Annotated in this window: 96 protein-coding genes (1 of these 96 running past the window's edge); 86 read left to right on the top strand and 10 right to left on the bottom strand. The window is 46.8% G+C overall.

Annotated elements, in window-relative coordinates; all coding sequences use genetic code 11:
• Positions 1–56: 56 nt before the first annotated feature.
• From ACESZH_RS01330 to ACESZH_RS01135, 40 genes are all read left to right on the top strand, one after another.
• Positions 57–2,537: a glycoside hydrolase family 38 C-terminal domain-containing protein gene (locus ACESZH_RS01330; protein ID WP_373215571.1), complete on the top strand. Its 2,481-nt coding sequence runs from the start codon at positions 57–59 to the stop codon at positions 2,535–2,537.
• Between the two features lie 29 nt (positions 2,538–2,566).
• The gene (locus ACESZH_RS01325) at positions 2,567–4,279 is read left to right on the top strand and encodes a uroporphyrinogen decarboxylase family protein (protein WP_373215570.1); all 1,713 of its coding nucleotides are present in this window, start codon (positions 2,567–2,569) and stop codon (positions 4,277–4,279) included.
• A 159-nt stretch (positions 4,280–4,438) separates the two neighbouring features.
• Entirely contained in the window at positions 4,439–5,356 is a 918-nt protein-coding gene (locus ACESZH_RS01320) for an ABC transporter permease (RefSeq protein ID WP_373215592.1), read from the top strand.
• A gap of 17 nt (positions 5,357–5,373) precedes the next feature.
• Positions 5,374–6,258 (top strand): carbohydrate ABC transporter permease, encoded by an 885-nt coding sequence (locus ACESZH_RS01315; RefSeq protein ID WP_373215569.1) that lies wholly within the window; start codon positions 5,374–5,376, stop codon positions 6,256–6,258.
• 49 nt (positions 6,259–6,307) lie between these two features.
• Complete coding sequence (locus ACESZH_RS01310; protein ID WP_373215568.1) at positions 6,308–7,759, top strand: ABC transporter substrate-binding protein; 1,452 nt, start codon at positions 6,308–6,310, stop codon at positions 7,757–7,759.
• A gap of 182 nt (positions 7,760–7,941) precedes the next feature.
• Complete coding sequence (locus ACESZH_RS01305) at positions 7,942–10,227, top strand: AraC family transcriptional regulator (protein ID WP_373215567.1); 2,286 nt, start codon at positions 7,942–7,944, stop codon at positions 10,225–10,227.
• The gene (locus ACESZH_RS01300; RefSeq protein ID WP_373215566.1) at positions 10,188–10,763 is read left to right on the top strand and encodes a uroporphyrinogen decarboxylase family protein; all 576 of its coding nucleotides are present in this window, start codon (positions 10,188–10,190) and stop codon (positions 10,761–10,763) included. The genes ACESZH_RS01305 and ACESZH_RS01300 overlap by 40 nt, the downstream gene beginning before the upstream one ends.
• Positions 10,727–10,912 (top strand): hypothetical protein, encoded by a 186-nt coding sequence (locus ACESZH_RS01295; RefSeq protein ID WP_373215565.1) that lies wholly within the window; start codon positions 10,727–10,729, stop codon positions 10,910–10,912. Before ACESZH_RS01300 ends, ACESZH_RS01295 begins: the two co-directional genes overlap by 37 nt.
• 174 nt (positions 10,913–11,086) lie before the next feature.
• Positions 11,087–12,904: a DNA helicase RecQ gene (recQ, locus tag ACESZH_RS01290; RefSeq protein ID WP_373215564.1), complete on the top strand. Its 1,818-nt coding sequence runs from the start codon at positions 11,087–11,089 to the stop codon at positions 12,902–12,904.
• A gap of 132 nt (positions 12,905–13,036) precedes the next feature.
• On the top strand, positions 13,037–13,708 hold the full coding sequence (locus ACESZH_RS01285) for a hypothetical protein (RefSeq protein ID WP_373215563.1): 672 nt from the start codon (positions 13,037–13,039) through the stop codon (positions 13,706–13,708).
• 58 nt (positions 13,709–13,766) lie between these two features.
• Complete coding sequence (locus ACESZH_RS01280; RefSeq protein WP_373215562.1) at positions 13,767–14,042, top strand: helix-turn-helix transcriptional regulator; 276 nt, start codon at positions 13,767–13,769, stop codon at positions 14,040–14,042.
• A 92-nt stretch (positions 14,043–14,134) separates the two neighbouring features.
• Entirely contained in the window at positions 14,135–16,252 is a 2,118-nt protein-coding gene (locus tag ACESZH_RS01275) for a DEAD/DEAH box helicase (RefSeq protein WP_373215561.1), read from the top strand.
• Positions 16,249–16,902 (top strand): DUF2290 domain-containing protein, encoded by a 654-nt coding sequence (locus tag ACESZH_RS01270; RefSeq protein ID WP_373215560.1) that lies wholly within the window; start codon positions 16,249–16,251, stop codon positions 16,900–16,902. The genes ACESZH_RS01275 and ACESZH_RS01270 overlap by 4 nt, the downstream gene beginning before the upstream one ends.
• A gap of 231 nt (positions 16,903–17,133) precedes the next feature.
• Positions 17,134–17,607, top strand: a complete 474-nt coding sequence (locus ACESZH_RS01265) for an LURP-one-related/scramblase family protein (protein ID WP_373215559.1) — start codon at positions 17,134–17,136, stop codon at positions 17,605–17,607.
• Positions 17,608–17,656: 49 nt separating this feature from the next.
• A complete protein-coding gene (locus ACESZH_RS01260) occupies positions 17,657–22,060 on the top strand; it encodes an SNF2-related protein (protein WP_373215558.1) in 4,404 nt (1,467 codons plus the stop codon).
• Positions 22,061–22,116: 56 nt separating this feature from the next.
• Entirely contained in the window at positions 22,117–23,646 is a 1,530-nt protein-coding gene (locus tag ACESZH_RS01255; protein WP_373215557.1) for a response regulator, read from the top strand.
• A complete protein-coding gene (locus ACESZH_RS01250) occupies positions 23,643–25,367 on the top strand; it encodes a sensor histidine kinase (protein ID WP_373215556.1) in 1,725 nt (574 codons plus the stop codon). Before ACESZH_RS01255 ends, ACESZH_RS01250 begins: the two co-directional genes overlap by 4 nt.
• A 90-nt stretch (positions 25,368–25,457) precedes the next feature.
• Entirely contained in the window at positions 25,458–26,708 is a 1,251-nt protein-coding gene (locus ACESZH_RS01245) for an ABC transporter substrate-binding protein (RefSeq protein WP_373215555.1), read from the top strand.
• Positions 26,709–26,936: 228 nt separating this feature from the next.
• Positions 26,937–27,836, top strand: coding sequence for a carbohydrate ABC transporter permease (locus ACESZH_RS01240; RefSeq protein ID WP_373215553.1), 900 nt, complete (start codon positions 26,937–26,939; stop codon positions 27,834–27,836).
• Entirely contained in the window at positions 27,833–28,663 is an 831-nt protein-coding gene (locus ACESZH_RS01235; RefSeq protein ID WP_373215551.1) for a carbohydrate ABC transporter permease, read from the top strand. The genes ACESZH_RS01240 and ACESZH_RS01235 overlap by 4 nt, the downstream gene beginning before the upstream one ends.
• Positions 28,664–28,685: 22 nt before the next feature.
• Entirely contained in the window at positions 28,686–29,537 is an 852-nt protein-coding gene (locus ACESZH_RS01230; protein WP_373215549.1) for a PIG-L deacetylase family protein, read from the top strand.
• A 17-nt stretch (positions 29,538–29,554) separates the two neighbouring features.
• Positions 29,555–32,011, top strand: a complete 2,457-nt coding sequence (locus ACESZH_RS01225; protein WP_373215547.1) for a glycoside hydrolase family 65 protein — start codon at positions 29,555–29,557, stop codon at positions 32,009–32,011.
• Positions 31,998–32,867: an HAD hydrolase family protein gene (locus ACESZH_RS01220; protein WP_373215545.1), complete on the top strand. Its 870-nt coding sequence runs from the start codon at positions 31,998–32,000 to the stop codon at positions 32,865–32,867. Before ACESZH_RS01225 ends, ACESZH_RS01220 begins: the two co-directional genes overlap by 14 nt.
• A 376-nt stretch (positions 32,868–33,243) precedes the next feature.
• Positions 33,244–34,710: a beta-xylosidase gene (locus ACESZH_RS01215; protein WP_373215543.1), complete on the top strand. Its 1,467-nt coding sequence runs from the start codon at positions 33,244–33,246 to the stop codon at positions 34,708–34,710.
• A 117-nt stretch (positions 34,711–34,827) separates the two neighbouring features.
• The gene (locus tag ACESZH_RS01210; RefSeq protein ID WP_373219838.1) at positions 34,828–36,576 is read left to right on the top strand and encodes a sensor histidine kinase; all 1,749 of its coding nucleotides are present in this window, start codon (positions 34,828–34,830) and stop codon (positions 36,574–36,576) included.
• A 3-nt stretch (positions 36,577–36,579) separates the two neighbouring features.
• Positions 36,580–38,139 (top strand): response regulator, encoded by a 1,560-nt coding sequence (locus ACESZH_RS01205; RefSeq protein ID WP_373215540.1) that lies wholly within the window; start codon positions 36,580–36,582, stop codon positions 38,137–38,139.
• 90 nt (positions 38,140–38,229) lie between these two features.
• Positions 38,230–39,516 (top strand): ABC transporter substrate-binding protein, encoded by a 1,287-nt coding sequence (locus tag ACESZH_RS01200; protein WP_373215539.1) that lies wholly within the window; start codon positions 38,230–38,232, stop codon positions 39,514–39,516.
• A 4-nt stretch (positions 39,517–39,520) separates the two neighbouring features.
• A complete protein-coding gene (locus ACESZH_RS01195; protein WP_373215537.1) occupies positions 39,521–40,408 on the top strand; it encodes a carbohydrate ABC transporter permease in 888 nt (295 codons plus the stop codon).
• Between the two features lie 12 nt (positions 40,409–40,420).
• Positions 40,421–41,260 (top strand): carbohydrate ABC transporter permease, encoded by an 840-nt coding sequence (locus ACESZH_RS01190; RefSeq protein ID WP_373215535.1) that lies wholly within the window; start codon positions 40,421–40,423, stop codon positions 41,258–41,260.
• 139 nt (positions 41,261–41,399) lie between these two features.
• Positions 41,400–42,455, top strand: a complete 1,056-nt coding sequence (gene hisC, locus ACESZH_RS01185) for a histidinol-phosphate transaminase (protein WP_373215533.1) — start codon at positions 41,400–41,402, stop codon at positions 42,453–42,455.
• 23 nt (positions 42,456–42,478) lie between these two features.
• Positions 42,479–45,028 (top strand): C1 family peptidase, encoded by a 2,550-nt coding sequence (locus ACESZH_RS01180; protein ID WP_373215531.1) that lies wholly within the window; start codon positions 42,479–42,481, stop codon positions 45,026–45,028.
• A gap of 70 nt (positions 45,029–45,098) precedes the next feature.
• Entirely contained in the window at positions 45,099–45,230 is a 132-nt protein-coding gene (locus ACESZH_RS01175; protein ID WP_373219836.1) for a hypothetical protein, read from the top strand.
• 50 nt (positions 45,231–45,280) lie between these two features.
• Positions 45,281–46,711 carry a transcription termination factor Rho gene (gene rho, locus ACESZH_RS01170; RefSeq protein ID WP_373215527.1) on the top strand — a complete coding sequence of 477 codons (1,431 nt, stop codon included), beginning with the start codon at positions 45,281–45,283 and terminating at the stop codon, positions 46,709–46,711.
• 112 nt (positions 46,712–46,823) lie between these two features.
• A complete protein-coding gene (gene rpmE / locus ACESZH_RS01165) occupies positions 46,824–47,027 on the top strand; it encodes a 50S ribosomal protein L31 (RefSeq protein ID WP_015541906.1) in 204 nt (67 codons plus the stop codon).
• A gap of 107 nt (positions 47,028–47,134) precedes the next feature.
• Positions 47,135–48,121, top strand: coding sequence for a DUF1385 domain-containing protein (locus tag ACESZH_RS01160; RefSeq protein WP_373215525.1), 987 nt, complete (start codon positions 47,135–47,137; stop codon positions 48,119–48,121).
• Positions 48,118–49,017 carry a peptide chain release factor N(5)-glutamine methyltransferase gene (gene prmC / locus ACESZH_RS01155; protein ID WP_373215523.1) on the top strand — a complete coding sequence of 300 codons (900 nt, stop codon included), beginning with the start codon at positions 48,118–48,120 and terminating at the stop codon, positions 49,015–49,017. Before ACESZH_RS01160 ends, prmC begins: the two co-directional genes overlap by 4 nt.
• Complete coding sequence (gene prfA / locus ACESZH_RS01150; protein ID WP_373215521.1) at positions 49,010–50,086, top strand: peptide chain release factor 1; 1,077 nt, start codon at positions 49,010–49,012, stop codon at positions 50,084–50,086. Before prmC ends, prfA begins: the two co-directional genes overlap by 8 nt.
• Before the next feature lie 81 nt (positions 50,087–50,167).
• Positions 50,168–51,085, top strand: coding sequence for an NDP-sugar synthase (locus ACESZH_RS01145; RefSeq protein WP_373215519.1), 918 nt, complete (start codon positions 50,168–50,170; stop codon positions 51,083–51,085).
• A 17-nt stretch (positions 51,086–51,102) separates the two neighbouring features.
• Positions 51,103–52,449 carry a phosphoglucosamine mutase gene (glmM, locus tag ACESZH_RS01140; RefSeq protein WP_373215518.1) on the top strand — a complete coding sequence of 449 codons (1,347 nt, stop codon included), beginning with the start codon at positions 51,103–51,105 and terminating at the stop codon, positions 52,447–52,449.
• A gap of 9 nt (positions 52,450–52,458) precedes the next feature.
• On the top strand, positions 52,459–53,538 hold the full coding sequence (locus ACESZH_RS01135) for a tetratricopeptide repeat protein (RefSeq protein ID WP_373215516.1): 1,080 nt from the start codon (positions 52,459–52,461) through the stop codon (positions 53,536–53,538).
• Positions 53,539–53,679: 141 nt separating this feature from the next.
• Here the strand turns inward: ACESZH_RS01135 and ACESZH_RS01130 are convergent, their stop codons facing one another.
• On the bottom strand, positions 53,680–54,477 hold the full coding sequence (locus ACESZH_RS01130) for a transglutaminase domain-containing protein (RefSeq protein WP_373215514.1): 798 nt from the start codon (positions 54,475–54,477) through the stop codon (positions 53,680–53,682).
• Positions 54,478–54,596: 119 nt separating this feature from the next.
• On the opposite strand from ACESZH_RS01130, the gene hflX reads away from it, so the two are divergent.
• The 10 genes from hflX to sdaAA all read left to right on the top strand — a co-directional run bounded on the left by hflX (position 54,597) and on the right by sdaAA (position 67,021).
• On the top strand, positions 54,597–55,838 hold the full coding sequence (gene hflX, locus ACESZH_RS01125) for a GTPase HflX (RefSeq protein ID WP_373215512.1): 1,242 nt from the start codon (positions 54,597–54,599) through the stop codon (positions 55,836–55,838).
• Between the two features lie 334 nt (positions 55,839–56,172).
• Entirely contained in the window at positions 56,173–58,545 is a 2,373-nt protein-coding gene (locus ACESZH_RS01120) for a ribonucleoside triphosphate reductase (RefSeq protein WP_373215510.1), read from the top strand.
• 425 nt (positions 58,546–58,970) lie between these two features.
• Entirely contained in the window at positions 58,971–59,909 is a 939-nt protein-coding gene (nikB, locus tag ACESZH_RS01115; protein ID WP_373215508.1) for a nickel ABC transporter permease, read from the top strand.
• A 7-nt stretch (positions 59,910–59,916) separates the two neighbouring features.
• Positions 59,917–60,738 (top strand): nickel transporter permease, encoded by an 822-nt coding sequence (nikC, locus tag ACESZH_RS01110; protein WP_373215591.1) that lies wholly within the window; start codon positions 59,917–59,919, stop codon positions 60,736–60,738.
• A gap of 40 nt (positions 60,739–60,778) precedes the next feature.
• Positions 60,779–62,332, top strand: a complete 1,554-nt coding sequence (locus tag ACESZH_RS01105) for an ABC transporter substrate-binding protein (RefSeq protein WP_373215506.1) — start codon at positions 60,779–60,781, stop codon at positions 62,330–62,332.
• Between the two features lie 10 nt (positions 62,333–62,342).
• Positions 62,343–63,131 carry an ABC transporter ATP-binding protein gene (locus ACESZH_RS01100; RefSeq protein WP_373215504.1) on the top strand — a complete coding sequence of 263 codons (789 nt, stop codon included), beginning with the start codon at positions 62,343–62,345 and terminating at the stop codon, positions 63,129–63,131.
• Positions 63,121–64,089, top strand: coding sequence for an oligopeptide/dipeptide ABC transporter ATP-binding protein (locus ACESZH_RS01095; RefSeq protein WP_373215502.1), 969 nt, complete (start codon positions 63,121–63,123; stop codon positions 64,087–64,089). Before ACESZH_RS01100 ends, ACESZH_RS01095 begins: the two co-directional genes overlap by 11 nt.
• 15 nt (positions 64,090–64,104) lie before the next feature.
• Positions 64,105–65,346 carry a hypothetical protein gene (locus ACESZH_RS01090; protein WP_373215500.1) on the top strand — a complete coding sequence of 414 codons (1,242 nt, stop codon included), beginning with the start codon at positions 64,105–64,107 and terminating at the stop codon, positions 65,344–65,346.
• 126 nt (positions 65,347–65,472) lie between these two features.
• Positions 65,473–66,141 carry an L-serine ammonia-lyase, iron-sulfur-dependent subunit beta gene (gene sdaAB / locus ACESZH_RS01085; protein ID WP_373215498.1) on the top strand — a complete coding sequence of 223 codons (669 nt, stop codon included), beginning with the start codon at positions 65,473–65,475 and terminating at the stop codon, positions 66,139–66,141.
• 4 nt (positions 66,142–66,145) lie between these two features.
• Positions 66,146–67,021 (top strand): L-serine ammonia-lyase, iron-sulfur-dependent, subunit alpha, encoded by an 876-nt coding sequence (gene sdaAA / locus ACESZH_RS01080; RefSeq protein WP_373215497.1) that lies wholly within the window; start codon positions 66,146–66,148, stop codon positions 67,019–67,021.
• An 87-nt stretch (positions 67,022–67,108) separates the two neighbouring features.
• Here the strand turns inward: sdaAA and ACESZH_RS01075 are convergent, their stop codons facing one another.
• A complete protein-coding gene (locus tag ACESZH_RS01075) occupies positions 67,109–68,743 on the bottom strand; it encodes a class I adenylate-forming enzyme family protein (protein ID WP_373215496.1) in 1,635 nt (544 codons plus the stop codon).
• A gap of 279 nt (positions 68,744–69,022) precedes the next feature.
• Here ACESZH_RS01075 and ACESZH_RS01070 point away from each other — a divergent pair, with 279 nt between their 5' ends.
• The gene (locus ACESZH_RS01070; RefSeq protein WP_373215494.1) at positions 69,023–70,558 is read left to right on the top strand and encodes a sodium:solute symporter; all 1,536 of its coding nucleotides are present in this window, start codon (positions 69,023–69,025) and stop codon (positions 70,556–70,558) included.
• A gap of 82 nt (positions 70,559–70,640) precedes the next feature.
• Here the strand turns inward: ACESZH_RS01070 and ACESZH_RS01065 are convergent, their stop codons facing one another.
• The 3 genes from ACESZH_RS01065 to ACESZH_RS01055 all read right to left on the bottom strand — a co-directional run bounded on the left by ACESZH_RS01065 (position 70,641) and on the right by ACESZH_RS01055 (position 73,485).
• Complete coding sequence (locus ACESZH_RS01065; protein WP_373215493.1) at positions 70,641–71,453, bottom strand: amidohydrolase family protein; 813 nt, start codon at positions 71,451–71,453, stop codon at positions 70,641–70,643.
• Between the two features lie 103 nt (positions 71,454–71,556).
• The gene (locus ACESZH_RS01060) at positions 71,557–72,798 is read right to left on the bottom strand and encodes a sensor histidine kinase (RefSeq protein WP_373215492.1); all 1,242 of its coding nucleotides are present in this window, start codon (positions 72,796–72,798) and stop codon (positions 71,557–71,559) included.
• A 12-nt stretch (positions 72,799–72,810) separates the two neighbouring features.
• Positions 72,811–73,485: a response regulator transcription factor gene (locus tag ACESZH_RS01055; protein ID WP_373215490.1), complete on the bottom strand. Its 675-nt coding sequence runs from the start codon at positions 73,483–73,485 to the stop codon at positions 72,811–72,813.
• Positions 73,486–73,676: 191 nt separating this feature from the next.
• On the opposite strand from ACESZH_RS01055, the gene ACESZH_RS01050 reads away from it, so the two are divergent.
• The 10 genes from ACESZH_RS01050 to ACESZH_RS01005 all read left to right on the top strand — a co-directional run bounded on the left by ACESZH_RS01050 (position 73,677) and on the right by ACESZH_RS01005 (position 84,254).
• Positions 73,677–74,348, top strand: coding sequence for a polyphosphate polymerase domain-containing protein (locus ACESZH_RS01050; protein ID WP_373215489.1), 672 nt, complete (start codon positions 73,677–73,679; stop codon positions 74,346–74,348).
• A 78-nt stretch (positions 74,349–74,426) separates the two neighbouring features.
• A complete protein-coding gene (locus ACESZH_RS01045; protein ID WP_373215487.1) occupies positions 74,427–75,098 on the top strand; it encodes a DUF4956 domain-containing protein in 672 nt (223 codons plus the stop codon).
• Between the two features lie 12 nt (positions 75,099–75,110).
• Positions 75,111–76,928, top strand: a complete 1,818-nt coding sequence (locus ACESZH_RS01040) for a CotH kinase family protein (RefSeq protein ID WP_373215485.1) — start codon at positions 75,111–75,113, stop codon at positions 76,926–76,928.
• 117 nt (positions 76,929–77,045) lie between these two features.
• On the top strand, positions 77,046–77,714 hold the full coding sequence (locus ACESZH_RS01035; RefSeq protein WP_373215484.1) for a response regulator transcription factor: 669 nt from the start codon (positions 77,046–77,048) through the stop codon (positions 77,712–77,714).
• A 9-nt stretch (positions 77,715–77,723) separates the two neighbouring features.
• Complete coding sequence (locus tag ACESZH_RS01030) at positions 77,724–78,716, top strand: sensor histidine kinase (RefSeq protein ID WP_373215483.1); 993 nt, start codon at positions 77,724–77,726, stop codon at positions 78,714–78,716.
• A 43-nt stretch (positions 78,717–78,759) separates the two neighbouring features.
• Positions 78,760–79,830, top strand: coding sequence for a PTS transporter subunit IIC (locus ACESZH_RS01025; protein ID WP_373215481.1), 1,071 nt, complete (start codon positions 78,760–78,762; stop codon positions 79,828–79,830).
• Between the two features lie 200 nt (positions 79,831–80,030).
• Positions 80,031–80,270, top strand: a complete 240-nt coding sequence (locus tag ACESZH_RS01020; RefSeq protein ID WP_373215479.1) for a hypothetical protein — start codon at positions 80,031–80,033, stop codon at positions 80,268–80,270.
• Between the two features lie 147 nt (positions 80,271–80,417).
• Positions 80,418–80,555, top strand: coding sequence for a FeoB-associated Cys-rich membrane protein (locus tag ACESZH_RS01015; protein ID WP_373215478.1), 138 nt, complete (start codon positions 80,418–80,420; stop codon positions 80,553–80,555).
• A gap of 329 nt (positions 80,556–80,884) precedes the next feature.
• The gene (locus ACESZH_RS01010) at positions 80,885–83,410 is read left to right on the top strand and encodes a glycyl radical protein (protein WP_373215477.1); all 2,526 of its coding nucleotides are present in this window, start codon (positions 80,885–80,887) and stop codon (positions 83,408–83,410) included.
• Between the two features lie 52 nt (positions 83,411–83,462).
• On the top strand, positions 83,463–84,254 hold the full coding sequence (locus ACESZH_RS01005) for a glycyl-radical enzyme activating protein (RefSeq protein WP_373215476.1): 792 nt from the start codon (positions 83,463–83,465) through the stop codon (positions 84,252–84,254).
• Between the two features lie 60 nt (positions 84,255–84,314).
• On the opposite strand, the gene ACESZH_RS01000 is transcribed toward ACESZH_RS01005, so the two are convergent.
• Complete coding sequence (locus ACESZH_RS01000) at positions 84,315–85,223, bottom strand: LysR family transcriptional regulator (protein WP_373215474.1); 909 nt, start codon at positions 85,221–85,223, stop codon at positions 84,315–84,317.
• A gap of 297 nt (positions 85,224–85,520) precedes the next feature.
• Here ACESZH_RS01000 and ACESZH_RS00995 point away from each other — a divergent pair, with 297 nt between their 5' ends.
• From ACESZH_RS00995 to ACESZH_RS00930, 14 genes are all read left to right on the top strand, one after another.
• On the top strand, positions 85,521–86,468 hold the full coding sequence (locus ACESZH_RS00995; RefSeq protein WP_373215473.1) for an L-lactate dehydrogenase: 948 nt from the start codon (positions 85,521–85,523) through the stop codon (positions 86,466–86,468).
• A 16-nt stretch (positions 86,469–86,484) separates the two neighbouring features.
• A complete protein-coding gene (locus ACESZH_RS00990; RefSeq protein ID WP_373215471.1) occupies positions 86,485–87,279 on the top strand; it encodes a CoB--CoM heterodisulfide reductase iron-sulfur subunit B family protein in 795 nt (264 codons plus the stop codon).
• Positions 87,279–87,671, top strand: coding sequence for a 4Fe-4S dicluster domain-containing protein (locus ACESZH_RS00985; RefSeq protein ID WP_373215469.1), 393 nt, complete (start codon positions 87,279–87,281; stop codon positions 87,669–87,671). The genes ACESZH_RS00990 and ACESZH_RS00985 overlap by 1 nt, the downstream gene beginning before the upstream one ends.
• Positions 87,672–87,678: 7 nt before the next feature.
• The gene (locus tag ACESZH_RS00980) at positions 87,679–89,667 is read left to right on the top strand and encodes a 4Fe-4S binding protein (RefSeq protein WP_373215466.1); all 1,989 of its coding nucleotides are present in this window, start codon (positions 87,679–87,681) and stop codon (positions 89,665–89,667) included.
• On the top strand, positions 89,658–90,101 hold the full coding sequence (locus ACESZH_RS00975) for a hydrogenase iron-sulfur subunit (RefSeq protein WP_373215463.1): 444 nt from the start codon (positions 89,658–89,660) through the stop codon (positions 90,099–90,101). Before ACESZH_RS00980 ends, ACESZH_RS00975 begins: the two co-directional genes overlap by 10 nt.
• Positions 90,089–91,063 carry a 4Fe-4S dicluster domain-containing protein gene (locus tag ACESZH_RS00970; protein WP_373215460.1) on the top strand — a complete coding sequence of 325 codons (975 nt, stop codon included), beginning with the start codon at positions 90,089–90,091 and terminating at the stop codon, positions 91,061–91,063. The genes ACESZH_RS00975 and ACESZH_RS00970 overlap by 13 nt, the downstream gene beginning before the upstream one ends.
• Before the next feature lie 3 nt (positions 91,064–91,066).
• Positions 91,067–92,110, top strand: a complete 1,044-nt coding sequence (locus ACESZH_RS00965) for a 4Fe-4S dicluster domain-containing protein (protein ID WP_373215458.1) — start codon at positions 91,067–91,069, stop codon at positions 92,108–92,110.
• Positions 92,107–92,961, top strand: coding sequence for an FAD/NAD(P)-binding protein (locus ACESZH_RS00960; protein WP_373215456.1), 855 nt, complete (start codon positions 92,107–92,109; stop codon positions 92,959–92,961). The genes ACESZH_RS00965 and ACESZH_RS00960 overlap by 4 nt, the downstream gene beginning before the upstream one ends.
• A gap of 273 nt (positions 92,962–93,234) precedes the next feature.
• Positions 93,235–93,936: a 2Fe-2S iron-sulfur cluster-binding protein gene (locus ACESZH_RS00955; protein WP_373215453.1), complete on the top strand. Its 702-nt coding sequence runs from the start codon at positions 93,235–93,237 to the stop codon at positions 93,934–93,936.
• Between the two features lie 12 nt (positions 93,937–93,948).
• Positions 93,949–95,550, top strand: coding sequence for an FAD-dependent oxidoreductase (locus ACESZH_RS00950; RefSeq protein WP_373215451.1), 1,602 nt, complete (start codon positions 93,949–93,951; stop codon positions 95,548–95,550).
• A 192-nt stretch (positions 95,551–95,742) separates the two neighbouring features.
• Positions 95,743–96,585 carry a fumarate hydratase gene (locus tag ACESZH_RS00945; RefSeq protein ID WP_373215448.1) on the top strand — a complete coding sequence of 281 codons (843 nt, stop codon included), beginning with the start codon at positions 95,743–95,745 and terminating at the stop codon, positions 96,583–96,585.
• The gene (locus ACESZH_RS00940; protein WP_373215446.1) at positions 96,586–97,149 is read left to right on the top strand and encodes a Fe-S-containing hydro-lyase; all 564 of its coding nucleotides are present in this window, start codon (positions 96,586–96,588) and stop codon (positions 97,147–97,149) included.
• Positions 97,150–97,191: 42 nt separating this feature from the next.
• A complete protein-coding gene (locus tag ACESZH_RS00935; protein WP_373215443.1) occupies positions 97,192–97,932 on the top strand; it encodes a YoaK family protein in 741 nt (246 codons plus the stop codon).
• A gap of 257 nt (positions 97,933–98,189) precedes the next feature.
• A complete protein-coding gene (locus tag ACESZH_RS00930; protein WP_373215440.1) occupies positions 98,190–99,542 on the top strand; it encodes an ATP-binding protein in 1,353 nt (450 codons plus the stop codon).
• A 13-nt stretch (positions 99,543–99,555) separates the two neighbouring features.
• Here the strand turns inward: ACESZH_RS00930 and ACESZH_RS00925 are convergent, their stop codons facing one another.
• Complete coding sequence (locus tag ACESZH_RS00925; protein WP_373215438.1) at positions 99,556–100,392, bottom strand: AraC family transcriptional regulator; 837 nt, start codon at positions 100,390–100,392, stop codon at positions 99,556–99,558.
• A 374-nt stretch (positions 100,393–100,766) separates the two neighbouring features.
• On the opposite strand from ACESZH_RS00925, the gene ACESZH_RS00920 reads away from it, so the two are divergent.
• The 6 genes from ACESZH_RS00920 to ACESZH_RS00895 all read left to right on the top strand — a co-directional run bounded on the left by ACESZH_RS00920 (position 100,767) and on the right by ACESZH_RS00895 (position 108,581).
• The gene (locus ACESZH_RS00920) at positions 100,767–102,089 is read left to right on the top strand and encodes a carbohydrate ABC transporter substrate-binding protein (protein WP_373215435.1); all 1,323 of its coding nucleotides are present in this window, start codon (positions 100,767–100,769) and stop codon (positions 102,087–102,089) included.
• An 85-nt stretch (positions 102,090–102,174) separates the two neighbouring features.
• Positions 102,175–103,074: a carbohydrate ABC transporter permease gene (locus ACESZH_RS00915; RefSeq protein ID WP_373215432.1), complete on the top strand. Its 900-nt coding sequence runs from the start codon at positions 102,175–102,177 to the stop codon at positions 103,072–103,074.
• A gap of 13 nt (positions 103,075–103,087) precedes the next feature.
• Positions 103,088–103,978 carry a carbohydrate ABC transporter permease gene (locus tag ACESZH_RS00910; protein WP_373215429.1) on the top strand — a complete coding sequence of 297 codons (891 nt, stop codon included), beginning with the start codon at positions 103,088–103,090 and terminating at the stop codon, positions 103,976–103,978.
• Positions 103,979–104,002: 24 nt separating this feature from the next.
• The gene (locus tag ACESZH_RS00905; RefSeq protein WP_373215428.1) at positions 104,003–104,182 is read left to right on the top strand and encodes a hypothetical protein; all 180 of its coding nucleotides are present in this window, start codon (positions 104,003–104,005) and stop codon (positions 104,180–104,182) included.
• Positions 104,183–104,200: 18 nt separating this feature from the next.
• On the top strand, positions 104,201–106,360 hold the full coding sequence (gene gnpA / locus ACESZH_RS00900; protein WP_373215426.1) for a 1,3-beta-galactosyl-N-acetylhexosamine phosphorylase: 2,160 nt from the start codon (positions 104,201–104,203) through the stop codon (positions 106,358–106,360).
• Entirely contained in the window at positions 106,350–108,581 is a 2,232-nt protein-coding gene (locus ACESZH_RS00895; RefSeq protein WP_373215423.1) for a hypothetical protein, read from the top strand. The genes gnpA and ACESZH_RS00895 overlap by 11 nt, the downstream gene beginning before the upstream one ends.
• Here ACESZH_RS00895 and ACESZH_RS00890 read toward each other — a convergent pair.
• Entirely contained in the window at positions 108,535–109,101 is a 567-nt protein-coding gene (locus tag ACESZH_RS00890) for a TetR/AcrR family transcriptional regulator (RefSeq protein ID WP_373215421.1), read from the bottom strand. The genes ACESZH_RS00895 and ACESZH_RS00890 overlap by 47 nt on opposite strands.
• 162 nt (positions 109,102–109,263) lie before the next feature.
• On the opposite strand from ACESZH_RS00890, the gene glgB reads away from it, so the two are divergent.
• Positions 109,264–111,051 carry a 1,4-alpha-glucan branching protein GlgB gene (glgB, locus tag ACESZH_RS00885; protein ID WP_373215419.1) on the top strand — a complete coding sequence of 596 codons (1,788 nt, stop codon included), beginning with the start codon at positions 109,264–109,266 and terminating at the stop codon, positions 111,049–111,051.
• Positions 111,052–111,131: 80 nt separating this feature from the next.
• Positions 111,132–111,788, top strand: coding sequence for a DUF3786 domain-containing protein (locus ACESZH_RS00880; RefSeq protein ID WP_373215416.1), 657 nt, complete (start codon positions 111,132–111,134; stop codon positions 111,786–111,788).
• Between the two features lie 46 nt (positions 111,789–111,834).
• Here ACESZH_RS00880 and ACESZH_RS00875 read toward each other — a convergent pair whose 3' ends face one another.
• Together ACESZH_RS00875 and ACESZH_RS00870 are read right to left on the bottom strand one after the other, a co-directional pair.
• A complete protein-coding gene (locus ACESZH_RS00875; RefSeq protein WP_373215414.1) occupies positions 111,835–112,566 on the bottom strand; it encodes a MerR family transcriptional regulator in 732 nt (243 codons plus the stop codon).
• Positions 112,567–112,640: 74 nt separating this feature from the next.
• Positions 112,641–113,630, bottom strand: a complete 990-nt coding sequence (locus tag ACESZH_RS00870) for a hypothetical protein (protein ID WP_373215412.1) — start codon at positions 113,628–113,630, stop codon at positions 112,641–112,643.
• A 178-nt stretch (positions 113,631–113,808) separates the two neighbouring features.
• Here ACESZH_RS00870 and ACESZH_RS00865 point away from each other — a divergent pair, with 178 nt between their 5' ends.
• The 3 genes in view from ACESZH_RS00865 to yaaA are tightly spaced (at most 42 nt apart) and all read left to right on the top strand, a layout consistent with a single transcriptional unit that may run on beyond the window.
• Positions 113,809–114,576, top strand: a complete 768-nt coding sequence (locus ACESZH_RS00865; protein ID WP_373215410.1) for a GNAT family N-acetyltransferase — start codon at positions 113,809–113,811, stop codon at positions 114,574–114,576.
• 42 nt (positions 114,577–114,618) lie between these two features.
• The gene (gene bcp, locus ACESZH_RS00860; RefSeq protein ID WP_373215408.1) at positions 114,619–115,071 is read left to right on the top strand and encodes a thioredoxin-dependent thiol peroxidase; all 453 of its coding nucleotides are present in this window, start codon (positions 114,619–114,621) and stop codon (positions 115,069–115,071) included.
• A 12-nt stretch (positions 115,072–115,083) separates the two neighbouring features.
• A protein-coding gene (yaaA, locus tag ACESZH_RS00855; RefSeq protein ID WP_373215405.1) for a peroxide stress protein YaaA crosses the window boundary here: on the top strand, positions 115,084–115,343 show its start. The gene runs 499 nt beyond the window's last position; only the first 260 of its 759 coding nucleotides appear in the window; the start codon lies at positions 115,084–115,086; its stop codon lies off the right edge, out of view.

The following is a 115,343-nucleotide window of genomic DNA, read 5'->3' as shown; positions in this document are numbered from 1 at the left end:
AGGATTCGAAAAAGCTGTTATACAGTAAATTCATACCAGATATCAGGAGGAAACGTATGACAAAATTACATTTGATATGCAATGCACATTTGGACCCGGTGTGGTTGTGGGACTGGGAAGAAGGAAACGCGGCAGCTTTGTCCACCTTCCGTATTGCAGCCAAATTTTGCAGAGAATATGACGGATTTGTTTTTAACCACAATGAGGCAATCTTATACCAGTGGGTGGAGGAATATGAGCCGGATCTGTTTCAGGAAATCCAGGAGCTGGTAAAGCTTGGAAAATGGCATATCATGGGCGGCTGGTTTCTGCAGCCGGATTGCAATATGCCGTCCGGGGAATCCTTTATCCGTCAGATAGAGGAAGGGAGAGAGTATTTTAAAGAAAAATTCGGTGTGGTTCCGACCACTGCCATTAATTTTGATCCGTTTGGCCATTCCAGAGGCCTGGTACAGATCATGGAAAAAACAGGCTATGACTCCTATGTGTTCTGCCGTCCCATACAGGAAGATTGTCCCTTACCGGATGATGACTTTCTGTGGGTTGGATTTGACGGCTCTGCTGTCAAAGGCCACCGTTCCAGTGAGCATTACAACTCACTTATGGGAGAGGCTGGCAAAAAGATCCAGGATTATCTGGACAGCCATAAGGATCAGGAGGAAGGATTTCTTCTCTGGGGAGTGGGAAATCACGGCGGGGGACCTTCGCGGATAGATATGAGATTGATCCGGGAAAAACAGGAGGAGCACCCGGAGTGTAAAATGATCCACTCAGTTCCGGAAGATTATTTCTCGGAAATTGAGAAAGAAACACTTGCCCGTGTGGAACATGACCTGAATTCGTGGGCAGTGGGCTGCTATACCTCACAGATTCAGATCAAGCAGAAGCACAGGAAGCTGGAGGGCCTTCTCTATATGACGGAAAAGATGGTCTCCCAGGCAGTCATACAGGGAAAAATGGAATATCCGCAGAATCAGCTAAAGGAAGCAGAGAAGGCTTTGCTGACAGTAGAATTTCACGACATCCTCCCCGGTTCTGCAGTGAAATCTGTGGAGGAGTCCGGGATTCAGATCATGAACTATGGAATGGAAATCCTTGAGAAACAGAAAAGGAGAGCCTTCTTTGCACTGTCAGAGGGAGAAAAGCCGGCAGGAGAGGGGGAATATCCGATCCTGATCTATAATCCTCATCCCTACACAATAGAAGGGATCGTGACCTGTGAATTCCAGATGCAGAACCAGAACTGGAGTAGCTCTTTTGGAATGCCGCGCCTCTACCAGGACGGAAAAGAAATCCCATGCCAGGTGGAAAAAGAAGCCTGCAATATGAATCTTGACTGGCGCAAAAAAATTGTCTTCCATACTGCTCTGAAGCCAATGCAGATGAACCGCTATGACTGCATCGTGGAATTCTTGGAGAAAGAACCGAAAAGAAGCGGCCCTGTTGCGGGAGATGCCTTTGTTTTCCGCGGAGAGGAGCTGGAAACAGTCATCAGTAAAAAAACAGGGCTTATGGAATCTTTAAAAATAGATGGAAAAGAGTTCCTTAAAGGAAGTGCCTTTGGGCTGTCTGTTAGAGAAAGCGGATTTGATCCCTGGGGAATGACCGTTTCCGGATATCCAACGGAAGCGGGGAAATTTACTCTATTGTCTGAAGAAGAAGGGAGAGATTTTTCCGCTGTGGATACGGTTCTGGAAAGTGTGAGGATCGTGGAAGACGGGGTTGTGCGCACGGTAGTGGAAGCTCTTTTCGGATACAGGAGATCCAGAGCTGCCATCCGTTATCTGCTTCCGAAAAAGGGAAGGGGCTTTGACCTGGAGGTGGATGTGGAATGGCTGGAAAAGGGAAAGCTTCTGAAACTGGAAATTCCCACCGCTCTTCAGGGAAAAAATCTCTGTGAGACAGCTTACGGCGTGCAGGAATATGAAAACAGTGAGAAGGAGCGTGTGTTCCAGAGATGGAGCGGCGTTTTCGATGAGACACAGAATATGGCGCTTACCTGTATCAATTCCGGCTGTTACGGAGGAGAATTCAGGGACGGTGTCATGGCAATTTCCCTGGTAAATTCCGCAGCGTATTCGGCACATCCCATCGAAGACAGGATACTTCTCGACCAGGACCGCAGGATCCGCTGTATGGATCAGGGTGAGCGGAATTATCTTTTCCGTATTCAGGCTGGTGGATACAGGGAAAGAAGAGAAAGGGTTACACAGGATGCTGTGATTTTCCAGGAAACTCCCATGGCGGTTGCCTTTTTCCCGACTGAAAAGCGAGAATCCGAAAAGAAATGGTTCAGGATGTCAGAGGAAGGCTGTGTGCTTTCAGCAATGAAGAAGATAAAGGGAAAAGAAAGCTATCTGCTGCGCTTTTTTGAAAGCACAGGAGAAAGCCGTGAGGTAAAGCTGAATTTCTGGGACGGCACGGAAAAAAAGATATCTTTAAAGCCTTATGAGATTAAAACCATGGAATTTTTTCCGGATTCTATGGACTTGGACGAGTGTTCCATGCTGCCGTCCGTGTTTGGCAGCAAAAAATGAAAGCAAATGGAAAGAAAAACGGAGGAGCTATGAGATATCAGATTACCGTAAAACAGTATAAAGGAAGCGTTCCCGTAAAGAAGGAGTGCTGGGAGCTTATGAAAGACTTCGAAAAGCAATGGAAGAATATGCAGGAGTTTCCTATGAGGGTACGCTGCATCCGGGAGGAAGAAGGCCGGAGGTTATCCTTTTTTATACAGGCAGAAATGATAGAGGCGCTGGATGAGCCGGTTTCACTGGCTCTGGATACCATAAAGGAGGAATGGGAGAGGACAGAATATGTCTTTTTCCCGGCAGCAGTATATAACGGAAACTGTCTGGAGAGTGTCCGCCTTCCTTATCCTCCTTATCATGGGGGAAGAACAGAAGAAGGGTGGCAGCAGGTGATCACAGATATTCCTCATATAGACAGAAACAACGAGGAATCAGGCATTCAGCTTCGTTCGGGCGATATGAGCACCCCTGCCATGGGATATTACAGCGAAAAGAGACAGGAAGGAATGCTCTTTCTGGCAAAGCACCGGATACACGGGGAATATACAGGCTTTTGTGTCCGGGAAAAAGGGGATGAAGCATGGTTTTCCGTGTCTCTTCCTGCAGTGAGAGAAAAAAATAAATACTTTTTCGGCGAGCTTCCGGATGGCACCGGATTTTTCCCAACAATGGAATATCCTTCTGATGATGAAGGTATCCTTCTGAAAAAAGGGGAACGCCTGGAAATGGAAATACAGATTTCCCGCATTCAGGCAGAGAACATTCAGAAATATATGGAAGGATTTAATGAGGTTCGTGAGAATCTGGAAACAGGGACAGAGTTTTGCAGCATTCCATTTTCGAAGGCATACCATGCGGTAAAAGAGAAGTATAAAAAGATGAATTTTGCGGAGGAGGGCTATTACCGGGTAGGAACAGAGAATGAAGTGCCGCCCTGCTTCTGGCAGGCAGGATGGGTAGGCGGAGGGATGAATACCCTTTCCTTCCTGGTAGAGGATCAGGACCTGGCAGGGCAACAGGCGCGGAGCACCCTTCGGTTCATTGTGGAAAAGCTTCAGAGAGAAAACGGCTGGTATATTCCGATGTACGCCAAAGGAATAGCATACGGTGACGATTTCCGCGATGGAGAGCGGTCTGTACTTCTTGTGCGCAAGGACGCGGATCTTTTGTATTTCCTTCTGAAACAGGCATTTATTCTTAGGGAGAAGCAGGAAACGATAGAAGGGCTTTCTGAAAGTATCCGCCGCCAGGCAGATGCAAAGCTTTTTCTTGATAAGGGAGCAGATGCGATCCTGATCGCAGATGATATGGCATTTAATTCCGGTGTGTTCCTGCCGCCATATGTAATGGAAGAAAATGTATATCCATTTTACAAACAGATGGTACGGGAGATCAAAGCATATAAAAATGTGCCGGTATTCCTTCACAGCGATGGAAACCTGAACAGTGTCATGGATGAGCTTGTAAAGTGCGGATTTGACGGCATACAGTCCCTGCAGCCGTCTGCCGGTATGGATATCAGAGAAATTAAAGAAAAGTACGGAGACAGGTTATGTCTGTGGGGAAATATCGATCTGGATCATATCATGTGCTTCGGCACTGAGGAAGAGGTGAAGGAGGACGTGCGAAGGACCATTGAGATTTCAAGCCCGGGAGGGGGATTTATCCTTTCCACCTGCAACACGATGGTAGATATCATTCCACCGAAAAACATTTTTGCCATGATAGAAGAGGCGGAAAAACACTGAAATGAACGAAATGTACGGATTTGAAAGGTTGATTTTGTTGTGAATCAGAGCAATTGCAGGATTTGAAAGTTGAAAAAATAAGAAAAATACAGTAAAAATGAGTCAAACACAAACGGAGACGACGCGGAGCTCCGGAGAAAAGGGGGTAAAAGTCATTTGATGAAAAAAAGAGGAGGCGCAGGCAGAAAGAAAAACAGAACACTGACCTTGATGGCAATGCCGGCTGCGGTAATCCTGTTTATTTTTTCATATGTTCCGATCGTGGGACTTGTGATCGCATTTAAGGATTTCAGATACGACAAAGGCTTTTTGGGAAGCGAATGGATCGGCTTGAAAAACTTTGAGTTTTTCTTTAAATCCAATGATGCCTGGGTAGTGCTGCGCAACACCATCGGGCTGAATTTCCTGTTTATTGGAATGACGCTGGTGGTATCTGTGGCAATCGCACTGATGATGAATGAAGTGCGCAGCCGGGGGATGATCAAGATCGTACAGACTATTATGTTCTTCCCTTACTTTATGTCATGGGTAGTTGTGGGATATCTTCTGTATGCGTATCTGCATCATGATTATGGCATCCTGAACCAGATCCTGGGATTTTTCGGGCTGCATAGTATTTCATGGTATGCAAAATCAGAATACTGGCCGGTGATCCTGACATTTATGTACGTCTGGAAAATGGCAGGGTATTACAGTGTTATTTATTATGCCGGTATGATCGGGATTGACGATACCTATTATGAAGCCGCTGCACTTGACGGAGCAAGCCGCTGGCAGATGGTATGGAAAATTACGCTTCCCATGGTGAAAAGCCTGATTCTTACCATGGCAATTCTCCAGATTGGAAAGATCATGTATGCCGATTTTGGCCTGTTCTTCAATCTGACAAGAGACCAGGGAGCGCTGTATTCCACAACGGATGTGCTGGATACCTACATATACAGAGCACTTCGTGTAACCGGCGATATTGGAATCAGTTCCGCTGTGGGATGCTTCCAGGCAGTGGTAGGATTCCTTTTGATCATAGGTTCGAACCTGGTAGTACGCAAATTAGATAAAGACAGTGCAATCTTTTAAGAGAAAGGAGAAGAAAGATGAAGAAAGACTTACCGATCATTCCGAAGATCCTGATTTACGCATTTTTGATATTCTTTTGTCTCCTTTGTGTGATCCCGATCATCACAGTTGTTTCCATCTCTTTTTCCAGCGATTTAAGCATTGCGAAGGAAGGATATGGAATCTTACCGAAGGGATTTACCCTGGATGCCTACAAATATGTATTTAAGGATGCGCAGGCGATCATACGCTCCTACGGGGTGACGATCCTTGTTACCGTAGTGGGTCTTGTGGCGGGGCTGATCCTGAACGCCATGATTGCTTATGTGCTTGCAAAAAAGGATTACGCATACAGAAAGCCCATGACCGTATTTTTGATTATTCCTATGGTTCTGAATGGCGGACTGGTGCCGACATATATCTGGATGACGAGATATCTGCATTTAAAGAACACGATCTGGGTAATGATCCTGCCCATGCTGATCGTACCGTGGTTTATTATTCTTTTGAGAACATTTTTCTCACAGATTCCCACATCACTGATGGAGGCAGCCACTGTGGATGGGGCAGGGGAAATGACGATATTTGTAAAAATCGTCCTGCCTCTGGCAAAGCCGGCACTTGCAACGGTAGGTATGTTTATCACATTGAATTACTGGAATGAATGGTTTCAGCCATTGATGTATATTGATAACCGGGAGCTTTATAATTTGCAATACAGATTGTACATCCTGATGCGAGATGTACAGGAGATGCTGAAAAATTCCGCAATTTCAGGTATGGGAATCAGTGTTGCCGATATGCCTACAGAGTCTATGAGAATGGCAATGTGCGTGATCGCAGCAGGCCCGATGCTGGTAGTATTCCCATTTTTTCAGAAGTATTTTGTAAAGGGACTTACCGTTGGAGGGGTCAAGGGCTGATTAAAAAAGCGGGTAGTAAAAAATTATATATAAACAAGGAGGAACAAATATGAACAGAAAAAAATTAACAGCCATGGGAATGGCAGCAGTGCTGGCGGCGGGAAGCATGACAGTGGGAAGTGCTTTGCCGGTGCTGGCAGATGATGTGGTAACTTTAAGGATCCATACTATGATTTCAGAACAGCCAGACAGCGAATCCGTAATGGAAGCATTAAATGAGTACACAAAAGAAAAAATCGGAGTAACGGTAGAGTATGTCTTCCACGGCGGTTCCTATGGGGACAAAATCCAGACCATCATTGCCTCAGGTGAAGAGTATGATGCCTGCTTTACATCCAGTTGGTGTAATCCTTATAATACAAATGTTATGAAAGGGGCATTCATTGATATCAAGGATTTGCTTCCGGAAGCAGCGCCCGGTCTTTTGGAGGCGATTCCGGATTATATGTGGAAGGCCGCAACAATAAACGGAGGCATTTATGCAGTTCCCAATCAACAAATTGTGGCAAGGCAATTGGGAGCTTATATGCCCAAAGATTATGTAGAGGGAACCGGGATAGATATTGAGTCAGTGAAAACTCTGACGGACATGGGAGATTATGCGCAGAAAGCATTTGATGAGTACGGAGCAAAAGTCGGCGGCGTAAGCCGTATCCAGGCAGCAGAATACTGCGGATACGAATATATTACTGATTATTTAGGAGCCGGTGTCATTAAAATGGATGATGAAACGGCTCAGGTTGTAAATTTCTATGCAACGGATGAGTGGAAAGATATGTTGAACGAACTGGCAGATTTAAATGAAAAAGGTTTGCTTGACGGAGAGTGCGGATATATGGATGAATACGGTGACAGCCAGCGTGCCGCAAAGAAGCTGTCTGCAATCTACTCCGGAACCTATAAACCAGGAGTTGAAGCAGAGGCCTCAGCAGGAGTAGGCTATGAATTTGAATATGCAAAATCAGCGATTGATCCGTATATTTCAACGGGAAACGTTATTGCAACTATGTATGGTATTTCTTCAACATCGAAACACCCGGAAGAAACCCTGAAATATCTGGAGCTGATCAATACAGATCCATATGTAATGAATCTTGTTTCTTACGGTATTGAAGGAAAGCATTATAACAAAACGGGTGAAAACATGATTGAGTTAATTCCAAACAGCGGATACTCTCATGGTCAGTCATGGGCAGTTGGAAATGTATTTAACAGCTATGTTCTGGAAGGACAGCCGGAAGATGTCTGGGAGCAGACCAAGGCGTTAAACGACAGTGCAAAAGCATCTCCGATCCTTGGATTTTCCTTTGATCCGGAGCCTGTAAAAATGGAGATCACAAACGTATCAAAGGTTGTGAAAGAGTACGAGAGTCTGGTTGGCGGAGAGCTTCCTGTAGAAGAGACAAACGCAGAATTCCTGGAAAAACTGGAAGTAGCAGGAGTGAATGAAGTGATCGCTGAAATGCAGGCGCAGATCGATGCGTTCCTGGCAGGTGAATGATAGATATAGGAACATATAAAATGATATGCATCTGAAATCCGGAATGCCTCAGATCAGAGCTATGATCTGAGGCATTTTGCAATATTTTAAAGAAATAAACAAAATTCTTAGTTGCAGAATGAGGGGGAAATATAGGAAAATAGAGATAGAAAAGATATCCTGCTGGCGGGGGAGGGGAGCATATGAAATTTGGGAATGACCTTCAGGCACATAGCTATAAAAAGAATCCGGATCAAAAACAAATAGAGAAGAAAAAGACATTTTTAAAGATTTTTCTTGGAATTACATTTGGGATGTTTCTGGTTATTTTTCTGGGATTCAGTATGGTTTACAGAAAAGTACAGGATGTGATCATTGATCAGAATGTTCAGATGTCCATGCAGGCATTTTCGCAGGTCCAGTCAGAATTTGACAAGGCAAATGCCACAGCAAATATGATCGCTACGCAGGTAGCGCTGGATGATGTGTGCTCAGATTTTATCAATGAGATTTCAGCGTCCCATTTGAATTCCATTGTACTGAACAGAGTCAGAAACCAGTTATCCATGTATCAGAATACCAATTCTTCAGTGGAATCCATTTATGTATATAATCCGTCAGTGGATCTGTTCCTCACCTCGGGAAGCCGGTTTGGAAAAGTCGGAAAGGATGATTTTTCGGATCGCAGTGTAGTAGAACTCATGGAAGACCCGGAAACATACTGCACATCCAATTTAATCCGAAGAGAGATGCAGTCCAAATATCCGAATCAGTCAGACAAGGTGGAAACAGTCTATTCCTATTTCAGGGATACTGCCGTAATCGGAGAGGGATCCGTAATTGTTGTTAATATGAAGTTTGACAGTATGGTTCAGAATATTGTGCAAATGGAAATGATGAAAGACAGCAGAATGCTGATCATTGGAGAAAACGGGGATCGTCTTGTTGATGTCCAAACTGTGGAAATAACGGAAACAGAGCCTTTTCAGGAAACAGTCCGTAAAATGGCAGAAGAAAACACACAGAACAAGGAATACAGAATGGATGGGGAACGATACTTTATTTCGTACCTTTATTCTGACAAAAGCCAGTGGAATTATGTGAAGATTACCAAATGGGATACGATGTTCAAGACATTGGACCAGCTTCAGCGCTGGATGTTTACGTTTCTTGCAGCAGCGGTGCTTGTGGCTGTACTGATCGCTCTCGGAACTGCTCTATCCATGCTTAAGATACACAGAAAGCTGGAGAAAAGATATATAGCGGCCTCATGCGCAAAGCGCTCTGACATGATGGTCTTGAGAGAAGGGTTGCTGAATGATTTCCTCCATGGGCGTAAACTGTTCGGAAAAAGCCGGCTCCGCGCAGAAATGGAAAAACTGCAGTTTTCTGTTCAGGAGGATCAGAGATTTGCGGTATTGATCCTGAAAATAGAAGACTATGATAAATTCTGTGAAACCTTTGGAAAAAAGGATGTCTATGACATCAAATACGGCTTCCAGAATATTTTTGCGGAAACTTTTGCAAAAGAGTTCCGCAGCATCAGCCTGATCAACAGGGATGACACGTTGACTTTTGTGGTGGAGGTGAAGGACGAAGAGACTTTCACGGAGAAGATACAGGGGCTTTTCCGGGAATTCTGTGAAAATGTAAAGGTCTTTGTGGAGTGGGAGTTTATGCTGTTTGGCGCAGCCTGTCCGGTGCCTTTTGAGAGGCTTCCGGAACAGAATACTGAGCTGAAAGAAATGGTTTCAGAAGGATTCTTTTACCCTGCCAATTCCTTCCTTACGGATGTTGAGATTTTGCGTGAGCATGGAAAAAAGGCGGATTTCCAGTATATTGATGCTGACTTTATGTCCAGATTGTCAGGTTCAGACAAAAATGTCAGGGAGCTGTATCTGGAACTGGCAGAGGAGCTTCAGAACTGTAAAATGTCAGACTATATGAATGTTATGACCTGGTTTGGGATTGCCGTATGCAGGAACGTAAAGCAGTATGCCATTAAAAAGCAGGAGGGAGATGATTTCCTTATGATGCTGGCAAAATGCGAGAAGGCTTCGGAGATAGATGAGCTGTTTCTTAAGCTGCTGAGTCTGATTGAAAAAGGTCAGGAAAAAGCGTCAGCGAAGAAGGGTGTGACCGGAAAGTTTTCTGAGGTAAAAGGTTACATAGAAGAGAATTTCTCTGATCCTAATCTTACATTGGAGCAGCTTGGAGATGAATTTAGTGTTTCGCCCAATTATCTGGGCCGCCTTTTCAAGAAAGAAATGGGCGTTTCTGTTTCAGATTATATTAATGGGGAACGTATGAAATGGGCGCTTGAGCAACTGGAGAAAACAGAACGTCCGGCAAAGGCGATCGCGGAGGAATGCGGGTTTGTGAGCAGCAATTATTTTTATACATATTTCCGGAAAAAGATCGGAGTGACACCGCAGATGTACAGAGAGCAGTGCAGAGAACAGAAAAAGAATGCGGAATCCCGGGTATAACCCCTGTGATCCAGGATGAGGATGATTTTAAACAGTATCCGTGGGATGAGATACCGGAATATTATTTTGAAAAATATTCCAGATATTTCCGTGCGCTTCGGGAAGAGATGCCCGAAGGAATGAAGGCGATCGGAGGAGTTGGCAACGGGATTTTTGAGTGCGTACAGGATCTGACTGGGTTTCAGGGACTTTGCTATATTGCGGCAGATGATGAAGAATTATATCATGATCTCTTTAAGAAGGTGGGAGAAACCAATCTGAAGATCTGGCAGAGATTTATGAAGGAATTTGGAGATATCTACTGTGTGCTTCGCTTTGGAGATGACCTGGGATATAAAAGCAGTACCATGCTTTCCGCAGATGATGTAAAGAAACTGATCCTTCCGCAGTATAAACCGATCGTGGACCTGGTACATAGCTATGGCAAGCCGTTTTTGCTCCATTCCCTGTTTGGGTGGAAAAGTACGGGGACAGGATCGGAAATTTTGGCGGGGCAGACGTGGATATGGTATGCCATTGCTCCAAACAGGAATTAAAGGAATATATTCTGGATATCGTTGCAAAGTCTAAAGGGCATGGGGGATTTGCCTTCGGAACAGGAAATTCCATACCGGATTATGTTCCTACAGAGGGTTATCTGAATATGATAGAGGTGATCCGTGAGTACAGAGGAGATTTTAAATAGCCGAAAGACAGGAAGAGAACATGAAATGATTTATATCAGCAAAACGGTTGCGAATGAGCCGGAAAACAATTATAATAAATGCAGAACAACATTATGGAGCTGCCGGGCAAGGAGCAAAAAGCCCGGCAGTAATTTGACTGCCGAAACATTCGGCGGATTGCGGAGTAAAACAAAATGACGAAAAAGGAAGCATTAAAAAAATATTTTGGCTATGATTCCTTCCGGCCGGGGCAGGAGATACTGGTGGATGGAATCCTGAACGGGCGGGATACGTTAGGCATTATGCCAACAGGAGCAGGCAAGTCCCTTTGTTATCAGATACCGGCACTTCTTTTGCCGGGAATCACCATTGTAATTTCTCCTCTTATATCTCTTATGAAAGATCAGGTCACAACGCTGAATCAGGCGGGAATCCATGCAGCATATTTAAATAGTTCCCTTACTTCCGGGCAATACCAGACGGCAGTGCGGAATATGATCAGGGGACAGTATAAGATCGTCTATGTGGCGCCGGAGCGTCTTTTGACGGAGAGCTTTTTAAATGCTGCCCGTCAGATTACGATATCCATGGTTAGTGTGGATGAGGCGCACTGCATTTCCCAGTGGGGACAGGATTTCCGTCCAAGCTATCTGAAGATCGCGGATTTTATTGAATGTCTGGATAAAAGACCTGTGATCAGCGCCTTCACCGCTACTGCCACAAAGGAGGTTCGGGATGACATTGCCGCTCTTCTCAGGCTGGATGATCCTGTCAGCCTGCTCACCGGATTTGACAGGGAAAATCTGAAATTTATCGTAAAAAAGCCAGCAAATAAGACAAAGGCAGTTTTGGAGTATCTGCAGGAGCATGACGGGGAATGCGGAATTATTTACTGTTTGACACGAAAGGTGGTGGAGGAGGTCTGCGATGACCTGACCAGAAAGGGATATTCTGTCACCCGGTATCATGCTGGTTTAAGCGATGAGGAGCGAAAAAGAAATCAGGAGGATTTCATTTTTGACAGGAAACAGATCATGGTGGCAACCAATGCCTTTGGCATGGGGATCGATAAGTCCAATGTCCGCTATGTGATCCATTATAATATGCCGAAAAATATGGAGAGCTATTACCAGGAAGCAGGAAGGGCAGGCAGGGATGGACTGCCGTCAGAGTGTATCTTGTTTTATGCAGGGCAGGATGTGGTGATGAACCAGTTCTTTATTGACAAAATGCTGCCCCCGGAGGATACGGATTGGGAAACGGCAGAGCTTATCCGGGAAAGGGAGCGGGAGCGTCTGAAAAAGATGACCTTTTACTGCTTTACCAATGAATGTCTCAGAGAATATATCCTGCGCTATTTCGGGGAATTTGGAAAAAATTACTGCGGAAACTGCTCTAACTGTCTGACGCAGTTTGAGGAAAGAGATGTAAGCATCATTGCCCGGAAACTGGTGGGCTGCGTGAAAGAGGCAAGGCGGAGCTACGGAATGACCGTGATCATAGATACGGTCCATGGGAGCAAGAGCGCTAAGATCCAGAGCACCGGAATGGATGAGAATCCCTATTACGGAACCTGCAGTGAAGAGCCTGTGTTTAAACTGCGTCAGATTTTGAATTATCTTTTGATCCAGGGTCATCTGATCCTGACAGATGCCCAATATCCGGTATTGGAGCTGACAGAAAGCTCTTACGAAGTGCTGGATGGAAAGCCTGTTTTTATGAAGGTGGCAAAGGAGCAGCCGAAGAAGCCTGGTAAGAAGGAGCAGAAGCCCCAAAAGACATTGCCGGACGGCGGAGAGGTGGACCGGAACCTGTTTGAAAAGCTCCGCAGTCTCCGCATGGAAATTGCAAAAAAGGAAAAGGTGCCGCCATACATTGTATTTTCCGACAAAACTCTTCTGCAAATGTGCCGGATACGCCCGAAGAACAAAGAGGAAATGATGACCGTCTCCGGTGTGGGGGAAATGAAATATGCCAAGTATGGGGAGGCGTTTTTAGAGGCATTGAGATAACAAAAGTTTTATGCTTGACAAAAAGAACCATATATGATACATTTATGAAGTATCATATATGGTTCTTTTTGCGGAGGAGGGATTGCGTTGAACGAAGGTTTCAGCTTGTTCTTAAATTTGGAAGAGGATAAAATGGAAGAAAACGAAATCTTGATTCAAAAAATAGACGATTTTTTATTGAATTTTGGAATTAAGTATTCCGGTTTGGCAAACTTCTATGTACCGGCAGATGACGATAACAGAGATGATGCAGTATTTGCTGCCTGTGAAGCGTTAAAAAATATAGTTTGGTTAAAAGAGCTTTACGCATTTGTCCTTGTTGGGAACAGAACGAATGTGTGCGGGATGGAGGAGATTTTGACCGACGATATGAGCGAGCCATCGGAAGAGAAGCTGAAGTATTATGAAGATTACTATCTGGCTTCCGGCAAACTGGCACATGGGATAGTGGTAGATGAGAATCGGCAGTTAAGAGATGGATATATTTCCTATATTTTGGCGAAAAAGTACGGAATCCGGACAGACATATATGAGGCTCTTTCCAGTCAGCCGCTAAAGAAGGTGGTAAAAGGAAGGCACGTAAAGCTTTGCGGAAATGAGTGGAAGGTAATATCCGAAAATCGTTACCGCTGGTTCTACGGTTTAAAAGCTCCTGTTGTACCCGGCGATATCCTGCAGGTAAAGACCAGAAAAGGTCTTGCCTTTATCAGGGTGGATTGTATAGAATATGAAACCGGAAATAATTTTTGCAGAAGACACAAGAAAACAAAACGCCACCTGAGGGTAAGGATGAAAAATAGCTGAGCTGTAAAGCGAAGCCATTTGCCGCGGTGTGGAAAGAATAGTAGGAGGACAAAGGATTATGGAAAAAGGCATGAGTGATATTTATCTGACTGACAGAGAGGACGGATTTATCGAAATTGAACAGCAGAACACAAGAAACGCTGTGATCGAGCAGTACATCCGAGTACGGAAAAACCAGGGTTTAACCCAGGCAGAGCTTGCAAAACGCGCAGGGATCCCGCGAACCAATATCACACGATTTGAAAGCTGTAACTATAATCCTTCACTGGAAATGATGGTTAAGATCGCTTCCGCGCTTAATATGAAGGTGCAGATCCAGTTGGTTGGGAAGTGATCGTATACGCTTGATTGAAAAGAGTATGTGGGAATGCTATACTCTTTGTGTGGTTTAGTTAATGGACAACTATGATAGGTACGGGGTGGTAAATGCTTACAGTGATTAACGGTGTTACAGGTAAAAAGATCCTTGCAGATGAAGTGATTGCCATTTTGAATACTATGAATCTGGACGGATATTTTTATTTGGGCTATCCTATTTTGGGTGGTATGGATGGAAAGATTAAGGTTGATGCACTTTTGGTATGCAGACAGTATGGTTTGGTGATTTTTGACTTGGAGATGTCATCAGAAGAAGATATTGAAAATAAAACTTCATTCTTGGATGAATTATATAACAATATGGAATCAAGATTAAAAAGACATAGTTATTTGTCCAAAAAGCGAAAGCTTCAAATACCTATTAATATAGTTTCTTATGCTCCACGCTATAAAACAAGTGTCGAAGAGATTTGTATTTCTAAGGAACAACTGGAAGATTATTTAAAAATGCTTAGTTGGGATCAAAGTGATGATTACTATGAAAAGTTACTAGAAGCAATTCAAATGATTTCGCAAATCAAAAAGCGCGGTTTGAGAACAAATCTTCAGAAGGATAACTCAAAAGGAGCGAAACTTAAGGCAATTGAAAATCAAATATCATGTCTTGATAAATATCAAAGTAAAGCTGTTATCGAAACAGTGAATGGCGTGCAAAGAATCCGTGGGCTTGCGGGATCTGGAAAAACAATTGTCCTGGCCTTGAAAGTTGCCTACCTGTACACAATGTATGAGGAAAAAGTCATAGCGGTTACATTTAACAGCAGAGCACTAAAGGGGCAATTCATTCAGTTGATCTCAAATTTCATTATCGAGAATACGAACGAAAAACCGGATTGGAATAGAATAAAAATCATTCACGCATGGGGCAGTAAGAATGAGGAAGGTTTGTATTTTAATTTCTGTAAAGCTAATAATCTGGTTTGTTATGATTATATGGATGCCTGCCGGAAATTTGGGCGTGATTCTTTTGCCTTTGATAAGGTATGCCAGGAAGCTGTAGAAATGGTATCAGACCCTGAAGTTTTATATGACGCTATTTTAGTAGATGAGGCACAAGATTTTTCAAAATGTTTTTTGCAGATGTGTTATATGTCTCTTCCGAAAGAAAAACGTATGCTGGTTTATGCGTATGATGAATTACAAAGCCTGGATAATAAGAATGTAGATTCTCCGGAAGAAATCTTCGGATATACCAATGGAAAGCCGAATGTGGTATTGGACAATAGTAACGGAAAAGCGGAAGATATTGTATTATCAAAATGCTATCGTAATTCTCGGCCAATACTCATAACGGCGCATAGTTTAGGTTTAGGGATATATAGAGAGAAAGAGAATAGAGAAACCACTCCATTGGTCCAGTTATTTGAAGATAAAAAATTATGGGAAGATATAGGGTATGCTGTAAAAGAAGGAGCAATTGTAGACGGAGAATCTGTGACTTTATATAGAACAGAAAAAACAAGTCCACTTTTCTTAGAAAGCCATTCTGCCATTGATGATCTTATACGATTTGAGAAATTTGATTCCATTGACCAGGAAGCAAAATGGGTTGTAGAGGATATTGAAAAGAATCTAAAGGAAGAGGAATTAAAATATCAAGATATCATGATTATTCATCCGGAACCGAAAACTACAAAGAGTTATGTCTCGCAAATACGAGTTATGCTGATGGAGAAGGGAATTAAATCCCATATCGTAGGTGTGCAGACAACCCCAGACGACTTTTTTCAGGAAGATTCTATTGCTGTTTCGCAAATATATAGAGCGAAAGGTAATGAAGCGGCGGTCGTATATTTGGTGAATGCGGATGTATGCGCAAAGGGGATCAATCTGTCACGAAAGAGGAATATATTATTTACTGCGCTAACCAGATCTAAGGCATGGGTACGGGTTAGCGGCTTAGGTGAGAATATGAAATTATTAATAGATGAATATACAAAAGTAAAAGAAAGGAATTTTGAATTACAATTTAAGTATCCGAATGAATTGCAGCGTCAGAATATGAGAATTATACATCGTGATATGACACAAAATGAGATTCGTGATATTAAAAAGAGCAATAATAGTCTGGTCGAGATTGTTTCAAAAATCCAAAAAGGAGAAATCCAGAAAGAAGATTTGGATGAAAAAACAATAGAAATGCTTAAGGATGTGTTGTTAAATTGAAGAAACAGGATAAAATACTTCGAGAAGTAAAAAGAGTCACACAAGAACTGATACGAAGTGGGCTGGCAGAAGAATATAATTTTCCGATTATCCAGAACACGGATGTTGTGTGGGAAAAATATCATGATGTTTCATTGTATCTAAAGAATATGGATTATGCAACAATATATAAGGAAATAGAGGAAGGGCATAATTTTAATATTAAGTTACCAGATGGTGGGATGCTGCAATTAATGTATAGATTTAATAATCGAGGCACGGAACTGCTGGCACATAGGTTAGCATTTTACCCATCACCTTCTTATGAGATTTATCAGAATGATGCAGAACTATATGATGCGGATTATATTTATGGTGATATTTTGAATAAAGATGTATTACCTGTGATTATGAGGATTGACTATTGTAATGGTGAAATAGATAGTGAGATTCATCACCCGTATTCGCATATAACTTTGGGAGGATATAAGAATTGCAGAATACCTGCGGACCGACCAATAGCACCGCTTCAATTTGTAAAATTTATTATGGAACATTTTTATTATGTACCCAGTTCTAAACTGGAGTTTAACTTTTCTTTAGAGAGTATCATTACATTTGATAGACATATTGCAGATTGTGATATGAGGAAAAGCAGGGTTGTTGTATAAAAGGGAACCTAATCATAGTTATGCGGTTTTGAGTTGCCAAACATGCAAAAGGAAAATCTGGTGGTGTTTCTTTTTGATCGGGTTGGCGGCGAAAAACCGCATAACTTTTTTCTGTCAAGATGCAAACAGTTGCGCATAAATCAGAAAACAATTATAATGGATAAAAATAATACTATACTTAGGCAAAAGCGCATTGAGCACCCAGCCGAAGTGCAGAAAGCGGGATTTACTATGAAATTGTTGATCAAACAGAGAGTTTTTTCCTGGAGTGATACTTATGACGTATATGATGAGAATGGAAATGCAAAATACTTTGTGAAAGCAGAGTTTTTATCTCTGGGACACCGGCTTCATGTTTATGACAGGAACCAAAAAGAGGTTGGCATGATCAAAGAACGGTTGATGACTCTGCTTCCGGTATTTGAGATTGAGGTCGGCGGTTATGTTCAGGGCAGAATCGAGAAGAAATTTACATTATTCCGTCCAAAGTATGAGGTGGAATTCAATGGATGGAGAGCAGAAGGTGATTTCTTGGGGTGGGAATACGATGTTTATTCCGGCTGCAGCTCTATCATACATATCACAAAAGAATTGTTCCATTGGGGAGATACGTATGTGATCGATTTTGCAGATCCGGCAGATGAACTGATGGGATTGCTACTGGTGATCGCGATAGATGCGGCAAACTGTACGCAAAAGGGATAAGACTGGTGATGCGGATAACCGGATAAAATTATAAGGCTGGGCAATAGAAATGTACGAATGGGAAAAAGATTTCAACAACGATATACTACAGAGGGGCAGAAGCCTCTATCTGAATAAAAAAGTTGTAGATTTAAGAAAGACGGAAACAGGATATACGGGAGCTGTGCTTGGGAGGAGACGGAATGAGACTGCATTAAGAATTCTGTCTTCCGGAGTTAGGCGTATGAGCTGTGATTGCCCGGTAGCCCGCGGGAGAAAAAACTGTGAGCATATGGCGGCGCTTATGTACGCTGTAGAGGCAGACAAAAAGGCAGAGGAAGATGTACAGGCGGAAGCTGCTCTTATGGAAATGTGGCGGAAAATGGACGAAGAGGTTCGTGCAGAGGAGAAGCGGCTTGCTGAAAAAAATGCCCAGAAGAAAAAGGCTGCGGCAGAGCGAAAAAGGAAAAAAGCCGTCCGTGCCAGGGAGGACCGCGAAGAAGGAGCCGCCCGCGCCGGGGAAGACCGCGAAGAAAAAGCCGTCCACACCGGGGAAGACCGCGAAGAAGGAGTCTCCCACGCCGGGGAAGACCGCGAAAAAGAGAAGCAGGCTGCCCGGGAAGCAGCGCAGCGCGAAGAACAGGAGCGTGCAGCCCGCCGCGCGGAACGGGAAAAAAGAAAGGCAGAGAGGGCAAAACAGAAGGAGGAGCAGAAACGCCAGGCTGAGGAAGCTGCGAGGGTTGAATACGAAAAGCGCCTTTTGGAAGAAGCACGCCGGGAAAAAATAAGGCAGGAAAAGGCAGAAGCTGCCCGCCGCCGTGCAGAAAAGAAACAGAAAGAGCAGGAGCTTACCCGCATAGCGCAGGAGCAAAAGCGAAAAGAAGAGGAACGGAAGCAAAAGGAAGAGGAAAAGAGACGGAAGGAAGAAGAAAGGCAGCGTTTGGAAAAGGAAAAACAGCAGGAAGAGGAGAAGCGCCGGATGAGAGAACAAAAACGGCTTGCACAGAAGGCACAGAGAGAGGCGGAGGAGGCTGTCCGCCTGGAAAAAGAAAAGAGAGAACAACAGTATACCCGTCTTGGCGGCTCCTGGGAAGAAGAGGAAGATGGGGCGGCTTCTGAAAATGGTAACAGTGAGATCCAAAATCTGGAAGATTACCGATATTTTGATGGATCCCGTATCCGCCAGTATATGAAAGCACCGCAGAAGATAGTCCTGGAAGGACAGCGGCTTTGTGCGAATGATAAAATCAGGATAAAGAGCATTTTTACCGGATTTACCAGTGGCCTTCAGGAAAGAATTGGGCAGATGGATGCAGTTGGATATGAGGGAAAGCAAGAGTTTCCTATTCGTATTTTGTTTTCACGGAATGCTATCGAATATTGCGAATGTGGATGCAAGAACTGCCGGAGGAATTATTATGTACATTATGATACCAAGAAAACGGACTGTTCATATAAAGTAGGGGCGTTAAAGCTTCTGGAAGATTATCTTAACAGCCACAATATCGGTGATTCCACAGACCTGAGAGGGCAGGCATTGCTGAGGGCTTTTCAGGAAAAAAGGGCAAATCTCATCATATCCGGCACTACGGCAAAGGAGGAGAGCCTCCGTCTGCTTCCGCGGCTGACGCGAAAAGGAGGAAAGCTTTCCATATCCTTCCGGTTAGGGGAAAATAAACTGTTTGTTGTTAAAAAACTGGATGAGTTCTGTGACAATGTGAAAGCTTCATCTACAGACACATACGGCAGCAACACAGAGATCAATCACAGTCCCGGTAATTTTACAGAGAAAGGAAGGGATTGGATCCGCTTTATAAACCGTATTGTGAGAGAAGAAAAGGAATTTCAGCAAAGGCTCACGGAATCAAGAAGCTATTATGGGAAAGTAAAGGAAAGCGTAGGCAGTACCCTGGATCTTTTTGGGTGGAGACTGGACGAGCTCTATGAAACACTGGGTAGTGAAGAGATTGAGTTTGAGGATAAGGATGGCTCTGAAAAAAAGAAAGGAACATTGACCTGTGCAGAGCGAAATCCCAGAATAACTATGCAGATTTCCGAGGACGCAATAAAAGGAGAAAAGGAATTTCACGGGATCAAGGTAGAGGGCACACTGCCGGCACTCTATTATGGAACAGACGCAGCCTATTACATCAGTGATGGATATCTGAACCGCGTGGATAAAGGCTTTCTGGGAAAGGCGGAGCCATTAGCGAATCTGGCATCAAATGACCGCTTTTGGTTCCGTGTAGGGCGAAACCTTATGTCGGAGTTTTACAGCCGGGTTTTGCCTCAGCTTGCAGATATTGCGGATATTTCAGAAACAGAGCCGGAGAAATTTCGTTCTTATCTGCTTCCTGAGGCGCGGTTTGTATTTTATCTGGATGCAGAACAGGATGATGTCAACTGCAAAATATTTGCCTGGTATGGGGAAAAGGAGCTTTCTGTACTGGAAGGGCATATGAAAAGGCTGGAAGTAATGACGGAAGCCTTTCGGGATCAGGCAAGGGAAGAGGAAATCCTGTTTCAGGTGATGCAGTGGCTTCCGGAAATAGATTTGGAAAAGAAAGCGCTTTGCTGCGGAGGGGATGAAGCACTCATTTACCGGCTTATGAAAAACGGGTTGGAAAAACTGATGGAGCTGGGAGAGGTGAGATGCACCAGAGGATTCCTGGGATATCGGGATGTGAGCCATGTTCGTGTTTCTGTGGGCGTATCCTTGTCATCCGGACTTCTGGAACTGGATATTTCCACAGAAGATGTTCCGGCAGCAGAGCTTTTGGATATCCTGAAAAGCTACCGCGCAAAGAAAAAATACTATCGACTGAAAAACGGGGGCTTTGTAGACCTGGAAGAGCCTTCGCTGGAAATGCTTGCAGAGCTTACCAAGGCTATGAATCTGAAAGACAAGGAGCTTTTAAAGGGAAAATTAAAGCTTCCCATGTACCGGACTCTGTATCTGGACAAGCTTCTGGAAGAAAACGAAGAGGTGTACAGCAGCCGTGACAGCCATTTCCGGAAAGTGGTGAAGGGCTTTAAAACGGTAAAGGATGCAGATTTTGAGGAGCCTGAGAGCCTGTCGAAGGTGATGAGAAAGTATCAGAAGGATGGCTATAAATGGCTGCGGACACTGGAGGCCTGGCAGTTCGGCGGTATTCTGGCGGACGATATGGGTCTTGGAAAAACACTGCAGGTGATCGCAGTGCTGCTTTCCGCAAAGGAAGAGGGCAGAAAAGGAACTTCTCTTGTGGTAACTCCGGCCTCCCTTGTGTTTAACTGGGAAGAGGAATTCCGTAAGTTTGCCCCTGACCTGACGGTTTCTCTTGTGACAGGAACCCAGGAGGAGCGGCAGAAAAAGATAGAGGCGTATCAGTCCGCGGATGTGCTGGTGACATCCTACGACCTGCTGAAGCGGGATATTGGATTTTATGAGGATAAGGAATTTTCTTATGAGATCATAGATGAAGCCCAGTATATTAAAAACCATACCACTGCAGCCGCAAAAGCGGTGAAGGTGATACATAGTAAGATCCGCTATGCGCTGACGGGAACACCGATAGAGAACCGTCTGAGCGAGCTGTGGAGCATTTTTGATTATCTGATGCCCGGATTTTTATACAGCTACGAGGTGTTCAGGAAAGAGCTGGAAACTCCTATTGTAAAAAACGATGATGAGAAGGCAATGAAGCGTCTTCAGAAAATGACAGGCCCCTTTATCCTGCGAAGGCTAAAGGAGGATGTGCTGAAGGATCTGCCGGAGAAGCTGGAGGAATGCAGGTATGTACGGCTGGGCAAAGCACAGCAGACGGTCTACGATGGGCAGGTGCTTCATATGAAGGAACAGCTTGCAAGACAGAATCCGGAGGAATTTAATAAAAATAAAATCCAGATTCTTGCGGAGCTTACAAGGCTGCGCCAGATTTGCTGTGACCCGTCTCTTTGTTTTGAAAATTATAAGGGAGAGACGGCGAAGCTGGAGGCATGTCTGGATCTGCTCCAAAGCGCTATGGACGGCGGTCACAGGATCCTGGTCTTTTCACAGTTTACCTCCATGCTGGAAATTTTGCAGAAAGAGCTGGACAGGTTGGGAATCGGATATTTTACCATTATGGGCAGCACCTCCAAAGAAAAACGTCTTGAGCTGGTAAAAAGCTTTAATGAGGGGGAAGTACCCGTATTTCTCATTTCTCTGAAGGCAGGAGGCGTAGGTCTGAACCTGACCGGGGCCGATGTGGTGATCCATTATGATCCATGGTGGAACCTGGCTGCCCAGAATCAGGCCACGGACCGTGCCCACAGGATTGGGCAGAAGAAAAAGGTATCGGTGTTTAAGCTGATTGCAAAGAACACCATTGAAGAAAAAATCCAGAAGCTGCAGGAAACGAAGAAAAATCTTGCAGATCAGGTAATGAGCGGCGGAACCGGCGGTCTTGGCGCCATGAGCCAGGAGGAGATCCTGGAGCTTTTGGAGGTATAAAAGAAGGAAAAACAAGGCTTGTAAGTGGAACTGTTTTTCAGGTATGAGGGGGAGCTATGCTGAAAATACTGTTGGTTGACGATGAGCGCGAGGAACGGGAGGGGATTGCCTATCTGATCAAAAAATACGGCTATCCGCTGGCGATCAGTGAGGCGCAGAATGGAAAAAAAGCGCTGGAATATATGGAGTCGCATCCGGTGGATATTTTGTTTACGGATGTAAAAATGCCCATGATGAACGGCCTGGAGCTTGCCAGGGAGGTGAATAAGGGCTATCCGGATACAAAGATCATTATTTTCAGCGCATATGGGGAATTCGATTATGCGAAGCAGGCGCTGGAGGCAAATGCGGTTAATTATCTCCTGAAGCCTATTGAGATCGATGAATTTAAAAAAGTGATGGAGGATTTGCTCTGCAGCATCCAGGAGGAAAGAAACCAGAGGGAGGAGCGCAGGCAGGAGGACTGGCAGAACCGTCAGAATGTCCTGTATAAGATCCTTACAGGGGCGCATCTGAAAACAGAGGAGCGGGAGCGCGCCGGAATGGATCTTTTCTCAGGGGGAGCATCCTTCCGTATCGTCCATGTGGAGTTTTTGGACAACTTTTTTGAAACCAGGGAAGAGATCTTTCTGAACTTTGTAAAAATGTATCTGGGAGAAAAAACAGAATATATCAATCTTTTCCAGAATGAGTCCTGCCTTTTGATACGGGAAAAGAAGTATATGGAGAGGGATTTTCTGGAGGGCCAGCTTTTGAAGCTCTCCAGGGATGTGGAGGCCTTTGCCTCAGAGGGCATGTTTGTGATCGTGAGCCGGATTGCAGCTTCCATGGAGGAATTTGAGAGAGAGGTAGATGCCATCCAGGATATACAGAGGGACTTTTTCGGTTTTGGGCAGATGATCGTCTGGACCAGGACAAAAAGGATTCAGGAATACTATTCCGGGGATGTGGAGGCTATCCGGAAGCAGCTTATGCAGGCCATTGATGCCAACCGCCCTGAGCTGATCAAACGGTTTACAGACCAGCTTATTGAAACCATTTCTGCCAACAATATGATGAGCAAGCTGTATGTACAGAATATTTTTTATAGTGTGATCGGTGCGATTTATGACAAAAATCCAAATCTCCGTCGTGAGCAGATCCTGAATTCTTCGGACATTCTTTTCCGTTCTAAGAATCCAAAAGACATTCTTTCGTTTTTCAGCAAAAACATATATGAGATGCTGGAGGATCTGGGAGAAGAATCCGTGGACGATTCCGGCATTATCCAGAAGATCCGCAACCTGGTGGAAAAGGAATATATGCACGATGTCAGCCTGAGCTATGTGGCGGAGAAGGTGAACCTTGCCCCTGCTTATGTGAGCTATGTGTTTAAAAAAGAAACGGGAAAAACCCTGATCAAATACATCACAGAGATCAAAATGGAAAAGGCGAAGCTGCTTCTGGAGGAAGGAACCATGAGAGTGGGAGAGATCGCCAGAGCCTGCGGCTATGAGAACCAGTCCTACTTTAACAGAGCCTTTAAAAATTACTACGGTCTGACACCGAAGCAGTTCCGGGAGAACGGGGAAAGGCAGGGCATATGAAAAAGTTTATCGACTGGTATTACGGAAAGGCGACCATCCGGAAAAAGCTGGTGATCAGCTATCTCGTCCTTGTGCTTGTTCCGGTGTTTGTGCTGGGAAATTATTCCTATCACATTGCAAGGGAAAATCTGCTCACCCAGACAAAGGGCACGATTGAAAACAGTATATCTTCCATTGCCTATAATCTGAAGGCGAACATTGAGCGTGAGGACGATAACCTGAAATACCTTTCCTACAATTCCACCTTCCGGGAAAGACTGCGGACAGGAAGCAAAAATGTGACGGCGCTTGTAAAGGAAATGAACCAGTCTGTGGAGCCGGTATTTTGGTATTTCATCACAAGCGACAGAAATATAAAGGGAATCGAAATCTTTTCCCCGCATATCGAGAATGCCATCGGCAGCTTTTTGAAGCCCGAGGAGGAATGCAAAGGGGAGGATTGGTACGATTACCATCAGAAAAAGTTTAATGCGCTGTGGACCTTTGAGGATGGAAATATCTTTGCCACCAGGACACTGCTGGATGCGGCAACGTCCTCAGAGCCCATTGGAATCATGAAGCTGGAGGTTTATCCGGACCGCTTTGTTGAACCCTTATCCCAGGCGCAGTTTTTGAAAAACGGTGTCCTGCTTATGGACGGAGAGCAGCAGATCATCGGAGCCAGGGAGCTGGAAAATGCGGAGCTGGAAAAAGAAATCCGTCAAAGGCTGCCGGAGATAACAGAGGCGGGGCAGTACGAGACAAAGGATTATATTTTAAGCGCCAGCGGGGAATTTGAAAACGGCTGGCGGCTGTTTTACTATGTGGACAAGCAGGAAATAGCAGGGGATATTAACAAGATTTTCAGGTCAACGGTACTGGTTTCCGCTGCCTGCCTGTTGATCATTACCGTGTTAATCAGCGTCATTTCGCGGATTTTAAGCTCCCGTATCCTGAAGCTGAAGCAGTGCGCAGAAAAGGTTGGACAGGGCGAATTTGATGTGGATGTGGAAACGGGCTACACGGATGAGATCGGTGTTGTGGCAAACAGCTTTGGAGTCATGAGCCGGAAAATCAACGAGATGATCAATGAGGTCTACCGTCTGGGAATGGAAAAACGTGCCACGGAGCTTAAAGCGCTGCAGGCCATGATCAATCCCCATTTTCTCTATAATTCCCTGTCCAGTATTAAATGGAAGGCTATTCGGGCAGACCAGGACGAGATTGCGGATATTACAGGGCTATTGGCAAAGTTTTACCGGACGGTCCTCAATGAGGGAAAACAGATCACAAAAGTAGCCAATGAGCTGGAAAATGTTCGCTCCTATCTGGAAATCCAGAGCAGGACACATGAAAACAGCTTTGATGTGGAGTATCAAATCCCTGATTTGGGGCTGGACTTTGAAATGCCTAATTTCCTTTTGCAGCCCATCGTGGAGAATGCGATCTGCCATGGGATCGATTACTGCGAGGAGGGAGAGCGGGGACTGATCCGTGTAGAGTATGCACCGGAGGAAGAATATCTTTATTTCCGGATCTACAACAACGGTCCGGATCTGGAGGAGGCGCATCTGAAAAAGGTTTTAAATGAACCGGGCAAAGGCTATGGCATTTATAACATACAGGAGAGGATACGGATGTATTACGGCGAGGATTGCGGTGTAACGGCAGGGGTTTCAAAAGATGGTATGATCTGTTTTACCATAAAGATCAAAAAGGAGATCACTGGCAGGGAGGCTTAAAAAAGTCTTAATTTTCTAAAGAAAGTATCATTTTTTTTGGAAATTCCAAATCCTATAATAATCTTAACAAATAAATAAGGAGGAATTACCATGAAAAAGAAGATTGTAAGTGTACTGATGAGCGCTGCTATGATCACAGGGCTTCTTGCAGGTGCCACAACCGTTGTTTCCGCATCAGAGGGCGAAAAGACGAAGATCCGTATGACCTACTGGAACAGTGAGGATACGGTACAGGCAATGCTGGATTATCTGGCAGAGGCAGTTCCGGATGTGGAGATCGAGTTCCAGTTTATTGACAACTCCAATTACGACACCATCGTTGATACACAGCTTTCCGCAGAGGAAGGACCGGACATTATCTGTGAATCTCCGGGATCCGCGCTGAAGCACGCAAGGCTTGGCTATCTGGAGCCACTTGACGATCTGGGAGCAAAATATTCTGATGCAGGTACCAGTGTTTACTCCTATGACGGAAGCGTATACGCACTTCCGGGAATCAGTTGGTTTGAGGGAATCTACTACAACAAGGCTATGTTTGAGGAGAACGGCGTGGAGCTTCCTACCACCTTTGATGAGTATATTGCAGCCTGCCAGAAATTCCAGGATGCAGGAATCCTTCCGCTGGCAGCAGGACTGAAATCCTGGGAGCCGATGCTGAAAAACTCCATGGCATTTGTGGCAGCAGAATATCTCTCCACAGACGAGGGGAAATCCTTTGGTGAGCAGTACAGAAACGGTGAGGTTACACTGGATGGAACCTGGAATACATATCTGGAAAAATGGTCTGAGATGATCACAGAGGGCATTTACACCACAGATATGACAGGAATCGACCATGACCAGGCTCTTGAGCAGTTCGCAACAGGACAGGCAGCAATGTTCTGCTCCGGTCCGTGGGATTTGGATACCATTACCAGTAAAAACCCGGATCTGCTGATTGACATGATGCCGTTCTACGGAACAGAGACAAGCGACGGCTGGCTCATCGGCGGACCTGGCTGCGGTTTTGCAGTAAACTCCGCTTCTGCAAATAAAGAAGCAGCAATGAAGATTGTAGAAGCTATCTCCACAGTAGAAGGCCAGACAGCTCTTTGGGAAAACAACCAGGGCGGTTCTTCTTATCTGGAAGGCGCAAGCTTTGAGCTTCCGGAGGTTTACACAGGAGCTTCCAAAGCTCTGGAAGCAGGCAACGTATACTGCCCATGGAATGAGTGGGGCGCAGCAGCTCCGGCTCATGAAACATACGGCACAGAAATGCAGTCCTACCTGCTGGGCGAGCAGGATCTGAGCACAACCCTGCAGAACGTAGACGCCGCCGTACAGGAACTGCTTGAAAAGTAAAATAGTTGCGAACGCCGTATGGCGAGCAGCTATTTGCCGCGGTGCTGCGCAAGAGGAATATGGCTTCTGGCGCAGCCGCGCTTCGGCGCGAGTATGCGCCAAGGCATACACTTTTTTATAAATTCGGGATGACGAGAGTGCCTCAGGTGTCAGGAATGGCGCTTGGGGCATTTTTGCGCGAAAAATCCCGCTGTAACAGGTGCTTGGTTTACATAAGGAGAGACAAGTATGACAAAAAAGAAAGCATACAATGTAAATTCCCTGGGAAAATATTTTCTGTTTTTTATTCTCCCGGCGCTGGTCATTTACATTGTGTTCAGTATCCTTCCGTTTCTGTATACCTTTTTCTACAGCTTTACAGACTATACGGATATGAATCCCATTGATCTTCATTTTGTAGGATTAAAGAATTATCTCAAGGTGTTTGACACCCCTCTTATGATAACAGCCATTAAAAACTCTGTTATCTACGCAATCTTACTCACAGGTTTTCAGACGATCCTGGCGCTGCCGCTGGCAGTTGTGCTGAATAAAAAACTGAAAACCAGAAATCTGCTCCGGGCCGTGTTCTTTTTCCCGGCAGTATTCAGTTCCCTGATTATCGGTTATCTCTGGAGCTTTATCATGTCCTCCTCAGATTTCGGCCTGATCAACAACCTTCTGCATCAGTTGGGACTGGGAACAGTCAATTTCTTTACCGCAGACAGAGCTTTATATTCCGTAATCTTCACCCAGGTATGGCAGTGGACTGGCTGGGCTATGGTTATTTACCTGGCAAATTTGCAGAGCATTTCCCCGGATCTGTACGAGGCGGCAGACATTGACGGCGCCACGGGCATTAAGAAATTTTTCTATGTCACCCTTCCGCTGATGTGCCCCTCTGTAAAAATTATTGTGGTAACCGGTCTCATCGGCGGTATGAAGGTATTTGACATCATCTATTCCATGACCTCCGGCGGTCCCGGAAACGCCACCCAGACCGTTATGACTGTCATGATGAAAAAAGGTATTTCCGACGGATTTTACAGCACAGGAGCGGCCTTTGGTGTCTGCTTCTTCGTGATCGTACTGATAATCAGTTCCATCGTAACGAAATTGATGGGGAAATGGAGTGAGGCGATACAATGAGAAAAGCAAAAAGAAGATTAGCAATAACGGAAATTGTGATGATCATTCTGGCACTGATCTGGTTCATCCCCATTTATTATCTGATCGTCACCACCTTGAAAACGCCCCAGGAGGCAACCCTGGCCCCGCTGGCAATTCCAAAGAGCTTTCAGTTTCAGAACTATGTGGAAGCGTGGATCAATATGGAATTTCCACGAGCATTTGGAAATACCCTGTTCATTACAGCCAGCGCAGTATTTTTGATCGTAATTTTCGGTTCCATGGCAGGCTATGCCCTGGCGCGCACAAAGACAAAGCTTGGAAGCGGAATGTTCCTTTTGTTTTTGGCAGGACTTGTGGTGCCCTTCCAGATGAACATTGTCAGCTTATATAAGATCGTAAAAAATCTGCATCTTATGAACACGCTGTTTGCAGTGATTTTGGTAGATGTGGCAATCAACACCCCGCAGGCAGTATTCCTGTTTAAGGAATTCATCGAATCAACCATCCCGAAAGAACTGGAAGAAGCCGCGTCCATCGACGGCTGCTCTGTAATAGGAAGATTTTTCAAGATCGTGCTGCCGCTGTTAAAACCCGTCATTTCCACAGTTGTTATCATCGTGACCCTGAACGTATGGAATGAATTTATGACACCCCTTCTGTTTATCCAGAGCAGGGAGCACGATGTGATCCTGCAGGAGGTAACGAGAAATATCGGACAGTTTGCGACAGACTGGACCGCACTCTTCCCAATGCTGATGCTGGGCGTTGCACCTTTGATGATCTTCTATATTTTCATGCAGAAGTACATTATCGCAGGTGTAGCCGCAGGTGCAGTAAAGGGTTGATAAAATGGAGGAAGATCAGAAAATGACAGCAGTAGATTCATGGGATCGTGTGATGGTGATCGTGCCTCATCAGGATGATGAAATACTGATGGCGGCAGGAATCATCCGGCATCTTGTAAATAGACAGCGTTCCATTGACATTGTAATGGCAACCAACGGAGATTATGGCTGCCGTGATCTTTCCGTAGGCAGGGCCAGACTTCAGGAGACTGTGAAAGGGTTGAAACTTTTAAGTGTCCCGATAACCGGACTTCATATCCTTGGCTATGCAGATACGGGAATGCCTGCAGAGGACAGCTTTCTCACACATTTATATGAAGAAAAGGACGCACAGAAGCTTTATCCTTCCGGATGCGGGGATCATACATACGGTCTTTTGGAAAAGCCGGAATTTCATATGGAAAAGCAGGGGTGTCATGCCCCATACTGCCGCGACAGCTTCCGTCAGGATTTAAAGGCCGTTTTAATGGACAAAAAGCCGTCTTGCATTCTCACCACCTCTCCCTGGGATATTCACGGGGATCACAGCGGGCTGTACAGGTTTGTCTGCGAGGTCCTGGATGAGCTGAAAAAGGAGGAAGGCTATGCACCGGAGCTGTACACAGGACTGATCCATTCCCCGGCCGGAGATGAAAACTGGCCTCTGCGGGAGACAAAAATCTTTGACTGTCCGGAAGGACTGGAGGAGAAGACATCGCTGAAATGGCAGGAGCGGATCCGGATCCCGGTGCCGGAGGAAATGCTTTTCGAAAAAGGCGAAAAAAATCTGAAGCTTCAGGCACTGCTTCAATATGAAACGGCATTGGAGCCAAATGCCTATGACTTTTTGATGTCCTTTGTAAAAGAGGAAGAAATCCTCTGGAAAATGCGATAAACAGGTAGGAGAGTACTATGGATCTGAATAAAAAACCAATATATCCCATTGAGCCATGGACCATTACGGAAAAGGAATTTCGGATAGAAAACAATTACAGGAATGAGACGACCTTCGCCCTTTCCAATGGCTATATTGGAAGCCGTGGAACCTTTGAGGAAGCCTATCCTTTTGACAGTGACACGGGGCTGGAAGGAAATTTCATCAACGGATTTTATGAGAGTGAGCAGATTCGTTACGGGGAGGCAAACTTCGGCTCTCCCTTTCTCAGCCAGTCCCTTCTGAATCTGCCGAATCTGAAGGAAACAAAGCTGTTTCTGGAGGGCGAGGAATTTGGCATGCGCACCGGGAAAACAGAGGAATATGCCCGGACACTTCACATGGGAGAAGGAATCCTTACCAGAAGTCTTATCTGGACAAGCCCTTTGGGAAAGCGTGTCAGAATTGAGATCAAACGTCTGGTATCCTTTGCGCATAAGAATATCATGGCCATCCAATATCAGGTAACCCTGCTGAATTTCAGCGGCAAGGTAGAATGGTGTTCAAAACTGCAGGCAAATGTGGAAAACCATACAAGAAAAACAAATCCCATTGTGGATTACGGACCCTTCGGCAGAAAGCTGGAGCCTGATAAGCTCTATGGGAAGGGAAATCTTCTTTACTATGAAGGGACGACACAGACCAGCAAGCTGACCGTGGGCTGCGGAAGCATTCACCGGGTGACAAAAACGGGAGATACCAGCGGGGTGAGCAAGGGGAAAGCCGGGGCAAAAGCCGGGCAGCACCTTTCGGACCGCACCTCTGGGGATAAAGGAGAAGTATATGAGAGCAGCGCGGTCATAGGAGAAGTATATAAGAGCAGCACGGTCATAGGAGAACTGGAAGCTTCCCTGAGACTGCAGGCAGCCGTTTGTGAGGGAGAAACCGTCACCCTGGAAAAATTTATCTGCTATACCTCCTGCCTGGATATGGAGACAGAGAAGCTGGAAGCCTTTACCCTGGAGAAACTGCATGAGGCAGAGAAGCTTGGCTTTGCCGCATTTGAGGAGAGCCAGAAGGCATACATGCAGCAGTTCTGGAACAGGGCCGATGTCAAGATCGCGGGAGATGACGCTTTGCAGCAGGGAATGCGGTTTAACCTGTTTCATGTCATGCAGTCTGCCGGACGTGACGGACGGACCGGAATGGGGGCAAAGGGTCTTTCCGGAGAGGGCTATGAGGGCCACTATTTCTGGGATACGGAAATGTATGTCATGCCAGTGCTGATCTATACAGAGCCGGAGACAGCCAGAGCCCTTCTCCAGTACCGGTACAGCACACTGGATCAGGCAAGGGCCAGAGCCAGGATCCTGGGACACGAAAAAGGCGCCCTTTATCCCTGGCGGACCATCAACGGGGAGGAGGCCTCTACCTACTATCCCCTTGGAACTGCCCAGTATCATATCAACGCAGATATTGCCTATGCCTTATCCCTGTACCTGAAGGTTACGGGAGATAAGACCTTTTTCAAGGAAATGGGCGCGGAAATGCTCATAGAAACAGCCCGGATCTGGGCGGATGTGGGAAGCTTTGCAGAATGCAAGGGCGGAAAATACTGCATCTGCGATGTGACAGGCCCGGATGAGTATAATGTACTGGTGGACAATAACTTTTACACAAATCTCATGGCAAAGGAACACCTGCGTGATGCGGCGGAAGCCGTGGAGTATCTGCAAAAGGAGGCCCCGGAATGCCTGGAAAAGATCAGCAGAAAGATTGGATTTGACACAGACGAAGCAGCTCTGTGGAAAAAGATCATTGAAAATATGTATTTCCCATACGATGAGAAACGTCAGGTGTATCCCATGGACGACGGCTTCATGATGCGCAAGCCCTGGGACGAATCAAAGATTCCCGTGGAAAAAAGGGCATGGCTTTATGAAAACTATCACCCGCTGTTTATCATGCGCCACCGGATGTCAAAGCAGGCCGATGCCATACTGGGGATGTATCTTCACAGCGGACTCTTTACAGAGGAGGAGCTTCGGAGAAACTACGATTTCTATCAGGAAGTGACCCTGCACCACTCCTCCCTGTCCACCTGCATTTTCGGAATCGTTGCATGTCGGATCGGATACTATGAGGAAGCTTTCCGGTATTTTTCCCAGTCCGCCAGAATGGACCTGGACGATTACCACAACAACTTCTACGCCGGAATCCACGCCGCAAATATGGCAGGAACCTGGCAGGCAATGGTAAACGGCTTTGCAGGACTGCGGCTGGCAAACGGGATCCCGGAATTTTCACCCTATCTTCCGGAAGAGTGGGAGGGATACAGCTTTAAGCTCCTGTTCAGAGGCAAACTTCTGAAGGCCGAGATAAAGAGCGGAGAGGCAATCTTTACCCTGGAAGAGGGTGAGGAGATCACCTTTAAGGTGAGAGAGAAGGTTATTACGATCAAGGAACAGGGAGGATACCACATTGAAAAAATATAAAGCAATTTTTTTCGACTGGGACGGAACAGCCGTGACTTCCAGAAAAGCTCCGGCAGACAAAGCGGTGGAGGCCATGAAGCCTCTTTTGGCAAAAGGTGTGAAGCTGGTCATCGTCAGCGGAACCACTATTGAGAATATCGCCCAGGGACGGCTGGAGGAGCTTTTCACAAAGGAAGAGCTTTCCAATCTGTACCTTGGACTTGGCCGCGGCGCATATAACTATGCCTTTGACAAAGAAGGAAAAGCCTTTGTCTTTAAAGACGAAATCCCGGACAAAAAGACTTTGTCCCAAATCCACAAAATCTGTTTTGACATCCATCTTCATCTTCTGGAGCAGTACGATTTTCAGACAGACATCGTATTCAGCAGACCAAACTACTGCAAGATCGACCTGATGGTAACCCAGAACAGAGGCGAGTCACTTTTCATGCAGGAAAACGAACTGGAGCTTCTGAAAAACCTGCTGTCCCTGCACGGCATCAAGGGCGGCTTACAGGACCTGATCGACCTTTCCATAAAAACCGGAAAATCATACGGCCTGGACGTACAACCCACCTGTGACGCCAAATACCTGGAAGTAGGCATATCCAGCAAAAGCGATAACGTCAACAGCATCCTGGAAATGCTCAGCAAACAATTCGGCATCCATGCCGAAGACTGCTCCTTCTGGGGCGACGAATACGTAGGAATCGAGGAAGGCATTTTCGGAAGCGACAGCTTTATGCTGACCCCTCAAACTGCCCCCGGAGACTTCTACGACGTATCCCAAGTCCCCGGCAAAAGACCCCAAAACGTACAAACCCCAGGCGGCGGCGTCCCCCACTTCCTGAATTTCCTAAAAGCCCAGGCTTTATAGCCATATGAACCGCCCAACACGCCCCCAAAAAAATACACAATAAAATAAACAAAAAAATCAAGGACCGACCCCACACGAATATGCTCCCCTTTAGGTAGACAGTTTAATAAAATTGTTTATAAAGGGGAGCATATCACACCAGTGGCTCTCGGCCCTTTTTAAATTCCCCGTTCGCCAAGCGGGCCAAAGGGGGGAGCGCGAGGGGGCATTCGGCCTTCGCTCTCCGAGATTGCCCCCTCGCAACCTCTAAAAGATCGCTATTTTTACAAAATAAGTCACAATTTTGACTTTATAAATCCGCGATATTGAATTAATTAAAAACAAAAGCCTATAATATCCTGACCACAAATTTTGTAAGATTTCAGGAGGAAAGACAATGAGCAGCTTACAATTTCACGTAGATGCGGCATCCCCCAAAGCACCATTTGATCATTACTGGGAAATGTGTGTAGGAGCCTGCCATGGATATACTGCCTTAAGAGAAGACTACCGGATCCAATTAAAAAAAGCAAAGGAAGACCTTGGCTTCCAGTACGTCCGCTTTCACGGCATCTTAAATGACGACATGAGCGTAGTCCGGGAAGTCTCACCTGGCGAATATGAATACAATTTCGTAAATATCGACAACATCCTGGATTACTTGTTGAGCATTAAAATGAAACCCTTCATGGAACTAAGCTTCATGCCAACCCCCTTTGCATCCGGAGAGCAGACCTGCTTTTACTACAAAGGAAATGTCACCATGCCCAAAAGCTTTGAGCTATGGGACAGCTTTATCAAAGAGCTTATGACCCATCTGAAAGAACGATACGGAATAGAAGAACTGGAAACATGGTTTTTCGAAGTCTGGAACGAGCCAAACCTTGACTTCTTTTTCGCAGGAACCCAGAAGGACTATTTCACCCTGTATGCCCACACAGCGAAGGCCATAAAAGAAGTGGGAGAAAACCTTAAAGTAGGAGGCCCTGCAACAGCAAACAATGAGTGGATCTCAGACCTTGTGAAGTATTGCAGGGAAAATGATGCCCCTCTTGATTTTGTATCCACCCATCATTACCCATCTGACGACCCAAACTGGAACCAGAACATGCACCTGGATGACTTTTTCGGAGAAGGCGGCGCTCTTCCCAATGGTGAGATAGACAGAAGAGGACTTCTCACAAAAATGGTGAAAATTGCATGCCGAGAAGCAGGAGATATTCCGTTATACTATACGGAATGGAACACCTCTGCAAACGAGGGAGATGAATTTCACGATACACCCTACAGCGCTGCACTGGTGGCAAAAACACTGCTTGATAATTACGGCTATGTAGAGGGATATTCCTTCTGGACTTTCTCTGATCTTTTTGAGGAGCATGGACAGGTGACAGGAGAATTCCGCGGCGGTTTCGGACTGCAGACCATCCACGGGATCCCCAAGCCTGTTTACCGTGCCTTTGAGCTTTTACACCAGCTCGGCGCGGAGCGGCTTCCGGCGGTTGAAGAGCAGGGAACGGTGGGGATTTTTCCAGCCATGGGAAAGAACGGAGAGCTGTGCATTCTTGCCTATAACCAGCAGATGCTGGACAGACCCATTGCAGAAGAAAAAATTAAAATCAGCATAAAAAATATTTCCGATGCTTCCGCAACGATCCAGCGGATCGATGATGCCCATGCAAACGCTAAGAAGGCGTGGGAGGAGATGGGGGCGCCTGTTTATCCCAGCGCCGCGCAGGTGGAGGCGCTGAAGGCGGTATCCGCGTTGAAAGAAGAACCGTTGTGCGTTTCCAAAACAGAGGAAGGGATCAGCCTGGAATTTGCTCTGCCTGCGTATGGTGTGGCATTAGTAAAATTGGTATAATATTCGGTAGGAGCAAAGTCAAGAGGATACGGACGGTTGAGCTACAGCTGCATATGCAGGATCGGACATGATCCCTTGGCAGGCGGATTTAATGATAATACGGGGAGGAACTGACGCATGAAGGCTCTGAAGAAGATGAAGATCAAGACAAAGATATGGGGATTGTTTGTGGCATGTATTCTTGTGACATCGTTTGTCTCTATTGCCGTGGTGGTATACAGCAATAAGAAAGCCACGTTGAACCACATCGGAGAAATGACAACCCAGACCCTTCACGCCATTGATAACAACATGGAGCTGATGATCGACCATGTGAATCAGGACACCTATGCTGTTTTTTGGAGCAAAATGTTTCAGGACACCCTGGAGGAAGTGTCCAAGGGCAATCTGACCGTGGAAACAAGGACGGATCTCCAGGACTGCCTGATCAACATCATGCTGGCAGGAGACTATATTTCCTCTATTCTGTTTTATGACAATCTGGGAAATTCCTTTAGCTGCAACAGGGAAGAGGTTGTGCTGAAAAAGGAAATTCCGGTAGAAGAAGCGTATTGGTACAACGAAGTAATGGAGATGGACGGAGACTGGATCTTTGAAACAGACGGCGGCGGTATGGTGAGCTACAAAAGCCAGAATCGTAACATCCTGTCCATGATAAAGGTGATCAAGAAAAAAACAGATTATTCAAAGCTTGGGATCCTTATGGTAAATATTGACGAAAAGACCATCCGCAATATTTTTTCATCCGTGGGAGGAAATTTGAATTCCAATTTTTATGTGATGCTGAACGGAGAACTGATTTTTGGACCGGAGGATGAAAAAAAGTACCAGGCAAGCAAAGAAATCATCGGGGAGCTGACAGAAAACGAGACAAGGATCGACAGGAATTCCCAGACACCGATGGTATACAAAAAGATTTTTTCCGCCCTTCCAGGCTGGAGCATTGTTGGCGAGATTCCTCTGGACAGCTTATCTGTGAGTATCAGCTATTTTCAGACGGTAGGCGTTCTGGGATTTAATATTCTGCTGCTGGTTTTATGCTGGCTCTATATTTCCCGTGCTCTCAGCCGTCCCATCCAGAAAATGGAGGAGCAGATGCTGTACTCAGACTCCATTCCGGAGAATATGGTCATCGAGGAGGAATGCGAGGACGAAATCAGCAATTTAAAACGTGCCTATAACGCCTTGCTGAATTCCATACGTGAGCTGCTGGAACGGACGAGGAAGGAAGAGGAGATCATCCGGAAAAACGAGCTGGATCTGATACTTGAGCAGATCAGCCCTCACTTTTTATACAACACTCTGGACACCATCAGCGCACTGACATTGATCGGCGACCAGGACAAAAGCTTTCAGATGACCCAGGCTCTGGGGCGTTTTTACCGGAACAGCCTGAACAGCGGACGGCAGATGCTTTCCCTGAGGGAGGAGCTGGATATTATCAAAAACTATATGACTATTATCAATATCCGGTACGATGATAAGATCAGTATCACTTATGAGGTGGCTGAAGACCTGCTGGATGTCCTGATCTTAAAGCTGATCCTGCAGCCCCTGGTGGAAAATGCAGTACACCATGGAATGCGCCAGAAGGACGGACCTGGCGAACTGAGGATTGGGGTTCAGGCGCTGGATAAAGAGATGCTGGAGGTTTCTGTATGGGACAACGGAGTAGGCATTCCGGAGGAACGGATCGGGAAAATCCTCAATGGAGAATACAGGACAAAAAAATCAGGATTTGGTCTTTACAGCGTAAAACAGAGAGTGGAGCTTTTTTACGGGATCACGGATGCCGTATGTATTCGCAGTGATTTGGGAAACTGGACGGAGATCAAGGTGAGATTTTCACGCAGAGATGAGGAATAGCAGATGGATAAGGATATCATTAGCATATTGATCGTGGACGACGAAAAATACGAAGGAATATTAATGGAAAAGGGTGTTGACTGGGAAAAGGAAGGCTTTCGCATAACAGCGGTAGTCCAGTCTGCGGAAGAAGCATTGAAGGTTATGGAGGAGGAGCTTCCGGATATTGTATATACGGACATTAATATGCCGATTATGGACGGTCTGGAGCTGAGCAGAAGGATCCGGAAAGAATATCCGGCTGTTCATATTGTCATTGTGACAGGATTCCGGGAATTTGAGTATGCCCGGGAAGCAATCCACATCGGAGTGGAGGATTTTCTGTTAAAGCCTATCCAGGCAGACGAAATGCTGGCTACGGCAGTTAAGGTCAGAGAGCAGATTCTGAAGCTGCGGGAGGAAAAGACAAAGCAGGTGGAAAGCTTTCCCGTCCTTTGCCAGGAGCTGGTGAGAAGGATCGTGACAGGATATATTGATGTAAACGATGCGATCGGAAAGCTTATTGCCTATAATATGCCTTTGCTGTATCAGAGCAGAATGAGAGGCTTTCTGCTGGAAACAAAACTGGGAAGCAATAACCTTATGCTGTCTGTCCTGGAAGCCATGAATCAGGCTGTTGGGGAAAGAAATTACTGGTATACCTTTCTGGAAAAGAACAAGGTATTCTTTGTGATCGGGGAAAGGGAAAATACGGCAGCTCAGATCGGGCAGGTATTTGAAGAGCTGTCTGCTGTGAGCCAGGAGGAAACGCTGGTGGTCTCTGTAAGCAATCCATGCGAAAGCATAGAGGATTGTCCCAAGCTTCTTTCGGAATGCGAAGAAGCGTCTGTGAACACAATGAAGGATAAAGGAAAAACGCTGATTTTTTATCAGGAATATGTTGGCTGTATGGAGGAGATCAGCCGTTCCTATCCCGTGAATTTCGATGCGTACAGGCTGGCGGTAAAAAGCGGCGACCAGGAGGCGGCAATTGCGTTTATTGACCGCTATCTGGAGCGCTATATCTTTGACGGGCCGCTGCTGATCCCGCAGCTTCGGAACCTGGGAATCCTGATACTTCATAATACCCTGTCTATTATGAAAGAGTATAATAAGTATTTTAATGATGCGGAACAGATGAAACTTCTGGAAACGATCTCTCATATGAACACGCTGCAGGAATTCTGCAGAACTTCCTACTCGCTGATCGAAAAGGTGATAGGTGCGGTAGCAGAGAATTCCACCGGAAATAACATGGTCCGGAAGGCGCAGGAATACATAGAGAATAATCTTGACCGGGAGGGGCTGTCCCTGAATATGATCGCCTCGGAACTGTTTGTAAATGCCAGCTATCTCAGCCGTATTTTTAAGCAGACGGCAGGAGAGAGCATTACAAAATATATTATGCGCAAACGAATTGAGAAAAGCATGGATCTGTTTGACCAGACAGACCTGAAGGTCTATGAAGTGGCAGCAGCAGTCGGAATGCCGGATGCCCACTATTTCGGAACCTGTTTTAAGCGGTATACAGGCAAAACCGTGAATGAATACAAAAGTAAAAATCGCAACCTTTTAGGTAAATAACCTGAATTGAGCCAAATGTTTGTGAGCTTTATAATATTGTCAAACAAAAAGGTCCGATGAAAACAAGGGCTTAAAAAGGAGGAAAAAGAAATGAACAAGTGGAAAAAGGTTACGGCGGTTTGCATGAGCGCAGCTATGATGTGCGGAGGAGCACTGGGCTATACCACAACCGTTTCTGCAGATGACAAGGTAGTGCTGGATGTATGGCATCAGTTCACTGATCCGGAAAGTGCACAGACCAAGACCTTCCTGGAGGCAGTAGAGAAATACCAGGAAGAAAATGAAAACATCGAGATCGAGCTGCACGGTCTTGATACGGAATCTTACAAAACAAAGATTTCTACCGAGTTTGCAAGCAGCGCTTCCGGTGTGGATGTATTCTATTACTGGGCGCCTGGAAAGATCAAACAGTTGATCAATGCCGACAAGGTATTACCTCTGAATGATTATGTCACAGACGAGGTTATGAGCAGAGTAAAAGAAGGCTCCACAAGCTCCTTTGAGTTTGGAGACAATCTGTATGCGCTTCCTATTGACAGCTATATGATGTGCCTGTTCTGCAACAAGACATTGTTTGACGAGGCAGGGGTAGAGATTCCTACAACCTATGACGAGCTGATCGCAGCAGGTGAGAAGCTTCTTGAGCTGGACGGCGTAACTCCTCTGGCAATCGGTGCAAAGGATTCCTGGCTGGCAGGCGCTTTCTATGAGTCCCTTGCTCTGAGAGAGGTTGGCGCAGAAGAAGTACAGTCTGCTTTACTTGGAGAAACTGAGTTTACAAATGAAGGCTTCAAAAAAGCAGCAGAAGATGTTGTTGAGCTGTATGAGAAAGGCATTTTAGGAAAGAACCCGTTGGAAGACGGAGAAGCAGAGGCTACTGCTGATTTCCTCAACGGCAAAGTTGCTATGCAGCTTGACGGAAGCTGGTTTGCAGGTACGATCGATAATACAGATGACACTGTAGTAACAGACGTGGAAGCAATTACCTTCCCGGTTGTTTCCGATGAGCAGAACGCTACAGATTATGCAGGCGGCGCAAGTGCTTCCTTCTTTGTAAACAAGAACACAGATACTCCGGCAGAGGCTGCAGATTTTGCAATATATATTTCCGAGCAGATGGGTGTGAAGGCTCTTGAGATCGGTTCCGGATTCCCATGCTGGAATACAGAAATTGATGAGTCTGTAATTTCTCCGACCTTTATTAAGCTGATGGATCTGTACGATGGCGTTCAGACTGGTGTACAGAACTGGGATGGTATTCTGGACGCAAATGCGGCAGCAGTTCATCTTGAGCAGGCACAGTCCTTATTAGTTGAGGGTGCAGACCTGGATACCTTTATGGCAGCACATCAGGACGCAATCAGCGCACAGGGATAATATTATGAAAAAGCTATTAAGCAATAAACTATACATAACAGTTTTTGTTGCGCCAGCTTTATTCCTGTTTATTGTGATGGCAGTGGTTCCGCTGTTTACTACCGGATATTACGGTTTGTTCAATTATGATGGAATCGGGGAAAAGGTTTTTATCGGACTTAAGAACTATAAGGATCTGTTTACAAGCGATCCGTATTTTATGAAATCCATCCTGAATTCCTTTATCCTGGCAGCAGGCTCTCTGTTTATACAGATCCCTATTGCCCTGCTGCTTGCCATTCTTCTGGCAAATGGCGTGAAGGGAGAAGGTTTTTACAGAACTGTATTTTTCCTTCCGGTTGTAATTTCCAGTATGGTAATCGGACAGCTCTGGTGCAAGATTTTTAACAGTGACGGTCTTTTGAACGCAGTCATGGGACTTCTGGGAATGGTAGATGACAACGCATGGCTGGTAAATCCCAAGACAGCGTATATGACCACCGTTGTTCCGGCTATCTGGCAGAGTATCGGTTATCATATGGTAATCCTTTATGCAGGTGTAAAAAATATTTCACCGGAATATTATGAGGCTGCAAAGCTGGATGGCGCTACAGGCTTCAAGGCGGCGACAAAGATTACGATCCCGCTTCTGATGCCTACGATAAAGGTAAGTGCTACCTTCGCGCTGGTTGGATCCCTGAGAGTATTCGATCTGGTATACGTTATGACCGGAGGCGGACCAAACCATGCCAGCGAGGTTCCGGCAACCCTGATGTATGACAATCTGTTTGTAAAATGCAAATATGGTTACGGCAGCGCCCAGGCGTTCTTCATTGTATTTGAGTGTTTGCTGTTCAGCTTTTTACTGAATCTTATCTTTAAGAAGTCAGAAGAAAACGCATCGGCGATTTGAGAGGAGCAGCATATGAATACAAGTGTAATGAAAATAAAAAAGACAGTCATATATGTGTTCCTGATCGCATTTACCTTTATCCAGATATTTCCCTTTTACTGGCTGGTAACATTTTCCTTTAAAAGCAACACGGAAATATTTGATTCCAATAACCTGGTAGGTTTGCCGAAGGTATGGCGTTTTGAAAATTATTCAAAGGCGCTGATGGGCGGGGAAATCCTGCGCTACCTTTTGAACTCCATTTTGTATGCAGCAATTACAGTGGTGGTTTCCACTCTGCTGGCAGCAATGGCGGCTTATGCTATCAACAGAATGTACTGGAAAGCAAAAGGGATCGTGGCTGCAATCTTCAGCCTTGGTATCATGATTCCTGTACAGGCTACGCTTCTGCCGCTGTTTCAGGGTCTGGATGCACTGGGACTGAGAAGGGGATATCTGGGGTTGCTTTTGCCCTATATTACCTTTGCCATGCCTATGACGGTTATGATTTTGGGTGGTTTCTTTAAATCACTGCCCAGGGAAATCGAGGAAGCGGCATGTATTGATGGATGTAATATCTTTTCCATGTTCTTCCGGATCATTTTCCCAATGATCAGACCGGGTATTGCAACATCCTGTATCTTTGCATTTCTGAATACATGGAACGAGCTTTTGTTTGCAAATACTTTTGTGGACAGTGCGGAGTATAAGACACTTCCGGTAGGTATCATGTCCTTTGTAGGAGAGCATTCTACAAACTGGGGTATTATCGGAGCCGGAATGGTGATAGCCACCCTTCCTACAGTTGTAATCTATCTGCTTCTGAGCAAGCAGGTTCAGGAGAGCTTTACAGTGGGAGCTGTAAAGGGCTGAGAATTAAAAAAAGGCCGAAAACCGTGCGAGCGGTTTGAGGCCTTTTTTTGCGGGAATATGGGTAATGTTTGACAAAGCAAAGGGAAATCGTTACAATATCTAAATAAATCAACAGCAGCGATGAAAAAGGAGACAGAACATGAAAACATGGGAAGCCAATGTCCGCAAGGTTGTGCCGTATACGCCGGGTGAGCAGCCGAATGAGCCGGATATGATAAAGTTAAATACAAATGAGAATCCCTATCCTCCTGCACCGGGGGTGGAGGAGATTTTAAAGGGCATGAATACGGATGCTTTGCGTCTTTACCCCGATCCTGCGGCGGCGGAGCTGGTTCACGCGATTGCGGAGTTTTATCATCTTCAGGATGACCAGGTGTTTGTGGGCGTAGGCTCTGACGATGTGCTTGCCATGAGCTTTCTTACGTTTTTTAATTCCGGAAAGCCAGTCCTTTTCCCTGACATTACTTATTCCTTTTACGATGTGTGGGCGGAGCTTTTCAGAATACCATATAAGCGTCCGGCGCTTGATGAGGATTTCCATATTTGTAAGGAAGATTATTTTGAGGAAAACGGAGGCATTGTTTTCCCAAATCCAAATGCTCCTACAGGGGTGGAGATGCCCCTTGCGGATATTGAGGAGATCATCAGGAAAAACCGGGATGTGATCGTGATCGTGGACGAGGCATACATAGATTTCGGCGGAAAGTCAGCCCTGCCGCTCATTGAAAAATATGATAACCTGTTGGTAGTGCAGACCTTTTCCAAATCCAGGTCCATGGCCGGAATGCGAATCGGTTTTGCTTGCGGAAGTCCTGCACTGATCAAATACCTTAACGATGTGAAATACTCCTTTAATTCCTATACTATGGACCGCACGGTTCTGGCGACCGGCGTGGCATCGGTGAAGGATAAAGAATACTTCGAAACCACATGCAATAAGATCGTGGAAACGAGAGAATGGACAAAGAAGGAGCTTGCGGCTCTGGGATTTTCTTTCCAGGATTCCAAGGCGAATTTTATTTTTGCCGCACATGAAAGCTGCCCGGCAAAGGAGCTTTTTGAGACTCTGCGGAAGCAGCACATTTATGTGAGATATTTTGCAAAACCAAGGATCGATAACCATCTGCGCATTACCATCGGTACGCAGGCGGAGATGGAGAAGCTTGTGGAGTTTTTGAAAGAGTACCTGAACTAGAGGCACCATAAAAGGAAAAACGAATGAAAAAAATAGAAGTATTAAAAAAGAGTGTCCTGTGTCTGGCGTTGGCAGGCACTCTCTTTTTTCATAGTGCTCCTGCTGCAGCGGAGTTTTTTGCGGAAGAGATCCTGGAGGGAGAGATTTCGGAGGAAGAGATACCGGATACAGCGGAAGCCGAGGGCTTTGGAGACGCAGCCATCCAGGAGCAGGAAACTCCCGAAGCAGAAGAGTTTGCAGGAGAAGATTTAAGCGGCTTCAGCGAAGACGGTGAGAGAACGGAAGAGGAGCCGGAAAATGTTGGAGAGCCTTCGGAGGAAACCATGACGGAGGAGGAAAAGGAGCAGCAGCTTGCACCGATCCGGGAGCTGACGCCCATCAGCTATGTGGAAAATCCTGAAAGTATACTGGGAAGCGATACTGGCAGAGTGGGCTCGGCGCGTATGGCACTTCCGTCCAGATATGACCTCAGAGGAAGCCTGTCTACGCCTGTAAAGAACCAGACTCCGTCCAATATGTGCTGGGCGTACACTCTGGCGGCAGATATGGAGCTTTCACTCCTGGGAAAAAATCTTGGAGCCTACGACCTGTCCGAGGAACATCTTGCCTACTTCTTTGCAAACAGGGTCAATGATCCGCTGGGAAATACGCCAAATGACAGGAATCAGGTCCTGCACCACTACCGGCAGGGAGGAAACCAGACACTGGGAGCTATATTTTTGAGCACCTGGTCCGGTATGACGCTGGAATCCCAGGTTCCCTATGTGACAAATGAGACTCATACCTGGGATTCTCCTACAGTGCCTTCCGCAGGGTTGGCGTATCAGAAAACTGCCTATCTGAAAAACGCGGTTTTTACGGATTATTCCGTATCGCGGATCAAGGAACTCATTTACCAATACGGCGCTGTTTCTCTTTCCTTCCAGATGTATGACCAATATTATAATCCGGAAACCTGTGCTTACAGCTATCCTGTTTCTGATTCCGGGGCAAACCATGCGGTGACGCTGGTGGGCTGGGATGACAGCTACGCCAGAGACAATTTCCTGCCTGCTTCCGGGGTAAAAGCAAACGGTGCCTGGATCGCAAAGAACAGTTGGGGAAGCGAGTGGGGAGAAGGGGGATATTTTTACATATCCTATGAGAATACATCCAATTACAGCATGGTTGCAGCGGAAGCGGACACAGCTTCTTCCTACAACAATAACTACTTTTACGATGGATCCTGTGCGCTGAGCAAGCTGAAGCTTTATCCTTCCGGAGGCGGCGGTATCAGTTCTGTAGCAAATATCTTTACCGCAAATGCAGGTAAGGGAAAAGGGGAAACTCTGGGCGAGGTGGTGCTGGCAACCTATACGGACGGCGGCTCCTATGAAATCCAGATTTACACCAACCTGACAGACAAAAATAATCCTACAAGCGGCATTCCCGCCTACAGCATTCCGGTACGGTATTATCAGCCATATGCCGGGATCACCACGGTGAGTGTGCCGGAAGTAACGTTAATGCAGGGAACGCTGTATTCCGTGGTCGTGACCAATGCGGGGACAGAAACTATAGAATACCTGTGCGAGACAGACAGCGCCTACGACTGGGTTCAGTTTCAGGCCGGTCTTTCGGCGCAGCAGAGCTATTATTACTCCGCGGGACAGGGCTGGAGTGATTTTGTAAAATCAGGCAGTATGGCATGTGCCAGGATCAAGGCGCATACGCGAACGCTTGCCGGTGCTGTATCTGTGTCCGCTCCCTCCGGGGTAAAGGCCACGGCAAAAAGCTATAACCAGGTAACGGTTTCCTGGAATCCGGCAGCAGGTGTTTCCGGGTATGAGATTTACCGCAAGGCTTCCGGCGGAAGTTATACAAAGATCGGAATGGTATCTTATAAATACACCTCTTTTACAGACAAAAAGGCAGTGCTGGGAACAAAATATGCGTATAAGGTACGTTCCTACAGCATGGTCAACGGTCAGGCAGTATATTCCGGCTATTCCAGCGCAGTCAGCGGAAAGTCAGCACTTGGAGTGCCAAAGGTTTCGGTGAAGGTATCCGCCAGTCTTTACAATAAAGTCACCTGGAATAAAATTTCCGGCGCTCAGGGTTACATTGTTTACCGCCGGACAACAGGGGGCTGGAAAAAGCTTGCGCAGCTTACAGGCAGCTCTAAGATAAGCTATACAGATAAGAAAATCTCGGCGGCTGCTTCTTATGAATATATGGTCCGGGCATACAGGACTGTGAATAAAAAGCAGTTAAAAAGCAGCTATCAGTCAAGCGGAAAATATAAATCTGCTCCGGCAGTGCAGAAGGTCTCCTCTGTGACGGAAAACAAGAAGGGCCTGAGAATACGCTGGAGTCCCCAGAAAACCTGTGATGGCTATCGGATTTACAGAAAAGAGGGAAGCGGCAAGTGGACGAGCATTGCTGTGATCCAAAATGGAAAAACATCCTCCTATCTGGACAAGGCGGTGAAAAAAGGGAAAAAGTATGCTTACCGTGTCCGCGCTTATGTGAAGGAGCCTTACGGCACAGTTTACAGTAAGTATAAAACATCCAAAACAATACGGAAAAAGTAGAATCATGTAAGAGTCGTGACGATTTGTGTCGATAAATACTTCTTGCAATGGAAAATGAATGCTGTGTATAATGAAAGCGAAAAACCAGGATGGGGTGGACAAAAGAGAGGAAACTGTGGTAGAATGGATAAGTCAGGAAGATTTTGCGGCACTTGCCGTTCCCGTCAATTCAGACAATGTTTCCCGTTATACCACACGATGATCATTCACATAACATATAGAAGACAGATTATGAAGAGGTAGAAGATTATTATGAGAGAAAAGTATGAGTCCTTATCTCTGGCAGTATTAAAAGATTTGGCAAAGGCCAGAGGTCTGAAAGGTATTTCCACACTTAGAAAACCGGACCTGGTTGAACGTATGCTGGAGGAAGACGCAAAGGAAAATTCCCAAAGCAGGACCAGGGAACCGAATTATGAGCCAGAGAAAGCAGAAATGAAAACAGAACCAAAGAGAGAGCCGGACAAGGCTAAGGAACCGGAAAAAGAGGCTGCGGAAGGAAGAGCAGAGCGTGTCAGCAATACATACCATGTACCGGCAGAAACTGTGCAGCTCGACAGCGGGGAAAAGGCAAACGGCATCCTGGAGGTGCTGCCTGACGGATACGGATTTATCCGCTGTGAAAACTATCTTCCGGGAGAAAACGACATCTATATTTCACCATCCCAGATACGCCGCTTTAACCTGAAAACAGGAGATATCATCCAGGGAAATATCCGCATTAAGACACAGGGAGAGAAATTCAGTGCTCTGCTGTATGTGACCTCCATCAATGGATTCCATCCAAGCGAAGGTCAGAAGCGTTATAATTTCGAGGATATGACGCCAATCTTTCCAAACGAGCGCCTGATCATGGAACGTCCGGGAGGGACCACAGCCATGAGGATCGTGGATCTGATCAGCCCGATCGGTAAGGGACAACGCGGTATGATCGTCTCCCCGCCAAAAGCCGGTAAGACAACCCTTTTAAAGGATGTGGCGAAGTCCATCCTGAAAAATAACAGGAATATGCACCTGATCATCCTTCTCATCGATGAGCGTCCGGAGGAGGTTACAGATATCAAGGAGGCAATCCAGGGGCCAAATGTAGAAGTTATTTATTCTACCTTTGACGAGCTTCCGGAGCACCATAAACGTGTATCGGAGATGGTAGTGGAGCGTGCCCGCCGTCTTGTGGAGCATAAAAAAGACGTGACCATCCTTCTGGATTCCATCACGAGACTGGCAAGAGCCTATAACCTGATCATCCCGCCAAGCGGAAGAACGCTTTCCGGCGGTCTTGACCCGGCAGCCCTGCATATGCCGAAAAGATTTTTCGGTGCAGCCCGCAATATGAGAGAGGGAGGCAGCCTGACAATCCTGGCAACAGCCCTTGTAGACACAGGAAGCAAAATGGATGACGTGATTTACGAGGAATTTAAGGGAACTGGTAATATGGAGCTTATTCTGGACAGAAAGCTGCAGGAAAAACGTGTATTCCCGGCTATTGACATCCAGAAATCAGGTACCAGGCGTGAGGACCTTCTGCTGACCAGAGAGGAGCAGGAGGCTGTCTACATCATGCGCAAGGGCTTAAACGGAATGAAATCCGAGGACGCTGTGGAACAGATCCTCAACATGTTCTCGCGGACCAGAAACAACGCAGAATTTGTGCAGACCATAAAAAAACAGAAATTTTTATAAATAACTTGCATTTGTTGTAAGGCTGTGCTATAATCAGAAAGCTGTGTAATAGTGTGAATTCGTCAGATTCAACGCGAATAGAAAATAGAACGAACATAGAGAGGTGAAAATCATGAGAGAAGGAATCCATCCGAATTATTATCAGGCAACTGTAACCTGCAACTGCGGAAATACTTTTGTAACAGGTTCTACTAAGAAGGATATCCACGTAGAAATCTGCTCCAAATGCCATCCGTTCTACACAGGACAGCAGAAGGCAGCTCAGGCTCGCGGACGTATTGATAAGTTCAATAAGAAATATGGCCTGAACAAATAATAAACGGTTTGTTTGAATATTGCTGAGTGAGAAGGTTGAGGTTGGGAAATCTCAACCTTTCTTTGTTTAACAGGGCTTTTTCCCTGAATCCCCTATAGGAGGAAAAAATGAGATCATCGAACATTGGCGGTCAGGCAGTCATGGAAGGAATCATGATGCGCCATAAGGACAAATATTCTATAGCTGTCCGCCGTCCGGATAAAGAAATTGAATTGAAAACAGAGGATTACAAGTGCCTTTTCGGAAATGCTAAAATCTGGAGAAAACCCATCATCCGCGGTGTTGTAAGCTTTGTGGAATCTCTTGTCGTGGGCACAAAGTGCCTGATGTATTCCGCGGAGATCGCGGGAGACGAGGAGGATGAGGAGGAAGCTGCAAAGAACGCAGCCCTTACCGAGGAGGAGCTTGCAGCAAAAAAAGCAAAAGAGGACAAGCAGTTTAAATGGCTTTTGTATGTCACGGTTGCTGTTTCCATTGTAGTTTCCGTTGCTGCGTTTATGCTTCTTCCCTACGTGCTTGCAAGCTTTTGCAAAAAGGCAGGGGCATCGGAGGTTGTGGTTACCATTGTGGAGGCCTTTGTGAAGATGGCGCTTTTCATGGGCTATATGCTGCTGATCTCCAGAATGAATGATATACAGAGAACGTTTATGTACCACGGCGCGGAGCACAAGTGCATCAACTGTGTGGAATCCGGTAAGCCTCTTACCGTGGAAAATGTAATGGCAAGCTCCAGGCAGCACAGGCGCTGCGGAACCAGCTTTTTGTTCCTGGTTATGCTGGTGAGCATTTTTCTGCATTTTATTTTTGTACTGGTACCCTTTTACTGGGCGCGTCTGTTTGGACGCCTTCTCATGGTTCCTGTTGTGTCCGGCGTATCCTTTGAGCTGATCCAGTGGGCTGGAAGGACAGACAGCAAGCTGGCCTGCATATTGAGTAAGCCCGGCCTTGCCATGCAGAAGCTGACCACAAAGGAGCCTACAGCCGATATGGTGGAGGTTGCCATCAAGGCAGTGGAAGCTGTTTTTGACTGGAGAGCTTACTTAAAAGAAGAGTTTGGTGTTGAGGTGCCACCGGAGGAACAGAAGGAAGCATGAGTACCTTAGCCGTTCTTTTAAAAGAAGGAAAAGCTATCCTGGAGAAAGCCGGGATAGAGGAAGCCGGGCTGGATGCCTGGCTCCTGCTGGAATATGAGACAGGAAAAAACAGGGCTTACTACTATGCCCATCAGGAGGAGAGGGTATCAGATGAGACAGGAAACTCCTATTTAAAAAAGATTCAACTGCGTGCCGGGCATATTCCGCTGCAGCACATTACCCATCAGGCATTTTTTATGGGCAGCGCGTTTTTTGTAAATGAGCATGTGCTGATCCCAAGACAGGACACGGAAAATCTGGTGGAGGAGGCGCTTGAGGCGGCAAAGAATATGGAGAGTCCCAGGATTCTGGACATGTGCACCGGGTCCGGCTGTATTTTGCTCAGCTTCCTTATGGAAAAGGAGGGCAGTACAGGAACCGGAGTTGACGTATCCCGGGAGGCGCTGAAGGTGGCAGAACGAAATAGAGATTCCCTTTACCTGGGCGGACGTGCGGATTTTTTGGAAAGTGATTTATTTGATCAGCTATTTTTACAGAAAAAAGATAGCAAAGAGCAGTCTGGTTATGATATGCTTATATCAAATCCACCATATATCAGGACAGCAGAGATTTCAGGGCTGATGGATGAGGTACGGCTTCATGATCCTGCCCTTGCCCTGGACGGGCATGAGGACGGATTGTATTTTTACCGCAGAATAACCAGGGATGGAAAAGCATTTCTGAAACCCGGCGGGTGGCTTTTGTACGAAATCGGATATGACCAGGGAGAGGCTGTTTCCCGGATCATGAGGGAAGCGGGCTTTTCCGGAGTAAAGATAAGAAAGGACCTGGCAGGACTTGACCGTGTGGTGCTGGGCCGATTAGCAGAGAAAAATCAGGAGGATAACCATGTTTGACAAATTAGACGATTTGCTCATCCGATTTGAGGAGATACTCAATGAGCTTGGGGAGCCGGGCGTGACATCAAACCCGGAGCGTTTCCAGAAGCTGATGAAGGAACAGAGCGATTTACAGCCAATAGTGGATACCTACAAAAAATACAAAAAAAATAAAGAAACCATCCAGGACAGCCTTTCCATGCTGGAGGAGGAGAAGGATGAGGATATGAGGGAGATGCTGAAGGAGGAGCTTTCCGAGGCAAAGATGCAGGTGGAGGAGCTGGAGCACGAGCTGAAGATCCTTCTTCTGCCAAAAGACCCCAATGACAGCAAAAACGTTATCGTGGAGATCAGAGGCGGAGCAGGCGGCGATGAGGCAGCGCTTTTTGCAGCGGAGATCTACCGTATGTATGTGAAATACGCGGAATCCCGCCGTTGGAAGACCGAGATGATGAGCCTGAACGAAAACGGGATCGGCGGCTTCAAGGAAGTTACCTTTATGATCAATGGTAACGGCGCATACTCCCGTCTGAAATACGAAAGCGGAGTACACCGCGTACAGCGCGTGCCGGAGACAGAATCAGGAGGCAGGATCCATACCTCCACCTGTACGGTAGCCATTATGCCGGAGGCTGAGGAGATTGACTTCCATCTGGATATGAACGACTGTAAGTTCGATGTTTTCCGTGCATCGGGAAACGGCGGACAGTGTGTCAATACGACAGACTCCGCGGTTCGTCTGACTCACATCCCTACAGGAATCGTGATCTCCTGCCAGGATGAAAAGTCACAGTTAAAAAATAAGGATAAGGCTTTGAAGGTGCTTCGCTCCCGTCTTTATGAGATGGAGCTGGCAAAACAGCACGATGCGGAAGCAGAAGCCAGAAGAAGCCAGATCGGTACGGGTGACCGTTCCGAAAAGATCAGAACCTACAACTTCCCCCAGGGGCGTGTCACAGACCACAGGATCAAGCTGACACTGCACCGGCTGGAAAATATTCTGGACGGGGATCTGGACGAGATCATTGATAGTCTGATCGCAGCAGACCAGGCAGCGAAGCTGAGCAATCTCCAGGAGGACGCATAAGCATTTGGACATGCAAGCATGTCCGCTTGGCTCGTTGCTCGCGGGAATATATAAAAAACAGCAAAAAATGGAGGATACAGTATGATAAAAACAGCACTTGTCATTATGGCAGCCGGAGTGGGCAGCCGTTTTGGAAACGGAATCAAACAGCTTGCGCCTGTAGGACCTAATGGGGAGATCATCATGGATTATTCCATCCGTGATGCACTGGAAGCAGGATTTAATAAAATCGTATTTATTATCAGAAGGGATCTGGAAGAGGAATTCCGCAATACCATCGGAGCAAGAGTCTCTAAGATTGCGGAGGTAGCTTATGCCTTCCAGGAAATCACGGATCTGCCGGAGGGCTTCACAAAGCCGGAGGAGCGGACAAAGCCCTGGGGAACAGGACATGCGGTGATCTGCGCAGATTCCGTGCTGACAGAGCCGTTTGCCGTTATTAACGCGGATGACTATTATGGAAAAGAAGCCTATGTAAAGGTTCACGATTATCTGGTACAGGAGCAGCCTAAGGATGGCAAGCTTCATATCTGTATGGCTGGCTTCCGTTTGGGAAATACGCTGAGTGACAACGGAAGCGTTACAAGAGGTATCTGCCATATTGCGGACGGACAGCTTACAGGCGTTACGGAAACGCATAATATATTTAAGACAGCAGAGGGCGCAGAGTGCAGGAATGATGACGGCAGTGCAGAGCCGCTTGATGTAAAAGCGCTGGTTTCCATGAATATGTGGGGGCTGACACCTGCATTTATGGAAACATTAAAGAAAGGCTTTGTGGAATTCCTGAAAGGTGTGGAGCCTGGAAATATTAAAAAAGAATATCTTCTGCCGGAGCTGATCGACAGACTGATCCAGTCAGGCGAGGCACAGGTGGATGTCCTTGAGACAAAGGATGAGTGGTTTGGAGTGACATACCAGGAGGATAAGGAAACTGTCATCAGGGCATTTCAGGAGCTGACGGATGCAGGCGTTTATCCAAACGGTCTGTATAAATAGAACAGGAGGAGCTTATTATGGGAAAATATTTTGGAACCGACGGTTTTCGTGGAGAAGCAAACGTAAAGCTGACAGTAAACCATGCCTTTCAGGTTGGACGTTACGTGGGCTGGTATTACGGACAGGATCACAAGGCAAAAATCGTAATCGGTAAAGATACGAGACGAAGCAGCTACATGTTTGAGTATGCACTGGTAGCAGGCCTGACCGCTTCCGGCGCAGATGTTTATCTGCTTCATGTTACCACGACCCCCAGTGTGTCCTTTGCGGTCCGCACGGAGGACTTTGACTGCGGTATTATGATCTCCGCAAGCCACAATCCGTTCTATGACAACGGTATTAAGCTGTTAAACGGAAATGGACAGAAGATCGAGGCGGAAATCGAGGAGAGGATCGAAGCATACTTGGATGGTGAGATTGAGGAGCTTCCTCTGGCTACAGGAGAGGACATCGGACGAACCATCGACTTTGCATCAGGACGTAATCGTTACATTGGATATCTGATCTCCATTCCCAGCCGTGATTTCAAAAAGATCAAGGTTGGTCTGGACTGCTCAAACGGAAGCGCATCTGCTATCGCAAAGAGCGTATTTGATGCGCTTCAGGCAAAAACCTATGTGATCAACAACAGCCCGGATGGAACCAACATTAACACAAATTGCGGCTCCACCCATATTGAGGTTCTGCAGAAATATGTTGTAGACAACGGACTGGATGTGGGATTTGCTTATGACGGCGATGCAGACCGCTGTATCGCAGTAGATCACAGAGGAAATATCATTGATGGCGATAAGATCATGTATGTCTGCGGAAAATATCTGATGGAGCAGGGCAAACTAAACGGAAATACGGTGGTTACCACAGTTATGTCCAATATGGGACTTTATAAGGCTCTGGAAAGAGAAGGAATGCGCTATGAGCAGACGGCTGTAGGCGACAAATACGTGGCGGAGAATATGCTGGAAAACAACTACAGCATTGGCGGAGAGCAGTCAGGACACGTTATTTTCAGCCGTTACGCCGCTACCGGTGACGGTATCCTTACCTCTCTTATGGTTATGGAAGCATGTGTGGAGAAAAAGGCTACCCTTTGCGATCTCGCAAAGGAGATGAAGGTATATCCGCAGGTATTGCGCAATGTCCGCGTTGCAGATAAAAAGACGGCTCGTGAGAACCCGAAGGTCGTGGAGGCAGTGGAGACAGCAGCAGCAGCGCTGGGAGATGCAGGACGTATCCTGGTTCGCGAGAGCGGTACCGAGCCTGTGATCCGTGTCATGGTGGAAGCTGAGACAGATGAGCTGTGCCACCTTCATGTAGGCAATGTGGTCAAAGTAATGGAAGCAGAAGGATTGATCGTAGAATAAGGGAAACCAATGAAATTCAGAAAAACAGCACTCATTTTAGCAGTTTGTATAGGAACAGCCGTTTTTTCGGGCTGTGATAACGAAAAACAGAAGATTTTCGAACAGGCCGGCAAGAACCTGGAGCAGGGAAGCTATGAATATGCACTGCAGGAGTATGCTGAGTCTGTAAACAACCAGGTAAATCTGCCCATGTCCTACAGAGGCATGGGAATCGCCAATCTGCGTCTGGGAAATTATGAGGCGGCCATAGAAAGCTTTACCAATGCTCTGGGATGCGACAGAGTTAAAAAATCTCTGGAAAAGGATCTGTATACCTACCGGGCAACGGCACGGTTTTTGGCCGGGCTTTACGAGGATGCCATGGCGGATTGCCAGATGCTTGCGCAGAACCACACCATGGATGCGGATTGCTATTTCCTGACAGGAAAAGTAGCGTTGGCTATGGATGCCTACGATGAGGCCGCCAATAATTTTGAGCAGTCTTTTGGGGAGGATTCCACATATGACAGGGCAATCCAGATTTATGAGGTTTATCTGGAACAGGATATGGAGGCGGACGGTTCCAGGTATCTGGAGGCTGTTCTGGCTTCGGAGCCAAAAGGAACCCAGGATATCTGCGACAGAGGGCGGATTTATTACTATATGGACGACTATGCCAATGCCCGCCAGGAGCTTACGGAGGCATCTAATCAGGGCAGTACAGAGGCGCTTTTGCTTCTGGGTATGGTCTATATGGCACAGAATGATTATTCCAATGCCAGAGCCATGTACCAGCAGTTTGTGAGTCAGGCGCTGGATGCTCAGGAGAGTGACGGGGCCCAAAGTGCAGCCCAGGGATATAATGGGCTGGCGCTCTGTGATATTGCAGAGGGTAACTATGACAGTGCACTGGAAAATATCAGCAGCGGAATTTCCTTCGCAGAAGAGGAGGAGATGCAGAGCCTGCTGTTTAACGAGGTTGTTGCCTATGAAAAGAAGCTTGATTTTGCAACGGCATTACAAAAGGTTCAGGCTTATCTGGAAATATACCCGGACGATGAGGAAGCTAAAAAAGAAATGGCGTTCCTTAAAACAAGGACTGGGGTTTAAGCACTGACAAAAAAAGACCACGTGAACAGACGGAACCCGAATGGGTCCAGACTGTGCTCACATGGTCTTTTTTATTTCATAGGGAAGGCCCCTGTTTGGTACTGTGTGAAGATACGCACTGCGCGCCAAGGCGCACACGGATTAGATTTTAACGACATAAGTACGGTTTGGCTTGTAGTTAGGACGACCCTGTACGCCGCTCAGGGAATAATCCATGGCAAAGTAGGTGTCCACCTTGCTGACAAGCGCCCAGTCCGGATCGTAAACCTTGCCCTGGATCTCCGCCCAGCCGTGGCCGCCGGAGGATACACAGTAAACATTCTTGGCGCCTACAGCATTTGCCAGGAAAGCAAAGGCACATCCGTAGGATACGCAGTCACCCCTGTTTTTGTAGAACATATCCTCGGCAAAATCCAGTTCCCAGCCTGATTTGTTGGAGAAAGCGCGCCAGGAGGTATAGCCGTAGGCAGTCTTTGTATAATCAAAGCATTTTTTCAGCTTTTCCGTCTGGGTCATAGTGGGCTTGGTAATCTTTTGGACTATGTTGTTTGCCTCCACCATAAGTTTCAGCTTCCGCAGGTTGGAGCCCTTTTTGTCGGCTCTGCCCTTTGCATCCAGCTTAATTCCGTTGATGGTTTTTGATTTCACCATATAGGCTTTTCTGCCGGATTTGATCTGGAAGAAATAATAGTTGTTCTTGATCTTTCTCCAGCCTGAGCGCTGAACGCCCTTGGAATCAAAGTAATACTGGTACTTCCCGATTTTTTGAAGACCTGTTACTTTTTTGCCCTTATTGTTGTAAAAATAGACGTTACCTTTTTTGGTAACCCACTGATTCGTCAGCTTCTTTCCGGCAGCCTGCACGGGAACAGACAGAAGCAGCAGGGTACACAGCAGGAAAAGCCCGGTCAAAAGTGCATGTTTTTTGTTCTTTCTCATTTTGATGTACTCCTTCCGTGAAATAATGTGTTATTAAAATTATAGCGGATATACTATTGATTAGCAAGAAATTTCCGTGATACAATAGGCAAAGCTATAATAGAACGAGGTAAAAATATATGGAATATTTTGATGAAATAGAAGAGCGTGTGATCCTTGTTGGCGTGCAGGTGGGTGACAATGAGAATGTCTCAGAATCCCTGGACGAGCTTGCAGAGTTGGCTGAGACGGCAGGAGCAGTCACCGTGGGCAGGCTCATACAGAATCGTGAAGCCATTCATCCAGGTACCTATATCGGCAAAGGAAAGATTGAGGAGGTACGCTCCCTGATGCTCGCCATGGATGCCACAGGTGTGATCTGTGACGATGAGCTTTCCCCTGCCCAGATGAACAATCTGGAGCATGAGCTGGAATGCAAGGTTATGGACAGAACGCTTCTCATCCTGGACATTTTTGCAAAGCATGCCACCACAAGCGAGGGAAAGATCCAGGTTGAGCTGGCGCAGCTTCGTTACCGTGCTGCGCGGCTGGTGGGACTCCGGGCTTCCCTTTCCAGGCTGGGAGGCGGGATCGGAACAAGAGGACCTGGCGAAAAGAAGCTGGAAACAGACAGGCGTCTTATCCGTAAACGCATCACTGCCTTAAAGGAAGAGCTTTCTCAGGTGGAGCGGCACAGAGAACTGCTCCGGGCCGGGCGTTCCAAGGGAAATTTAAAGACAGCAGCTATTGTGGGATATACAAATGCAGGAAAATCCACGCTTCTGAATAAACTGACGGGCTCAGAGGTTTTGTCTGAGGACAAGCTTTTTGCCACACTGGATCCTACCACCCGGGTTCTGAACCTGGAGGACGGACAGCAGATCCTGTTGACCGATACGGTAGGGTTTATCAGAAAGCTTCCCCATAATCTTGTGGAAGCCTTTAAAAGTACGCTGGAGGAAGCAAAATACGCGGATTATATCATCCATGTGGTAGATGCCTCAAATCCCCAGGCGGAGCTGCAGATGGAGGTTGTATATGAAACGCTGAAGGACCTTGGCGTTTCCGGGAAAAAGACGATCACACTTTTGAATAAGCAGGATGCGCCTACAGTAAACGAGATTCAGGATTTCCAGGCGGACAAGACATTTAAAATTTCCGCCAGGACAGGAGAGGGGTTGGCAGAGGTTGACCGGTTCCTGAGCAAGCTGCTGGCAGAGGAGCAGTATTATATGGAAAGACTTTTCCCCTATCAGGAGGCTGGCAGGATCCAGGTGATCCGGGAGTATGGGCAGCTTCTTTCCGAGGAATATACAGAGGAGGGAATCTTTGTGAAAGCGCGGATTCCCAAGGTATTGTACCGCTCCCATTTTTCGAAATGAAGCGGTTGGATAACTTTGAAAATAGACTAAAATTGTCTAAAAATTCAAACTCTATATTGTGCATTTTTTAAGAAACAACACAAGATATTGTATTTTGGTATTGACGCAGTGATAAGAGTTTGCTACAATAAGCCTACAGTGATCAACCGGCAGCTTGCTTTACGGACTGCCGGTTTGATTTGCCCTGACATAGGAAGAGTGCTGACACAGCATCAGATGTGACAGGAAGAGGGAAAGGGCGTATGCGGAGCGCATTTTCCAAATGATACGAAAGATAAGCGGAGGCAATAGACCGATAAAATTACAAATTGGAAAAGTGCAAGGGAGGCAACATATGTTTCAGGTAGTAAAAAGAGACGGCGAAATTGATGAATTTAAAATGAGCAAGATTACGGCTGCTATCAGCAAGGCATTTGATGCGAAGAGTAAAAGCTACAGCCAGGATATGATCGAGCTGCTGGGGCTTCGTGTTACTTCTGATTTTCAGGATAAAATTTCTGAAAACAAGATCACGGTTGAAGATATTCAGGACAGCGTGGAAAATGTTCTGATCCAGGCAGGCTATGCGGACGTGGCAAAGGCATATATCCTTTACCGCAAGCAGCGTGAAAAGGTCCGCAACATGAAGTCCACGATCCTGGATTACAAAGAGATCGTAAACAGCTACGTAAAGGTTGAGGACTGGCGTGTTAAGGAGAACTCCACTGTTACCTATTCCGTAGGCGGTCTGATCTTAAGCAACTCCGGCGCAGTGACCGCAAATTACTGGCTGTCTGAGATTTATGATGACGAGATTGCAGAAGCTCACAGAAATGCAGACCTTCATCTCCACGATCTGTCCATGCTGACAGGATACTGTGCAGGATGGTCCTTAAAGCAGTTGATCCAGGAAGGACTTGGCGGGATCGAGGGAAAGATCACCTCTTCCCCTGCAAAGCACTTAAGCGTTCTCTGCAACCAGATGGTAAACTTCCTGGGAATCATGCAGAACGAGTGGGCAGGAGCACAGGCGTTCTCTTCCTTTGACACCTATCTGGCACCCTTTGTAAAGGCAGATAACCTGTCTTACAGGGAAGTAAAAAAATGTATCGAATCCTTTATCTACGGAGTCAATACACCCAGCCGCTGGGGTACACAGGCGCCGTTCTCCAACATCACCCTGGATTGGACTGTCCCGGATGATCTGGCGGAACTCCCGGCTATCGTAGGCGGCAAGGAGATGGATTTCAAATATAAAAACTGCAAAAAAGAAATGGATATGGTAAACAAAGCTTTCATCGAGACCATGATCGAGGGCGATGCCAACGGACGCGGATTCCAGTATCCGATCCCGACCTACTCCATTACCAGCGACTTCGACTGGTCTGATACAGAGAACAACAGACTCCTGTTTGAGATGACTGCAAAATACGGTACACCGTATTTCTCCAACTATATCAACAGCGATATGAAGCCAAGCGACATCCGCAGCATGTGCTGCCGTCTCCGCCTGGATCTTCGTGAACTCCGCAAAAAGAGCGGCGGCTTCTTCGGTTCCGGCGAGAGTACCGGCTCTGTGGGCGTTGTCACCATTAATATGCCGAGGATCGCATACTTAAGCGCAACACCGGAGGAGTTTTACGAGCGTCTTGACCGTATGATGGATATTTCAGCGCGTTCCCTGCACATCAAGAGAGAGGTCCTTGGAAAGCTTTTGGACGAAGGACTGTATCCTTATACAAAGAGGTATCTGGGAAGCTTCAACAACCATTTCTCCACCATCGGTCTGGTGGGAATGAACGAGGTTGGCCTGAATGCACGCTGGCTTGGCGGCGACATGACAGACGAGAAGACCCAGAAATTTACAAAAGAGGTTCTGACCCATATGCGCGACCGTCTGTCAGACTATCAGGAAATGTATGAGGGTGAGCTTTTCAACCTGGAGGCAACTCCGGCAGAGTCCACATCCTACCGTCTTGCAAAGCATGACCGCAAGCGTTGGGCAGACATTAAGACAGCAGGCTGCAAAGGGGATACACCGTACTATACAAACAGCTCTCATCTCCCGGTTGGCTACACAAGCGACATCTTTGACGCTCTGGACATCCAGGATGAGCTGCAGACTCTGTACACCTCCGGAACCGTATTCCATGCCTTTGTAGGCGAGAAGCTTCCAAGCTGGAAATCCGCGGCAAGCCTGGTGCGCAAGATCGCAGAAAATTACAAGCTGCCATACTACACCATTTCTCCCACCTACTCCGTATGCCGGGAGCATGGCTACATCAGCGGCGAGCACTTTACCTGCCCGAAATGCGGCAAAAAAGCCGAGGTTTACAGCAGGATCACCGGATACTACCGTCCGGTCCAGAACTGGAACGACGGAAAATCCCAGGAGTACAAAAACCGTAAGCTTTACGATATTGAGCATTCACAGTTTAAGAAAATCACCGCCAGCGTTGTCACTATGACAAAAGACGACATAACCATTAACCCAATGGAAACCCACAAATACCTGTTCACCACCAGCACCTGCCCCAACTGCCGTATGGCCAAAAAGATGCTGGAAGGCGAGAACCTGGAAATCATCGACGCCGAGCAGAACCCCGAGCTAGCAAAAAAATTCGGAATCCTGCAGGCCCCAACCCTAGTAATCCTGGACAGCGGCAACGTAAAAAAATACGTAAACGCCTCCAACATCCAGAAATACGTAGACGAAGAACTAGACTAACCCCAATTTTAAAGAAACTGCCCGCGCCCTTCCGCGGGCAGTTTCCTTGTGCATCAGCCAGCCATAACCCTCCCGCGTAACAAGCGGGGCCAACAGGGGGTGTGCGAGGGGGAATGCGGCCTTCGCAACTCCGAGCTTTCCCCCTCGCGGTTTTCTTTTTTTACAAAAGCCCCCAAATTGTATCGGAATTTATACAATTTTGTCACCCCCCACACTGTACAATTTTCCCCCCAAGTATTATATTCAGGAGAACTGCTTGTAAATGATTCAGTATGATTCTTACGGTAGATAGGAAGCATCTTTTCTTGTTGTATTTTTGCACCCGTATCTATGTACGAGTGCATTTTTTGTTTCAAAAGAGGGTACTCCCAAGCTAATACGACAGGTTGGACGAAAAATCAGAGAAATGTAGGAAGGAGTTAAAAGTGACAAAAAAACAAATTGGAAAACGGTTGCTCCAGATTGTGATCGTCTTGTTCGGAATCAGCTTTTTCACCTTTGGACTGACCTATCTTTCCCCAGGAGATCCGGCGGAGATCATGTTGACAGAGTGCGGAAATCTGCCGACACCGGAGCTTTTGGAACAGACGAGACATGAACTTGGTCTGGATAAACCGTTTCTGGTACAGTACGGCACCTGGTTGGGCGGCGTACTGACTGGTGACATGGGAATGTCTTATTCTATGAAGGTTCCTGTGGTAGATAAACTGGTATCCGCATTTTGGCCTACCCTGCAAATGTCACTTCTGGCGCTGCTGATCATGGTGATCATTTCCATCCCTCTTGGAATTTTAGCCGCAGTGTACCAGAATAAATGGCCGGATTATCTGGTGCGGGGCGTGACCTTTATCGGGGTATCTGTGCCCAGCTTCTGGCTTGGATTGATTCTGCTGAGCATATTCGGCGTACAGCTTCGATGGGTAAATGTAGCTGGCGGCAGTACGGATCTGAAGGCAATGATCCTTCCTTCTGTAACACTTGCTCTTGCTATGTCGGCAAAATATACACGGCAGGTCAGAAGTGCTGTATTGGAGGAACTGCGTCAGGATTATGTGACCGGTGCGCGTATGAGAGGAATTAAGGAGTCGGTGATCTTGTGGAAACATGTACTTCCAAATGTAATGCTTCCCATTGTAACCCTGCTTGGTCTGTCCCTGGGAAGTCTTCTGGGCGGTACGGCAGTGGTAGAGATCATCTACAACTGGCCCGGTATGGGAAGTATGGCAGTAAAAGCTATTTCCTGCAGAGATTATCCTCTGGTACAGGGCTATGTATTATGGATCGCGATTTTGTATATGTGCATCAACCTTCTGGTTGACTTGTCCTATCGCTATCTGGACCCAAGATTAAAGGAGGAACGCTGATTTGAAAGTGCTGAAATTTTTCAAAGAAAATAAACAGTTTACCCTTTATTTTATCTTGGCGATGGTGATCGTGGGTATTGCTGTGTTTGCACCCTGGATCGCGCCAAAGGACCCGTATGAAGCAGTGATGCTGGATTCGCTGAAAGCGCCGGGAGAAGGGGGCTATATCTGCGGAACCGATAAGCTTGGCAGAGATATTTTATCAAGGGTTATTTTTGGAACAAGGACATCACTTGTTATGACATTGATCCTGGTAGCAGTGATCTTTGTTGTGGGAACATTTCTGGGAGTTCTGGCAGGATACTTCGGAGGAATCGTGGACACGGTCATCATGCGTATTGCAGATATGATGATCTCTTTCCCGGGTCTTGTACTTGCCATTGCCATTGCCGGTATGCTGGGACCGAATATTGTGAATGCAGTAATCGCGATCTCTGCAGTAAGCTGGACAAAATATGCCCGTCTGTCCCGAAGCCTTGTGCTGAAGGTCAGGAAAAACCTTTATATTGAGGCTGCGGTTGTAAACGGAACCAAAACCTCCAAGATCCTGTGGAAGCACGTTCTGCCAAATATGATCACACAGATGATCGTAACAGCAGCGGCAGACATCGGTACTATGATGCTGGAGCTGGCATCTCTGTCCTTCCTGGGATTTGGCGCTACAGCGCCGACACCGGAATGGGGTCTGATGCTGAATGAAGGAAGAACCTACATGGCAAAGGCACCGTGGCTGATGATCTATCCCGGTATTGCTATTGTTATCGTAGTCATTGTATTTAATATGCTTGGCGACAGCATCCGTGATGTGCTTGACCCGAGACAGGAATAGAAACCGTTAACGGAAATGGAGTATTAAAAAGGAGAAAAACATGAAGAAAAATTGGCTGAGAAAAGTTATGGGAATCTCTCTGGCAGCAGCAATGAGCGTGTCTATGATGACAGCAGTTCCCGTTTTTGCAGAAGATAAAGAAATTACCATCGGTGTTACCAGCTTTGCCGATACACTGGAGCCAACAGAGCAGTATTTTAGCTGGGTTGTATCCCGTTACGCAGTAGGCGAATGTCTGACAAAATTTGATGAGGAAGGAAATATCGCACCATGCCTTGCAGAAAGCTGGGAAGGAAGCGAGGATGGACTGACCTGGACCTTTAAGATCCGTGAGGGCGTAAAATTCTCTAATGGAAACGATATGACAGTTGACGCAGTAAAATCTGCCATTGAGCGTGTTATCGAAAAGAGCGACCGTGTTCCGGAGTTTTTTGACCTGGATACCATGGAAATTGACGGACAGAACCTGATCTTCCATCTGAAGAGAGCAAACGCAAATATGGCAGGAAGCCTGGCAGACCCGCTGTTCCTGATCGTGGACACCAGCGTGGATGATTCCACCTTTGCCATGAACGGACCGATCTGTACAGGACCTTATGCAGTGGAATCCTTCAGCCCTACAGATGCCTGCGTAGTGGTAAGAAATGAATATTACTGGGACGGCGAAGTGCCCCTTGACCGTGTAACTCTGAAATGTATCGATGACCAGACAACACGTTCCATGGCTTTGCAGACAGGCGAGATTGACATCGCATATAATCTGAAAACCGAAAATCTGATCGAGTTTGAGGGAAATGACCAGTATACGATCCAGGAGCTGCAGTCCCTGCGTTCTACCTATGCGTTCATGAACCAGAACGGAGCACTTGGAGATCTTGCACTTCGCCAGGCTCTGCTTCGCGGATTAAACAAAGAGGTATACTGCGCAAACCTGCTGGAAGGCGGCGCTACACCTGGAAAAGCACCGGTTCCTCCGACACTGGACTTCGGCTTTGATGAGCTTGAGGACGAGAATGCTTACGATCCGGAAGGTGCAATGGCTATTCTGGAAGAGGCAGGATATGTAGACAATGACGGCGACGGATTTGTAGAGACTCCTGACGGAGAAAAACTGGAATTGAACTTCGTAATCTACACAAGCCGTGCAGAGCTTGGTGTTTACGCACAGGCAGCACAGGCTGATCTGAAAAACATCGGCATCAATGTAAAACTGAACACAGTAAGCTATGAGACTCTGCTGGATATGAGAGACTCCGGACAGTATGACCTTCTGATCTGGAACGTACTTGTTGCAAATACAGGTGACCCGGAAAACTACTTAAGAGAGAACTGGTACAGCACTTCTGCAAACAATACTGCTGGTTATAACAATCCTGAGGTAGATACCCTTCTCGATGAGCTTGCAGCAACCTTTGACACAGAGGAAAGAAAAGAACTGGTTATGCAGATCGAGCAGCACATCATGGATGACGCGGCAACTGTATTCTTTGGATATGAGACAACATATCTGTTTTCAAATAACCGGGTAACAGGCGTTAAGATGTACCCGATGGATTACTACTGGCTGACAAAGGACATCGCACTGGCAGAATAAGGAGTAAGATATGCTGGAAATAAGAGATTTGTCTGTTCAATACGGGAAACAGGCACCTACCATTGAGCACTTCAATCTTTCCATGAAGAAAGGAGAAATCATCAGTGTTGTAGGTGAAAGCGGAAGCGGAAAGACTACAGTGATCCGTGCAGTCCTTGGCGCTTTGCCTGGGGCTGGCAAGGTTACTTCCGGCGATATCATCTTTCAGGGAAAATCCTTGTTAGGCAACTCAAAGGATGAGTGGAGAAAAATCCGCGGCAGCAAAATGTCCATGATCTTTCAGGACTGCGGAGGAACCCTGAATCCCATCCGTAAAATCGGCAGCCAGTATGTGGAATATATCTGCACGCACAGCAAAATGTCAAAGGATGAGGCATGGAAGCTGGCAGTATCCATGCTGGAAAAAATGCGTCTTCCGGATGCCGAAAACATTATGAAAAGCTTTCCGCATCAGCTCTCCGGCGGTATGCGCCAGAGAGTGGGAATTGCGCTGGCTATGACTTTTAATCCTGAGCTGCTTTTGGCGGATGAGCCTACCAGTGCGTTGGATGTGACCACACAGGCGCAGATCGTCCGCCAAATGATGGAGCTTCGCGATACGTTTGGTACAAGCATCATCATTGTAACCCATAACCTGGGTGTAGCCGCCTACATGGCAGATAAGCTGATCGTAATGAAGCACGGAAAAGTGGTGGATCAGGGAACACGCGACGAGGTTATGGACCATCCTACAGATGACTATACAAAGAAACTGCTGCAGGCAGTTCCGGAAATGGAGGGAAGGCGTTTTGTTTCATGAATCAGATATTGTGCTGAAAGCAAATCATATTGTAAAACAGTTCCCTGCTTCCGGCGGAAGAACGCTGAATGCGTGCAATGACATCAATTTAAACGTTTATAAGGGAAAGACCCTTGGAATCGTGGGCGAGAGCGGATGCGGAAAATCAACCTTTGTCCGCATGGTCATTTCCCTGGATAAGCCTACTAGCGGTGAGATTTTGTATCATGACAAGGATATCTCAAAATTTTCAAAGCAGGAAATCTGGGAAAACCGCCAGAATATGCAGATGGTTTTCCAGGACCCGCTGGCGTCTTTTAATCCTAAAATGAAAATCATAGATATTCTGACAGAGCCGCTTTTGAATTACAAAAGAATTAAAAGAAGCGAGAAAGCCGCCAAAGCGAAAGAGCTTTTGGAAATGGTAGAGCTTCCGGCAGATTTTATGTACCGCTATCCTCATAATATGAGCGGCGGACAGCGCCAGAGAGTCAGCATAGCAAGGGCTCTTTCATTGGAGCCGGAGATCCTGGTCTGCGACGAAGCAACGTCCGCACTGGACGTTTCCGTACAGGAGTCGGTGATCGAATTGCTGGTACGTCTCCAGAAGGAGAAGAATATCAGTATGATCTTTATTTGCCATGACCTGGCGTTGATCCAGTCCTTTGCACACCAGATCGCGGTCATGTATCTTGGACATATTGTGGAGGTGCTTCCGGGAGAGGATGTGGCACATCATTCCCTTCATCCTTACACCCAGGCTCTTTTGGGCGCACAGTTCTCCATTCATATGGATCAGAGCGAAAAAATCGAAAGTATTGAAAGCGAGGCGCCAAGTCCGCTGGATGTACCCACAGGATGCCCCTTCCAGAACCGCTGTGAACACTGTATGGAAAAATGCAAAACGGAAAAGCAGGTTTTAAAAGAGGTTTCTCCAGGTCATGAGGTGGCCTGCTGCTATGTAACAGAACAAAAGTAAGAAAGGCAAAACAGAATGAAAAGAAAAAGAAATAGAGTGATCAGTTCTCTTCTCCTGGCTCTTCTGACGTTGTCTGTGACAGTTCCCGCTTCTGCCGCCGAGCAGGAAGACGGCACTGAAATATATAAGATCGGTGTGGCAGTTTATAATCCTGAAGCACAGGAAATGAAAATGTTTATGAACTACTACAAGGATTATCTGGAGGAAGGATTTCCTGTAAAATTTTATTTCTCCGGACAGATCAGCAGCGCAGAGGAAGAAAACACGTTTATTAAGGCTGTGAAAACAGCAGGTGCGCAGGGGATCATATCATTCTGCGGAATGGATGTGGAAAGCACAGTCCAGGTATGCGAGGAGAATGAGATCCCATATGTGCTGGGCTCCAATATTGTAAGCGATGAGGATTATGAGGCAGTAAAGGGCAGTCCAAGCTTTCTGGGAAGTGTAGGACCGAATCTGAATCTTGTATATGAATCAGGATGTAATATGGCGGAGCACTTCATTGAGGAAGGTGGAAAATCCTTTGTCATCATGACAGGCGGCGCTTCAAGGGGGAATGCACTTCACGCTGCCAGAACAAAAGGTATGCTGGATGTTCTGGAAGAAAAGGCAGGTCTTGTGCTGGAAAAATCATCAGAGGAGCTGGCACGCACAGAGGAAAATACGGCACTGGAAAATGAAGACGGAACCGTTACCGTAACACTTTGCCCTGATTATACAGAAGAAGGGGAAGGATTAAAAAATCTGAAGGCTGCCTTTGAAAACGGCACCTATGATGTTTTGATGAGTGCTTTTCATGCCAGCACCTATCTGGATGTGATCTCTGAGAAAGAGGCGGAACAGGATTCCAATATCATGGTGGGCGCCATCGACAGCTTTACGGAGACAAACTTTGAGGCCATCAAGGCGGAGGATGCCTACGGAAATCCAAAGATCGACTATGTAGAAGGGAAATATGCTTCTATGGCAGGCCCTGCATTTGCGATGCTTTACAATGCCATGACAGGTCATCCGGAAGCAAATACGCCGGACGGACAGGCTGTTCAGTTATACCAGGGCTTCTGGACTGCTGAAAGCAGAGAAAAATTTGTGGAGTTGTACGGGTATACGACCGGAATCTATGAGAATGCTTATAGCTGCAATGATCTGATGCAGGTGATCAGCGTTTTCAGTGAGGATGCTTCACCGGAGGCTCTTAAGGAGTTGACGGAAGCATACAGCGTAGAGGCTGTGAAAGAAAGAATTATAAGCCAGTAAAAGGCGAAGGGGAAAATCAATTTTATGGTTTTCCCCTTTTCTCTGTTTTTATCTCCTGTTTTGCGTTATACTAAGGAAAACAAGGATTGCTTCTCAAAAAAGAGGCAGGAAGGATGAGAAAAAAAGATGGAATTTATCAGCGTTTTCGATGTGATCGGACCGAACATGATCGGCCCTTCCAGTTCACATACGGCGGGCGCGGTGCGGATCGCACTCCTTGCCGGGAAAATGATGCACCACAGGATCGTGAAGGCAGATTTTATTTTGTATAAATCCTTTGCGGAAACCTACCGCGGACATGGAACAGACCGCGCCCTGGTAGGGGGGATACTGGGATTTAAGACTGACAATCCCAAGATACGGGATTCTCTGGAAATTGCGGAAAAACAGGGACTTGCCGTTACTTTTTCCTGCAACCGCGAGGAAACGGACTGCCATCCTAACACGGTGGACATTGCGATGGAGGATGAGCTGGGTTACCGCCTGACTGTCCGGGGAGAATCCCTGGGCGGAGGAAAAGCCAGGATCACCCGCATAAATGGCGTAAATGTGGTGCTGACGGGAGAATACAGCTCTCTTCTTGTGGTGCACACCGACTATCCGGGCGTGCTTGCCCACATCACAGACGTACTCAGCAGCCATCATGTGAACATTGCCTTTCTGCGGCTGTTCCGCAGGGAAAAAGGCGGAGAAACCTATACCATCATTGAATCAGACGACCCTGTTTCCGCCGAAGCTGTGGCTGACATTAACAAGAATCAATATATCAGAGATACCATTGTGTTAAAGGAGTAGGATTATGGATTTTAGAAATGCAGAAGAGCTGCTTTTATTATGTGAAAAAGAGAAGTTATCCATTGCTGATATTATGAGATATCGAGAAGTGACAGAAGGAGAAACAGACCGTATTACTGTGGAATGCCGGATGAAAAAGGCTTTAAAGATCATGTACGACTCAGCACATGCTCCACTGGAAAACCAGTTCCGTTCCATGGGCGGACTGATCGGCGGTGAAGCAAAGAAGCTGGAGCGCCGCAGGAAAACAGAAAAATCCGTATGTGGAAATATACTGTCCCGGGCCGTAATGTATTCCCAATCTGTATTAGAGGTAAACGCCTCCATGGGTGTCATCGTGGCAGCCCCCACAGCCGGATCATCAGGAGTCATCCCAGGCGTCCTCTTCGCTCTGCAGGAAGAGTATGCCCTGGAAGAAAAAACACTGCTGGACGGCTTATTCACAGCAGGAGCAGTAGGCTATCTGCTGATGCGTAATGCCTCCGTATCCGGCGCGGAAGCAGGCTGTCAGGCAGAAATCGGCTCCGCATCGGCAATGGCATCCGCCATGGCAGTTTCCATGATGGGCGGAACCAACGAACAATGTCTGGATGCCGCCTCCATCGCACTCAGCAACCTCCTTGGCCTTGCCTGCGACCCCATTGCAGGCCTGGTAGAAGCCCCCTGCCAAAGCCGAAACGCCCTGGGCGTCTCCAATGCCCTAATCTGCGCAGAAATGGCCCTGAGCAACATCAAAGCCGTCATCCCCTTCACCGAAATGTCAGAAGCCATGTACAAAGTAGGCCGCTCCATGCCCCCCGAACTCCGCGAAACCGCCCTAGGCGGGTGTGCCGCCACCAAAACCGGCTGTAAATACAAATCCTGCATCCTACGGAAATAATCTCACGTTCAGCGAGGCGGGGCCAACAGGGGGAATGCGAGGGGGCAGTCGGCCTTCGCAACTCCGAGATTGCCCCCTCGCATCCTCTTACCCCCGATTCTGTTCCGCCACCAGATGAGCCGCCCCATACATTTCGCGCAGCTTCGGCTTCTCAATCTTCCCCGTAGGATTTCTCGGCACATCCGCAAAAATAATCTTCCTGGGACGCTTATAACGCGGAAGCTTTTTGCAGAAAAGATTAATATCCTCCTCCGAACAGTCATATCCCGGCTTAATGGAAATAATCGCCGCCGCGATCTCGCCCAGCCGTTTATCCGGAAGCCCGATCACCGCCACATCATGGATCGCATCATTAGTGCGCAGGAAATCCTCAATCTGAACAGGATAAAGGTTCTCTCCACCGCTGATAATAACATCCTTTTTACGGTCAACCAGAAAGATAAACCCATCCTCATCCTCCATCGCCATGTCCCCGGTATAAAGCCAGTCATCATGCAGTACCTCCGAGGTAGCCTTCGGATCATTATAATAGCAGGTCATAACTCCAGGCCCTTTTACGGCAAGCTCTCCCGTTTCGCCCTGTTTCACAGGATTTCCCTGTTCATCAATGATCTTGGTTTCCCAGCCGTATCCGGCCTTTCCGATAGCGCCGACCTTATGGATATTCTCCACCCCAAGATGAACGCATCCAGGTCCTATGGATTCGCTTAATCCATAGTTCGTATCATACTGATGATGCGGAAAATATTCCTTCCAATGCTTGATCAGACTTGGAGGAACAGGCTGTGCACCGATGTGCATAAGGCGCCACTGGTCAAGATGATAGTCAGAAAGCTTCAGCTCGCCGGAATCCAGTGTCAGAAGGAGATCCTGAGCCCATGGCACCAGCAGCCATACGATAGTACATTTCTCTTCGGAAACAGCACGTAGGATCGACTCCGGATTGGTACCCTTTAAAAGGACCGCCTTGCTGCCGGAGAGAAGGCTTCCGAACCAGTGCATTTTGGCTCCTGTGTGGTACAGAGGCGGAATGCACAGGAAAATGTCATCCCTGGTCTGCCCGTGATGATTCTGCTCTACCTGGGCGGAGTGCATCAGAGAACGGTGCTTATGTAAAATAGCCTTGGGAAAACCAGTTGTTCCCGAGGAAAAATAAATTGCTGCAAAATCATCGTCCGTAATGTTGATCTTTGGAGACTGGCTGGAGCAGTTGGCTGCATGGGTGGTATAGTCCTCTGCAAAGCCCGGGCATCCATCGCCCACATAGTAAAGCAGGCGGTGCTTGCCGATCTCATCCGCAATTTCCTCCACACGTCCGATAAATTCCGGGCCGAAGATCAGGATATCAGCCTCTGACAGATCAAGGCAGTACTGGATCTCCTCTGCGGAGTAGCGAAAATTCAAGGGCACAGCCAAAGCCCCTGTCTTTAGTATTCCAAAATAAATAGGAAGCCATTCCAGACAGTTCATCAGCAGGATGGCAACCTTATCTCCTTTTTTTACCCCACGTTCCAAAAGCAGGTTGGCAAAGCGATTGGCCTTTTCATTAAATACGTTCCAGGTGATCTCCCTGCGGTAGTAGGGAGCGCGCTCCGGCTCGATCAATTCAAATTCCTTCCATGTAACACGTCTTGTCTCCGGCATCTCAGGGTTAATCTCTACCAGACAGACATCATCTCCGTAAAGACGGCAGTTTTTTTCCAAAATTTCTGTAATAGGCATTGGAATCTCCTTCCTTAATTCTCTCTATAGATAAAAAATTCGCGCTTTAACGCGCCGACTCGATGAAGCTATCATATCGAATTTATGTAAAAATGTCAACATAATTTTGGGAGCGTAGGAGCTATTTTTGCAAAAAATGCACAAAAGAATAGAAGAAAAGTATTGACGGGGGAATCGAACAAATGATATACTGTTTGCACTTATATTTTAATAGTTAAAAGCGTTACGCTTCAACGCGTAAAAGCAAGGCTTTTGACAGAATGAGGGAGGAGTTTTATCATGCTAGTAAAACTGATTATGCTGCTGGTGTTTTTCGGGATTATGATCGGTGTAGGCGTTGCATCCCGGAAGCATGCATCAAACGTAAATGACTTTGTACTTGGCGGCAGAAATGTGGGTCCATGGCTTACCGCTTTTGCATATGGAACCTCGTATTTCTCGGCGGTTGTATTTGTGGGGTATGCGGGGCAATTCGGATGGAAATACGGACTGTCCTCCACCTGGATCGGACTGGGAAACGCATTTTTGGGAAGCCTTCTTGCCTGGGTGGTGCTTGGCAGAAGAACCAGAATCATGACCCATCATCTTTCTGCGGCAACTATGCCGGATTTTTTTGGAAAGCGTTTTGACAGCAATGCGCTGCGGATCGCGGCATCTGCAATCGTATTTATTTTTCTGATCCCTTATACGGCATCCCTGTATAACGGGCTTTCCAGACTCTTCGGAATGTCCTTTGATATTCCCTATACAGTCTGCGTTATCCTTATGGCAACCCTGACAGGTGTTTATGTAATCCTGGGCGGCTATATGGCAACTGCCATCAATGATTTTATCCAGGGTATTATCATGATCTTTGGTATTATTGCAGTTATCCTGGCTGTTTTAAACGGACAGGGCGGATTTATGGAGGCTGTCGGGAAGCTTGCTGAAATCCCAAGCGATATTCCGGTAACCATGGGACAGCCGGGAGCGTTCACTTCATTCTTTGGACCGGATCCGGTGAACCTTCTTGGAGTTATTATCCTGACATCATTAGGAACCTGGGGACTGCCCCAGATGGTACATAAATTCTATACCATTAAGAGTGAAAAGGCAGTAAAGACAGGTACTGTGATCTCTACATTTTTTGCAGTGATCATTTCCGGCGGCTGCTATTTCCTGGGCGGTTTCGGAAGGCTTTTTGACAACCCGGATATTTATAAGGCAGACGGCAGCATTATATACGATGGTATTATTCCGTCCATGCTTTCCACTTTGCCTGACATCCTGATCGGTATTGTGGTGATCCTGGTGCTTTCCGCATCCATGTCAACCCTATCCTCTCTGGTGCTGACCTCCAGTTCCACGCTGACACTGGATTTTATCAAGGGAAATGTGGTGAAGGATTTAAGCGATAAAAAACAGCTTCTGGTCATGAGAGTCCTGATCGTGTTCTTTATTGCCATCTCCGTTATCCTGGCCCTGAATCCGCCTACCTTTATCGCCCAGCTTATGGGAATTTCCTGGGGCGCACTGGCGGGAGCTTTCCTGGCACCGTTTTTGTACGGCCTGTTCTGGAAGGGAACTACGAAGCTGGCTGTCTGGGCAAGCTTTATCGTGGGCGTAGGAATTACAGTCGCAAATATGTTTATTAAATTCATCGCTTCCCCTATCAATGCAGGCGCTGTTGCTATGGTAGCCGGGCTTGTGGTAGTTCCGGTTGTCAGCCTTCTGACACCGAAGATGGAGCAGAAAAAGGTTGATAAGATTTTCTCCTGCTACGATGAAGAGGTGCAGGTAAAACGGAAGGTAGCGCTTCCGGATAAAGAAGAATAAAATAATAAGGCCCCTCCTGGGACGCCGGAAGTTGATATGCTCCGGTGACCGGGAGGGGCTTTTTAAGTATAGCAGATGGTCCCTATAATCCCAGGATTGATTGCGCATTCTCACAGAGAATCTGCTGCTTTTCTTTTTCAGAAAGTCCGGGGAGGTTCTGTACTTTTTTTACGCATTCCTTCTGGGAGGTCCAGGGCGTGTCGGTTCCGAAGAGGATCCTGTCAGCGCCATGGAGGCGAATCATGCGGACAAGCTGATCCTCGGGCATGTGCATCAGGGAATAAGCGGTGTCCAGATATACATTTCTTCCGCAGAGCTTCTTCTCCGCTTCGTCATAATTTTCGTTGCTGCCCAGATGAGCAAGGATCAGCTTTTCCGGCGCTACTTGATCCAGAACATGAAGGATCATATCCGGAGAGCAGAAAAACTGGTTTGGGGTATAGGGGTCAGCTCCTGTATGTGTAACTGCCGCAAGCCCCAGCTCAGACGCTTTATCGAGTATACGCATATAGCGGATATCATCAAAATAGACAGCCTGATAGTTGGGGTGCAGCTTAATGCCCTTGAAGCCTTCGCGGGCAAAAAGGGTAAGCTGCTCTTTGTAATTATCGGACTCCGGGTGAATGCCTGCATAAGAGATCAGCCTTGGCCCGTCACCTTGGCTAAAATTTTCATTGATAAAGGAGGCAAAGCGGAGGATGGAGTCAAACTGATGGGGGTCTGTGACAGTAGGCAGGACGACACTCACATCAATGCCTGCGTCTTCCATGGAACCGCGAAGCCCATCAATGGTTCCATCCATGCTGGGAGTCAGTTGAATCACCGAGGCAAGCTTGGGGAGCGCCTTGGCAGCTACTTTGTCAGGAAATATATGAGTGTGGGAATCAATGATCATGGGGAAACCTCCTGGATATAATATATACTTCTAAGTACTAATAGCTATTATATCACAAAGAAAGGATGTAAGCTTAAAAATATTCCTTCAAAAGGTCACCACCTCAAAAGGTTTTTGCTTGTGAAAATGGAAATGTCACTGTGATGGTCAGGGAATGTTCATCCTGGGTGGATGCAGTGATCTTTCCTTTGTGGGCAGTGACAATGGTTTTGGCAATAGAAAGGCCGATTCCATAGCCGCCTGTCCCGGAATTACGGGAGGGGTCTGTGCGGTAAAAACGGTCAAACAGGTATTTCAGGTTCTCCTGCGAGATGAACTCTGTGGTGTTATATACGGAAAGTCGGATGTTTTTATTATGCTTTTCCAGGGAGAGGGAGATGTCGCCGTTTTCGCTGGAATATTTCAGTGCATTGTCCAGAAGGATGGATATTAGCTGACTGATGGCTTTTTCGTCGCCATGCAGGGAGAGCATGGGCTGGATGCGGCTGTTGAAGGTCTTATTCTGGCTTTTGGCAAGAGCCTGAAAGGACTGGCTGGTTTCGCTGACCACATCGGAAAAAGGAAAGCCGATCATTTGGAACTGGTTCTGATCCTCCTCCATTCTGGAAAGGCAGACAAGGCTGTTTGTCAGCTCAGCCAGACGCTGGGTCTGCTTCTGAATGTCCTGGAGCCATTCATTTTCTCCAATATCCAATTTCAGAACATCCGCATCCGCATCGATGATGGTAAGCGGGGTTTTGATCTCGTGTCCGGCATCCGTGATAAAGCGCTTCTGTTTCTCATAGCTCTCGGAAAAGGGCTTGACGATACTTTTGGACAGAAGGGCCACCATGCAGAAGACCGCAAGCAATCCCAGGGCAGAAATAGCGCAGCTTATCCACAGGAAGGTACGGAAGGTAGTGAGGTTTCTTCCGCAGTCCATGAAAATGATTCGTGTGTTGTCACCGGAAGCCTTTTGGATAAAGCGGTAGTTTCCCATAAATCCCTTCTGCCTGTTCAGGTCAAAAACGTTCCGGGCGTATTCAACTGCGGTATCCTTATTTACGGCGGCGATCTGCCCCATATCGGCTGCCAGAATTTTTCCGGTACTGTCTATTAAAACGGAAAAGTATCTGGTTTCATAGGGCAGCTCTGGCGACATGGGATTGAAACCGTCATTTCGCCGGTCATTATTCATCTTTGGAAAGATGCCGTTGTTTTCACTGAGGATGGCAAGGACGGAATCGGCATTTTCCACAATTCTTTTGTAGTTCAGCAGATTGATAGTGCCGATGATGACCAGCAGCACCATCAAAAGGGAAAACATCGTCAGGGCAATAAATTTCATACGAAGCTTTTTGATCATGTATATCCTCCCTTATCGGATATCCTCCAGGGAGTATCCGGCATTTCGTGTAGCTTTGATATGAATATCTGCATGGAGGGCTGTCAGCTTTTTTCGCAGATAGGAGATATAGACCCACACCACATTGATCTCCGCATCACTGTCGTAGCCCCATATTTTCTCCATGAACCGTTCTGCGGAGATGAGATGTCCGGGATTTGCCATCAGTAATTCCAGCATTTGAAATTCTCTGTTTGCCAGTCGGAAGCTGCCTGAAGGGGAGGACATTTCAAAGGTGGCACGGTCCAGGGTGATATTGCCCACACGCAGTTGGGAAGTGGTCTGGGTAGTCTGGCTGCGGGTCATGGCGCGGATACGTGCCAGCAGTTCCTTTGTGTTGAAAGGCTTGGTCAGATAGTCATTGGCGCCGCTGTCAAGGCCCAGTACCTTGTCATTTATTTCGGATTTTGCCGTGAGCATGAGGACAGGAACAAGATTTCCTTTTTCCCGCAGCTTTTTCAGAACGGTAATGCCGTCCATTTTCGGCATCATAATGTCTAAGATCACACCGTCGTAATTTCCGGTTTCCAGATATTCTAACGCTTCTTTGCCGTTATAGACGGCATCCGCAGAGTAATTGTTTTTTTGCAGAATGGCAATGATGGCTCTTGAAAGAGAGCGTTCGTCTTCTGCCAGTAGTAATCGCATAAGATCCCTCCAATACTTTTTCTTTATTATGATAATACGCCCCAGACATTAACTGGAATTAAAAGTCTTCGGTTTTCCTGTATTTTATCATCTAAAAAAAGTAAAGTCATCTTTTTTAGTTTCAATTAAGGTTGCAAAGCTAAAATGATTCCCATACCAATCACTGTGTAAAGAGAAAGAGGGGGAGTGAGATGATTTTTCGCCATGAATGGAAGCATGAGATCAGTGAGTCTGACATCATTACGCTGCGGCACCGTCTGAATGCGATTGCACGGACAGATGAACACGCCGTTGATGGAAAATATGAGATCAGAAGCCTGTATTTTGACTCTCTGTCCGATAAGGCATTGAGGGAAAAGCTGGATGGGGTCAACATCAGGGAAAAGTTCCGCATCCGTTATTATAACCGTGATACTTCGATGATTCACCTGGAAAAGAAAAGTAAGGTGGGCGGTCTGGGAAATAAAGCAAGCGCAGTTCTTTCTAAAGAGGAGGCGCAGGCAATTGCGGATGGAGATTATAGCTGGATGATGGGAAGCGGCAGACCTCTGGTGCAGGAGCTGTATTCTAAAATGATGGCGCAGGGGTTAAGACCCAAAACCATTGTGGATTATACACGGGAGCCGTTTGTATATGCGCCGGGGAATGTGAGGGTCACAATGGATTACAAGATCAGGACCGGGCTTCGGTGTACGGATTTTCTGGATACGGAATGCGTGATGATTCCTGCGGGAGACGCTCCGGCTATACTTGAGGTAAAATGGGATGAATATCTTCCTGATATCATCCGGGATGCTGTGCAGCTTGACGGGCGGCGCAGCAGCGCATTTTCAAAATATGCCGCATGCCGTATTTACGGCTGATATGAAGTTAAATGGACATGCAGGCACGTCTGCTTGGCTCGTTGCTGGCGGGAATAAAGAACAAAGGAGAATAGGATCATGACTTTTAATGATATTTTTAAATCAAATTTTCTGGAGAATGTGACAAGCGTCAGTGTTCTGGACATGTTGTTGGCGCTGGTGTTTGCGTTTGGGCTTGGGTTATTTATTTTTATGGTTTATAAGAAAACCTTTTCCGGCGTTATGTACTCGTCCAGCTTTGGGGTGACTCTGATCGCCCTTACGATGATCACCACCCTTGTAATCCTTGCAGTAACGTCGAATGTGGTTCTTTCCCTTGGTATGGTAGGTGCGTTATCTATCGTGCGTTTCCGTACTGCCATTAAGGAGCCGCTGGATATTGCCTTTTTGTTTTGGGCGATAGCGGATGGTATCGTGCTGGCTGCCGGGATGATTCCGCTGGCTGTTATGGGCAGTGTGATCATCGGAGTGGTGCTTCTTGTGTTTGTGAATAAAAAGACTCATGTGAACCCTTATATTCTGGTTATTAGCTGTGTAGACCAGGACAGTGAGAAACGGGCAAAGGAATTTCTGAACCAGCAGGTGAAGCGGTGTGTGGTAAAGAGCAAAACGGCGCAAAAGGGTTCTGTGGAGTTAAACATGGAAGTGCGTCTGAAAGATGACAATACGGATTTTATCAATGAGTTATCTGATATGGAAGGAATCAAAAGCGCTGTTTTAGTCAGCTACAACGGCGATTATATGGGATAAGGAGGAATACGGATGTCAACACATAAGCATATTGACAGGATTTGCTGTGTTGTCCTTGTTCTGGTATTGATTTTGACGGCTGTATTCGTAAATGGAGAAGCATTTGGGATTCAGACGGTCAGCACCGTCATGGGTTATGAATTAAAGCTGTTTGATACGTCTGTCGTACATACTATTGATATTGAGATGGATGACTGGGATTCTTTTATTGAGAACTGTACGGATGAGGAGTATGTGAACTGTACGGTAATTATTGACAATGAAGCATATAAAAATGTGGCGATCCGCGCAAAAGGGAATACTTCTCTGTCCCAGGTACAGACGTACGGGAATAACCGTTACAGCTTTAAGGTTGAATTTGATCATTACGACAGTACAAAAAACTATTACGGACTTGATAAATTTTGCCTGAACAATATTATTCAGGACAACACTTATATGAAAGATTATCTGACTTATCAGATGATGGGATATTTCGGAGTGGATGCGCCTCTTTGCAGCTATGCCTACATTACTGTGAACGGGGAGGACTGGGGGCTGTATCTTGCGGTGGAAAGCATAGAGGAGGCGTTCCTGAAGCGGAATTACGGCACTGATTATGGAGAACTGTATAAACCGGACAGCTCAGATATGGGCGGAGGCCGTGGCATTGGCGGGGGCTTTAATGAGGGCGGCGGTATGCCCCGGGAAAATGAGGGACAGTTTGGCGGAGAGAAGATGCCCGGTTTTGGAACAGGGTCCGGACAGCAGAATGCGCCTGATGGAATGGGCGGGGAAGCGGACGGAGCTGCGGGAAAAGGTATGGGTAAGGACATGGACGGAGCTGCAGGAAAAGACATGGGCAAGGATATGAATGGAGCCATGGGAAGCGATGACGTGACTCTTGTCTATACAGATGATGACTATGACAGCTATTCCAACATATTTGAGAACGCAAAGACCGATATCAGTGACAGTGACAAGGACCGTCTGATCGCCTCGTTGAAAAAGCTTAATGAGAATGAAGACATTGAGGAAGTCGTAAACATTGAAGAGGTGATCCGTTACTTCGTAGTACATAACTTTGTGGTGAATTTTGACAGTTACACAGGTTCCATGATCCATAATTATTATCTGTACGAGGAAGACGGTCAGTTATCCATGATTCCCTGGGATTACAACCTTGCATTCGGCGGCTTCCAGTCCAACACGGACGCGGCCGGCCTTGTAAACTATCCAATCGCTTCCCCGGTATCCGGCGGAACGGTGGATTCAAGACCCATGCTTGCCTGGATCTTTGCAAGCGAAGAATATACGGAGCTGTATCACCAGTATTTTTCGGAGTTTATTGCAGAATATTTTGAAAGCGGCTATTTTGAAGGTATGATGGACTCTGTGCGGGAGATGATAGCTCCATATGTGGAAAAAGATCCCTCGAAATTCTGTACATATGAAGAATTTGAGGCGGGCATCGCCACACTGAAGGAATTCTGTATACTTCGGGCGGAAAGCATCAGGGGTCAGTTGGATGGTTCGATTCCCTCCACCTCTGACGGACAGTCAGCAGACGGCGCCTCACTGGTGGATGCCGGAGATATGGAAATCTCCGCAATGGGCAGCATGGGAATCACAGAAAAAATGGAAGGCACCGCTCCGGAAGCAGCGGGTGAATCGCTGCAAAGGCCGGATGGGGAAGCCGGAGAAAGCTTTGAGCAAGGAAAGATGCCGGATATGAATGGCGGCACGAACGACTTCGCGGCAAACAATACGCAAAGCTGGATTTTGGTCAGCATTTCCGCGGCGATTCTTTTATTGGGGCTGATCGTAGCGTTTGTTTTTAAACGGCGGTAACAGCAGGTGATTTTTGAGTTTCCATTGAAGAAAAATGGTGATATAATATGCGGAAAGACGTATCAGGAAGTTCATAAACCGGACTTCCTTGTTTGCGTAAAGAACCAGGAGGTGTATATGTATCGGATTTTAATCGTGGAAGACGAGGATATCATTGCCGGAATTATGAAAAAGCATCTGGAGTCCTGGGGCTATGAAGTGTTCTGTGTCACGGATTTTGAGCATGTTCTTCAGGAATTTATCCGCAGGGAGCCACAGCTTGTCCTTCTGGACCTGAAGCTGCCTTTTTACAACGGATTTCACTGGTGCGATGAGATCAGGAGGATTTCACAGGTTCCTATTTTATTTATTTCGTCTGCTGCAGACAATATGAACATGGTCATGGCGATGAGCCGGGGAGCAGACGATTTTATTGCAAAGCCTTTTGACATGGATGTGCTTACGGCAAAGGTGCAGGCGGTCATCAGGCGGACATATTCCTTTGCAGCCTCCGCAAATCTGCTGGAGCATGGCGGAGCGGTGCTGAATCTGGGAAACGGGACCCTGTCCGTAGATGGGGAGGCCCTGGACCTTACAAAAAACGAAATGAAAATCCTCCAGATCCTGTTCGAACACAGAGGAATGGTTGTCTCAAGGGATGCCATTATGACAAAGCTGTGGGAGAGCGACAGCTTTGTGGATGACAATACTCTGACCGTTAATATAACACGCCTTCGCAAAAAGCTGGAAAGCGCAGGATTGAAGGATTTTATTGTGACCAAAAAAGGTCTGGGGTATATGGTGTGAGGTGCTGGTATGAAGGGCTGGATAGAGTATTTGCAGAAAATACGAAAAGTGCTGCTTTTTTGCCTGATCTGTGTCGTTGTGTTTGGAACGGTGCTTTTTCTTTACGACATACCTTTGGAGCCGTTGATTTACGGAACTGCTGTGTGCGCAGTGCTGGGAGCCATAGCACTTGTCCTGGGACATCACGCTTATATGGTAAAGAAAGAAAATCTTCTATATATAAAAGAGAATACGCAGGTGAATCTCTCGAAGCTTTCGCCGCCCGCCAACGGAAATGAGGAGCTTTACCAGGAGATGCTGCGTGAACTGGACGGGGAGCGCAAAAGGCTGGAAAACAGCAAGAGTATCTTTTTTACCCAACTGACAGACTATTATACCATGTGGGTCCACCAGATCAAGACACCTATCGCGGCGGCGAGACTGCTTCTGACTGCGGATGCAGGCGGCACTCAGGAAGTGCTGGGGGAACTGTTCAAGATTGAGCAGTATGTGGAGATGGTCCTGGGTTATCTGCGGACGGAAGATATATCCTCTGATATGGAATTTAGACGATACAGCCTTGACGGGATCATCCGGGAACAGATCCATAAATTTGCCAGGATATTTGTTGGGAAAAAGCTTGCGCTGGAATACGATGGCACAGAGGAGATCGTTCTTACAGACTCCAAGTGGCTGGGCTTTGTCATCGGTCAGGTTCTTTCCAATTCCCTGAAGTATACCCGGGAAGGAAAGATCAGGATTTACATGGAAGACAACCGTCCCCATACACTGGTGATAGAGGATACGGGAATTGGTGTGAGAAAGGAAGACCTGCCCAGAGTATTTGAAAAAGGCTTTACCGGATATAACGGCAGGGAGGAAGGCAGATCCACCGGAATTGGATTGTATTTGTCAGCAAAGATTATGAAAAAACTGGGACATGAAATTTCTATGGAGTCGGAGCCGGGAAAGGGAACAAGGGTTTATCTTTTTCTGGGAAGAAAAGCTCTGGAAATGTATTGACGAAACGGCGGGAAAGCCGGGAAGAAAAAAGAGGAGAAGAAAAATGAAAAAGATCAAAAAGATACTGTCGGATATTTTTATTGACGGCTTAAGCGGTATGGCGCTGGGACTTTTTTCCACGCTGATCATCGGTACGATCCTGAAACAGATAGGGGATCTGATAGGCGGAACCTACGGCGGTTACTTAAGCGCCTTTGCAGTCATTGCCCAGAGGTTGACGGGAGCGGGCATCGGCATCGGTGTGGCTTATAAATTCAAGGAATCTACATACGTTCTTTTGTCAGCAGGGGCAGCAGGCATGATCGGAGCTTATGCCAGCAATCTGATCGCAGGAACCTTTTTCACGGAGCAGGGAGCGATCCTTCTGTCAGGTCCTGGTGAGCCACTGGGAGCTTTCATTGCCGCCTATGTGGGAATCGTGGTCGGGCGTCTGGTAGCCGGAAAAACAAAGGTAGACCTTTTGATCACTCCGGCTGTGACCATTCTCTCCGGCGGAGCAGTGGGTATGCTCATAGGGCCTTCCATCTCTGACTTTATGGCTTGGATCGGAAACCTGATCAACTGGGGAACCGAGCAGCAGCCTATTCTCATGGGTATTGTCGTGTCCGTTCTGATGGGCATGGCTTTGACGCTGCCGATCAGCTCCGCAGCATTGGGGATTATCCTGGGGCTGAATGGAGTGGCTGCAGGAGCGGCTACCATTGGCTGTTCCTGCCAGATGATAGGTTTCGCGGTGACCAGTTTTAAGGACAACGGAGTGGGCGGCCTGTTTGCACAGGGCGTGGGTACGTCTATGCTGCAGATTCCAAATATTGTAAGGCGACCGCTGATCTGGGTACCGCCTACATTGGCATCCGCCATTCTGGGACCGATCGCGATCACCGGAGTATTCCATATGACCAACAATCCTACTGGCGCCGGAATGGGAACGTCAGGGCTGGTGGGCCAGATCATGACATATCAGACGATGGCAGCCACGGAGGAGCCAACGCTGGTTCTGATCAAGATCCTGGTATTCCATTTTCTCCTCCCGGGGATACTGTCCTATGTAATCTACAAAGGGATGAAAAATATGGGATATATCCGCGATGGTGAGATGAAACTGAGGGTGTGATGGCAGAGAGTGTGTGGAAAAATTGCACAAAAGAATGCTGGATATATTTTTGACAAAGTGCCGAATTTTATAAAAACCACCAATTTTTTATTATGAAAATAAACAAAAACTGATAAAATAAGATAACAGGAAAAATAATTCAGATATATCTGATAATGAGACCTGCAATATTGAATATTAAGAAAAGGGTGGTTGCAATTATGAAACGAGTTAAGGCGGCATGTATCAGACAGACTCTCCATTTTATGCTGAAAGAAGGCGCAGAGCAGGAATTTGCTGTGAGAATGGTAGATGAAGAAGTTAGAAGATATAAGGAACAGTTGGAAAGAAATAAAGTCCAGCATCGTATTATCTCTGAAAACAAACTGGAAGACGGTTCTGTTATGATGGAGATCATCAAACAGTATAACAATACTCCTGTAGGAACATATTTAGACTGATCGTGAACATAAAACTATTGACAACTAATATGCGTTAGAATATACTAACATCAAGAAAGTACATTGACCTTTGTCAGCAGGCTTTCTGGTATGCGGACGGGAAGAGCAAAGAAGGTATCTGCCGGAAGGCAGTGAAAGGAGTATATTATGGGAACAGCAATTGTTGGAATCGTATTAGTTGGAATAGTAGGCCTGGTGATCAGAAGCATGGTCCGGGATAAAAAGAACGGAAAATCCATCCAGTGCGGCGGAGACTGCAAGCACTGCGGCGGACATTGCCATTGACATACTGGGAAACCAGGTAAATGTGAGAAAATATTTATAAGAAGTACCATAGGGGCGCCGCCCTGCTAATTTAGATATAGTTTAAATTAGCAAGTGCGACAGCCCTTTTTTTTAGGCAAAAATAAAAAAACAAACAAAAACCACAATGAAATCCACAGAAAAACAACATAAAAACAGAAAAAACATGTTGGGTTTTGTTGACATCAATGTTGCTATAGAGTATAATGTATTTATATGAAATCATGGGGCTGTGAACTGGAAACGTCTTTGGAAACGCGGAGCAACGGCTGTCTTCTGTGAGAAAGAGCCTTCCATGGGAAAGGAGAATCATGGAAAAATACAATACAAGCGATATCCCCAAAGCCCCCAGAATATCCAGACTGGTGGACAATCTGTTTGAGAAAATGCCGGAAATCGAATCTGCCAGAGCGAAGCTTATTACGGAGTCCTACAGAGAAACGGAGGGGGAACCCATTATCACCCGCAGAGCAAAGGCGTTTGCCCATATTTTGCGGAACATTCCTATCATCATACGTGATGAGGAGCTGATCGTGGGCAGCACCACCATTGCTCCCAGGGGATGTCAGACATACCCGGAGTTTTCTTATGAATGGCTGGAGGGAGAGCTGGATACGGTCGCATCCAGAACTGCGGACCCCTTCTACATTTCCGAGGAAACGAAGGCAGACTTAAAAGAAGTTCACAAATACTGGAAAGGCAAGACCACCAGTGAGCTTGCCACCTCTTATATGGCACCGGAAGCCATCCGTGCCATTGAACACAATATTTTTACACCTGGAAATTATTTCTATAACGGTGTAGGCCATGTAACGGTGAAATACTGGGAGGTTTTGGAAATCGGCTTTGAGGGCATTATGGAAAAAGCCCGCAAAGAGCTTGAAGGATGCCGCCTGGGAGACGGAGATTATGCGAGGAAATCCCATTTTCTGGAAGCTGTCATTTTAAGCTGTCAGGCTGTGATCGAATACGCACAGAGATATGTACGGCTTGCGGAGCATATGGCATCCCAGTGTACGGATCCTGCGAGAAAAGAGGAGCTTTTGACAATTGCCCGGAACTGCAGCCGCGTTCCGGCGAAAGGGGCCTCCAACTTCTATGAGGCGTGCCAGTCCTTCTGGTTTGTGCAGCAGCTCCTTCAGGTTGAGTCCAGCGGCCACTCTATCTCACCGGGACGATTCGACCAGTATATGTATCCTTATTATAAAAAGGACAGAGAGAAGGGTGCCATCACCAGGGAATTTGCCCAAGAGCTGATGGATTGTATCTGGGTAAAATTAAATGATTTGAATAAATGCCGTGATGCTGCTTCCGCAGAAGGCTTTGCAGGCTACAGCCTGTTCCAGAACCTGATCGTGGGCGGACAGAATAAAGACGGTGAGGATGTGACAAACGACCTTTCCTTTATGTGTATCCAGGCATCCATGCACGTGCATTTGCCGCAGCCGTCCTTGTCCATCCGTGTATGGAACGGTTCCCCTCATGAGCTTTTGATCAAAGCGGCTGAGCTGACCAGAACAGGTATCGGACTTCCGGCATACTATAACGATGAAGTGATCATCCCATCCCTGCAAAACCGGGGACTGACACTGGCAGATGCCAGAGAGTATAACATTATTGGCTGCGTGGAACCTCAGACGCCGGGAAAGACCGAAGGCTGGCATGACGCCGCATTCTTTAATATGTGCCGTCCGCTGGAGCTTGTATTCGGAAACGGAAAGGATCAGGGCGAGATGGTGGGAATTCCTACCGGGAATGTCACACAGATGAAAACCTTTGAGGAGTTCTTTGACGCTTACAAAAAGCAGATGGAATACTGTATTTCCCTTTTAGTAAATGCAGATAATGCCATTGACGTGGCTCATATGGAAAGATGTCCGCTGCCATTCCTTTCTTCCATGGTGGATGACTGCCTGAAGGAGGGCAAGTCCGTGCAGGAAGGCGGCGCGGTATATAACTTTACCGGACCCCAGGGCTTTGGAATTGCAAATATGGCAGATTCTCTCTTTGCCATCCGCAAGCTGGTATATGAGGAGAAAAAGTTCACAATGGAGGAACTGAAGGAAGCCCTGATCTGGAACTTCGGCAAAGGGCTTGACCAGCAATCCATACAGGAGCTGACTGCCGGAATCCTGAAAGAGATGCAGAATGCAGGTAAAACTGTGAATGAAGAGACTGCAGCGGCTGTTGCAGGCTCTGTTGTGGGAATCGCCCCTTCTGCTGATAAGATGGCAAGATACAAAGAAATCCATGACCTTATCGAGGAAGTGCCGAAATTCGGAAATGACATTCCGGAGGTTGACTATTTTGCCAGAGAAGTGGCATATACATATACCAGACCTATGGAGAACTTTAAGAATCCGCGAGGCGGCATGTTCCAGGCCGGATTGTATCCTGTATCTGCAAATGTTCCGCTGGGCGCACAGACTGGCGCTACACCGGACGGCAGATATGCTCATACGCCTGTGGCAGACGGTGTTTCCCCGTCAGCAGGAAAGGACGTAAACGGGCCCACTGCGGCAGCTACCTCCGTATCCCGTCTGGATCACTTTATCGTATCCAATGGAACTCTGTTTAACCAGAAATTCCATCCTTCTGCACTTGCGGGAAGAGAGGGACTGGAGAAATTCGTGGCGCTGATCCGCTCCTATTTTGATCAGAAGGGTATGCACGTTCAGTTTAATGTTGTAAATAGAGAAACGCTTCTTGATGCCCAGGCCCATCCGGAGAATTATAAGCATCTGGTAGTGCGCGTGGCAGGTTACAGCGCTCTGTTTACCACGTTGTCACGTTCTCTGCAGGATGATATCATCCGGCGTACAGAGCAGGGCTTCTGATGTATGGAAATTGGCGCCCTGCAAAATACCGTAGTGGGTACAGGAGGAGAGTATGGATTATTTAGACAGAACCGGAAGGATTTTTGATGTCCAGAGGTATTCCATTCACGATGGTCCTGGGATACGCACCATTGTCTTTCTGAAGGGTTGTGTCCTGCGGTGCCGCTGGTGTTGTAATCCGGAATCTCAGGAGTACCGGATCCAGACCATGAAAATGATGGGCGAAGAAAAAACGGTAGGCAGGGATGTGACAGTCCGGGAAATGATCGATCTGGTGGAAAAGGACAGAGCTTACTACTACCGTTCCGGTGGGGGGATGACCCTTTCCGGAGGAGAGTGCCTTTGCCAGCCGGAGTTTTCCCGCGATCTTCTTCGTGCGGCGAAGGAGCGGGGAATCAACACTGCCATTGAGAGTATGGCATGTGCACCCTGGGAACGTATTGAGATGATCCTTCCTTACCTGGATACGTATCTGATGGATATTAAGCATACCAATCCGGAGAAGCATAAGGAATTTACAGGCAAGCCCAATGAGCTTATGATGGAAAATGCCAGAAAAGTCGCCCTTTCCGGGCAGACGAAGCTGGTGATCCGGGTACCGGTTATTCCTACCTTTAATGATACGATAGAGGAAATCCAGGGAATCGCAAACTTTGCAGCCACTCTTCCCGGTGTGAAAAAGATTCACCTTCTTCCGTATCATCGTCTGGGACAGGATAAGTACGAAGGGCTTGGCAGAGAATATCTGATGCCGGATATTGAACCGCCGGCACCGGAGCATATGGAAACATTAAAAAAAGCAGTCCATGCTGTATGTACGCTGGACTGTCAGATAGGCGGATAAAGGAATCCCCGGAAAACCCATAAAAGGTTTTCCGGGGATTCTGCGTATATATACAGTGCTTTAAAGCGGAGAGGCTGATGGCCTGCGGTTTGATTTTAAAACATCTATCAGTTTCCTTGCGGCAACACTCTGGGGTCTTGTCGCGTCACGGACAAGGTAGAGAGTTCTCTCCGGAACTGGTTCCACCAGCCGGATGTGTACCGCCTCGCCCAGTTCAAGAGCGCGGGAGGCCAGCTCCCGGGGATAAAAACCGATTCCAAGATTATGGCGGATCATGGGAAGGATCAAATCGGCAGTTGCAGCCTCAATATCCGGCTGAAAGGCTATATTGTGGCTGAGAAAATAGCGGATATACAGTTCTCTGGTGCTGGTTCCGCTTCCAATGGAGATGAAAGGATAATCCTGTAGTTCGTGAAGCGTCTGCACCCGTGAGGCCATATCTGCATATTTCGGCCCGCCCAGAAGAATTTCCTGGAACGAATAGAGCGGAAATTGCAAAAGGGGTTTTTTAATATTGGTTGGGCTGGAAACCACAGCAAAATCCACCAGCCCGCTTTTCAGGGCATCAACTGCCTGGGGGCTGGACTGGTTAAAAATCCTCAGACGCACATGAGGGTAGTCCTGGTGAAAGGTTTCCAGGATATCCAGTAAAAGAATGCGCAGCGCAATCTCGCTGGCGCCGATCGTGATCAGACCGCTTTCCAGACCGCGGTCTTTTTCAATTTCCTTTTCTCCCAGGGAAAGCTGTTGAAACGCCACAGCTACATGTTTATAAAGCCGCTGTCCCTCCGGAGTCAGGGTAACGCCCCGGTGGGTTCTGACAAAAAGCTTACAATTCAGCTCCTGTTCCAGGTTGTTCATGCAGCGGGTAATGTTTGGCTGGTTATTGTTCAAAAATTCTGCTGCCTTTGTAAAGCTTTTGTACTGGCAGACGAAATAAAAAATCCGGTAATAATCAAAACTGACCATTTGTTAAGATGCCTCCGTGTTTTGCCTACAGTATACGGAAAGGGTCAGGGCATTGTCAATATGAAAGATGCGAAAAAGAAATGTTAAATGTTAAAAAAATATCAAAAAGGGGTTGTTAAATTATTATCATTGTGGTATTCTAATAATGCGGAGCTAAACAATTATGAATGCGGAAAAAGAGGGAAAAATTCTCCATTTTTGTTTGAGAACAAACCAAAAAGCGTAGAATAAGGTTGTGGTTCTGCATTTTTTAGTTTGTTTATTGTTAAAAAAAAGACAAAATGAAAGGAGTCATGTATGAGCAGCAAAATTACTATCATCGGAGCAGGAAGCGTAGGTTCAACGATTGCGTACACATTGGCAAATGACGACATTGCTTCCCAACTTGTACTGATCGACATCAACAAGGAAAAGGTTGAAGGTGAGGTACTGGACATTGTACAGGGTACCTGCTTCAGAGACCCAATCTCCATGGTGGCAGGAGATTACGAGGATGCAAGGGGTTCTGATATTGTAATCATTACCTCAGGAATTGCTCGAAAACCCGGACAGACAAGAATCGAGCTTACCCAGACCAATGTGAATATCCTGAAGGATATTACACCAAAGATCGTAAAGGAAGCGCCGGACGCGATCTACATCATTGTAAGTAATCCGGTAGACATTATGACCTATGTATTCACTAAGATTTCCGGACTGCCGGAGAATCAGATCATCGGTTCCGGAACCATGCTGGATACAGCACGTCTTCGCTGTGGACTTTCCGAACACTTTAAAGTGGCTCAGGGAAATATCCATGCTTATGTATTTGGAGAGCATGGTGATACCTCATTTATTCCGTGGACAGGAGCTTATATTTCCGGTGTCAGCACAGATGAGTATTATGAGATCATGAAGGCCCATGGAAAAGATGTGGAAAAACTGGATAAAGATGCCATGCTGGAGTATGTACAGAAATCCGGCGGAAAGATCATCTCCAAAAAAGGAGCAACCTTCTATGCTGTTTCTGTCGCAGTCTGTAAGCTGATTGGAATCCTGCTGGCAGCTTCGGATTCCATTACAACCGTATCTTCCATGATGCACGGCGAATACGGCATTGAGGACGTATGCTTAAGCACCCTGACATTGGTAGGACCCAACGGAATTCAGGGAAAGGTGCCTATGCGTATGAACAAGACAGAGATCGAGCAGCTTAAAAAGAGCGCGGATGCTTTGAAGGCTGTCATTGCACAGATTGAATTATAGAGAGGATCATGAAATCATGAAGTACAGTTATTATCCGGGGTGTACCCTGAAAAACAAGGCAAAAGACCTGGATGCTTATGCGAGAGCTTCGGCAAAGGCATTGGGCTTTGAACTGGAAGAGATCCAGGACTGGCAGTGCTGCGGGGGCGTTTACCCTCTTGGAAGCGATGAAATTGCCACCAAGCTGTCCTCCGTACGTGCTTTGAATCAGGCAAAGGAAAAAGGCCAGGCACTGGTCACTGTCTGTTCAGCCTGTCATCATGTCATCAAACGGGTAAATGATGATATGAAAAACGTGGATGACATTCGTACCAGGGCAAACAATTATCTGAAACTGGAAGAAGCCTACTCCGGGGAAACAGAAGTTCTTCACTATCTGGAAGTTCTCCGGGACAAGGTTGGCTTTGATGAAATAAAGAAAAAGGTTGTCAATCCATTAAAGGGAAAGAAGATCGGCGCTTACTATGGCTGTCTCCTTTTAAGACCGGGAAAGATCCTGGAATTTGACAATCCGGAGAATCCGTCTATTATGGAGGATCTTATCCGTGCCATCGGCGCAGAGCCGGTGATCTACCCGTACCGCAATGAGTGTTGCGGAGGGTACATATCCTTAAAGGAAAAAGAAATGGCACAGAATATGTGTAAAAATATTATGGACAGCGCAAAGGGCTTTGAGGCAGACATGCTGATCACCGCATGTCCTCTCTGTATGTACAATCTGAAGAAAAACGGAACAGGAGAGGTTCCGGTTTACTACTTCACAGAGCTTCTTGCAGAGGCGCTGGGCGTGAAAGAGGAGGTGGCAGAATAGTGGAACGGAAAAATAAAAACGCGGCAGTCCGTATTAAGGAAATCTCCGGCACCAATCCTCTGAAATGTATGAAATGCGGAAAATGCTCTGCTACCTGCCCTGCTTTTGAAGAAATGGACATTAAGCCTCATCAGTTTGTGACCTATGTCCAGAATGAAGAGATCGAGGCTCTGGCACAGTCAAAATCCCTGTGGAAATGCCTTTCCTGCTTTGCATGTGTGGAGCGCTGCCCAAGGGATGTGAAACCAGGAAAGCTGATCGATGCGGCGAGACAGCTCGTGATCCGTCAGAGAGGCCAGAATTACTTAACTGCAGACGAAATCCCGGAACTGCTGGATGAGGATACCCCGCAGCAGCTTCTGGTCAGTGCACTGAGAAGATACAGGAGGTGAAACGCAGGTGCAGAGAATAGGAGTATTTGTATGCCACTGCGGAACAAACATCGCAGCCACAGTGGACGTGAAAAAAGTAGTGGAGATAGCTGCAAAGGAGCCGGGCGTTGTCCATGCAGAGGATTACCAGTATATGTGTTCCGAAGCGGGCCAGGCAAAAATTGTGGAAGCCATCAAAGAAAAGAATCTGACAGGAGTGGTTGTCTGTTCCTGTTCCCCCCGTATGCACGAGGCGACCTTCCGAAAAGCTGTCCAGAAGGCCGGTTTAAATCCATACATGGTAGAGGTTGCCAATATCCGTGAGCATTGCTCCTGGATTCACAAGAATGTGGAGGAAGCGACAGAAAAAGCAGTGATCCTGGCAAGGGCAGCCATCGCAAAGGTGAACTTAAACGCACCCTTACAGCCGGGAGAAAGCCGGGTTACAAAGCGCGCGCTGGTGATCGGCGGCGGTATCGCCGGAATCCAGTCCGCCCTTGATATTGCAGATGCAGGCTATGAAGTGGATATCGTGGAAAAAACTCCAAGTATCGGAGGAAAGATGTCCCAGCTTGATAAGACCTTCCCCACACTGGACTGTTCTGCATGTATCCTGACACCAAAGATGGTGGAGGCTGCAGCCCATGAGAAGATCAATATCTTTACATACAGCGAGGTGGAGAAAGTATCCGGTTTCGTAGGCGACTTCACGGTAGATATCCGCAAAAAAGCAAGAAGCGTAAATATGGACAAATGTACCGGATGCGGTGTATGCTCTGAGAAATGTCCTTCCAAAAAGATTCCAAACGAATTTAACCGCGGTCTGAACAACAGAAGCGCCATCTACATCCCCTTTGCCCAGGCGATCCCAAATGTCCCGGTGATCGACCGTGAGAACTGTATCAAGTTTAAGACCGGAAAATGCGGAGCCTGCTCCAAGGTCTGCCAGGCAGGTGCCATTGATTATGAGCAGAAGGATGAGATCGTGACCAGAAAATACGGAGCCATCGTGGTCGCCACAGGCTTTGAGGTTATTAAGCTGGATAATTATGACGAGTACGCATACAGCCAGAGTAAGGATGTGATCACGTCCCTGGAGCTGGAGCGTATCATGAATGCGGCAGGACCTACAAAGGGTCATCTGGAGCGCATGTCCGACGGCAGAGCACCGAAGAATATCGTGTTTGTACAGTGTGTGGGAAGCCGCTGCGCCGACGACAGAGGAAAGAGCTACTGCTCCAAGATCTGCTGTATGTACACAGCAAAACACGCAATGCTGATCCGTGACAAATATCCGGATGTAAATGTAACGGTCTTCTATATCGATGTCCGTACCCCGGGCAAAAACTTCGATGAGTTCTACAGAAGAGCTGTGGAAGAGTACGGTGTGAACTACATCAAGGGCCAGGTAGGAAAGGTAATTCCACAGCCTGACGGAACCCTTCTTGTCCAGGCATCCGACCTGCTGGAAAACAGACAGATCAAAATGGAAGCAGATATGGTGGTTCTGGCAGCAGCTATCGAGCCAAATCCTTCCGTGCGCAAGATCGCTACCATGCTGACAGCAAGCATTGATACCAATAATTTCCTGACAGAAGCACATCCGAAGCTTCGTCCTGTAGAGTCGCCGACAGCAGGTATTTTCCTGTCCGGTGTCTGCCAGGGACCAAAGGATATTCCGGAGACAGTCGCCCAGGCAGGAGCTGCTGCTGTAAAAGCCATCGGGCTACTGGCAAAGGACAAGCTGACAACCAACCCGTGTACTGCTCATTCCGATGAGCTTATGTGCAACGGCTGTTCACAGTGTGCGAATGTGTGTCCTTACGGGGCGATCTCCTATGAGGACAGACAGGTAAATGACCATGGAATCCGTGAAACCCGCCGTATCGCAGTGGTAAATAACGCATTGTGCCAGGGCTGCGGCGCATGTACCGTAACCTGCCCGTCAGGAGCCATGGATCTGCAGGGATTCTCCAACAGACAGATTTTAGCGGAGGTAGATGCAATATGTCGATAGAAGCAAAAGAAGAATTCAGACCGAAAATCGTGGCATTCTGCTGTAACTGGTGCAGCTACGCAGGAGCGGACCTGGCGGGAAGCAGCAGGCTTTCCTATCCGGCGGATGTAAAGATCATCCGTGTACCATGCTCCTGCCGTGTAAATCCCATGTTCATCCTCCGTGCTTTTGAAAAAGGAGCAGACGGCGTGATCATGTGCGGCTGCCATCCGGGTGACTGCCATTACAGTACAGGAAACTATTACGCAAGAAGAAGAATGACGCTGCTCTTTTCCATGCTGGATTTCATCGGTGTGGAAAACGGACGTACCCGTGTGGAGTGGGTATCTGCCGCAGAGGGTGTAAAATTCTCCCAGACCATGAACGAGTTTGTGGAAAAAATTTATTCTCTGGGTAAAAACGTGAGATTGGAGGATTTAAGATGCAGGAATTGATAAACCGTGCAAAAGAACTGCTGGCAGACGGAACAGTAGCCCGGGTTCTTGGCTGGAGAGCCGGAGACCTGCCTTACAATCCGGAAGCAGCGTACTTTGAGACACCGGAAAGCCTGGATGGTTTTGTATACAACGGGTTCTGCGGTGCAAATTTAAGCAAAATGATGATCGAGGCTTGCAAGCTGGAGGGAAAGACCCTTGTCTGTTTGAAGCCCTGCGATACATACAGTTTTAATCAGCTTCTTAACGAGCACCGGGTAGACCGGGAAAAGGCATACATCATTGGTGTGGGATGCAAAGGAAAGCTGGATGCTGAAAAGTTTAAGAAACTGGGAATCAAGGGAATCCAGAGTGTTTCCGGTGCGGAGCTTACCGATGAGTGCGAGACTCTGACCTTCCAGACTATTTATGGCGAAAAGACCTGTGCATACGGCGATGCCATGCTGGAGCGCTGCCACGTCTGTAAGGGCAAGGAGCACATGGTCTATGATGAGATCATCGGCGAATCCAGGGAGACCCATGACAGAGAGCGTTTCGCTGAGGTGGAAAAAATCGAGGCCATGAGCCCGGAAGAAAAGTTCGCCTTTTTCCAGAAGGAATTAAGCAAATGTATCCGCTGCAATGCCTGCCGTAACGCCTGTCCTGCATGCAGCTGTCGCAAATGCGTGTTCGACAGCACAAAATTTGACAGTGCACAGAAGGCAAATGTGGATTCCTTTGAAGAAAAGATGTTCCATATCATCCGTGCCTTCCATGTAGCAGGAAGATGTACGGACTGCGGTGAGTGCAGCAGAGTTTGTCCCCAGGGAATTCCGCTCCACCTGTTCAACCGGAAATTCATTAAGGATATCAATGAATTTTATGGTGAATACCAGGCGGGAGAGGATGCAGAAGCAAAAGGGCCGCTGACCAGCTTTACATTTGAGGATGTGGAGCCAGGCGTTGTGGCAGAAAGGGGATAATGTATGTATAAGATAGAAAAAAACAATCTGAAGGCATTATTCCGAAAAATCGCTTCCCTTCAGGATCTGATCCTTCCTGTAAAGGTAGCGGATCAGACGAATTTCGGAATCTGGACTGAGGAAGCGGAGGTTGACCTTGTGACCTTAAAAACCGTGAAGTCCGGAAAAGACGCTTTCTTTCCCCAGAGTGAAACCCTTTACACCTGTGTAAAGGATGGAAAGAAGATTTCCATAGAACCGGAAGCGCTGCGGGATAAGCCCTTTGTGGTATTCGGCATGAAGGCCTGTGATGTGAAGGGCGTGGAAGTGCTGGATAAGGTTTTTCTGGCAGAGCCTGTTGATACCTTCTATGCGGCAAGACGCGCCCACGGCACGATCGTTGCAATGGCATGTCATGAGCCGGAGGATACCTGCTTCTGCAAGGTGTTCGGCACAGACTGCGCGGAGCCTTCAGCGGATGTGGCAGTGTGGATGGTAGAGGAAAGTCTTTACTGGAAAGCCCTCACAGAAAAGGGCGAGGCTCTTACGGACGCTGTGAAGGAACTCCTCACCGACGGGGATCCTCAGGATGAGCAGAAGCTGGAAGCGGAAAAGACAGCAATCCGTTCTATCGTGGAAAAGCTTCCGTACACAGATCTTTCCCTGGAGGGCTGGGACGGAAATGCTACCGACAGCAAATTTAACTCTCCGATTTGGGAGGATTTATATAAACCATGTCTGGCGTGCGGCACCTGTACTTTTGTGTGCCCTACCTGTCAGTGTTATGACATCAAGGACTATGATACCGGCCACGGCATTAAGCGTTACCGCTGCTGGGATTCCTGCATGTATTCGGACTTTACCATGATGGCGCACGGAAATAACCGTACCAGCCAGATGCAGAGATTCCGTCAGAGATTCATGCACAAGCTGGTGTATTTCCCGGCAAATAACGATGGAATGTATTCCTGCGTAGGCTGCGGCCGCTGTGTGGAAAAGTGTCCGTCTGCCTTGAACATTGTAAAGGTTATCAAAGCCTTTCAGAAACAGGAAGGAGGACAAGCATGAGCGAATGTACCTGTCATAAAAATTATACGCTGGATACCCTGATCCCGAAGGTTGGGGTGATCACAGATATCCGTGAGGAGACACCGGATGTAAAGACCTTCCGTGTGAATGCTCCGGAGGGAGGGAAGCTTTTTGAGCATATGCCCGGTCAGTGCGCCATGCTGTGTGCGCCGGGAGTCAGCGAAGGTATGTTTTCCATTACTTCTTCTCCTACAAACAAGGAATATCAGGAATTCAGCATTAAGAAATGTGGTATGCTGACCGATTATCTCCACAGCCTGCAGGTTGGGGATGAGATCACGGTCCGCGGGCCATATGGAAACCATTTCCCTGTGGAGGACGTATTAAAGGGGAAAAACCTGCTGTTTATCGCGGGCGGTATCGGTCTGGCGCCATTGCGTTCTGTTATCAATTATGTATTGGACAATCGCGAGGACTATGGAACCGTGGATATCCTGTACGGCTCCCGTTCCGCAGACGACCTGGTACAGTTAAAGGAAATCCAGGAAGTCTGGATGAAGGCAAAGGATACCAATGTATATCTGACCATTGACCGTGAGCAGGAAGGCTGGGACGGTCATGTGGGATTTGTTCCTACATATCTGAAAGAAATCGGTTTTGATACAGATAAGGTTGCCCTGGTATGCGGTCCGCCTATTATGATCAAGTTCGTGCTGCAGGGTCTGCAGGAGCTTGGTTTTTCAAAAGAACAGGTGTATACAACCCTGGAGCTGCGTATGAAATGCGGCGTAGGAAAATGCGGCCGCTGCAACATCGGCTCCAAGTACGTATGCAAGGACGGCCCCGTATTCCGCTGCGACGAGGTAGATCAGCTGCCGGATGAATATTGATAAGCAATGAGCAGTGCACAGACGGACAAACGAACAGCCCCGTCGTGCTTGCACGTAAGGGGATGCTCGCTTGTACGGCTGTATAGGGCGAACGCCCTCAACCGAGATGAAGCGAAGCGTAATCGAGGTTGCAGCACTGCGGGGTAGAACGCAAGATAAACCCCGTCGTGCTTGCACGTAAGGGGATGCTCGCTTGTACGGCTGTATAGGGCGAACGCCCTCAACCGAGATGGAGCGGAGCGTAATCGAGGTTGCAGCACTGCGGAGTAGAATATGAAAGGATTGGTACCAGACATGGAAAATGAAAAAATGGTAAACGTATATTTTTTCGGTAAAAAATACAGCGTACCGGCGGACCTTACCATTATGACTGCAATGGAATATGCCGGATACACATTAAAAAGAGGATGCGGCTGCCGCCACGGCTTCTGCGGTGCATGTGCAACCATGTACCGTATCAAGGGACAAAATGAGCTGAAGACCTGCCTTGCCTGTCAGACACAGGTACAGGAAGGCATGTATGTGGCAAGCATTCCATTCTTCCCGACAGATAAAAGAAATTATGACATAAACGAGATCAAACCGGAACAGCGCATCATGATGGAGCTGTACCCGGAAATCTATAGCTGCATCGGCTGCAACGCCTGTACAAAAGCATGTACCCAGGACTTAAATGTTATGCAGTACATCGCATACGCACAGCGCGGCGAATTTGAAAAATGCGCAGAGGAATCCTTTGACTGCATAGCCTGCGGCTGCTGTACCGTAAGATGTCCTGCAGAGATCTCCCATCCGATGGTAGGTGTTCTGGCAAGACGTCTCACAGGAAAATACATTGCACCAAAGAGCGAGCATCTGGAAAAACGCGTGGAGGAAGTCCATGCAGGGGCATACGATGACCTGATCGAGCAGATTATGCAGAAGCCTATCACCGAGATGCAGGAGCTTTACAACAACAGAGAGATTGAGAAATAAGGAGGGAAAGCCATGTTTACACCAGAAATGCTTGAGTCCGTAAAAAAGGTGGAAGCCACCAGGGACGCGCGTATGGGGATGGAACCCAGACGAATGACTGCTGACGAAAAGGATGCCCTTCTGAAGGCTTTTCACCCGGACTACAAAGTTGAAGCTTTTGACGAAATTAAGATCGGACCGAATAAAGGACAGAAAGCGCCGGCAGAGCTGACACATCTCCTTCATTCCAACAGCCGTCTTTTAAACACAGAGATTGACTTAAACAAAGTTGACTACGACGTGGACGTACTGATAATCGGAGGCGGCGGAGCCGGAGCTTCCGCAGCCATTGAAGCCCATGAAGCCGGAGCAGATGTTATGATCGTAACAAAGCTTCGTATCGGAGATGCCAACACCATGATGGCAGAGGGCGGTATCCAGGCTGCTGACAAAGAGAACGATTCTCCTGTACAGCACTATCTGGACGCTTTCGGCGGCGGACATTTTGCGGCAAGACCGGAGCTTCTGAAAAAGCTGGTTATGGAGGCACCGGATGCAATCCACTGGCTGAACGGCCTTGGCGTTATGTTCGATAAGGACGAAGACGGAAGAATGGTTACTACCCACGGCGGCGGAACATCCAGAAAGAGAATGCACGCCTGCAAAGATTACTCCGGTGCGGAGATCATGCGTACCCTTCGCGATGAGGTACTGAACCGTCAGATCCCAGTGGTGGAATTCACCTCCGCAGTGGAATTGATCAAGGACGACAAGGGTCAGGTGGCAGGTGCGGTTCTTCTGAACATGGAGACAGACGACTATCTGGTAGCAAGAGCCAAGACTGTGGTAATCGCAACAGGCGGAGCCGGACGTATGCATTACCAGGGATTCCCAACCTCCAACCATTATGGTGCAACAGCAGACGGCCTTGTACTGGGATACCGTGCAGGCGCACCTCTTCTGTATCAGGATACCATCCAGTATCATCCGACGGGTGTTGCTTATCCATCCCAGATCTACGGCGCGCTGGTAACTGAGAAGGTTCGTTCCCTTGGAGCCATGCTGGTAAATGTGGACGGCGAGGCATTTATGCACCCGCTGGAAACCCGTGATGTTGCGGCAGCATCCATTATCCGTGAGTGTACGGAGAGAGGAAAAGGGGTGACCACACCTCTGGGCAGCGGCGTATGGCTGGATACACCTATGATCGAGAGACTTGGCGGGGAAGGAACCATTGAAAAACGAATTCCGGCAATGCTTCGTATGTACATGAATTACGGCATTGACATGAGAAAGGTTCCGATCCTTGTATATCCAACCCTGCACTACCAGAACGGCGGTCTGGAGATTGGCGGCGACGGATTCACAAAGACCATCAGCAACCTGCTGGTAGCAGGCGAGGCTGTAGGAGGAATCCACGGACGCAACCGTCTGATGGGAAATTCTCTTCTGGATGTCATTGTATTTGGACGTGATGCGGGAAAGGTTGCGGCAGCAAGGGCAAAAGAGGTAGAACTGGGAACCATGACGCTGAAGCATATCCAGGATTATGCCGAAGAGCTTAAGGCCGCAGGCGAAGCGACTGGTGATGTTTCTCCGCTGTTACTGCCAAAGTACGCTAGACACGAGAGATAACAAGAGGTATCATGATAGTATAAAGTGACGATTCAGCCATTGCGGCCCGTTCATGGCTGCAGAGGTGCTTTTTCCGCTGATGGATAAGCGCTATACGCGAGGATGGCAACATTCTGAAAGCAGACTTACGCGGCAGCGGCGCCATCCTTGCCCATGGACGGATCGTTGTATTCAAGACAGGAGAGTGAAATTATGCGTGAGATTAATGCAAGCCAGATTACAGATGTAGTCGAGAAGCTTTGTATCGAGGCAAATGAACATCTTCCGGAAGACGTAAAATGTGCGATCAAAACCTGCCGTGCCTGTGAGGACGGAGAGATCGCCAAGGGCGTGCTGGACAACATTATTGAAAACTTTGACATTGCTGACAATGAGTGCGTGCCCATCTGTCAGGACACCGGAATGGCATGTGTTTTCCTGGAAATCGGCCAGGATGTGCATATCGTAGGGGGTGACCTGAGAGAGGCAGTTGACGAAGGTGTGCGCCGCGGCTACACAAACGGATATTTGAGAAAATCTGTTGTGAAGGATCCGGTACGCCGGGGAAACACAGGCGACAACACCCCGGCTATGCTTTATACAGAGATTGTCCCGGGAGAGGAAATTAAGGTTACGGTCGGACCGAAGGGATTTGGCAGCGAAAACATGAGCATGATCCGTATGTTCAAGCCCTCCGCTGGTCTGCAGGGGATCAAGGATTTTATCCTTGAGGTAGTGGAAACAGCAGGACCGAATCCATGTCCTCCAATGGTGGTGGGTGTTGGAATCGGCGGTACCTTTGACAAATGCGCACTTCTGGCAAAAAAAGCACTGATGCGCCCGCTGGATTCCGAAAATCCGGATCCTTTTTATGCAGATCTGGAAAAAGAGATGCTGGAGAAGATCAATAAGCTGGGAATCGGCCCCCAGGGCTTTGGCGGAAAGACCACTGCGATCGGTCTGAATATCGAAACCCTGCCGACCCATATCGCAGGTATGCCCTGTGCAGTAAATATCAACTGCCATGTTACCCGCCATAAAACGGAGGTGATTTAAATGGAGAGAAAACGTATTACCCTGCCTCTTACTGAGGAGCTGGCAAAGACCCTTCACGCAGGCGACCAGGTGCTTCTTACAGGAACTATCTATACCTCCCGTGATGCCGGACACAAGAGAATGTGCGAGGCTTTGGCAAGAGGAGAAGAGCTTCCCTTTGATCCTACGGATGCTACCATTTATTATGTAGGACCTACTCCCGCAAAACCGGGACAGGTGATCGGTTCCGCAGGACCGACCACAAGCGGCCGTATGGATGCCTATGCACCCACTATGATGTCTGTAGGTGCCAGAGGAATGATCGGAAAGGGAGCACGTCTTCCGGAAGTTGTGGAAGCTATGAAGAAATACAGCGGCGTTTATTTTGGGGCTATCGGCGGAGCAGGAGCACTGCTTGCCAGATGTATCAAAAAATGCGAGCTGATTGCTTACGAGGACTTGGGCGCAGAGGCTTTGCGCAAGCTGTATGTGGAAGATATGCCGTTGGTTGTCATCATTGACAGCGAGGGAAACAATCTCTATGAGGAAGGCCGTGCCGCTTACTTAAAAGAATGTGCAGAGTAAAAAATGATTACCCATCCGGGTAACGGTGTGGAGAGTAAGACCATGTATCTTAAAGAAAAAGAACAGCATCCGGCAGAAGTCGGCTATGGAGAGGTTCAAATGTCAGAAGCGTTTATTAACAGCGTTTTTCTGGCCCTGTCCGGCGGTTTTCAGGATGCTTATACCTATAATGTCAGAGATAATGTTTTTTCTAACGCACAGACCGGAAATGTTGTGCTCATGAGCCAGCATCTGATGGCGGGGCAGTGGATGATGGGAATCCGATATCTGTTTCCCATCATATCCTTTGCTCTGGGCGTCTGGGTGGCTGAAAAGATCCAGGGCCGTTTTCGCTATGCCAAGCGGCTTCATTGGCGCCAAAGCATTCTCCTGACAGAAATAGTCATCCTCTTTCTGGTAGGCTTTATACCGGAAGAGTTTAATATGCTGGCAACTACTCTTGTATCCTTTGCCTGTGCCCTGCAGGTTCAGAGCTTTCGCAAGGTTCAGGGGCATGTTTACGCCAGCACGATGTGTATTGGAAATCTGCGGAGCGGTACCGCTGCGCTGTCCTCCTATATGCGGGAGCACAAGCCGAAGCAATTGGAAACAGCCGTATACTATTTCGGAATCATCTTCTTTTTTGCAATCGGTGCCGGGATTGGAGGAAACCTGTCCCTGGCTTATGGCTACCGTGTAATCTGGCTGTGCTGCCTTTTTCTGGGAGTCAGCTTTATCCTGATGTTTTTTGAGCGATTCCAATTTAAAGAGCACCATTTCTGGGATTTTCATCCCCATGAGTGAGGCCGACCTGCGGGCGGCGCGGCAAAAAATCAGTCGGAGCATCTGTCTCCGGCTGATTTTTTTGCTTCGATGCTGAAAAAGTCCCTCATTTTTTTGTTGCGACACTGAAAAAAATCCCTCATTTTTTGTTGTGACACTGAAAAAAGTCCCTCATTTTTTGTTGCGACACTGAAAAAAGTCCCTCATTTTTTTGCTGCAATACTTGAATAATTCCCTCATTTTTTTGTATAATAGATACATAGAGAGGAGAGACGAATATGGATGAGATCTATTTAAAACGGAAAATAGATGGATATTTGCGTTCGTGGAAGGAAGATCCAAACCGGAAGCCGCTGATCGTGAAAGGCGCGAGACAGGTAGGAAAAACAGAATCAATCCTTCAGTTTGCAGCAGACTCTTATGAGAGTGTCATTTATATTAATTTTGTGGAAGAACCCAAATATAAGCTTATTACAGAGAACGGCTACAAGACGGATGATATCATCCGTAACATTTCACGTATGGATCCATCGAAGCGTTTTATACCCGGAAAGACGATCCTCATTTTTGATGAGCTTCAGGAATACCCGGAGATTGCCACAGCTCTGAAGTTTTTTAAGATCGACGGTCGTTTTGACGTTGTATGCAGCGGTTCCCTGTTGGGGATCTCCTACAAGCGGATCGAAAGCAACAGCGTGGGGTACAAGACAGATTACAATATGCACTCTATGGATTTTGAAGAATTTCTGTGGGCAAAGGGCTACGGCAGCGCGGAAACCGGGGAACTGCTGCGGCATATGGAAACCTTACAGCCCTTTTCAGAAGCCATGATGAGCGTATACAGCGATTTGTTTCTGGACTATAGTATTCTCGGCGGTATGCCGGCCGTAGTGCGGGAATATATTGAAAAGGGGACCTTTGAGGGAACGTTGGATATCCAGAGACAGCTTTTGAACGATTATAAGGAGGATATCCGCAAATATGCAGAGGGAATGGATCAGACCAGGATTTTAAATGTGTTTGAGCAGATCCCGGTTCAGCTTGCAAAGGATAACAAAAAATTTCAGATTTCCAAGGTCGCAAAGGGTGCACGCTTTAAGGATTACCGCGGCTGTATTGAATGGCTGAGGGACGCCGGTATCATCAATATCTGTTACTGCCTGAATTTTCCAGAGCTTCCCCTTAAAGGGAATTACGATGACGGCAAATATAAAATCTATTTTTTTGATACGGGACTGTTTGTCGCGATGCTGGATGAGGAAGCGCAGGAGGATCTGCGGGCGAATAAAAATCTTGGGGTGTACAAGGGCGCGCTGTATGAAAACATTGTGGGCGAAGCGCTGACAAAGTGCGGCTGCGGTCTTTATTATTATAAAAAGGAAGACTCTACGCTGGAGGAGGATTTTTTTGTCAGGACAAAAGAATCTCTGGTTCCGGTAGAAGTAAAGGCAAATCGGGGAACTGCAAAATCGCTTCGAACCCTGATCAAGAGCGAACGATATCCGGATATTGAGTTCGGGATTAAGCTTACGGCAGGGAATATCGGCTGCAGCGACGGAATTTACAGCTTTCCGTATTTTTGCACATTTCTATTAAAGGAGTATCTGAAACGGACAGAGGCGGAGAAATAGCAGGCGCTTTCCGTTACTGCCGGGGAACCGCCGACCTTTGCCGGCGGTAGTCCTGGGCTGAGATATCGCAATGCTTGCGGAAGCATTGTGAAAAATAGCTTGGAGATGAAAAACCGCATAACCGGGCAATGTCAGAAATGCTGTAGTCAGTGGATTCCAGAAGCTCTCTGCTCACCTGGATGCGTTTCTGGATCAGATAACTCATAGGAGATTGTCCGTAGTATTTTTTGAAAGCATGAATAAAGTAATATTTATTCAGATGTACCATTTCTGCCAGGGAATCCAGCGTAATGTCGTCCTGGTAATTTGAGTCAATATACCGCTTCACACGGCTGCATTCCCGGTTTGTATTCTTTGTGGGAGCAATTTCAAAAGCGGAATCCGTGTGGCGTATCAGATACAGGGTCAGGATCTCCAGCAGGTCCTGACATATCAGTTCACATCCCGGTAAGTTCTGTTCAATTTCGTTTTGGATCGTAAGAAAATAATAGGTTAAGTCCAGCCTGCTGTTTTTACAGTTAAATAAGAAATAGTTCTTTTTGTCACGGAAGGAAAAGATCAGATCCTCCACTCCAAGGGCAATGTATCCCAGCGGATAGGTATCCAGAGATACTTCCGTGTGCTCTGTATTTGGATTAATGATGATCAAATCATTTTTGGCAATGGGAAAGGACTGATTTTCGATAATAAAGGTCCCTCTTCCTGATTTCACATAGAAAAGCTCGGCAAAATGATGAGAGTGAGGGATACTTTTCCAGTCGCCTTCGTAGTGAGAGGATGTCACGTAACTCAGTCTGCCGGGTAAAGGCTTGGGACGTTCTGATTCCAACAGGTACTTCTGATTACTCATAGTATTCCTCCGATTTATCTTATTTAGCAATCTTGCTTCAAATTTTTCTCCGTTTACATTGTAACAAAAGATTTCATTGGATACAATGAGAAAAAAAGGGGAGAAGAAAAAAGGAAATTTGTGCAAAATATGGATGAAGAGGAAAAAATAAGTGAAGGAAAAAAGCATATTAACCATAATGGAAAAAAATGAAAGCAATATTTCTAAAGTATATAGCAATATAGAAATAGAAAAACGGACGTATTTCAGGTATCTTATATATAGATAAAAAAGACAAACGATTTAGAAAGGTGTATTGATAATGACGCACATTATTTAAAAATGGGCTTAATTATCTGTGAATTTATATGCCAAAAAATTAAAGGAGGATAACTATGAAAGCGAAAAAAATCACAAGTGTATTGCTGTCAGCGTCCATGGTAGTGGGAATGATGGCAGGTATGGCAACGACTGTTGCAGCAGAAGAGGAGCAGACCTTAAAGCTGGCAGTTGTGGAAACCGCATACGGACAGGATATGTGGAAGAATGTCTGCGCAAAGTTTGAAGAGGCAAATCCTGGCGTTACAGTGGAATTGACAATTGATAAAAAACTGGAAGATATCATTACACCGGCAATGAAATCCGGTGATTTCCCGGACGTTATCATGCGTGCTGTAGGTTCTGAGTCTGCATTGACAGAAACCTTCATCAAGGACAATAATGTTGAGGAAATGACAGATGTTCTGGAAATGACCGTGCCGGGTGAGGATGTAACTGTGGCAGAAAAGATCCTTCCCGGATTCGTAGAGAACTCCATTACAAATCCTTATGAGGACGGCAAAACATATCTGATGCCAATGTTCTACGGACCATGCGGATTATTCTACAACAAGGGTCTTTTTGAGGAAAAAGGCTGGGAAGTTCCGGAAACATGGGACGGCATGTGGGAGCTGGGTGATAAAGCCGCAGAAGAAGGCATTGCACTCTTTACTTATCCTACAGCAGGATACTTTGACGCATTCTTCTATGCACTGCTTCACGAAACAGCAGGCAACGATACATTCCAGGAAGCCCTGAAATACGGCGAGGGCGTTTGGGATACAGACGGAGCAAAGGCTGCATTTGATATCATTGGAAAGCTTGCCAGCTACACAGAGAAGACAACACCTGCAAATGCTAATGACAACGATTTCCGTAAAAACCAGCAGTTGATCCTGGACAACAAAGCACTGTTCATGCCAAACGGCAACTGGGTAATCGGCGAAATGGCAGACGCACCTCGTGCAGACGGCTTTGAGTGGGGCTTCACAGCTCTTCCGGCAGCTACAGAAGGCGGAGAAAGAGCTTCCTATACATTCTTTGAGCAGATCTGGATGCCGAAGGGCGCAGTAAACAAGGATTTAGGAAAACAGTTCATCGCTTACTTATATTCCGATGAAGCTGCAGAAATCTTTGCAAATGACGGCGGCGCTATCCAGCCGATCCAGGGAATGGCAGATAAGCTTGACGGCGATGCAAAGCTTTATTACTCCATTTATGACACAGGCGCAGTTGCAGTTATGGACGCATTTGCGACAACTGATCCTGTAGAGGGCGTAACAGTCCGCACAACCTTCTTTGATCCGGTAAACTCTCTTGTAAGCGGAGATAAGACACAGGACGAGTGGGTAGAGCAGATCAAGAAAGACAGCGACGCACTTCGCGCAGCATTAAAATAAGATATATGCTGAGAAATAGAAAGTAAAAACAGAACGGACGGTGGATGCCACCGTCCGTTTTCAAAACTCAGGAAGGGGATACAATATGAGTAAGAAAAAAGGACGAGGACGTTTCATTTTTTTCTGTCTGGCTCCGGCCGTGATTCTCTTTTTCATTTTTATGATAGTACCTACGATCGATGTTTTCCGCATGTCCCTCTATAAATGGGGCGGATACACGGCTGAAAAGACATTTGTAGGACTGGAGAATTTCAAAAAACTGTTCCAGAGCGACAGGTTTTACCAGTCATTTCAGAATAGTATTCTGCTGATCGTAATCGTAACAGTGGTGACCTTTGCGCTGGCGATTATATTTGCCGCTATTCTCACCAGGGAAAAACTGAAAGGACAGACTTTCTTCCGTGTGATTTTTTACATCCCGAATATTCTTTCCATCGTTGTGATCAGTGCGATTTTTTCAGCGATTTATGATCCTACGCAGGGACTTTTAAATTCTTTTCTGAACCTGTTCAGAGGGGAGAACGGCATTGCCAATCCCATTCTCTGGCTGGGCAGTCAGAAAATCGTAATTTACAGTATCGTCATTGCCATGATATGGCAGGCGATCGGATATTATATGGTTATGTACATGGCAAGTATGGCAAACATTCCGGAAAGCCTTTATGAATCCGCCAGCCTGGAGGGAGCAGGAAGGATCACACAGTTTTTCAGCATTACCCTTCCGCTGATATGGACGAATATCCGTACAACACTGACCTTTTTCGTAATCAGTACCATTAACATGAGTTTCCTGTTTGTAAAAGCAATGACGAACGGAGGACCTGACGGTGCGTCCAGTGTATTCTTAAGCTACATGTACCAGGAAGCGTATACCAATTCCTCTTATGGATACGGTATGGCGATCGGTGTTGTGGTATTCCTGTTCTCCTTTGCTCTGGCTGCGATCCTGAATGCGGCTACCAAACGTGAAGAAATCGAATTCTAAGGAGGGTACGGATATGGCAAATAATAAGAAAAAAGGCGGAGCCGGCTCCAGTGCTGCCAGAGCTGCGATCTATGTTGTTTTATGGGCGCTGGCGATCACGATCATCGTACCGGTGGCATGGGTGTTTGTTGCCTCAGTAAAAGAGAATTCTGAGTTCTACGGAAGCCCGTGGACCCTGCCCAAGGGACTGCATTTCCAGAACTTTGTGGATGCCTGGCAGACGGCAGACATGGGTTCCTATATGATAAACTCCGTGATTGTAACGGCACTTGGAATCTTTTTGCTGATCATCATCGCGCTTCCGGCAGCTTATGTGCTGGCAAGGTTTAAATTTAAAAGCAGCAAATTCTGGAATGTGCTTTTTATGGCAGGACTGTTTATTAATGTGAACTATATCGTAGTTCCTATTTTCCTTATGCTGAATCAGGGCGACACCCTTCTGCGGCAGTGGTTCGGCGCCCCATTCTTTTTGAATAACCTTTTTGTTCTGGCGTTGGTGTACGCATCCACAGCGCTGCCCTTTACCATTTATCTTCTGTCAGGCTATTTCAAATCCCTGGCAAAGGATTATGAGGAGGCGGCATACGTGGACGGCGCGGGCTATTTCAGGACCATGGTCCAGATCATCATGCCCATGGCTAAGCCCAGTATCGTTACGGTTATATTGTTCAATTTCCTGTCATTCTGGAATGAATATATTATATCCATGACACTGCTCACAAAGCCGGAGCTGAAAACCATGCCGGTAGGATTGATGAATCTGATGGCAGCACAGAAATCTGCGGTTCAGTATGGGCAGATGTACGCAGGTCTTGTCATCGTTATGCTGCCTACACTGATACTGTATATCTGTGTACAGAAAAAGCTGACGCAGGGAATGACGCTGGGCGGACTGAAGGGCTGATATCCCGGAGAATGGAGGAAAAAAATGGATGAAAGATTAAAACATACGCTGGCAATGGTACTGGCAGCAGTTATCTTTATTGTGTGCATCGCGTTAGTAGTGATCGGGCAGAGAGATATCGGTTTGCGGGGAACCCTGGTCATGATTCTGGGGCTTGCCGGACTGATCGGTCTGTTGTATTCTTATAACAGAAAATATAAATGACAAAAGGAGTAGCTGGATATGACAGTAACAAGGGGAAGAGTAACAATACCTACGGATGTTGATGTGATTCCTGAGACAATTGAACTGATGGAGCGATGGGGCGCAGATGCAATCCGTGACTGCGACGGAACAGATTTTCCGGAAGAATTGAAAGATGTAAACGCTAAAATTTATTCCACCTATTATACCACAAGAAAAGATAATCAATGGGCGCTGGCTCACCCGGAAGAAATCCAACAGATGTATGTCATGACCCCTTTTTATACATCAGAAGGGGACAGCCTGGAAATTTTTCTGATGAAAGGTCTGTATCCGGATATGCTTACTCCTAACAGCAGAGATGATATCAAACGCTGGTGGGAGGTTGTGGACCGCAGCGCAAATGAGGTAGTCCCTGTGGAAAAGTGGGACTATGATGAAGAGCGGCAGACAGTCTGTATTGAGACAGAGCCGTTTCATGATTATACCGTCAGCTTTCTGGCGTATATCATGTGGGACCCGGTACATATGTACAATGCCGTGACAAATGACTGGAAGGACGTGGAGCATCAGATCACTTTTGATGTACGCCAGCCAAAGACCCGGGAATACACTATGGAGCGTTTGAGAAAATTCCTGAAGGAGCACCCTTATGTGGATGTGATCCGGTTCACCACATTTTTCCACCAGTTTACCCTGATCTTTGACGAGCAGGCAAGGGAAAAATATGTGGACTGGTACGGCTATTCTGCTTCGGTCAGTCCTTATATCCTGGAGGAATTTGAAAAAGAAGTGGGATATCCCTTCCGTCCGGAATTTATTATTGACCAGGGCTATTACAACAATCAGTACCGGATACCACAAAAGGAATACCAGGATTTCCAGGCGTTCCAGAGAAAACATGTGGCGGCGCTGGCAAAAGAGATGGTAGACATCACCCATGAAGCGGGAAGGGAAGCCATGATGTTCCTGGGAGACCACTGGATCGGTACGGAGCCGTTTATGGAAGAGTTTGCGGGAATCGGACTGGATGCGGTAGTTGGAAGTATCGGAAACGGCTCCACCCTGCGTCTGCTCAGTGACATTAAAGGCGTGAACTACACTGAAGGAAGGCTCTTGCCGTACTTTTTCCCGGATACCTTCTGCGAGGGCGGAGATCCGGTGAAGGAGGCAAAAATAAATTGGGTAACGGCAAGGCGGGCAATCCTCAGAAGTCCTATTGACCGTATCGGGTACGGCGGTTATCTGAAGCTTGCATTGGAATTCCCGGATTTTCTGGAATATGTGGAATCCGTATGCAGGGAATTCCGTCAGCTGTATGAAAATATCAAGGGTACCACGCCGTATTGTGCCAAAAAAGTTGCGGTTTTGAACTGCTGGGGAAAAATGAGGGCGTGGGGAGCGCATATGGTGCACCATGCTCTTTACCAGAAAGAAAATTATTCCTATGCAGGGATCATAGAGAGCCTTTCCGGCGCACCGCTGGATGTGGTATTTATCAGTTTTCAGGATCTGCTTGACGATCCGGGAATTCTGGATGATGTGGATGTTATTTTCAACATCGGTGACGGGGATACTGCCCACACAGGAGGCGTGTGGTGGGAAAATCCAAAGATCACCCAATGTATCAAAGCCTTTGTACACCGCGGAGGCGGATTCATCGGAGTAGGGGAGCCAAGCGGACATCAGTCACAGGGACGTTATATCCAGTTGGCAAATGTGCTGGGCGTGGAAAAAGAAACCGGATTTACTCTGGGCTATGATAAGTATAATTGGGAAAACCATAAGGAGCATTTTATCCTCGAGGATCAGAAAGAGGAGATCGATTTCGGGGAGGGAAAGAAAACAATGTATGCCCTGGAGGGCACTGACATTCTTGTGCAGCGGGACAGAGAGGTTCAGCTTGCAGTGCATGAGTTTGGCAAGGGAAGAAGCGTGTACATCAGCGGACTGCCCTACAGCTTTTCAAACAGCCGCCTGCTTTACAGGGCGATCCTGTGGAGCTGCCATGGCGAGGAGCTTCTGCATCGCTGGTTCAGCACCAATGAGAATGTGGAGGTCCACGCTTATCCTGTAAACGGCAAATTCTGTGTGGTAAACAACACCTATGAGCCGCAGGAAACCATTGTCTATAAGGGAGATGGAGAGAGCTTTACCCAGGCACTGAAGGAAAATGAGATCATCTGGTATGAATTATAAGCTAACTTGGGAAAAAAGCATTGAAAGCTGGGATGAGGCCGTACCGCTGGGCTGCGGAAGCTGCGGCTGCCTTTGCTGGGGAAAAGCAGTGGAGCTGCGCTTCAGCCTGGACCGGACGGATATTTGGGATAAAAAGAGTACCTGGCAGCGGACAGAGGAATTTACGTACAAAAAATTGGTTGACCTGGCAAAGGAAGGCAATACGAGGCGTATCCGGGAAATCTTTGACGCGCCTTATTATCATCCCACGCCGACAAAGCTCCCCGCAGGAAAAATATTCCTGCATTTTCCATGTAGTGAAGGGGACGGCAGCGTTTCCTCAGTACTGGATCTGAGGGATGCCTGTGCATGGCTGACTGTGGACATGGGCAGGGAGGTAAGCCGGGTAAAAACCTGGATCCACAGGGCGAAGGAGACAGGTGTTATAGAGATTGACGGAGTTCCGGAGGGCCTTGCAGCAGAATTAAAGGCGCCAGGATTCGGACAAAAGAAAGCGGAAAAGACATATGTTTACAGTGAGGATAACCGGAAGATTTCCCAGGAAACACTTCAGGAGCTGCAGTATGTGCCTGCACAATACGGCTGTGAGAAAAAATGTGGACTGGAAATAGAATGGTTTGTGCAGAAAATTTCCGAGGATTTCTCTTACGGAGTAGTTATGGGAAGAGAAACGACGGCAGGGCAGCTAAGGATCCTGTGGAAGATCCTTTCCTCTGAGGATGGGGCCGACTGGCTGGAGGAAGGCAAAAGAAGCCTTCTGTCTTTTGCGGCAGGAGACAGAGAAACGCTTTTTCGGGAGCACTGTGACTGGTGGAAGGAGTATTACGGGAAAAGTAGTATTTCCTTGCCGGATGCTTTCGTGGAAAAGCAGTGGTATCTGGCAAATTATCTGTTTGCATCAGCATCACGCAAGGGATCTGCGCCTATGCCGCTGCAGGGCGTTTGGACTGCGGATGACGGAATGCTGCCGCCCTGGAAGGGGGATTACCATCACGACCTGAATACGGAGCTTTCCTACAGTCATTATCTGAAGGCAAACCACCTGGAAGAGGGGGAGTGCTTTCTTGATTTTTTGTGGAAGCTTGTGGAGGAAGGACAGCGTTTCGCCAGGGAATTTTACGGGACCGAAGGGATGTGTCTGCCTTCCGTTATGACGATCGACGGCAAGCCGCTGGGGGGATGGCCTATGTATTCCCTTTCACCTGCCAACCAGATCTGGCTTGCCCGCTCCTTTGAGCAGTATTATCGGTATACCGGAGATGAGAGATTTCTGAAGGAGCGCGCCTATCCCTATTTGAGGGAGACTGGCAGATGTATCCGGGGACTTCTGGAGGAGCAGGAGGATGGGACACTGGCTCTGCCCATATCCAGCTCGCCGGAGATTCATGACGATACGGAAAAGGCATGGCTGAAGCCTGTCAGCAATTATGATCTGGCGCTTCTGCAATACCTGTTTGAGACTCTTGGAAGGCTGGCGGATAAATTACGGCTGCCTGAAGCGAAGGAGTGGCAGGACATCCGGAAAAGGCTGCCAAAGCTGTATGTGAACGGGAAAAATGTGCTGATGCTTTCAGGAGAAGAAAGCCTTATGGAGTCCCACAGACACCTTTCCAATGCAATGGCTGTTTCTCCTCTGGAGCTGATTACCTATGAAGGGGAAGGAAAACAGATCATCGATGCGGTTATCTCAGACTATGAGAGGCTGGGTACCAGAAATTGGGTGGGATATACCTTTACCTGGATGGCGCATTTTTACGGGATACAGGGAAACGGGGAAAAGGCTGTACAGATGCTGAAGATATTCTGGGAGTACTTCTGCGGGCCGAATGGTTTCCATCTGAACGGGGATTATAAACAGAAGGGCTATTCGGATTTTACCTACCGTCCCTTCACCCTGGAGGGAAATATGTTTGCGGCGGATGCGCTGCAGGAAATGCTTTTTCAGATGAAGGACGGACAGATACGTCTGTTTCCTGCCATTCCGGAGGAATGGAGAAAAAAAGGTGTGGGATTTTGCAGCTTCAGAGGCGAAAAAGGGCTTTTGTGCAGCGGGAAGATATCACAGGAGGGCGTATCCTGGAAGATCACCGCAAAGCTCCCCCAGGAAATCCGGCTTATCTGCGGAGAAGAAAAGGTGAGCAGGACCCTGGCTGCGGGGGAAATCTGGGAAGGCTTTATTCCTGCGGGGGATTTGACTCACGGTTCAGGAAGTAGGGCATAGAGGTTGCTTTATCGGTAAGGTCTGCGATGGTGCTAATGGTCAGGGAATCGCCGTACCTGCGGTTTTCGTAAAAGGCATAATATCCTCCGTATAGGATATAGGAAAGCATAATATTGATCTGCGGATCATCGCGATACTCAGGATAGGCGCTGAAAACAAAGTTTTTCAGCGTCTTTTCTATTTTTTGGACCAGATATTTGCTGCGGCTTCCGGAGAACACCGTGTTGATCAGAGCGTCCTTTGCCAGGTATCCCACAAAAAGCTCTCTGGCAAATTCTGCAGGGTTTTGGATCAGGTTCTCCGGGTGGTTAAAATTTTCCAGAATGGAAGATACGATCTCTGTTTCCAGCTTGTCTGTCAGGTCATAAATATCGTGATAATGGGAATAGAAAGTAGATTTGTTGATCTGCGCTCTTTCACACAATTCCTTGATGGTGATCCGTTCTATTTCTTTGCGGGAGCGAAGCTCAATAAAAGCGTTGATGATTCCCTGCTTTGTCTTTTCGACCCTGATATCCATATTGCACGGTATCCTTTCCATATAATATTTCCGACAATTTTTTTAAAACGTTGGATAACCTACGGATTGATAAATCTGTCGGTAGCGAATCACTTATTTATCCTTTATATTATAGCAAGAAAAACAACTCGTGTCTAATATCTTTTAAGGAGGATCAATAAAGTGGATTTTTACAGCTTTTACACAGGAAGAGAGTTCGAAGCCTATGAGTTTCTGGGAGCGCATTTGTGGGAGGGCGGGATCACCTTCCGTACTTTTGCGCCGTCAGCCAGCCGGGTTTCCGTGATCGGGCAATTCAACGGATGGACAGAAACGCCTATGAACCGGATATATGACGGGAACTTCTGGGAGTGCACCATAGAAGGGATCGGGAAAGAATTGATGTATAAATACAGGATCTACCGTCATGATGGATCCTTTATCGATCATGCAGATCCCTATGCCTTTTTCACAGAGCTGCGTCCCGGTACCGCGTCTATGACATATCATCTGGGCGGCTATGAATTTGGAGATGGAAAATGGATCAAAAACCGCCGGGTTTCCTATGACAAGCCGCTGAATATTTATGAGCTGCATTTTGGCTCCTGGAAAAAGAAGGGCGAAACAGAGCAAGGGTGGTATTCCTACGAAGAGCTGGCGTCGCTGCTTATTCCATATCTGAAAGAAAATCACTATAATTATATCGAGATCATGCCTTTAAGCGAGCATCCCTGCGATGAGTCCTGGGGATATCAGGAAACCGGATATTTCAGCCCGACCTCACGCTATGGGAAGCCGGAAGGCCTGAAAGCCTTTGTTGACCAGTGTCATCAGAATGAGATCGGTGTGATCCTGGATTTTGTTCCCGTTCATTTTGCGGTAAATGATTATGCACTTGCAAATTATGACGGCACGGCATTGTACGAATATCCCCATATGGATGTGGGACGGAATGAGTGGGGAAGCTGTAATTTTATGCACTCCAGGGGTGAGGTGTGCAGCTTTTTGCAGTCATCTGCTTATTATTGGCTGAAGGAATTCCATTTTGACGGCCTTCGGATGGACGCGGTGGGAAACCTGATCTACTGGCAGGGAAACAAGGACAGAGGGGAAAACATTGCGGCTTTGAAATTTATCCGCACCATGAATCAGGGATTAAAAGAAAGGATGCCGGATTGTCTGCTGTTTGCGGAGGATTCCACCCCGTATCCAGGTGTCACCAGGCCTGTAAATGAAGGCGGTCTGGGCTTTGATTATAAGTGGGATTTAGGCTGGATGAATGATACCCTTTCCTATTTCCAGGCATATCCGGAGGAAAGAAAGGCGAGATACCATCAGCTTACGTTTTCCATGCACTATTTTTACAATGAGAGGTATCTGCTTCCCCTTTCCCATGACGAGGTGGTGCATGGCAAGGCGACCATTGCCCAGAAAATGAACGGCGGATATGATGGAAAATTCCCGCAGGCAAGAGCCTTTTATCTTTATATGTACGCTCATCCCGGCGTAAAGCTGAATTTTATGGGAAATGAGCTGGCGCAGCTTAAGGAGTGGAGTGAAAAGGATGATCTGGACTGGATTTTGCTGGATTTCCCTATCCATGACCAGTTCCATCATTTTATGCAGGATCTGAATCGCTGCTATGAAGAAAATCCTGCCCTTTCTCAAAGGGATTACCGACAGGATGGATTCCAGTGGATCGATTGCCATCAGGAAGAGAAGTGCGTGTATGTTTTTGAAAGAAGGAGTGAGGAGCAGACCATTCTGGCAATCTTCAATTTTTCTGACCAGGAGCAGAGCTATAGGCTGGAAACAGAGGAAAAACGGAAATATACGCTGCTTATGGCAAGCGATATGCCGCAGTATGGCGGTCAGGCAAACTACACGAAAAAAGAAAAGTTATTTGAGGCAAAAAGTGTGGAATTTAAGCTGTTGCCCTTTTCAGGAAGATATTATATAGTAGAAGCGTAACGCTCCCGAACCTTTGGTGGATGTTGGAGAGTTACGTGGAATTTATAAAAAGAGCATGGTTATTGTGAAAAGAGGAAGTTATGAGCATAAATTATCACGCTTTCCAAAACAGAGGTTATTTATTTTCTACCCATGAGGTTTTATCACAGCAATGGAGGAGTGCCTTTGCGGGGTATGATCCTTCGCGTATTTCCGGGATCCTTCAGTTGAAAACGGATGAAGAGCATTTGTATCTTACATATTTCCAGCGTCTTTACCGTTTGAGGCTAAGGGATGGTTTCCTGGAAAAACAGGCGGAGGGGAACTGGACAGAGGAGCTGTATTTTAATGAGGCCATGAGTATTTATCATCTTCTTCATTATACAAAGGATAAGCCGTTTACCAGCGGTGTCTGGGTTCCCAATAGTGCGTTGGAGGGAGCGGGAGTGCATAACCGGAATATGCCCGATCCCTTGTTGGAACCCTTTGCAGCAAAGTTTTCAGGAAAGGCTGCATTGCTGGATGAAGCCTGCAAAAGGCTTGGTGGTACCAGACTTACAAAAGGGGATGTTTCCTGGCAGTTTTACGCATTTCCTCAGGTGCAGCTCCAATTGATATTCTGGGATGCGGATGAAGATTTTCCGGCTCAGGTTCAGGTATTGTTTGACAGGAATGTTACAGATTATATTCATTTTGAAACGACGGGGTGTTTGATCTCAGATTTATTGGAACTGTTGGAAAAGCAGGCGGAAGTGTAGAACGTGTTTTTCAGTGAGGCGGCGGTATGCGACCGCCGCCTGTGACTTATCTGCAATAAGCTGCGATGGCTTCTGACATGAATTTTGCGGTACCTTCTCCATTTTGGTCAATGTTTTGGGTAAAGCGTTCATCTCCGACATACATAGCCCCTAATCCGGCTAATATCTCCCTGGTACAGGTATAAAAGTTTTCTGTGATATAGTCCTGCCATTTCCGGACAAGTGCCTGTGCCTCCTGGCTGTCAGGCTGGCTGCTATGGCGGCACTCTGCAAATTCTTTCAGGATAGCTGCCGACTGTTCGTTGATCATATTCCATTTTTCTCCGTCGTAAGCGCTGGTTTTTTCCAGGCTTTCTTTATATGCCCCGGTATTTCCCCAGCGTTCTCTGACTTCAGCTGCATATTTTTGTTTTGTTTTCTCCATATCTGTCATATTGAATTTTTCTAACCCCATATTCTGGTCTCCTTTTATGGTGCTGTCTACAAGCGCGATCAGATTATCAAGCTGATTGCGTTTTTGAATCAATAGTGTCCGTTGTTTTTGGAGAGCTTCCTTTTTATCATAATCCGGATTACTCATAATTTTTTTAATGTCGCTTAAAGAAAAACGAAGTTCTCTGAAAAACAATATCTGCTGCAGTGTTTCCAGCGCTTCCTTGTCGTAGATGCGGTAGCCGGCATCTGTAACACTGCTTGGAGGGAGAAGCCCGATCTGGTCATAATAATGAAGAGTGCGGACCGTTACGCCGGTCAGCTTGGCGACCTCATTTATTTTCATGTGAATCCTCCTTCCGGTTGTTATTTGAGCTCATAGATTACAATACACTATGACGTGGGGTTAGAGTCAAGAGGCTATTTCCAGTATGTGTTTACAAAATTTTCTGCCTCTGTGCGCGAAAGCTCAAATTTTGACATGACCTTTTCAGTGACCTCCTTTTGCGTCAGTTGCAAATCGTGAAGAACCTCGACTAAAGCCTTGATTCCTTTGCGTTTACCCTTTTCCAGACCTTTCTTTTCCGCAACTTCAAAATCCTCTGCAAATAATTCCATCAATGCCTGACACATATTTTTTTCCACCTCTACTTCTTTATAGTTTGCTCTGAGTATTACATCCATCACAGCCTGATATAAGGGCTGTGTCTTGTTCTTATCATATGTTTCTATTAGGTTCCGTATTTCTCCGCCTGATTTCAGATCATTTCTCAGGCTTTGCATCCAGAAGTTTTTTTCCTTTGTAAGTTCGTGTGTAATAATTAGTTGCATGGGAAAGGGATCGCCTTTCAATTCATAGATACCTTGCTCACATTTTTTTATAGTCATCCCCCTTGTGTTTTGGATATGTTTTAGCATTTTTACGGGATAGTGATTGCAGACAAAAGTAATCCCTATTTCGTCTGGAGGGATTTCCATGACTTTTTCTGTGTCTGATTGATATAGACAGGCGTATGCATATACCTTATAAAAGTCATTGATACTCAGACTATCATCGGGAGATTTGTACTCCACTATGTTATATTTCTGAAAAAGCTGTCCGATGTTTTTATGTATTTTCTGTTTACCATCAAGCTTTACTACCAGAAAGTCAGTCTGCAAGGGTTTCTTTCCCAAGAGATGTTCGTCTTCTATCTTAATCTTATCCAGCTCGTCAAGGAGTTCTATGCGCAATACTGCACTAAAAGCGGGATGCCACTGCAATTTTCCATCATGCATGCTTTCTCCTTTCATTATAGTAAGGAAAATAAAGTATCGCAATATTAAGTTGTAAACTATTCTGTGAATTCTGTGGCAGAACTGCCTGGGAAGCGAATTCAGATATTTTTTGTAGAGCAGGGAAAGTGCCAACTCTGATGATAACTACAAGATAGCATAAAGCATTTATAAATACAAGGGGAAAATTGGTAGGGCTAAAGGAATCTTGCTGGTAAAAAGAAAAAATGAACATGTTGAAGTGAAAAGGCATTTTCTAATGAAAAAGAAGCCAACCTATGATATAATAAACCAATTGTTGGGAGGAAATGTTATGATCGCTTTATTGGATTCACCGGGAAACGCAGCGCCTTTATTTGAAGGATGGGAGGACACCATGATCTGGTCCTGCCTGGAAGAAACGATGGGGCGTGTATATGGAGATGCCAGGGAAAAACCGGGATCCGCGGCTGCGGTGTTGGGGGATTTCTGCTTTTTTGCTGGGCAGCCTGACCGGGAGCTGGCTCTTTACAGACCTGATGGCAAGCCGCGGGAATTTATGATCCTGGTTCCGAAAAATGAGGAATGGGCTGGGCTGATCCGGGAATGTTATCCGGAAAATTCGAGGGAAATAAAGAGGTATGCGCTGAAAAAAGAGCCGGACGTTTTTTCCGAAAGCCATCTGAAAAAAGCGGCGGAAAGCCTGCCCCAGGGTTATTCCCTGAGAATGATTGACAGAGAGCTATATGACTGGTGCAAAGGGCAGAAATGGAGCAGGGATCTGGTTTCCCAGTATCCGGATTATGAATTTTACAGAGAGCACGGCATTGGCGTAATGGCACTAAAAGACGGCGTGCCTGTCTCCGGCGCGTCATCCTACTCCAGTTATCCTGGAGGGATTGAGATCGAGATCGATACGCAGAAGGAGTACAGGAGAAAGGGACTTGCCCTTGCCTGCGGCGCCCGGCTGATACTGGAATGTCTGCAGCGGAAGCTTTATCCGAGCTGGGATGCCCATAATGAAGGCTCACTTGCCCTGGCGCAAAAATTGGGCTATCATTTTTCACATAGTTATACAGCCTTTGAAATCTGGGAAGAATAACACACAAAACGATGAAATTAAGAAGTAAAAAGGAGGACGATCATGCTGGAGATCAATACAAAAGCACCGGATTTTTCCCTGCCGGACCAGAACGGGGAAATGCACACTTTAGAGGAATATAAAGGAAAAAAAGTAATCTTATATTTTTATCCAAAGGATAATACACCTGGCTGCACAAAGCAGGCATGCGGCTTCGGGGAACTCTATCCGCAGTTCACGGAAAAGGGGGCAGTAGTGCTGGGGATCAGCAAGGACAGTGTGGTTTCGCACAAGAAATTTGAGGAAAAATACGGCTTGCCGTTTACTCTTCTTTCCGATACGGAGCTTACTGCAATACAGGCATATGATGTGTGGAAAGAGAAAAATATGTATGGCAAAAAGACCATGGGAGTGGTGCGTACCACCTATCTCATTGACGAAAATGGTATTATTACAAAGGCATTCGGCAAGGTAAAAGCAGCGGAAAATCCGCAGCAGATGCTGGATCTGATATAAGGATAAAACGGTATGAAAATCATAATTTCCCCCGCAAAAAAGATGAATATTGACACAGATACCTTTGGGTACAGCGCGCTTCCTGTCTTTCTGAAGGATACGGAAATCCTCATGGAATGGATCAGGACTCTTTCCTTTCCGGAGGCAAAAAAGCTATGGGCCTGCAATGACAAGATTGCGGAGCTGAACTTTCAGAGATTCTCCGAAATGGAGCTGGAAAAAAATCTGACACCCGCTCTTATTTCCTATGAGGGAATCCAGTATCAGTACAT

This window comes from Ruminococcus sp. 5_1_39BFAA, from assembly GCF_964240875.1.
In the GTDB taxonomy this organism is placed as follows: domain Bacteria; phylum Bacillota; class Clostridia; order Lachnospirales; family Lachnospiraceae; genus Blautia_A.
Note: the sequence above shows the minus strand (reverse complement) of the source record. Positions and strands in the feature narration are given on the sequence as shown.

Bases quoted from the DNA above. Each gene is read 5' to 3' on its own strand.
- ACESZH_RS01330 (WP_373215571.1), top strand. From the start codon at position 57: ATGACAAAATTACATTTGATATGCAATGCACATTTGGACCCGGTGTGG.
- ACESZH_RS01325 (WP_373215570.1), top strand. From the start codon at position 2,567: ATGAGATATCAGATTACCGTAAAACAGTATAAAGGAAGCGTTCCCGTA.
- ACESZH_RS01320 (WP_373215592.1), top strand. From the start codon at position 4,439: ATGAAAAAAAGAGGAGGCGCAGGCAGAAAGAAAAACAGAACACTGACC.
- ACESZH_RS01315 (WP_373215569.1), top strand. From the start codon at position 5,374: ATGAAGAAAGACTTACCGATCATTCCGAAGATCCTGATTTACGCATTT.
- ACESZH_RS01310 (WP_373215568.1), top strand. From the start codon at position 6,308: ATGAACAGAAAAAAATTAACAGCCATGGGAATGGCAGCAGTGCTGGCG.
- ACESZH_RS01305 (WP_373215567.1), top strand. From the start codon at position 7,942: ATGAAATTTGGGAATGACCTTCAGGCACATAGCTATAAAAAGAATCCG.
- recQ (WP_373215564.1), top strand. From the start codon at position 11,087: ATGACGAAAAAGGAAGCATTAAAAAAATATTTTGGCTATGATTCCTTC.
- ACESZH_RS01285 (WP_373215563.1), top strand. From the start codon at position 13,037: ATGGAAGAAAACGAAATCTTGATTCAAAAAATAGACGATTTTTTATTG.
- ACESZH_RS01280 (WP_373215562.1), top strand. From the start codon at position 13,767: ATGGAAAAAGGCATGAGTGATATTTATCTGACTGACAGAGAGGACGGA.
- ACESZH_RS01275 (WP_373215561.1), top strand. From the start codon at position 14,135: ATGCTTACAGTGATTAACGGTGTTACAGGTAAAAAGATCCTTGCAGAT.
- ACESZH_RS01265 (WP_373215559.1), top strand. From the start codon at position 17,134: ATGAAATTGTTGATCAAACAGAGAGTTTTTTCCTGGAGTGATACTTAT.
- ACESZH_RS01260 (WP_373215558.1), top strand. From the start codon at position 17,657: ATGTACGAATGGGAAAAAGATTTCAACAACGATATACTACAGAGGGGC.
- ACESZH_RS01255 (WP_373215557.1), top strand. From the start codon at position 22,117: ATGCTGAAAATACTGTTGGTTGACGATGAGCGCGAGGAACGGGAGGGG.
- ACESZH_RS01250 (WP_373215556.1), top strand. From the start codon at position 23,643: ATGAAAAAGTTTATCGACTGGTATTACGGAAAGGCGACCATCCGGAAA.
- ACESZH_RS01245 (WP_373215555.1), top strand. From the start codon at position 25,458: ATGAAAAAGAAGATTGTAAGTGTACTGATGAGCGCTGCTATGATCACA.
- ACESZH_RS01240 (WP_373215553.1), top strand. From the start codon at position 26,937: ATGACAAAAAAGAAAGCATACAATGTAAATTCCCTGGGAAAATATTTT.
- ACESZH_RS01235 (WP_373215551.1), top strand. From the start codon at position 27,833: ATGAGAAAAGCAAAAAGAAGATTAGCAATAACGGAAATTGTGATGATC.
- ACESZH_RS01230 (WP_373215549.1), top strand. From the start codon at position 28,686: ATGACAGCAGTAGATTCATGGGATCGTGTGATGGTGATCGTGCCTCAT.
- ACESZH_RS01225 (WP_373215547.1), top strand. From the start codon at position 29,555: ATGGATCTGAATAAAAAACCAATATATCCCATTGAGCCATGGACCATT.
- ACESZH_RS01215 (WP_373215543.1), top strand. From the start codon at position 33,244: ATGAGCAGCTTACAATTTCACGTAGATGCGGCATCCCCCAAAGCACCA.
- ACESZH_RS01210 (WP_373219838.1), top strand. From the start codon at position 34,828: ATGAAGGCTCTGAAGAAGATGAAGATCAAGACAAAGATATGGGGATTG.
- ACESZH_RS01205 (WP_373215540.1), top strand. From the start codon at position 36,580: ATGGATAAGGATATCATTAGCATATTGATCGTGGACGACGAAAAATAC.
- ACESZH_RS01200 (WP_373215539.1), top strand. From the start codon at position 38,230: ATGAACAAGTGGAAAAAGGTTACGGCGGTTTGCATGAGCGCAGCTATG.
- ACESZH_RS01195 (WP_373215537.1), top strand. From the start codon at position 39,521: ATGAAAAAGCTATTAAGCAATAAACTATACATAACAGTTTTTGTTGCG.
- ACESZH_RS01190 (WP_373215535.1), top strand. From the start codon at position 40,421: ATGAATACAAGTGTAATGAAAATAAAAAAGACAGTCATATATGTGTTC.
- hisC (WP_373215533.1), top strand. From the start codon at position 41,400: ATGAAAACATGGGAAGCCAATGTCCGCAAGGTTGTGCCGTATACGCCG.
- ACESZH_RS01180 (WP_373215531.1), top strand. From the start codon at position 42,479: ATGAAAAAAATAGAAGTATTAAAAAAGAGTGTCCTGTGTCTGGCGTTG.
- ACESZH_RS01175 (WP_373219836.1), top strand. From the start codon at position 45,099: ATGAAAGCGAAAAACCAGGATGGGGTGGACAAAAGAGAGGAAACTGTG.
- rho (WP_373215527.1), top strand. From the start codon at position 45,281: ATGAGAGAAAAGTATGAGTCCTTATCTCTGGCAGTATTAAAAGATTTG.
- rpmE (WP_015541906.1), top strand. From the start codon at position 46,824: ATGAGAGAAGGAATCCATCCGAATTATTATCAGGCAACTGTAACCTGC.
- ACESZH_RS01160 (WP_373215525.1), top strand. From the start codon at position 47,135: ATGAGATCATCGAACATTGGCGGTCAGGCAGTCATGGAAGGAATCATG.
- prmC (WP_373215523.1), top strand. From the start codon at position 48,118: ATGAGTACCTTAGCCGTTCTTTTAAAAGAAGGAAAAGCTATCCTGGAG.
- prfA (WP_373215521.1), top strand. From the start codon at position 49,010: ATGTTTGACAAATTAGACGATTTGCTCATCCGATTTGAGGAGATACTC.
- ACESZH_RS01145 (WP_373215519.1), top strand. From the start codon at position 50,168: ATGATAAAAACAGCACTTGTCATTATGGCAGCCGGAGTGGGCAGCCGT.
- glmM (WP_373215518.1), top strand. From the start codon at position 51,103: ATGGGAAAATATTTTGGAACCGACGGTTTTCGTGGAGAAGCAAACGTA.
- ACESZH_RS01135 (WP_373215516.1), top strand. From the start codon at position 52,459: ATGAAATTCAGAAAAACAGCACTCATTTTAGCAGTTTGTATAGGAACA.
- ACESZH_RS01130 (WP_373215514.1), bottom strand. From the start codon at position 54,477: ATGAGAAAGAACAAAAAACATGCACTTTTGACCGGGCTTTTCCTGCTG.
- hflX (WP_373215512.1), top strand. From the start codon at position 54,597: ATGGAATATTTTGATGAAATAGAAGAGCGTGTGATCCTTGTTGGCGTG.
- ACESZH_RS01120 (WP_373215510.1), top strand. From the start codon at position 56,173: ATGTTTCAGGTAGTAAAAAGAGACGGCGAAATTGATGAATTTAAAATG.
- ACESZH_RS01105 (WP_373215506.1), top strand. From the start codon at position 60,779: ATGAAGAAAAATTGGCTGAGAAAAGTTATGGGAATCTCTCTGGCAGCA.
- ACESZH_RS01100 (WP_373215504.1), top strand. From the start codon at position 62,343: ATGCTGGAAATAAGAGATTTGTCTGTTCAATACGGGAAACAGGCACCT.
- ACESZH_RS01090 (WP_373215500.1), top strand. From the start codon at position 64,105: ATGAAAAGAAAAAGAAATAGAGTGATCAGTTCTCTTCTCCTGGCTCTT.
- sdaAB (WP_373215498.1), top strand. From the start codon at position 65,473: ATGGAATTTATCAGCGTTTTCGATGTGATCGGACCGAACATGATCGGC.
- sdaAA (WP_373215497.1), top strand. From the start codon at position 66,146: ATGGATTTTAGAAATGCAGAAGAGCTGCTTTTATTATGTGAAAAAGAG.
- ACESZH_RS01075 (WP_373215496.1), bottom strand. From the start codon at position 68,743: ATGCCTATTACAGAAATTTTGGAAAAAAACTGCCGTCTTTACGGAGAT.
- ACESZH_RS01070 (WP_373215494.1), top strand. From the start codon at position 69,023: ATGCTAGTAAAACTGATTATGCTGCTGGTGTTTTTCGGGATTATGATC.
- ACESZH_RS01065 (WP_373215493.1), bottom strand. From the start codon at position 71,453: ATGATCATTGATTCCCACACTCATATATTTCCTGACAAAGTAGCTGCC.
- ACESZH_RS01060 (WP_373215492.1), bottom strand. From the start codon at position 72,798: ATGATCAAAAAGCTTCGTATGAAATTTATTGCCCTGACGATGTTTTCC.
- ACESZH_RS01055 (WP_373215490.1), bottom strand. From the start codon at position 73,485: ATGCGATTACTACTGGCAGAAGACGAACGCTCTCTTTCAAGAGCCATC.
- ACESZH_RS01050 (WP_373215489.1), top strand. From the start codon at position 73,677: ATGATTTTTCGCCATGAATGGAAGCATGAGATCAGTGAGTCTGACATC.
- ACESZH_RS01045 (WP_373215487.1), top strand. From the start codon at position 74,427: ATGACTTTTAATGATATTTTTAAATCAAATTTTCTGGAGAATGTGACA.
- ACESZH_RS01040 (WP_373215485.1), top strand. From the start codon at position 75,111: ATGTCAACACATAAGCATATTGACAGGATTTGCTGTGTTGTCCTTGTT.
- ACESZH_RS01035 (WP_373215484.1), top strand. From the start codon at position 77,046: ATGTATCGGATTTTAATCGTGGAAGACGAGGATATCATTGCCGGAATT.
- ACESZH_RS01030 (WP_373215483.1), top strand. From the start codon at position 77,724: ATGAAGGGCTGGATAGAGTATTTGCAGAAAATACGAAAAGTGCTGCTT.
- ACESZH_RS01025 (WP_373215481.1), top strand. From the start codon at position 78,760: ATGAAAAAGATCAAAAAGATACTGTCGGATATTTTTATTGACGGCTTA.
- ACESZH_RS01020 (WP_373215479.1), top strand. From the start codon at position 80,031: ATGAAACGAGTTAAGGCGGCATGTATCAGACAGACTCTCCATTTTATG.
- ACESZH_RS01015 (WP_373215478.1), top strand. From the start codon at position 80,418: ATGGGAACAGCAATTGTTGGAATCGTATTAGTTGGAATAGTAGGCCTG.
- ACESZH_RS01010 (WP_373215477.1), top strand. From the start codon at position 80,885: ATGGAAAAATACAATACAAGCGATATCCCCAAAGCCCCCAGAATATCC.
- ACESZH_RS01005 (WP_373215476.1), top strand. From the start codon at position 83,463: ATGGATTATTTAGACAGAACCGGAAGGATTTTTGATGTCCAGAGGTAT.
- ACESZH_RS01000 (WP_373215474.1), bottom strand. From the start codon at position 85,223: ATGGTCAGTTTTGATTATTACCGGATTTTTTATTTCGTCTGCCAGTAC.
- ACESZH_RS00995 (WP_373215473.1), top strand. From the start codon at position 85,521: ATGAGCAGCAAAATTACTATCATCGGAGCAGGAAGCGTAGGTTCAACG.
- ACESZH_RS00990 (WP_373215471.1), top strand. From the start codon at position 86,485: ATGAAGTACAGTTATTATCCGGGGTGTACCCTGAAAAACAAGGCAAAA.
- ACESZH_RS00975 (WP_373215463.1), top strand. From the start codon at position 89,658: ATGTCGATAGAAGCAAAAGAAGAATTCAGACCGAAAATCGTGGCATTC.
- ACESZH_RS00970 (WP_373215460.1), top strand. From the start codon at position 90,089: ATGCAGGAATTGATAAACCGTGCAAAAGAACTGCTGGCAGACGGAACA.
- ACESZH_RS00965 (WP_373215458.1), top strand. From the start codon at position 91,067: ATGTATAAGATAGAAAAAAACAATCTGAAGGCATTATTCCGAAAAATC.
- ACESZH_RS00960 (WP_373215456.1), top strand. From the start codon at position 92,107: ATGAGCGAATGTACCTGTCATAAAAATTATACGCTGGATACCCTGATC.
- ACESZH_RS00955 (WP_373215453.1), top strand. From the start codon at position 93,235: ATGAAAGGATTGGTACCAGACATGGAAAATGAAAAAATGGTAAACGTA.
- ACESZH_RS00950 (WP_373215451.1), top strand. From the start codon at position 93,949: ATGTTTACACCAGAAATGCTTGAGTCCGTAAAAAAGGTGGAAGCCACC.
- ACESZH_RS00945 (WP_373215448.1), top strand. From the start codon at position 95,743: ATGCGTGAGATTAATGCAAGCCAGATTACAGATGTAGTCGAGAAGCTT.
- ACESZH_RS00940 (WP_373215446.1), top strand. From the start codon at position 96,586: ATGGAGAGAAAACGTATTACCCTGCCTCTTACTGAGGAGCTGGCAAAG.
- ACESZH_RS00935 (WP_373215443.1), top strand. From the start codon at position 97,192: ATGTATCTTAAAGAAAAAGAACAGCATCCGGCAGAAGTCGGCTATGGA.
- ACESZH_RS00930 (WP_373215440.1), top strand. From the start codon at position 98,190: ATGGATGAGATCTATTTAAAACGGAAAATAGATGGATATTTGCGTTCG.
- ACESZH_RS00925 (WP_373215438.1), bottom strand. From the start codon at position 100,392: ATGAGTAATCAGAAGTACCTGTTGGAATCAGAACGTCCCAAGCCTTTA.
- ACESZH_RS00920 (WP_373215435.1), top strand. From the start codon at position 100,767: ATGAAAGCGAAAAAAATCACAAGTGTATTGCTGTCAGCGTCCATGGTA.
- ACESZH_RS00915 (WP_373215432.1), top strand. From the start codon at position 102,175: ATGAGTAAGAAAAAAGGACGAGGACGTTTCATTTTTTTCTGTCTGGCT.
- ACESZH_RS00910 (WP_373215429.1), top strand. From the start codon at position 103,088: ATGGCAAATAATAAGAAAAAAGGCGGAGCCGGCTCCAGTGCTGCCAGA.
- ACESZH_RS00905 (WP_373215428.1), top strand. From the start codon at position 104,003: ATGGATGAAAGATTAAAACATACGCTGGCAATGGTACTGGCAGCAGTT.
- gnpA (WP_373215426.1), top strand. From the start codon at position 104,201: ATGACAGTAACAAGGGGAAGAGTAACAATACCTACGGATGTTGATGTG.
- ACESZH_RS00895 (WP_373215423.1), top strand. From the start codon at position 106,350: ATGAATTATAAGCTAACTTGGGAAAAAAGCATTGAAAGCTGGGATGAG.
- ACESZH_RS00890 (WP_373215421.1), bottom strand. From the start codon at position 109,101: ATGGATATCAGGGTCGAAAAGACAAAGCAGGGAATCATCAACGCTTTT.
- ACESZH_RS00880 (WP_373215416.1), top strand. From the start codon at position 111,132: ATGAGCATAAATTATCACGCTTTCCAAAACAGAGGTTATTTATTTTCT.
- ACESZH_RS00875 (WP_373215414.1), bottom strand. From the start codon at position 112,566: ATGAAAATAAATGAGGTCGCCAAGCTGACCGGCGTAACGGTCCGCACT.
- ACESZH_RS00865 (WP_373215410.1), top strand. From the start codon at position 113,809: ATGATCGCTTTATTGGATTCACCGGGAAACGCAGCGCCTTTATTTGAA.
- bcp (WP_373215408.1), top strand. From the start codon at position 114,619: ATGCTGGAGATCAATACAAAAGCACCGGATTTTTCCCTGCCGGACCAG.